The 115,343-nt window shown below is 69.1% G+C and carries 75 protein-coding genes (2 of these 75 only partly in view); 36 read left to right on the top strand and 39 right to left on the bottom strand.

The window, feature by feature from the left end:
- The 3 genes in view from ACNFIA_RS10150 to ACNFIA_RS10140 are tightly spaced (each overlapping or abutting the next) and all read right to left on the bottom strand, a layout consistent with a single transcriptional unit that may run on beyond the window.
- A protein-coding gene (locus ACNFIA_RS10150) for a Ku protein (protein WP_259755179.1) crosses the window boundary here: on the bottom strand, window positions 1-841 show its 5' portion. The gene continues 32 nt to the left of window position 1, outside the view; only the first 841 of its 873 coding nucleotides appear in the window; its start codon is at window positions 839-841; its stop codon lies off the left edge, out of view.
- Entirely contained in the window at window positions 829-1,095 is a 267-nt protein-coding gene (locus ACNFIA_RS10145; RefSeq protein WP_259755181.1) for a hypothetical protein, read from the bottom strand. Before ACNFIA_RS10145 ends, ACNFIA_RS10150 begins: the two co-directional genes overlap by 13 nt.
- Window positions 1,085-1,609 (bottom strand): MgtC/SapB family protein, encoded by a 525-nt coding sequence (locus tag ACNFIA_RS10140; RefSeq protein ID WP_259755183.1) that lies wholly within the window; start codon window positions 1,607-1,609, stop codon window positions 1,085-1,087. Before ACNFIA_RS10140 ends, ACNFIA_RS10145 begins: the two co-directional genes overlap by 11 nt.
- A 199-nt stretch (window positions 1,610-1,808) precedes the next feature.
- On the opposite strand from ACNFIA_RS10140, the gene ACNFIA_RS10135 reads away from it, so the two are divergent.
- Window positions 1,809-2,213: a hypothetical protein gene (locus ACNFIA_RS10135; RefSeq protein WP_259755185.1), complete on the top strand. Its 405-nt coding sequence runs from the start codon at window positions 1,809-1,811 to the stop codon at window positions 2,211-2,213.
- A 73-nt stretch (window positions 2,214-2,286) separates the two neighbouring features.
- Here the strand turns inward: ACNFIA_RS10135 and ACNFIA_RS10130 are convergent, their stop codons facing one another.
- Together ACNFIA_RS10130 and ACNFIA_RS10125 are read right to left on the bottom strand one after the other, a co-directional pair.
- Entirely contained in the window at window positions 2,287-2,733 is a 447-nt protein-coding gene (locus tag ACNFIA_RS10130; protein ID WP_416784630.1) for a GNAT family N-acetyltransferase, read from the bottom strand.
- A 110-nt stretch (window positions 2,734-2,843) separates the two neighbouring features.
- Entirely contained in the window at window positions 2,844-5,303 is a 2,460-nt protein-coding gene (locus tag ACNFIA_RS10125) for a glycogen/starch/alpha-glucan phosphorylase (protein ID WP_416784541.1), read from the bottom strand.
- Between the two features lie 237 nt (window positions 5,304-5,540).
- On the opposite strand from ACNFIA_RS10125, the gene ACNFIA_RS10120 reads away from it, so the two are divergent.
- Both ACNFIA_RS10120 and ACNFIA_RS10115 read left to right on the top strand, forming a co-directional pair.
- Window positions 5,541-5,918: a Rho termination factor N-terminal domain-containing protein gene (locus ACNFIA_RS10120; RefSeq protein WP_259755187.1), complete on the top strand. Its 378-nt coding sequence runs from the start codon at window positions 5,541-5,543 to the stop codon at window positions 5,916-5,918.
- A 47-nt stretch (window positions 5,919-5,965) separates the two neighbouring features.
- Window positions 5,966-6,280, top strand: a complete 315-nt coding sequence (locus ACNFIA_RS10115) for a DUF883 family protein (RefSeq protein WP_259755188.1) — start codon at window positions 5,966-5,968, stop codon at window positions 6,278-6,280.
- Window positions 6,281-6,302: 22 nt separating this feature from the next.
- Here ACNFIA_RS10115 and ACNFIA_RS10110 read toward each other — a convergent pair whose 3' ends face one another.
- On the bottom strand, window positions 6,303-7,160 hold the full coding sequence (locus ACNFIA_RS10110) for an SDR family oxidoreductase (protein WP_416784538.1): 858 nt from the start codon (window positions 7,158-7,160) through the stop codon (window positions 6,303-6,305).
- 64 nt (window positions 7,161-7,224) lie between these two features.
- A complete protein-coding gene (locus ACNFIA_RS10105) occupies window positions 7,225-7,401 on the bottom strand; it encodes a metallothionein (RefSeq protein WP_259755191.1) in 177 nt (58 codons plus the stop codon).
- 164 nt (window positions 7,402-7,565) lie between these two features.
- Between ACNFIA_RS10105 and ACNFIA_RS10100 the strand changes: the two genes are divergently transcribed.
- A complete protein-coding gene (locus ACNFIA_RS10100; RefSeq protein WP_416784535.1) occupies window positions 7,566-8,093 on the top strand; it encodes a DUF4142 domain-containing protein in 528 nt (175 codons plus the stop codon).
- On the opposite strand, the gene ligD is transcribed toward ACNFIA_RS10100, so the two are convergent.
- The 3 genes from ligD to ACNFIA_RS10085 all read right to left on the bottom strand — a co-directional run bounded on the left by ligD (window position 8,090) and on the right by ACNFIA_RS10085 (window position 11,435).
- A complete protein-coding gene (gene ligD / locus ACNFIA_RS10095; protein ID WP_416784532.1) occupies window positions 8,090-10,651 on the bottom strand; it encodes a DNA ligase D in 2,562 nt (853 codons plus the stop codon). The two genes, ACNFIA_RS10100 and ligD, sit on opposite strands and share 4 nt — an antisense overlap.
- Before the next feature lie 3 nt (window positions 10,652-10,654).
- The gene (locus ACNFIA_RS10090; protein ID WP_259755197.1) at window positions 10,655-11,101 is read right to left on the bottom strand and encodes a phosphotransferase system, HPr-related protein; all 447 of its coding nucleotides are present in this window, start codon (window positions 11,099-11,101) and stop codon (window positions 10,655-10,657) included.
- A gap of 103 nt (window positions 11,102-11,204) precedes the next feature.
- Window positions 11,205-11,435: a hypothetical protein gene (locus ACNFIA_RS10085; RefSeq protein ID WP_416784530.1), complete on the bottom strand. Its 231-nt coding sequence runs from the start codon at window positions 11,433-11,435 to the stop codon at window positions 11,205-11,207.
- Window positions 11,436-11,830: 395 nt separating this feature from the next.
- On the opposite strand from ACNFIA_RS10085, the gene ACNFIA_RS10080 reads away from it, so the two are divergent.
- Window positions 11,831-12,190: a DUF3509 domain-containing protein gene (locus tag ACNFIA_RS10080; protein WP_259755200.1), complete on the top strand. Its 360-nt coding sequence runs from the start codon at window positions 11,831-11,833 to the stop codon at window positions 12,188-12,190.
- 30 nt (window positions 12,191-12,220) lie between these two features.
- Window positions 12,221-12,361 carry a hypothetical protein gene (locus tag ACNFIA_RS10075; protein WP_259755201.1) on the top strand — a complete coding sequence of 47 codons (141 nt, stop codon included), beginning with the start codon at window positions 12,221-12,223 and terminating at the stop codon, window positions 12,359-12,361.
- A gap of 40 nt (window positions 12,362-12,401) precedes the next feature.
- Here the strand turns inward: ACNFIA_RS10075 and ACNFIA_RS10070 are convergent, their stop codons facing one another.
- The gene (locus ACNFIA_RS10070; RefSeq protein ID WP_416784527.1) at window positions 12,402-13,535 is read right to left on the bottom strand and encodes a carboxylate-amine ligase; all 1,134 of its coding nucleotides are present in this window, start codon (window positions 13,533-13,535) and stop codon (window positions 12,402-12,404) included.
- A gap of 261 nt (window positions 13,536-13,796) precedes the next feature.
- Between ACNFIA_RS10070 and ACNFIA_RS10065 the strand changes: the two genes are divergently transcribed.
- Window positions 13,797-15,173, top strand: coding sequence for an iron-containing redox enzyme family protein (locus ACNFIA_RS10065; RefSeq protein WP_416784524.1), 1,377 nt, complete (start codon window positions 13,797-13,799; stop codon window positions 15,171-15,173).
- Window positions 15,170-16,120, top strand: a complete 951-nt coding sequence (locus ACNFIA_RS10060) for a methyltransferase (protein WP_416784522.1) — start codon at window positions 15,170-15,172, stop codon at window positions 16,118-16,120. Before ACNFIA_RS10065 ends, ACNFIA_RS10060 begins: the two co-directional genes overlap by 4 nt.
- Window positions 16,121-16,534: 414 nt before the next feature.
- Here the strand turns inward: ACNFIA_RS10060 and katE are convergent, their stop codons facing one another.
- The 4 genes from katE to ACNFIA_RS10040 all read right to left on the bottom strand — a co-directional run bounded on the left by katE (window position 16,535) and on the right by ACNFIA_RS10040 (window position 23,058).
- Window positions 16,535-18,673, bottom strand: a complete 2,139-nt coding sequence (gene katE, locus ACNFIA_RS10055; RefSeq protein WP_416784520.1) for a catalase HPII — start codon at window positions 18,671-18,673, stop codon at window positions 16,535-16,537.
- A gap of 168 nt (window positions 18,674-18,841) precedes the next feature.
- The gene (locus ACNFIA_RS10050) at window positions 18,842-20,452 is read right to left on the bottom strand and encodes an arylsulfatase (RefSeq protein ID WP_416784518.1); all 1,611 of its coding nucleotides are present in this window, start codon (window positions 20,450-20,452) and stop codon (window positions 18,842-18,844) included.
- Window positions 20,453-20,617: 165 nt separating this feature from the next.
- Window positions 20,618-21,445, bottom strand: a complete 828-nt coding sequence (locus tag ACNFIA_RS10045; RefSeq protein ID WP_416784516.1) for an ABC transporter ATP-binding protein — start codon at window positions 21,443-21,445, stop codon at window positions 20,618-20,620.
- Window positions 21,442-23,058, bottom strand: coding sequence for an ABC transporter permease (locus ACNFIA_RS10040; RefSeq protein WP_416784514.1), 1,617 nt, complete (start codon window positions 23,056-23,058; stop codon window positions 21,442-21,444). The genes ACNFIA_RS10045 and ACNFIA_RS10040 overlap by 4 nt, the downstream gene beginning before the upstream one ends.
- Before the next feature lie 258 nt (window positions 23,059-23,316).
- On the opposite strand from ACNFIA_RS10040, the gene ACNFIA_RS10035 reads away from it, so the two are divergent.
- Window positions 23,317-24,378, top strand: coding sequence for an ABC transporter substrate-binding protein (locus tag ACNFIA_RS10035; protein ID WP_416784512.1), 1,062 nt, complete (start codon window positions 23,317-23,319; stop codon window positions 24,376-24,378).
- 1,371 nt (window positions 24,379-25,749) lie between these two features.
- On the opposite strand, the gene ACNFIA_RS10030 is transcribed toward ACNFIA_RS10035, so the two are convergent.
- The 6 genes from ACNFIA_RS10030 to ACNFIA_RS10005 form a co-directional block, all read right to left on the bottom strand.
- The gene (locus ACNFIA_RS10030; RefSeq protein WP_416784510.1) at window positions 25,750-26,712 is read right to left on the bottom strand and encodes an alpha/beta hydrolase; all 963 of its coding nucleotides are present in this window, start codon (window positions 26,710-26,712) and stop codon (window positions 25,750-25,752) included.
- The gene (locus ACNFIA_RS10025) at window positions 26,709-34,508 is read right to left on the bottom strand and encodes an amino acid adenylation domain-containing protein (RefSeq protein WP_416784508.1); all 7,800 of its coding nucleotides are present in this window, start codon (window positions 34,506-34,508) and stop codon (window positions 26,709-26,711) included. The genes ACNFIA_RS10030 and ACNFIA_RS10025 overlap by 4 nt, the downstream gene beginning before the upstream one ends.
- An 11-nt stretch (window positions 34,509-34,519) precedes the next feature.
- Window positions 34,520-47,329 (bottom strand): non-ribosomal peptide synthase/polyketide synthase, encoded by a 12,810-nt coding sequence (locus ACNFIA_RS10020; RefSeq protein ID WP_416784506.1) that lies wholly within the window; start codon window positions 47,327-47,329, stop codon window positions 34,520-34,522.
- A 577-nt stretch (window positions 47,330-47,906) separates the two neighbouring features.
- Window positions 47,907-48,893 (bottom strand): TauD/TfdA family dioxygenase, encoded by a 987-nt coding sequence (locus tag ACNFIA_RS10015; protein WP_416784504.1) that lies wholly within the window; start codon window positions 48,891-48,893, stop codon window positions 47,907-47,909.
- A gap of 20 nt (window positions 48,894-48,913) precedes the next feature.
- Window positions 48,914-49,636: a thioesterase II family protein gene (locus ACNFIA_RS10010; protein ID WP_416784502.1), complete on the bottom strand. Its 723-nt coding sequence runs from the start codon at window positions 49,634-49,636 to the stop codon at window positions 48,914-48,916.
- Window positions 49,637-49,639: 3 nt separating this feature from the next.
- Window positions 49,640-49,858, bottom strand: a complete 219-nt coding sequence (locus ACNFIA_RS10005) for an MbtH family protein (protein ID WP_259755218.1) — start codon at window positions 49,856-49,858, stop codon at window positions 49,640-49,642.
- Between the two features lie 347 nt (window positions 49,859-50,205).
- Between ACNFIA_RS10005 and ACNFIA_RS10000 the strand changes: the two genes are divergently transcribed.
- Window positions 50,206-50,742 carry an RNA polymerase factor sigma-70 gene (locus tag ACNFIA_RS10000; protein ID WP_416784500.1) on the top strand — a complete coding sequence of 179 codons (537 nt, stop codon included), beginning with the start codon at window positions 50,206-50,208 and terminating at the stop codon, window positions 50,740-50,742.
- A gap of 4 nt (window positions 50,743-50,746) precedes the next feature.
- On the opposite strand, the gene ACNFIA_RS09995 is transcribed toward ACNFIA_RS10000, so the two are convergent.
- Window positions 50,747-51,544 (bottom strand): AraC family transcriptional regulator, encoded by a 798-nt coding sequence (locus tag ACNFIA_RS09995; RefSeq protein ID WP_416784498.1) that lies wholly within the window; start codon window positions 51,542-51,544, stop codon window positions 50,747-50,749.
- A 256-nt stretch (window positions 51,545-51,800) separates the two neighbouring features.
- Between ACNFIA_RS09995 and ACNFIA_RS09990 the strand changes: the two genes are divergently transcribed.
- Window positions 51,801-52,694 carry a DMT family transporter gene (locus tag ACNFIA_RS09990; protein ID WP_259755222.1) on the top strand — a complete coding sequence of 298 codons (894 nt, stop codon included), beginning with the start codon at window positions 51,801-51,803 and terminating at the stop codon, window positions 52,692-52,694.
- A gap of 192 nt (window positions 52,695-52,886) precedes the next feature.
- On the opposite strand, the gene ACNFIA_RS09985 is transcribed toward ACNFIA_RS09990, so the two are convergent.
- Window positions 52,887-53,945: an NAD(P)H-dependent flavin oxidoreductase gene (locus ACNFIA_RS09985; protein ID WP_416784495.1), complete on the bottom strand. Its 1,059-nt coding sequence runs from the start codon at window positions 53,943-53,945 to the stop codon at window positions 52,887-52,889.
- Window positions 53,946-54,062: 117 nt separating this feature from the next.
- Here ACNFIA_RS09985 and ACNFIA_RS09980 point away from each other — a divergent pair, with 117 nt between their 5' ends.
- Both ACNFIA_RS09980 and ACNFIA_RS09975 read left to right on the top strand, forming a co-directional pair.
- Window positions 54,063-54,935, top strand: a complete 873-nt coding sequence (locus ACNFIA_RS09980; RefSeq protein ID WP_416784494.1) for a LysR substrate-binding domain-containing protein — start codon at window positions 54,063-54,065, stop codon at window positions 54,933-54,935.
- Entirely contained in the window at window positions 54,932-56,122 is a 1,191-nt protein-coding gene (locus ACNFIA_RS09975; RefSeq protein WP_416784492.1) for a YbfB/YjiJ family MFS transporter, read from the top strand. The genes ACNFIA_RS09980 and ACNFIA_RS09975 overlap by 4 nt, the downstream gene beginning before the upstream one ends.
- A gap of 58 nt (window positions 56,123-56,180) precedes the next feature.
- Here the strand turns inward: ACNFIA_RS09975 and ACNFIA_RS09970 are convergent, their stop codons facing one another.
- Entirely contained in the window at window positions 56,181-56,621 is a 441-nt protein-coding gene (locus tag ACNFIA_RS09970; RefSeq protein WP_416784490.1) for a carboxymuconolactone decarboxylase family protein, read from the bottom strand.
- 149 nt (window positions 56,622-56,770) lie between these two features.
- Between ACNFIA_RS09970 and ACNFIA_RS09965 the strand changes: the two genes are divergently transcribed.
- Together ACNFIA_RS09965 and ACNFIA_RS09960 are read left to right on the top strand one after the other, a co-directional pair.
- Window positions 56,771-58,201 (top strand): PLP-dependent aminotransferase family protein, encoded by a 1,431-nt coding sequence (locus ACNFIA_RS09965; RefSeq protein WP_416784488.1) that lies wholly within the window; start codon window positions 56,771-56,773, stop codon window positions 58,199-58,201.
- A gap of 614 nt (window positions 58,202-58,815) precedes the next feature.
- Window positions 58,816-59,106 (top strand): putative quinol monooxygenase, encoded by a 291-nt coding sequence (locus ACNFIA_RS09960; protein ID WP_416784486.1) that lies wholly within the window; start codon window positions 58,816-58,818, stop codon window positions 59,104-59,106.
- A 1-nt stretch (window position 59,107) separates the two neighbouring features.
- Here the strand turns inward: ACNFIA_RS09960 and ACNFIA_RS09955 are convergent, their stop codons facing one another.
- Window positions 59,108-59,896, bottom strand: a complete 789-nt coding sequence (locus ACNFIA_RS09955) for an SDR family NAD(P)-dependent oxidoreductase (RefSeq protein ID WP_416784484.1) — start codon at window positions 59,894-59,896, stop codon at window positions 59,108-59,110.
- A gap of 103 nt (window positions 59,897-59,999) precedes the next feature.
- Window positions 60,000-61,634 carry a mechanosensitive ion channel family protein gene (locus ACNFIA_RS09950; protein WP_416784627.1) on the bottom strand — a complete coding sequence of 545 codons (1,635 nt, stop codon included), beginning with the start codon at window positions 61,632-61,634 and terminating at the stop codon, window positions 60,000-60,002.
- A gap of 345 nt (window positions 61,635-61,979) precedes the next feature.
- Here ACNFIA_RS09950 and ACNFIA_RS09945 point away from each other — a divergent pair, with 345 nt between their 5' ends.
- The 5 genes from ACNFIA_RS09945 to ACNFIA_RS09925 are packed head-to-tail and all read left to right on the top strand — an operon-like array spanning window position 61,980 to window position 78,328.
- On the top strand, window positions 61,980-72,548 hold the full coding sequence (locus ACNFIA_RS09945; protein ID WP_416784482.1) for a VCBS domain-containing protein: 10,569 nt from the start codon (window positions 61,980-61,982) through the stop codon (window positions 72,546-72,548).
- Between the two features lie 38 nt (window positions 72,549-72,586).
- Complete coding sequence (locus ACNFIA_RS09940) at window positions 72,587-74,128, top strand: TolC family protein (protein ID WP_416784480.1); 1,542 nt, start codon at window positions 72,587-72,589, stop codon at window positions 74,126-74,128.
- Window positions 74,115-74,891, top strand: coding sequence for an efflux RND transporter periplasmic adaptor subunit (locus tag ACNFIA_RS09935; protein WP_259755240.1), 777 nt, complete (start codon window positions 74,115-74,117; stop codon window positions 74,889-74,891). The genes ACNFIA_RS09940 and ACNFIA_RS09935 overlap by 14 nt, the downstream gene beginning before the upstream one ends.
- Window positions 74,884-76,224, top strand: coding sequence for an efflux RND transporter periplasmic adaptor subunit (locus tag ACNFIA_RS09930; protein ID WP_416784478.1), 1,341 nt, complete (start codon window positions 74,884-74,886; stop codon window positions 76,222-76,224). Before ACNFIA_RS09935 ends, ACNFIA_RS09930 begins: the two co-directional genes overlap by 8 nt.
- A gap of 4 nt (window positions 76,225-76,228) precedes the next feature.
- The gene (locus tag ACNFIA_RS09925; protein ID WP_416784476.1) at window positions 76,229-78,328 is read left to right on the top strand and encodes an HlyD family efflux transporter periplasmic adaptor subunit; all 2,100 of its coding nucleotides are present in this window, start codon (window positions 76,229-76,231) and stop codon (window positions 78,326-78,328) included.
- A 951-nt stretch (window positions 78,329-79,279) separates the two neighbouring features.
- Here ACNFIA_RS09925 and ACNFIA_RS09920 read toward each other — a convergent pair.
- Entirely contained in the window at window positions 79,280-79,420 is a 141-nt protein-coding gene (locus tag ACNFIA_RS09920; RefSeq protein WP_259754717.1) for a hypothetical protein, read from the bottom strand.
- Window positions 79,421-79,486: 66 nt separating this feature from the next.
- Window positions 79,487-81,436, bottom strand: coding sequence for a hybrid sensor histidine kinase/response regulator (locus ACNFIA_RS09915; RefSeq protein WP_259754716.1), 1,950 nt, complete (start codon window positions 81,434-81,436; stop codon window positions 79,487-79,489).
- 191 nt (window positions 81,437-81,627) lie between these two features.
- Here ACNFIA_RS09915 and ACNFIA_RS09910 point away from each other — a divergent pair, with 191 nt between their 5' ends.
- On the top strand, window positions 81,628-82,143 hold the full coding sequence (locus ACNFIA_RS09910; protein ID WP_416784474.1) for a DUF4142 domain-containing protein: 516 nt from the start codon (window positions 81,628-81,630) through the stop codon (window positions 82,141-82,143).
- A 456-nt stretch (window positions 82,144-82,599) separates the two neighbouring features.
- Here ACNFIA_RS09910 and ACNFIA_RS09905 read toward each other — a convergent pair whose 3' ends face one another.
- Together ACNFIA_RS09905 and ACNFIA_RS09900 are read right to left on the bottom strand one after the other, a co-directional pair.
- The gene (locus tag ACNFIA_RS09905) at window positions 82,600-83,385 is read right to left on the bottom strand and encodes an alpha/beta hydrolase family protein (RefSeq protein WP_259754714.1); all 786 of its coding nucleotides are present in this window, start codon (window positions 83,383-83,385) and stop codon (window positions 82,600-82,602) included.
- On the bottom strand, window positions 83,372-84,481 hold the full coding sequence (locus ACNFIA_RS09900) for a DUF3182 family protein (protein ID WP_416784472.1): 1,110 nt from the start codon (window positions 84,479-84,481) through the stop codon (window positions 83,372-83,374). Before ACNFIA_RS09900 ends, ACNFIA_RS09905 begins: the two co-directional genes overlap by 14 nt.
- 87 nt (window positions 84,482-84,568) lie before the next feature.
- On the opposite strand from ACNFIA_RS09900, the gene ACNFIA_RS09895 reads away from it, so the two are divergent.
- The 12 genes from ACNFIA_RS09895 to ACNFIA_RS09840 all read left to right on the top strand — a co-directional run bounded on the left by ACNFIA_RS09895 (window position 84,569) and on the right by ACNFIA_RS09840 (window position 101,347).
- Entirely contained in the window at window positions 84,569-84,772 is a 204-nt protein-coding gene (locus tag ACNFIA_RS09895) for a DUF2934 domain-containing protein (RefSeq protein WP_416784470.1), read from the top strand.
- 414 nt (window positions 84,773-85,186) lie between these two features.
- Window positions 85,187-86,716: a glycogen synthase GlgA gene (gene glgA / locus ACNFIA_RS09890; protein ID WP_259754711.1), complete on the top strand. Its 1,530-nt coding sequence runs from the start codon at window positions 85,187-85,189 to the stop codon at window positions 86,714-86,716.
- Window positions 86,713-88,473: a malto-oligosyltrehalose trehalohydrolase gene (treZ, locus tag ACNFIA_RS09885; protein WP_416784467.1), complete on the top strand. Its 1,761-nt coding sequence runs from the start codon at window positions 86,713-86,715 to the stop codon at window positions 88,471-88,473. The genes glgA and treZ overlap by 4 nt, the downstream gene beginning before the upstream one ends.
- Window positions 88,473-90,527, top strand: a complete 2,055-nt coding sequence (gene malQ, locus ACNFIA_RS09880; RefSeq protein WP_416784466.1) for a 4-alpha-glucanotransferase — start codon at window positions 88,473-88,475, stop codon at window positions 90,525-90,527. Before treZ ends, malQ begins: the two co-directional genes overlap by 1 nt.
- Window positions 90,520-93,246, top strand: a complete 2,727-nt coding sequence (gene treY, locus ACNFIA_RS09875; protein WP_416784464.1) for a malto-oligosyltrehalose synthase — start codon at window positions 90,520-90,522, stop codon at window positions 93,244-93,246. The genes malQ and treY overlap by 8 nt, the downstream gene beginning before the upstream one ends.
- On the top strand, window positions 93,243-93,698 hold the full coding sequence (locus ACNFIA_RS09870) for a DUF2934 domain-containing protein (protein WP_416784462.1): 456 nt from the start codon (window positions 93,243-93,245) through the stop codon (window positions 93,696-93,698). Before treY ends, ACNFIA_RS09870 begins: the two co-directional genes overlap by 4 nt.
- 16 nt (window positions 93,699-93,714) lie before the next feature.
- Window positions 93,715-95,841, top strand: a complete 2,127-nt coding sequence (glgX, locus tag ACNFIA_RS09865) for a glycogen debranching protein GlgX (RefSeq protein ID WP_259754706.1) — start codon at window positions 93,715-93,717, stop codon at window positions 95,839-95,841.
- Between the two features lie 165 nt (window positions 95,842-96,006).
- Window positions 96,007-96,924, top strand: coding sequence for a DUF72 domain-containing protein (locus tag ACNFIA_RS09860; RefSeq protein ID WP_416784460.1), 918 nt, complete (start codon window positions 96,007-96,009; stop codon window positions 96,922-96,924).
- Window positions 96,921-97,703: an endonuclease/exonuclease/phosphatase family protein gene (locus tag ACNFIA_RS09855; protein ID WP_416784458.1), complete on the top strand. Its 783-nt coding sequence runs from the start codon at window positions 96,921-96,923 to the stop codon at window positions 97,701-97,703. Before ACNFIA_RS09860 ends, ACNFIA_RS09855 begins: the two co-directional genes overlap by 4 nt.
- Window positions 97,700-98,914 (top strand): cardiolipin synthase ClsB, encoded by a 1,215-nt coding sequence (gene clsB / locus ACNFIA_RS09850; protein WP_416784456.1) that lies wholly within the window; start codon window positions 97,700-97,702, stop codon window positions 98,912-98,914. The genes ACNFIA_RS09855 and clsB overlap by 4 nt, the downstream gene beginning before the upstream one ends.
- Window positions 98,911-99,879, top strand: a complete 969-nt coding sequence (locus tag ACNFIA_RS09845; protein WP_416784454.1) for a lysylphosphatidylglycerol synthase domain-containing protein — start codon at window positions 98,911-98,913, stop codon at window positions 99,877-99,879. The genes clsB and ACNFIA_RS09845 overlap by 4 nt, the downstream gene beginning before the upstream one ends.
- 964 nt (window positions 99,880-100,843) lie before the next feature.
- Complete coding sequence (locus tag ACNFIA_RS09840; protein ID WP_416784452.1) at window positions 100,844-101,347, top strand: GNAT family N-acetyltransferase; 504 nt, start codon at window positions 100,844-100,846, stop codon at window positions 101,345-101,347.
- Window positions 101,348-101,467: 120 nt separating this feature from the next.
- On the opposite strand, the gene ACNFIA_RS09835 is transcribed toward ACNFIA_RS09840, so the two are convergent.
- The 8 genes from ACNFIA_RS09835 to ACNFIA_RS09800 form a co-directional block, all read right to left on the bottom strand.
- A complete protein-coding gene (locus ACNFIA_RS09835; RefSeq protein ID WP_259755279.1) occupies window positions 101,468-101,869 on the bottom strand; it encodes a DUF2501 domain-containing protein in 402 nt (133 codons plus the stop codon).
- A 73-nt stretch (window positions 101,870-101,942) separates the two neighbouring features.
- Window positions 101,943-103,031 (bottom strand): glycerophosphodiester phosphodiesterase, encoded by a 1,089-nt coding sequence (locus ACNFIA_RS09830; RefSeq protein ID WP_416784450.1) that lies wholly within the window; start codon window positions 103,029-103,031, stop codon window positions 101,943-101,945.
- A gap of 258 nt (window positions 103,032-103,289) precedes the next feature.
- The gene (gene katG, locus ACNFIA_RS09825) at window positions 103,290-105,482 is read right to left on the bottom strand and encodes a catalase/peroxidase HPI (RefSeq protein ID WP_416784448.1); all 2,193 of its coding nucleotides are present in this window, start codon (window positions 105,480-105,482) and stop codon (window positions 103,290-103,292) included.
- Window positions 105,483-105,810: 328 nt separating this feature from the next.
- Complete coding sequence (locus tag ACNFIA_RS09820) at window positions 105,811-107,664, bottom strand: amidohydrolase (protein WP_416784446.1); 1,854 nt, start codon at window positions 107,662-107,664, stop codon at window positions 105,811-105,813.
- A gap of 11 nt (window positions 107,665-107,675) precedes the next feature.
- Window positions 107,676-108,494: an alpha/beta fold hydrolase gene (locus tag ACNFIA_RS09815; RefSeq protein WP_416784444.1), complete on the bottom strand. Its 819-nt coding sequence runs from the start codon at window positions 108,492-108,494 to the stop codon at window positions 107,676-107,678.
- A gap of 71 nt (window positions 108,495-108,565) precedes the next feature.
- Window positions 108,566-109,135 carry an antibiotic biosynthesis monooxygenase gene (locus ACNFIA_RS09810; protein WP_416784443.1) on the bottom strand — a complete coding sequence of 190 codons (570 nt, stop codon included), beginning with the start codon at window positions 109,133-109,135 and terminating at the stop codon, window positions 108,566-108,568.
- Between the two features lie 584 nt (window positions 109,136-109,719).
- Window positions 109,720-111,099, bottom strand: coding sequence for an ATP-binding protein (locus ACNFIA_RS09805; protein WP_416784441.1), 1,380 nt, complete (start codon window positions 111,097-111,099; stop codon window positions 109,720-109,722).
- Window positions 111,100-111,302: 203 nt separating this feature from the next.
- Window positions 111,303-112,259 carry a GlxA family transcriptional regulator gene (locus ACNFIA_RS09800; RefSeq protein ID WP_416784439.1) on the bottom strand — a complete coding sequence of 319 codons (957 nt, stop codon included), beginning with the start codon at window positions 112,257-112,259 and terminating at the stop codon, window positions 111,303-111,305.
- Between the two features lie 349 nt (window positions 112,260-112,608).
- Between ACNFIA_RS09800 and ACNFIA_RS09795 the strand changes: the two genes are divergently transcribed.
- From ACNFIA_RS09795 to ACNFIA_RS09785, 3 genes are read left to right on the top strand one after another with little or no spacing between them, the layout of a single operon-like run.
- Window positions 112,609-113,265 carry a hydrolase gene (locus ACNFIA_RS09795; RefSeq protein WP_416784437.1) on the top strand — a complete coding sequence of 219 codons (657 nt, stop codon included), beginning with the start codon at window positions 112,609-112,611 and terminating at the stop codon, window positions 113,263-113,265.
- 59 nt (window positions 113,266-113,324) lie between these two features.
- Complete coding sequence (locus ACNFIA_RS09790; RefSeq protein ID WP_416784435.1) at window positions 113,325-113,735, top strand: DoxX family protein; 411 nt, start codon at window positions 113,325-113,327, stop codon at window positions 113,733-113,735.
- Complete coding sequence (locus tag ACNFIA_RS09785; protein ID WP_416784625.1) at window positions 113,732-115,015, top strand: OprD family porin; 1,284 nt, start codon at window positions 113,732-113,734, stop codon at window positions 115,013-115,015. The genes ACNFIA_RS09790 and ACNFIA_RS09785 overlap by 4 nt, the downstream gene beginning before the upstream one ends.
- A 123-nt stretch (window positions 115,016-115,138) precedes the next feature.
- Here ACNFIA_RS09785 and ACNFIA_RS09780 read toward each other — a convergent pair whose 3' ends face one another.
- On the bottom strand, window positions 115,139-115,343 hold the 3' end of the coding sequence (locus ACNFIA_RS09780; protein WP_416784433.1) for a YbfB/YjiJ family MFS transporter. The gene runs 1,004 nt beyond the window's last position; 205 of the gene's 1,209 nt are visible here — the last part of the coding sequence; its start codon lies beyond the right edge, outside the window; its stop codon occupies window positions 115,139-115,141.

Genomic DNA, 115,343 nt, shown 5'->3' with positions numbered 1-115,343 from the left:
TGGCGGGCTTGCTGGCCGGGCTCTTCTTCGCCGGCGCGCTGGCGGCCGTGCGCTTCTTGCCATCGCCCTTTAGGCTGCGTTTGAGCAGTTCGGTGAGGTCGATGATGTCGGCGCCTTCCCCACCCTTGGCTTCGGCTTCCGGCACCTGGGCCAGTTGCCCCTTGGCGGCCTTCTGTTCCACCAGGCGGTGGATTTCCTCGCTGAAGGTGTCCTCGTATTCCGCCGGTTGCCACTGGCCGGTCATGTCCTTGACCAGGCGTTCCGCCATCTCGGCCTCGCGCTTGTCCAGCTTGACCTTGTCCAGCGCCAAGCCCAGTTCGTCCACCTCGCGCACGTCCGCCGGCCAGCGCAGGGTCATCAGCAGGATCGCCTCGCCCTCCTCGCGCAGCATCGCCAGGTGCTGGCGGCTGTGCATCACCAACTGGCAGACCGCGGCCTTGCCGGTCTTCTTCAGGGTATCGCGCAGCAGCACGTAGACCTTCTCGCCGCGCTTCTCCGGCGTCAGGTAGTACGGCGAGTCGTAGAACGGCACGGGGATCTCTTCGATATCGATGAAGCTGAGGATGTCGATGGTCTGGGTCGCTTCCGGCCGCGCGGCGCGGATTTCCTCCTCGCTGATCACCACGTAGCGCCCCTTCTCCAGCTCCACGCCCTTGACGATGTGCTCCTTGGGCACCTCCTTGCCAGTGATCTTGTTCACCCGCTTGTACCCCACCGGCTCCAGGCTGCGTTCGTCCAGCCAGTCGAAGTCGGTGCCACTGGAACGCGAGGCGCTGTTGAGCGCCACGGGGATGTGCACCAGGCCGAAGCTGATGGCGCCCTTCCAGATCACACGGGCCATGGGCAGTCCTCCTGCAGGGTCACGCCGTCGTCGAAATGCACGCGGCCTTCGCCGTCGATATCGCGCACCCGTTCGAGCATGCGCTGCGCTGCCGCCTCGGCCTCGGCGCCGTTGCGGCTACCCGGCGCGTAGACCCAGAGCACCTCCACCGCCGCGCCTTCGCGGCTGACCTGGTACTCGATCAGGCCGGTGTAGCGGCCCTGCTCAACCATGGCATCGGTCCAGGCGCAGGCCTGGGGAAATTCACGGAACATCGCGGTCCTCCCGCTGCTGTTCGTTGATGGAAAGGCGCTCGGCCCGCCGCTCGCCGGCATGGGGCAGGCAATGCAGCACCAGCAGCGCCAGCAAGGTGCCGAGCACGGCGGTCGCCGAATGCCCCAGGCCGACGCTGATGCCGATGGCGGTGCTCAGCCACAGGCCGGCGGCCGTGGTCAGCCCCTTTACATCGGAGGCGCGGCTGCCCTTGAGGATCGTCCCCGCGCAGAGGAACCCGATGCCGGCGGCGATGCCCTGGATCACGCGGCTGACGGCGTCCGCCTCCGTACTGCCTTCGCGGATCGCCATCACGAACAGCGCCGCGCCCAGGGTCACCAGCATGTGGGTGCGCAGGCCGGCGGCCTTGCCCTTGCTCTCGCGCTCATAGCCCAGCACGCCACCCAGCAGCACCGCCAGCGACAGGCGCAGCGAGGCGCGGGTGATCTGCTCGACTTCGCTGAGGTCGGAGAACTCGGCGACCAGCGTCGCCCAGATGCGCTCCAGTAGGTCCATGTCCGGCTCGTGTGGCGGCCCCGATATCAGTCCAGACCGGCGCGAGGGCGATTTGGTTTGCTCAATTTTCCCAACGGCGCACAACCGCTCGGCGGAAAGTCCGCCGATGTGTCGTGAAAGCCGCAGGTTGCGTGGTCCATGACTCAAACCCCGGCCACCCACCGGCCGTGCATCGTGCAACCTGCAAAGGAGACCGCGGATGAGCGACGACCCCGAGAGTTTCGCCAATGCCTATCAAAGCGCGCTGGTGGAGGTGGCCCTGCCCGCCTTCGCCCGCGCCAGCGAATTCGCCCGCGAACACGGCCTGGAATGCACCGTGGAGCTGCTCGAAGGCCGCCGCCACCTACCGGAGCTGAGCCTGAAAGTGCGGGGCTCCTGCCATGACCCGGAGTGCGTCTGCCGCATCACCGCCGACCCGCAGACCCAGCGCCTGTGCCACGAGAACCGCTGCGGCGACAGCGAAGCCGACGTGCAGCAGGTGATCGGCTCGCTCGCCTCGCTCAACGAAATGGTGCTCGACACCCGCCTGCTGGAATTCTTCCAGAGCTCCTTCGCCCTGCACCTGGACTACGCGTCCAGCCGGCATGCGGGAGGGTTCTGGTAGGCATCGGGCTTTCAGCGGAGGCCGTGAGCCCCGCCGGCGCTGGCGGGGTTGCCCATCGCCAGCGCCCCGCCCCTCAATCTCCGCAAACCGCCGGGCGCGCGCTCCAGCCCATGCGTACCTCGGGGTGTCCGGTGTGTGCGTCCTGGCGTTCTTCCAGCACCACGAAGCCGTGCCGCTGGTAGAAGGCGACGGCGCCGGCGTTGGCCGAATAGACCGCCAGTTCGAGCATGGGCAGGTGGATCTTCGCGTCGCTGAGCAGGTGCGAACCCAGGCCGCGGCCCTGGCATTCGGGGGCGACGAACAGCGCGGCCAGTGCGCCGTCGTGCAGGCTGTAGAAACCGCTCACCCGGCCGTCGCTCTCCAGGACGCGCGACGCGGCGGCGGGCAGGTAGACGTTGCGCATGTCCTGCAGGCGTTGCTGCCAGAAGTCGCTCTCGATGAAGCCGTGGGCCTGTTGCGAGGCGCGCAGCCAGATATCCAGCACGCAGTCCATGTCGTCGTCGCGAAAGTCACGGATCAGCATCGGCAGTCTCCCGGTCTTTGAAGTGCTCATGGCGTGGCGGGCGGCATCCTACACAAAGCGATCACCGCTGCGCTGCCCCGCGAACTGCCACCAATCGTCGCACCTTCTTATTGTGGTCCCGTGGGCACCTTCCAGATGTCCTGGGCGTATTCGCGGATGGTGCGGTCAGACGAGAACCAGCCGACCCGCGCGGTGTTGAGCATAGAAGCTTTCCACCAGCGCGAGGGTTTTCTCCACAGCTGTTCGACGCGCTCCTGGGCGTCCCAGTAGGCGTCGAAGTCCGGGCAGACCATGAAGCGGTCGTCGAAGCGCAGGCTGTCCACCAGCGCGGTGTAGCGCTGCGGGTCGTCCGGCGAGAATACCCCGCTGCTCACCGCCATCAGCGCTTCCTGCAGGCGCGGCGAACTGGCGATCTCGTTGTGCATCGCCAGCTCCCCCGCCCGCTTGCGCGCCTCCACCTGCTGCGCCTTGAGGCCGAAGATGAACATGTTCTCCGGGCCGATACGCTCGCACATCTCGACGTTGGCGCCGTCGAGGGTGCCGATGGTCAGGGCGCCGTTGAGCGCGAACTTCATGTTGCTGGTGCCGGAAGCCTCCAGGCCCGCCGTGGAGATCTGCTCGGAGAGGTCCGCCGCGGGGATGATCGACTCGGCCAGGCTGACGTTGTAGTTGGGGATGAACACCACCTTGAGCAGCCCGCGCACCGTGGGGTCGGCGTTGACCGTGCGGCTGATGTCGTTGGCCAGCTTGATGATCAGCTTGGCCAGCACGTAGCTGGGCGCGGCCTTGCCGGCGAAGATCTTCACCCGCGGCACGCGTTCGGTGGTGGGGTCGCTGCGGATGTCCTGGTACAGCGCCACGGTGTGCAGCAGGTTGAGCAGTTGCCGCTTGTATTCGTGGATGCGCTTGACGTGCACGTCGAACAGGGCGTCCGGGTCGACGCGCAGGCCCATGCGCTCCTCGATCAGGGCCGCCAGGCGCTGCTTGGCGTTGCGCCGCTGCTGGGCGAAGCGCTGGCGCACGGCGGACTTCTCGGCATGGGCGGCGAGGTCGCGCAGGCGGTTCTCGGGGTCGTCCAGTACGTCCTCGCCCAGGGTTTCCACCAGCAGCTCGGTCAGCTCAGGGTTGGTCTGGAACAACCAGCGGCGGAAGGTCACGCCGTTGGTCTTGTTGCTGATGCGGTTGGGGTAGAGCCGGTGCAGGTCGCGGAACACCGTTTCGCGCATCAGCTCGGTGTGCAGCGCGGAGACGCCGTTGACGCAGTGCGAGCCGAGGAACGCCAGGTTGCCCATGCGCACGCGGCGGCCGTGGTCCTCCTCGATCAGCGACACCGAGCGCAACAGGCTGAAGTCGTGGATGTCCTTGGCGCGCAGGGCGTCGATGTGGAAGGCGTTGATCAGGTAGATGATTTGCATGTGGCGCGGCAGCAGGCGCTCCATCAGCCCGACCGGCCAGGATTCCAGGGCCTCCGGCAGCAGGGTGTGGTTGGTGTAGGACAGGGTCGCCACGGTCAATTCCCAGGCGTCGTTCCAGTCCAGCCCGCGTTCGTCCAGCAGCAGGCGCATCAGCTCGGCCACGGCAATCGCCGGGTGGGTGTCGTTGAGCTGGATGGCCACGCGCTCGGGCAGGCTGTAGACATCCTCGCCCTTGCCCAGGTGGCGCTGCATCAGGTCCTGCAGCGAGGCGGCGACGAAGAAGTACTCCTGGCGCAGGCGCAGTTCCTGCCCGGCTTCAGTGCTGTCCGCCGGGTAGAGCACGCGGGAGATGCTCTCCGCGCGCACGGTGTCGGCCACCGCGCCCAGGTGGTCGCCGGCGTTGAATCGGTCGAGCTTGAGGGTGTCCTCGGCGCGGGCACGCCATAGCCGCAGGGTGTTGACGCTGGCGGTGCGCCAGCCGACCACCGGCATGTCGTAGGCCACCGCACGCACGCGCTCCAGCGGCTCCCAGCGCTGGCGCTCGACGCCATTGGCGTCCGGCTCGCTGTGGACGATGCCGCCGAAGCCGACGCTGTAGGTCGATTCGGGCCGTTCGAATTCCCAGGGGTTGCCGAAGTCCAGCCAGGTTTCGGTGTGTTCCAGCTGCCAGCCGTCGCCGATCACCTGCTTGAACAGCCCGTGCTCGTAGCGGATGCCGTAGCCGTGGGCGGGGATGTCCAGCGTCGCCATACTCTCCATGAAGCACGCCGCGAGGCGCCCGAGGCCGCCGTTGCCCAGTGCCGCGTCAGGCTCTAGCAGGCGGATGCGCTCCAGGTCCACGCCCAGTTCCGAGAGCGCCTGGCGCGCCACGTCGAGCAGGCCGAGGTTGCTCAGGTTGTCGATCAGCAGGCGGCCGATGAGGAATTCCAGGGACAGGTAGTAGACGTGCTTGCGCGCGCTGCGGTCGATGGCGCGGGTGGTCTCTTCCCAGTTGTCCACCTGGTACTTGCTGGTGGCCAGGGCCACGGCCTCGAACCAGTCATGGTCGAAGGCGTCGGCGGGGTCCTTGCCCACCGCGTAGCGCAAACGGGTGAGCACGGCGTGCTTGAAGGTTTCGACTGCCGACTGATCGGGCATGCTGTCCAGGGCCATTGCCGCCTCCTTATGTGTCGGTGACTGGTCGCCAATGAGGCACGGAGCGCGAAACGCCCCAGTGCATCTGTCCGCGCAGAAAACAGGTAGTTCAGACCTTTTCTCCCATTGGCGCGGCCCGCTCATCAGAAACGCCGAACGATTGGCGACGAGTGGTTTCTCCCCCATGTGGGCCTTTTCCAGGCCGGGCGCGCCAGAGCGCCGCAGACACCACCATGCACAGACAGGAGAACCGCCATGCCAAGGGGCAGCAAAGACAAGTACACCGACAAGCAGAAGCGCAAGGCCGAGCACATCGAGGAAAGCTACGAGAACCGCGGCGTCTCCAAGGACGAAGCCGAAGCCCGCGCCTGGGCCACGGTCAACAAGCAGTCCGGCGGCGGCGAGCGCAGCGGCGGCTCGGGGCAGAAGAAGAGCGCGCCGGCCAAGGCCGCCTCACGCCGCAGTTCGGCCAAGCGCGCCGTGGCCACCAAGCACGGCGTGCCCCGGCCGGACCAGTCGCTGGAATCCATGACCAAGGCCGAACTGCTCAACCGCGCCCGCACCCGGCACATCGCCGGCCGTTCGAGCATGCGCAAGCAGCAGCTGATCGACGCCCTGCGCAAGGCCGCCTGAGCCACGCGCCAGCCACCTATCCCACACGCAACCGAGGAGACAATGCCATGGGCAGCTATCGATGGTTCCCTTCATCCCGCAATAGCGGCGTACAGGAGCTGCAATCACTGGTGAGCGACCTGGAAAGCCTGCTGGAAAGCGGCCGCGACCTCACCGCCGACCAACTGCCGGCGTTCAAGGCCAAGCTGCGCCACCTGGTGGACGAGAGCCGCGAAACCAGCGAGCACCTGGTGGAGCGCAGCCGCCGGGCGATCCAGGCCAGTGGCGAATACGTCGGCGAGCATCCCTGGCAGACCGCCGCGATACTCGCGGCGGCCGCCGGCATCCTTGCCGCGGCCTGCGCCTTGAGCCGCCAGCGCTGAGGGTGGCGCGGTGGTCGGCGGCTCAGCCGTTGACCACCGTCCCGCCGTTCACGTGCAGCACCTGCCCGCTGACATAGGACGAGTCCGTGCTGGCGAGGTAGACATAGGCCGGGGCCAGTTCTTCGGGCTGCCCCGGCCGCCCCATCGGCGTGTTGCTGCCGAAGGTGGCCACTTGCTCGGCGTCGAAGGTCGAGGGAATCAGTGGCGTCCAGATCGGCCCCGGCGCCACCGCGTTGACGCGGATGCCGCGCTTGACCAGGTTCATCGCCAGGGAACGGGTGAACGAGGTGATCGCGCCCTTGGTGGACGAGTAGTCGATGAGCGTCGGGTTGCCCTTGTAGGCGGTGATCGAGGTGGTGTTGACGATCGTCCCGCCCTCGCCCATCAACGGCAGCACGGCCTTGGTGAGCTGGAACATGCCGAAGATGTTGGTGCGGAAGGTGCGCTCCCACTGCTCCTCGCTGATGTCCTCCAGGCGCTCCTGGGGATGCTGTTCGCCGGCATTGTTCACCAGCACGTCCACCCGGCCCCAGCGCTCCTGGACGCGCCGCGCCACTTCCGCACAGAAGCCGGCATCGGCGACATCGCCGGCCATCTCCAGGCATTGCTGGCCAAGGGATTCGATGATCTGGCAGGTCTTGAGCGCATCCTCGGATTCGTTGAGGTACAGCAGCACCACGTCGGCGCGCTCGCGGGCGAAGGTTACCGCCACCGCGCGGCCGATGCCGCTGTCGCCGCCGGTGACGATAGCCACCTTGCCGGCCAGCTTGGCGGCGGCGCGGTATTGGCCGGAGACGAATTCAGGCTGCGGCTGCATCTGCTGCTCGGAGCCGGGCTGCTGGTCCTGGTGCTGGGGCGGCAGGGTCTGGGTCTCGCTCATGGCGTTCTCCTCGGATAGACAAACGGATGGATAAGCGCGATGCGCAACGGCATCGCGCGGCGCGTCAGGCGCGCGGCGGCTTCTGCTCACCGCAGTGGCAGTGCGGGTCCTGGCAGTGTTTCTCGCCGTCCGGGTGGCCGTCGGCGCAGGCCTGGCAGCAGAACGCCCGGCCCTCGCGGTAGACGGCGTTGGCGCCCAGGCTGCAGGAGCAGCCGGCGCAGGCGCAGCGTTGTTCGTTCATGGATGCTTCCTCCTATTGACGCGGACTCACTGGGTAGGCCGGCGGCAGCGGCCATGGTTCAGGCTTTTTCGCCAGCGGCGTGCGCCGCCGACCGGCTTTTCTGAACCGCGCGCGCAGACCGCCGTCCACCGCGGTAACGCCACGACCCAAAAGGAAGAAGTCCCATGATCACCTCACCTGCATCCGCGTATTGCCGCAGCCTGCTGCTGGGCCTGCTCGTGCTCCTGGGCAACGGCCTTGGCACCACGGCCTCCGCCGAGGAGTCGGACAAGGCCTCGGCGTTCATCTCCACCGCCCTGAGCAACAGCCAGCAGCAACTCGCCCGCGCGCAGCAGGCGATCCGCTATGGCAAGACCCTGGCCGTGCGCGACCAGGCCCAGGGCGTGCTGGATCAGTACGGCGCGCTGCTACGGGACCTGCAGACCCTGGCGCAGAAAAAGGGCGCCCCCGCCCAGAGTGACGCCCCGTTGAAGCCGGAAAACTCCCAGGCACCGCTGGGCGCCAGCGAGCGCTTCGACCATGACTACGCGGTGGCCCAGCTGCAAGCGAGCAAGCAGGCGGTGACGGCCTTCGAGCGCATGAGCAAGGACGACGCGGACACCGACCTGCAAGGCTTCGCCCGCCTCTGGCTGCCGATGCTCTACCACCAGCGCGAGCTGGCCGACCAGTTGGTGGCGTCGCAAGCGCCCTAGCCGTCGAGCTGGTCGAACATGGCGCGGGTCAGGCGCTGCTGCGTCCTGGCCCAGTCGGCCCAGGGGTCGGCCGCCTTCAGGCGTTCGTCGACCGTGGCGATCGTCCACTGGTTGGCGCCGGTGAGCGTGGGCAATTCTTCCCGACCGATCGGCACCGACACCGGCAAGCCCTCCCGCGCCCGCACCGACCATACGCACACGGTGCTGGCGCCACGGGTATTGCGCAGGTAGTCGATGAAGATCTTGCCGACGCGATTCTTCGGCCCGGACACGGCGCTGAAGCGATCGGGCATCAGCTGCGCCATGTGCCGGCTGATGCCGTGGGCGAAGTCCTTGACCTCGTCCCAGCCGTGGCGCCGCTGCAACGGCACGAGGATGTGCATGCCCTTGCCGCCGCTGGTCTTGAGGAAGGCGGTGAGCCCCAGCTCGTCGAGCAGCGTCAGGGTCAGCTGGGTCGCCTCGACCATGCGTTGCCAGGGCAGCGCCGGGTCGGGGTCGAGGTCGAGGACGAAGCGGTCGGGCTTTTCCAGGTCATCGAGGGCGGCGTTCCAGGTGTGCAGTTCCAGCGCGCTCATCTGCGCCGCGCCGATCAGCCCCTTGGCGGTGGCGATGCGCAGCAGCGGTGCGTGGCCAGGGTCGAGCTTCGGGTCCAGTTGCTCGGCGCCGGGGATCCCCGTGCGCGAGGCATGGCGCTGGAAGAACTGCTCGCCGCCGACACCGTCCGGCACGCGCACCAGCGACACCGGGCGGTCAGCCAGCCACGGCAGCAGGCGCTCGGCGGCCTTTTCGTAATAGCGCGCGACGTCGATCTTGCGCAGTTGGCTCGTGGCGTCGATCACCCGCTCGGGGTGGGTGACGGTGACGCCTTCGAGGGTGTTGCCGGTGCTGTCTTTTGCCGCTTTTGCGCCCGTTGCGCGCGGCGCCTTCTGCGGTTTTTCCTCGACGATGGCCTTGGCCGGCTTGTCGCTGCGCAGGCCATGGAAGACCGCCTGGCGCACGAGGCCTTCGCGGGTCATCTCGGCGAAGGCGACTTCGCAGAGCAGCTCCGGGCGCAGCCAGGTCACGCCCCGGGCGTCGGCGCCCTTGGGCGCCTGCTGCAAGGGGCAGGTCTTGCGGTTCAGCGGCTTGAGCTGCTGGTAGAGGGTTTTCAGCGTGGCGCTGCTGAAACCGGTGCCGACCTTGCCGGCGTAGCGCAACGCGCCATCGGCGTCATGCAGGCCGAGCAACAGGGCGCCGAAGTGCGAACGCGAGCCCTTGGGTTCGCTGAAGCCGACGATGACGAACTCCTGGCGGCGCTTGCACTTGAGCTTGATCCAGTCGCGCGAGCGCTTCTGCGTATAGGGGCTGCCGGCGCGCTTGCCGATCAGCCCTTCCAGGCCCAGGCGGCAGGCGCTGTCGAGCACGCTGCGGGGGTCGTCGGTGAAGTCTTCGGAGTAGCGCAGCGACGCCTGCTGATTGCCCCGCAGCACCTGCTGCAGGGCCTGGCGACGCGCTTCCAGCGGCTGGTCGCGATAGTCCACGCCGTCCAGCCAGAGCAGGTCGAACAGCGTGTAGTGGATGGGCGCGGAAAGATTGGCGTCGAAGGCGTTCTGCAGGCGCTGGAAATCCGGGCGGCCCTCCTCGTCCATCACCAGGATCTCGCCGTCCAGCCAGGCCGATTGCACCGGCAGCGCCGCGAGCGCCTGGCACAGCTCCGGCAGCTTCGCCGACCAGTCGTGGCCGTTGCGGGTCATCAGTCTGACCTCGCCGCCATCGAGCCGGGCGAGGATGCGGTAGCCGTCGATCTTGATCTCGTAGCGCCAGTCGCCGGCGGGCGGCGCGTCCACCAGGGTGGCCAGCTCGGGCGAGATGGTGTCCGGGAGCTTGCCCTTGCCGGTCGTCCTGGCCGTCTTTTTCGGCGCTGCCTTGGAGCGCGAGGTGTCCCGCGCCGGCTTGGCCTGCGCCCGCTTGGGCGCTGCCTTCTTCAGCGCCGCCGCCTCGCTGGGCAACGACTGCCCGGAGACCACGCTCAGCGGCGCTTCGGCGAGGATGTCGAAGCGCGGGAAATCCCGCGCCTGGTCGTCGCGACCCTTGATCAGGAACCACTGCGGCTTGCGCCCCGCCATGCGCGTGCGCACCAGGTTCCAGCTGCCGGCGAGCTTGCTGCCGGCCAGGCGGAACTTCAGGTGGCCGCTCTTCATGCCTTCGTGCGGATCGCCGATGGGCGTCCAGCGGCCTTCGTCCCAGACGATCACATCGCCGGCGCCGTAGTGCCCTTCGGGGATGTGGCCCTCGAAGCGCGCGTAGTCCAGCGGGTGGTCTTCCACCTCGATGGCCAGGCGCTTGACGCTCGGGTCCAGGCACGGCCCCTTGGGCACTGCCCAGCTTTTCAGCACACCGTCCAGCTCCAGGCGGAAGTCGTAGTGCAGGTGGCTGGCGTCGTGCTTCTGCACCACGAAGACGTACTCCCCGGCGTGGCTGGCCGGGGCTTCGCCGCTGGGTTCGGGGGTGCCGCTGAAGTCACGCTTGCGGGCGTATTCCTTGAGGGTGGGGTTCTGGATGGCGGCGGCGCGGGGCATGGCTCACTGCTCCTCGTCCGGGTCGGTGGCGTCCCAGGGCTTACCGTCGAGCGGGTGCACCCGGCCCTCCTCGGCTTCGTCCAGGCCGATGCCGCCGCCGATCTCGCTCTCGCGGCGGATGTGCAACTCCTGGTCCACCGGCGTGCTGTCGGCCGGGTCCAGCGGCGATTCGGTGCCCTCTTCGTCGATCAGCGTTTCCGGCGCCAGGTCGTCCATGCTGACGCCGTCTTCCACGGCGCTGTCGCCGAGGGTTTCACCGCCGCTCAGGCCCATTTCGCGACGGCGCTGGGCGGGGAATTCCCGTTCCACGTCCTCGGGCGAGCGCTCGTCGCCGATGCGGCCTTCGGGGCCTTTCTCGAAGTCCAGTTCGCGCACGCTGCCCATGCGGTCTTCGGTGTCGTCGATCTCGATGTGCTGCGGGTTCGCGTGCGGCTTGTCGGGATGGCTCATGGCAATGCCTCCGGGCTGGTGTGGCCTGTGTGCGTTCAGGCCGGTTGAGCCCGGGCCAGGCGGCGGAGTTCAGCTTTTCTGCCGGCGTGCAGGCCGGCGCGGGTCATTCGTCGATGAAGCTGTTGATCAGTTCCAGTCCCAGGTTGCGCACGCGCACGGCGGTGCTCAGCTCACGGCCGTGGATACCCACGACGGTGATGCGCGGCATGTCCGCCAGTTGGCTGCCCAGGCTGATGGAATAACTCCCCCCCGCCTCGCGGAAGCAGGAGAAGCTGAATAGCGGATAGGCCTCGTGGAGCACCGCCTCCACGTCCAGGCGTCGTAACTGCGTCATGGCCACCTCCCGTCCCCAGTTCCCACCCTGCCCGCTCACGACGGCGGGGGGAATACTGGCGATTGGCCCTGGCGCCGGCGGCAACCCTCGGCATCGCGTGGATGGCCCGAGCTGGACGGGACCCCGCCGGTAGGGCCTCGCGGCTGGCCGCTGGCGGTTTCAGACGGAAGGTTGCGCCGCCGACGCAGCCGTCTCGCCGTGCATTTTCCAGCCCCTGGCCAGGGCGACCTTGCACTTTGCTGATGCCCAGGGGCCAGTACGCCAAAGGGTTTCCCAGCAATAACAACCTGTTAAGCCGCTGAGACAGCCCCGAGCGGGGTGGAACGGCCGATGCAACGGTTCCCGCTCAAGCCAGCGCCCCAGGCTGGCTTCTGCCACGCATCCGGGAGATCGACATGTCCAGTTGCCACGACACTGCCATCGAGCACCTGAGCCACCTGTTCACCGACTACCGCCCGCAATTCATCGACCGCCCCGACGGGACGGTGTTGATCAGCCTGCGCAACGCCAAGGGCAAGCGCCTGATGTCCCGCGTCATCCAGCAGGAGGAGCAGCGCAACGCCGTGCTGCTGAACAACCTGGTGGAGCGCATCCGCCGGGACCTGATGACCATCGAGGGGCCGCTGGAGGAAGACAACGTCGACTGGTTCCTCAAGCGCATCGAGTTGCAGACCTTCGTTCCGGTGAACCCCACCCACCGCCCGCGCAAGGTGGTGATGGCGGGCGCCCGCCTGCGCGCCCTCGCCGGCAAGTAGCCGGCAAGCGAGGTACCGATGAAAACGCCCATGGATACGCCCGATCCCGATCCGAAAGTGACCCGCGAGGAGTCGCTGGAGGAACTGGTGAACATCGAACCGGAGGACAGCCGGCAGGAGCCGCACCTGTCCGCCGCCCATCAGGATGGCCTCAAGGAGGGGCCGGCCTGAGTCGATACAGACGATGGGAAGGTATTTCCGGCGGCCGCCGTCAGTCCCAGTAGTCGGGCGGCCGTCGGTTTTCTTCCAGCAGATGCCGCACCACCGCGCGCCACGCCGCCTTTTCCGACCGCCCCTTGGCCAGCGCGGCCGCGTACGCCGCACGCTGCCGCTGGGCGCTGTTGCCCGCCTGGATGATGCGCCGCGCGCGGTCGAACAGCCGCTCGCCCTCCTCGTCCAGCCAGGGTTCGACTGCTGCCTGCGCCTGCTCCAGCCACTCGTGCGCGTCGACCAGCCTGTCGTCCCGGACCAGGAAGCGCCCGGCGCAGCCATGCCGCCGCGCCTGCCAGAAGTTCTCCGCCTGCCGTGCCTGCTGCCAGTGCGGGTCCTCGCTCTCCAACGGCTCCCGCGCCTGGGCCACCAGCAAGCGAAACAACCCGGCGATGCACAGCGCCTCGTCGAGGCGCGGGCAGGCATCGGTGATGCGCAGCTCCAGGGTCGGGTAGCGCGCCGAGGGCCGCACATACCACCAGGTATGGCCGGGCTCGTCCATCAGGCCGTTCTGCAGCAGCACGGCGACGTAGCGCCGCCAGGCCGCTTCATCGGCGAAGCGTGGCGGCGGCCCCATGCGCGGCCACTCGCCACACAACGACTGGCGATAGCTGTCCAGCCCGGTATCGCACTCCCCCCAGAATGGCGACGACGCACTCAGGGCGAGGAGCAGCGGCATCCACGGCAGCACGCGGTTCATCACCCCCACACGATCGATGCCCTGCACCTCCGCGTGCACGTGCAGGCCACTGAGCAGGCTCTGCCGTGCCACCACACCCTGCTCGTCGAACAAATGCCGGTAGCGCGGGTGGAACGCCGGCGCCTGGCGATGCAGCCGGGTGAACGGATGAGCCGCGACGCAGAGGGTTTGCAGCCCGTGGGACGCGGCGATCTCGCGCAGGCGCCGGCGGCGGTCGTGGAGGAAGACAGCGGCCTCGTCGAGGTGGCGCAGCACAGGGCTGACCAGCTCGTACTGGCAGAGGAACATTTCCTCGGCCACCTCATCGCCCAGCACGCCACGGCAGGCGTGGGTAAACCCCAGCGGCACCTCCCGCGCCAGATCGAGGCTGGCGGGATCGAGCAGGAAGAACTCTTCCTCGATGCCGAATCGGGGCAGCGCGGCGCGTGCGGGCATGGCGGACCTCGGAGGTGACGGTTATGTCTGGGACGCGAGACGGCGCGGTGGCGTTCAGTCTTTGTGCCACGGGCTTCGTCGCCCGTTGGAAAGCCGCTGCCGTGCGGTTCGCGAGCAAGCTCGCTCCTACAAGGGGCTGCAGTGCTGCTCCTCGTGGGAGCGAGCCCGCTGGCCCGCGCAGCTCGGCGTTTAGTTGAAACCTTTCCCCGCCCATCCACTCGCAAAGGAAGGACCACCACTTTCTCGCTCGAGGAGCCCTGCATGACGCCACCTGCCGCCCCGAATGCCGTCGCCTCCCACCGCGAGCATCGCTCCATTGGCGACCTGTACCACGCCCTGCTGCGCCACCCGGAAGACCACTTGGACAGCGCTGCCGCCTTCCTCGATACGCAGCTGGACCTGCAGCGCGCCGCCGACGACGATGAACTGCCCAGCGATCCCGAGCGCTGGGACGACTGGCTGACCAACCGCGCCGAACGCAGCGCGCAAGCCTATGCCGCCTACCTCGGCGAACGCCGCGACGGCGCGCCGCGCCGGCACTTCCGCAACCGCGCCCACGCCTTGCACTTTCTCCAGGCGGTCGCCCCCACCAAGCACGTGGACGGCGCCTGGCTCTACGGCGTGCTGGCACACTGGAGCGAGCCGCGGCTGCTGCCCCTGGTGCACATCTGCCTGGAAGAGCTCGGCCACGGCATCCCCGCGCGCAACCATGTGCTGATCTACCAGCGCCTGCTCGACACCCTGGGCTGCGACACACCGCTCGAGCTGAGCGATGCGCACTACGTGCAGGGCGTCGTGCAGCTTGCGCTGGGCTACCTGAGCGACGCCTACCTGCCCGAGGTGCTGGGCTACAACCTGGGCTACGAACTGCCGCCGCTGCACCTGATGATCACCAGTTACGAGCTGCGGGAGCTGGGCATCGACCCGGAGTACTTCCGCCTCCACGTGACCATCGACAACGCCGCCAGCGGCCACGGCCGCAAGGCCCTCCAGGCGCTGCAGGCGAACCTGCCGCACCTGGCCGACCGCGACGCCTTCCTGCGCCGCGTGCACGCCGGCTACCGGCTCAACGATGCCGGCCTGTCGAACCGGCAGCTTCTCGATGGCTTCGACCTCGACGCCGAAGTGATCGCCATGCTCGAACGCAAGCGGCCCTTCGCCAAGCAGATGCACGACGACCGCGCGCGCATCGGCGGGCGCACCGTCAACCAGTGGATGGCGGGCCCCGGGCGGATGGGCGAGTTCCTCGCGGCGCTGGAACGCCAGGGCTGGATCAAGCGCCACCAGGACCCGGCCCACAGCCGCCTGTGGAACCTCATCAGCGGCGACAGCGCCGTCATGTTCGGCGTGTTCACGCCCTACGAGCGGCAGTTGCTGCACGACTGGATCGCCGGCGACTGGAGCGAACCGCCGCCGCGCAACCCCTGGAGCGGCAGCGAGAAGGCCAGTGCCGAGCCCGCGCCGGTCCGCTCGGAATTCGCCGCCGAGGAACGCGCGCTGCTGAGCGAGCTGTCCACCCTTTCGCCGCGTAGCCGCATGCAGCGGCTGGTCGCCCTGATGGCACCGCATCGCCACTGGACGCCAGCCGGGCTGCTGGCCACGCGCATCTACACCGATAAACTGGGGATCGAACCATGACTTCATTCTTCGACTCGCGGCTGGAGGTGCTGATCACCCTCGGCCAGGAGTTGCAGGCACAGGATTACCGCTTCACCACCGTCACCCCCGCGACCCACGCGCGGGTCAACGCGCGCCCGCAGAACCAGGTCGCCGGGGATCTGCACGGCGTGTTCGGCTGGAGCCGGCTGTTCCCCGACACTGTGGTGAGCGAGCGCCTGCTGGCGCTGCTGGAAACCGGCGGCCTGTTGCAACGCCAGGACAGCCAATGGCGCAGCGCGGTGCGCTGGTCGAGCCTGGACGACCAGTTGTTCGCCCACTCGGCCTACCCGACCGTCGAACACGACGCGGTGTTCTTCGGCCCGGACACCTACCGCTTCGCCCGCGCGCTGCAGCAGTTCTTCCAACAGGCCGAAGCCGGGGCCGTGCGCCGCGCAGTGGACATCGGCTGCGGCGCCGGCCCCGGCGCCATCCTCATCGCCCAGGCCTGCCCGCAGGCGGAAGTCAGCGCCGTGGACATCAACCCGCGCGCCCTGGACTTCACCCGCGCCAATGCCTACCTCGCCGGCATCGATGACCTGCAGATCCGCCAAAGCAACCTGCTGGACGGCGTTGACGGGCAGTTCGACCTGATCGTCGCCAACCCGCCCTATCTGCTCGACCCGGACGAACGCACCTACCGCCATGGCGGCGGCGACTACGGTGGCGGCCTGTCGCTGCGCATCGTCGAGACCGCGCTGGAGCGCCTCACGGTGGGCGGCACCCTGCTGCTCTACACCGGCGCCGCGGTGGTCAACGGCGACGCGCCGCTGCGGCGCCAGGTCGACGCGCTGCTGGCCGACCGGCCGGTGAGCTGGCGCTACGAGGAAATGGACCCGGACGTCTTCGGCGAGGAACTGGACAGCGCGGCGTACCGCGACGCGGAACGCATCGCAGCGGTGACCCTGACGGTGAAGCGCCTGGCGTGATCGCGTAGGAGCGGCGGATAACGCTGACGGCGTTATTCGCCCTACGTCTGCCCCCTGTAGGAGCGGGCCACGCCCGCGACCGGAGCTTCCGCGTCTGCCGGAACCACCGGCTCACACCCGGGCAATCGCCTTACGTTCTGCTACGTCAAACCCAAGACCGCGCCCCGGTAGGAGCGGGCCACGCCCGCGACCGGAGCCTCCGCGCCTGCCGGCACCACCGGCTTGCACTCGGGCAATCGCGGGCATGGCCCGCTCCTACAGTTTCGGGAAGTCTCGCGCGAGGAAGCGTCAACCGGCGAGCGCAGCTCCTTCGGCGCACACCGAACAGTCCCCTCTCCCTTCAGGGAGAGGGTTAGGGAGAGGGGCTCTTCGCTGCCAGTGTGCTGCCAAAAGCCCCCCTCGAGCGAGCCCGGCTTACGCCGGAATCTTCGCCACCTGCGGCTCCCGCGCCCAGACGCGGTGCTGCTTGAGCGCCGCCTCCAACGGGGCGAACACATCGGTCGCCGAACCGCCCTGGATCACGCCTTCATCCGCCGCCAATCCGAGCTGCCCCGGCAGCGCCTGCGCATCGCCGGCAAACGCCAGCGGCTTCAGGTGCTTGTAGGCTTCCAGCAGGTAATGCAGCGCGCGGCCATCGCCACTGATCTGCTGCGTCACCGGCGCACCGCCGGGCACGAACACCGCGTCGAAGACCACCGACGGCAGCCCGTCCCAGCTGGCGTGGGGAATCAGCTCCGCGCCGCTGGCGGCCTTGACTGGCGCGGCACTGGGCGCGATCAGCTTGGCCGAGGCGCCGCCCTTCTCCAGGGCATCGATCAGGTCGCTGACGTCGCTCTCGCTCACCCCGTCGGCAATCAGGATCGCCACCTTGCGCGAGCGGATATCGCCAGAGAGCAGGTTGACCTGGCTCAGCGCCGGCGACAGCGTGGGTTGCGGCACCGAGGCCGGCTTGGCGGTCACCGTGACGCCGATCTGGCTGGCCACCTTCTCCGCCAGTTTCGGGCAGATGTTGACGAGGATCTCGTTCACCTCGCGCTCGCGGATCGACATCCGTTCCACCTTCGACAGCTCGAACGCGTAAGCCGAGGCCACGTGGCCCTGCTCCACCTCGCTGAGGCTGTGATAGAACAGCGCCGCCTGGCTGAAGTGGTCGGCGAAAGAGTCGGCGCGCACCCGCACCTTGGTCCCGTTCACCGGTTCGTGGTAGCTGCTGAAGCCGCCCTGGCGCGCCGCCGGCGGGGTCTCCTTGGGCCAGCCGCCATCGATGGAGTTCGGCTCATACGAGGCTCGGCCCTTGTGCACCATGTGCTGGTGCAAGCCGTCGCGCTGGTTGTTGTGGAACGGGCACAGCGGCTGGTTGATCGGGATCTGGTTGAAGTTCGGCCCGCCCAGGCGCAGCAGCTGGGTGTCGGTGTAGGAGAACAGCCGGCCCTGCAGCAGCGGGTCGTTGGTGAAGTCGATGCCCGGCACGATGTGGCCGGGGTGGAACGCGGCCTGCTCGGTCTCGGCGAAGAAGTTGTCCGGGTTGCGGTTGAGCACCATGCGGCCGAGCAGTTTCACCGGCACCAGCTCCTCGGGCACCAGCTTGGTCGGGTCGAGCAGGTCGAAGTCGAACTGGTCGGCGTCCGCCTCGGGGATCACCTGCACACCCAGTTCCCACTCGGGATAGTCGCCGCTCTCGATGTCCTCCCAGAGTTTGCGGCGGTGGATGTCCGGGTCCTTGCCGGCGAGCTTCTGCGCCTCGTCCCAGACCAGCGAGCAGACGCCGGACTTGGGCTTCCAGTGGAACTTCACCAGCGAGCTTTCCCCCGCCGCGTTGATCAGCCGGAAGGTGTGCACGCCAAAGCCCTGCATGTGCCGCAGGGAGATGGGAATGGCGCGGTCGGACATGGCCCAGGTGACCATGTGCGCGGACTCCGGCGTGAGCGAGACGAAGTCCCAGAAGGTGTCGTGGGCCGAGGCCCCGGTGGGGATCTCGTTGTGCGGCTCGGGCTTCACCGCGTGGACGAAGTCGGGGAACTTGATGGCGTCCTGGATGAAGAACACCGGCATGTTGTTGCCCACCAGGTCGTAGTTGCCCTCGTCGGTGTAGAACTTCACCGCGAAGCCGCGCACGTCGCGCACGGTATCGGCCGAGCCGCGCGGGCCCTGCACGGTGGAGAAGCGCACGAACACCGGCGTCTGCTTGCCGGCCTTGCCGAGGAAGGAGGCCTTGGTCAGCGCGCTCCAGTCGTCGTAGGACTCGAAGTAGCCGTGGGCCGCGGCGCCACGGGCATGCACGATGCGCTCGGGAATCCGCTCGTGGTCGAAGTGGGTGATCTTCTCCCGCAGGATGAAATCTTCCAGCAGCGACGGCCCGCGATCACCCGCGCGCAGGCTGTTCTGGTTGTCGGCGATGCGCACGTTGGTGTTGGTGGTCAGCGCCTCGCCGGTGGCGTCCTCGCGGTAGCGCTCCAGCTGCTCGAGCTTCTCGTTGGTGTTGCCGCGATCGGCGGTGCCGGTGCCTGCCAGTTCGCTCTGTTTGCCGGCTTCGTTGCCAGGTTGCTTGGCCATGAAACGTCGCTCCTCATCCCAGGTGAACGGCCGCCATGGGGGCGGCCTCGGTCTTGTACCTATCCCTTGGGTGAAACGAAGCCGGAGGAGTTCAGGCTTTTTTACCAGCGGTGCGCAATGACAAAGCCCCGGAGGGTCGCTCAGGGGCCTTGTGGTGGATGCGGGCGGTCAGCGCGCGAGGAACGGCGGCGGCGCGTCGATCACGCCGGTCTCGTTGACGTACTGCGTGTAGTGCTCGATCAGCGCCTGCAGCCTTGCCGGCTCGCTCTTGGCCAGGTCCTGGGTTTCGCCGGGGTCGCGGCCCAGGTCATAGAGCTGCCAGGTAGCCGGGCCGACCGGCGCGGGCAGGTACACCGCCTTCCAGTCACCCTGACGGATGGCGCGCATGCCGAACAGCTCCCAGCCGGTGACGGTCTTCTCGTCGTGGGCCTGCTCGGTCTCGCCGGAGAGCCAGCCCAGCCAGGACTTGCCGCGCACCTCGGCGACCTCGCGGCCGCGCCATTGCTTGCCAGGGTGGCGCACGCCGGCCAGGTCGAGGATGGTCGGGGTGATGTCCATCACCGTGGAGAACGCATGGCTGATCTCGCCCTGGCGTTGCAGCGCGGGGTAGCGCACCAGCGCCGGCACGCGGATGCCGCCTTCGGTGGTGAAGGCCTTGTACAGGCGCGACGGCGCGGTAGCCGCCTGGGCCCAGCGCGGGCCGTACCAGATGTAGGAGTTGGCCCGGCCGATGTTCTCCAGGCTGTTGTCGTAGTGCTGGTCGAGAAAGCTCAGGAGGTCCGGGCCGAAGCGCGGGAAGGCTTCCAGCAGCGCGCCCTCGGCGCCGTTGTCGGACATGAACAGGACGAAGGTATTGTCCAGCTCGCCCTGCTGGCGCAGGTACTCGACCACGCGGCCGACGTTCCAGTCCAGGCGCTCGACCATCGCCGCGTAGACCTCCATGGCCCGCGCCGATTTCGCCTTCTCCTCGTCGCTCAGCTGCGCCCATTCCTTGCTGATGGCCAGCACCGGGTGCGCCTTCACGTCGGCATCGATCAGGCCCAGCTGCTTGAGCCGCTCCAGGCGTTCCAGGCGCAGGGCCTCGGGGCCGGCGTCGTAGCGCCCCTTGTACTTGTCCACCACCTCCTTGGGTGCCTGCAACGGCCAGTGCGGCGCGGAGAACGGCAGGTAGGCGAAGAACGGCCGGCTCTGGTCGCGCTCCTTGAGGTAATCGATCAGGCGGTCGCCGAAGGCGTCGGAGGAATAGAAGTCCGCCGGCAGCTCCTCGATGAAACGGTCATCCTCGACGTACAGCGCCGGCGTGCTCTTGAGGATGCGCGGCGTGCTGTCGTCGTAGGGCGGCTCGAAACCGTAGTGGTTGGCCGCGCCCGGCAGCAGCGAGAAGGAGCGCTCGAAGCCGCGCGCGTGGGGCGCCTGCTCCAGCTTCAGGCCGAGGTGCCACTTGCCCGACATCAGCGTCTGGTAGCCCGCCTCGCGCAGCAGTTCCGGCAGCGCCACCACGCGGTCGTTGAGGTAGCCCTCGTAGCCCGGCTTGCCCTCCAGCTCCGGGGTCAGCGCCTCGGCCATGGTGCCGATGCCGGCGATGTGGTGGTCGGTGCCGGTCAGCAGCATCGAACGCGTCGGCGAGCAGGTCGGCGCGGTGTGGAAGTCGGTCAGGCGCAGGCCATCCAGAGCCAGGGCGTCCAGGTGCGGCGTGGCGATCTCGCCACCGAAGGCGCCGAGGTCGGAGAAGCCGAGGTCGTCGGCGACGATAACGAGGAAGTTGGGGCGTTTGCTCATGGGGGCTCTCGTTCTGATGGTCAGTGTTTCCAGAGCGCCCTCACCCTAACCCTCTCCCAGAGGGAGAGGGGACTGATCGGCACGAGGATCAACTCCGTGCGTCCCGGTTGGCAGAGGACGGCTCCCTCTCCCTCTGGGAGAGGGCTGGGGTGAGGGTTCTTCAGGTCAGCAGGCAATGAACTCGAACGGCAGGTCTTCCACCCGCCTGGGCTGCGGCGCGACGTAGTCGCCCTCGCCCGTCAGCTCGTGCAGCAGCGCCTCGCGCTGGCGCAGGAAGTCGTAGCCGCCGCGCTCGCGCGGGTGTGCCAGCGGCACCTCGACGATGCGCTTGATACGCCCCGGCCGCGGCGCCATCACCACCACGCGGTCGGCGAGGAACAGCGCCTCCTCCACGTCATGGGTCACCAGCACGGTGGTGATGCGCTCGCGCTGGCGGATGCGCAGCAGTTCTTCCTGCAATTGCTGGCGGGTCAGCGCATCCAGCGCGCCGAAGGGTTCGTCCAGCAGCAGGATGCGCGGGCTGGCCACCAGGCCGCGGGCAATCGCCACGCGCTGCGCCATGCCACCGGAAAGCTGGTGCGGGTAGGCGCGGGCGAACGCCGTCAGGCCCACCAGTTGCAGGTAGTCGGCCACCTTGGCGGCCTTGCCGGTGTCGCTCAGCGGTTCGTTGACCAGGCCGAGGGCGACGTTCTGCTCCACGCTCAGCCAGGGGAACAGGCGGTGCTCCTGGAACACGATGCCGCGCTCGCCGCCGATGCCATCGATGAGCGCGCCATCGATGCGGATCTCGCCCTGGAACTCGCGGTCCAGCCCCACCAGCAGGCGCAGCAGCGTGGACTTGCCGCAGCCGCTGGCGCCGACGATGGCGATGAACTCGCCGTCGGCGATTTCCAGGTCGAAGCGTTCGATGGCCTGCAGCTCGCGGCCGTCCACGGGGAAGCTCTTGGCCACCTGGCGAAAGCTCACCAGGGCCTGGGATGCGAATGCGTTCATGCGTGTCTCCAGCGCGTCACCCGCGCTTCGATGCGCTGGCCGAGGGCGGCCAGCAGGGCTCCGGTAAGGCCGACCAGCAACATGCCGGCGCCGACCAGGTCCATGCGGAAGAGTTGTTGCGCGCCGATCATCAGGCTGCCAATGCCGCCATCCGAGGGCATGAAGTACTCGGCGCCGATGGTGCCGAGCCAGGCATAGATCAGCGCCAGGCGTACCCCGGCGAACACCGAGGGCGCGGCGCCCGGCAGCACCAGCCGGCGCAGGCGTTGCCAGGGCGACAGGCGCAGGGCGATGGCCGCCTCGGTCAGTTGCGCCGGCAGGCTGGCGATGCCGCGCTGGGTCGCCAGCAGCAGCGGGAAGAACGCGGCGAGGGCGACGAACACGACCTTTGCGAGTTCACCCAGGCCGAACCAGGCGGTCAGCAGCGGCACCCAGGCGAAGATCGCCACTTGCCGCAACGCCGCGAAGGACGGGCCGAACAGCCGCTCCGCCGGACGCCACAACCCCAGCCCCAGGCCGAGCACGAAGCCCAGCGCGCCGCCCAGCAGCAAGCCGGCGAGCGTGCGTTGCAGACTGGCCAGCAGCGCGACGGTCAGGCTGTTGTCCAGCAGCCCCTCCCACAGTGCCACCGCGACCGACGCGGGGCTGGCGAGAATCGACGGATCGACCCACTCCAGCGCGCTCGCCGCCTGCCAGATCGCCAGCAGGCCCAGCGGCAACAGCCAGGGCTGCAGGCGCTCCCAGCCTTGCCCCGCGCCGCTGCGCCCCAGCTGGCTACGGCGCAGCTCGCCGGCGGCCTGCTGTGGCCAGTGCACCAGGCGCCGGTCCAGCGCCTGGATGCCACGGTCCATGGCTGCACCCACCAGGCCGATGACCAGGATGCAGACGAACACGATATCGAGCATGAAGAGTTGCCGCGCCTGCACCATCAGGTAGCCGATGCCCTCGCTGGAGGCCAGCAGTTCCACGGCCAGGAGCGACGTCCAGCCCTGCGCCAGCGCCAGCCGCACGCCGGTGAGGAACGCCGGCAGCGCCGCCGGCAGGATCAGCCGCCACAGCAGCAGCCGACGCGACAGGCGCAGCACGGCGGCGGCCTCGCGCAGGCGCGGCTGGGCGTCGCGCACGCCGACCAGGGTGTGCAGCGTCACCGGCACGATGATGGCCTTGATCAGCACCACCAGCTTGAGCAGTTCGCCGATGCCGAAGAACAGCATGAACAGCGGAATCCAGGCCAGGGTCGGGACCTGCGCCAGGGCACTGAAGGTGGGCAGCACCAGACGCTCGGCGCGGCGGCTGAAGCCGAGCCAGGCGCCCAGTGCCAGCCCGCTGAGGATGCCGGCCAGCAGGCCCCAGAGCAGACGTTTCAAGCTGACGCCCAACTGCTGCCACAGCTCGCCCGCCAGCAGTTCGCGCCCGGCCTGCCACACCAGTTCGGGTGTGGGCAGGATCTGCGCGGACATCCAGTGGCGATGACTGGCCGTCCACCAGAGCACGCCAATGGCCAGCGGCACCAGCCACGGCAGGAGGGTCTCCACGCCCCGCCAGCCCAGCGTGGGAGGGCTCAGGCGTGGCGCGGGAAGAGCAAGGCGATAGAGCTTGGTGATATTCTTCATTGGAATATAAATAATCGCATCAATGCATTTACGAACTAACACAGGCCATTTAAGGGAAGGCCCCCGCCTGCATCCAATGCATTCGCCGAATATTTTTTATGCCCTACGGGCATCTGCCCGCGAACGCCGATGACGCCTCGCTTAGCTCGAATAATTACTAAAAAATGAATTTTTATTATTTTGTTGATGGACGCAGACATGCCTTTAGTGCGGGCGCCGGAGCCACATGCGCTCCCCCCACTGCAGGAGGCAGGCGCCATGAAGGCCCTCACCAACCAATTGCTGTCCCTCTTCGCCGCGCCGGTGCTGGCCGGGCTGCTCGGCGCCTATCCGCTGATTACCCAGGCCGCCGAGCCGGTGAAGGAAATCCGCATCGCCGTGCCCGACGTCAGCGCCGGGCAGAATCACTCCGGCGGCGGGGTGGTGGATGTCCTCTACACCCGCCAACTGCTGGAGAAGGAATTCGCCGCCGACGGCATCCAGGTCAAATGGAGCTTCTTCAAGGGTGCCGGCCCGGTGGTCAACGAAGCCTTCGCCAACGGCCAGGTGGACTTCGCCTACCTGGGCGACCTGGCCGCGATCATCGGCAAATCCAGTGGCCTCGACAGCCGCCTGCTGGCCGCCACCGCGCGCGGGGTGAACCATTACCTGGGCGTGCAGCCCGGCTCGGGCATCAAGACCCTGGCCGACCTCAAGGGCAAGCGCGTCGGCATCTTCCGCGGCACCGCCAGCCAGCTGTCGTTCGACAACGCCCTGGCCAGCGCCGGCCTGAGCGAGAAGGACCTGAAGGTCATCAACCTCGACTTCAGCGCCGCCCTCGCCGCCCTTGCCGCCAAGCAGATCGACGCCACCTGGGGCCTGGCCGGCCTGTTCGCCCTGCGCGACAAGGGCCTGGCGGAGATCCCGCTGAGCACCCAGGACCTCGGCGGCGCCGGCACCCTGCAGGCCCTGCTGGTGGGCAACGGCGAATTCGTCGACGCCCACCCGGACATCGTCGAGCGCCTGCTCAAGGTGCAGCTGCAAGCGGTGCAATGGGCCAGCACCGAAGCCAACCGCGACGCCTACATCGACCTGGTGTCCCAGCAGGCCAGTTACCCGGCGGTGATCTTCAAGAGTGAATACCAGGGCCGCCCGCTGGCGGGCGTGCTCTCGCCGAAGCTGGACGCCGACTTCCTCGGCCGTCTGGACGCATCGATTGCCGCGGCCAAGTCCTTCGGCCTGATCCGCCGCGACTTCAAGTCCGCCGACTGGGCAGCCCCCGCCCTGCAGGACGCCGCAAGCCGGCAACTGGCGGCACAGCCGGTGGCGGCGATTCAGTGACAGACGCGCGCACCGGCCTCCCGCCGGTGCGCGCGATGACCATGCCTGACAGAAGCGCGCTACGCGCGCAATCGCGTGCATGGCCCGCTACCGCGCCCCACCTGTAGGAGCGTGCCATGCACGCGATGGCGGACAAAGTCCGCTGGTACAGGGGGGGTCAGTGTTGGGCGGTTCGCGAGCAAGCTCGCTCCTACAGCTCCTACAGGATCAGCACCGCTCTGTCTCTTGAAGGTTTCCAGAGGAATATCCGCACGCGCCGGACGCCCCGTTCAGGAGGCCGAGTGGAATCGGAGTTCCAGGGGTTGAGCGGCATGGATGCCGCGAGAGCCGCGATGGGCCAGGGATGGCCCGTCGCGGCGTGCCCCTGGAACTACGATGGAGCGAGGGCATTTTTCGCCTAAGCGAAAAACCGGATGTCCGGGGCAAGACCTTTGCCTTCTTTGGGGCGTTTGCCAAAGAAGGTCGCCCGAGGAGGCGAAACAGGAAGTCCCCGCGCACGTCGAAGCGGCGCATAAACCCCTTAGCCGACGCAGCAGCCCTGAAGATCGCCGCGACAGCCACCGCCGGCCCTGCCGACGGATCGCGGGCATGGCCCGCTCCTACACGAACCGCGTCCCACCTGTAGGAGCGTGCCACGCACGCGATCGCGGACGAAGTCCGCTGTTCCGTGTTGGGCGGTTCGCGAGCAAGCTCGCTCCTACAGGACCTACAGGATCAGTACCGCTCTACCTCTTGAAGGTTTCCAGAGAAATACCCGCACGCGCCGGACGCCCCGTTCAGGAGGCCGAGTGGAATCGGAGTTCCAGGGGTTGAGCGGCATGGATGCCGCGAGAGCCGCGATGGGCCAGGGATGGCCCACCGCGGCGTGCCCCTGGAACTGCGATGGAGCGAGGGCATTTTTCGCCTGAGCGAAAAACCGGATGTCCGGGGCAAGACCTTTGCCTTCTTTGGGGCGTTTGCCAAAGAAGGTCGCCCGAGGGGGCGAAACAGGAAGTCCCCGCGCACATCGAAGCGGCGCATAAACACCTTAGCCGACGCAGCAGCCCTGAAGATCGCCGCGACAGCCACCGCCGGCCCTGCCGGCGGATCGCGGGCATGGCCCGCTCCTACACGAACCGCAGCCAACCTGTAGGAGCGTGCCACGCACCCAATCGCGGACGGAGTCCGCTCCTACGCCAAGGCAGGGCTGTAGGAGCGAGCTTGCTCGCGAACCACCTCGTGCCCTCGTCCCGACCGGTACTGCCGTGGCTCGGAGCGGATGACCGATCGCGGGAATGGCCCGCTCCTACACGAACCGCAGCCAACCTGTAGGAGCGTGCCATGCACGCGATCGCGGACGGAGTCCGCTCCTACAGTCGGTGTAGCGCTGGCTTACCAGCGAGCCGCCAGGAACTCCGCCACGCGCCGGTAATAGCCCTCCACCTCCGGCACCAGGTTGCCCATGCGCAGGAAGTCATGGGTCATGCCGCAACAGCGCTGCGCCTCCACCTCCACGCCCTGCGCCACCAGCGCCTGGGCGTAGGCCAGGCCTTCGTCCAGCAATGGGTCGAACTGCGCCGCGAACAGCAACGCCGGCGCGCAGCCCTGCAGGACCGCCCCGGCATGCACCGGCGAACAACGCCAATCCCGGCGCTGCGCAACGTCAGGCACGTACTGCTGGTAGAACCAGTCCAGGCTGGCGGTTTCCAGCAGATAGCCCTCGGCGAACAGCTCCTGGGACTCACTGCGCGCGCTGGCATCGGTGGCCGGGTAGAACAGCAGCTGTGCGCACGGTTGCGTGGCGCCTTCGCCCGCCAGCTCGGCGCAGAGCACGGTGGCCAGCGTAGCGCCCGCGCTGTCGCCGCCCACGGCGAGGCGCTGCAGGTCCAGGCCGAGGCTGGCGGCCGAGCCCAGCAGCCAGTTCCAGGCATCGCGCGCATCGTGCACGGCCGCGGGGAACGGCGCTTCCGGCGCCAGGCGATACCCCACCGAGATCACCGCGCAATCGCAGTGCCTGGCCAGCCACCGGCACAGGCCGTCATGGGAATCCAGGCTGCCCACGGTGTAGCCACCGCCGTGGAAATACAGGATCGCCGCGTCGCTGGAGCCCACCGGCCGATACAGGCGCACCGGCAACTGCCGGCCCTCTCGCGCCGGGATCAGCAGGTTCTCCACCGGCATCGACGGCGCGCCGGCCTTGAGCGATTCCGAGGATGCCTCGAAGTCCTGCCGCGCCTGCTCCAGCGGCAGCTCGTGCAGCGCCGGGCGACCATTGCGGCGGCCGTCGTCGACCATGTCCAGGAAGGCGGAAATCTCCGGGTGCAGCATGCCCACCTCATTCATCAATGCGTTCATACCGTGGCTCGCTCCTGGCGCGCGGTGGTTTCCACCTGGGCGCAACAATGGTCGATCAGCCCTTCCAGTTCCGTGCGCAACTGCGCCATGAATGCCTCGATGCGCGACGGGCGGAATACCCGCCGGCTGAACAGGCAGCGCAGGGTCAGCTCGCCGTCGTAGACCTGGCCGACGATTTCCAGCCAGTTGTTCATCGGCGTGCTGGCGGCGTAGGTGTCGCCAGGCTTCTCCTGCAGCGGCACGAACAGCGCCTGGTCATCGAAGCTCTGGTCGAACTGGCCGAGGTAGTTGAAGGTGACGCGCGGCTCGGCGCGGGCGGCGAGCTGGCGGCGCAGCGCGCTGTCGCCCAGGTAGCGCAGGGCGCCGTAGCCGATGCCCTTGTCCGGCACCGCGCGCAGTTGCTGGCGGATCGCCGGGATGGCCTGGGCGTAGCCGCCCTGCCCCGGTGTCAGGCGCAGCGGGAACAGGCTGGTGAACCAGCCCAGGGTGCGGCTGTGGTCGACGCCCTCGAGGATGTCCTCGCGGCCGTGGCCCTCCAGCGCGATCAGCACCGACTCGCTGTCGCACCATTGGCACAGGGTGCGGCCGAGGGCAGTCAGCAGCAGGTCGTTGATCTGTGTGCGATAGGCCTCCGGCGCCACCTTCAACAAACGCTGGGTCTGCTGGCGATCCAGGCGCAGGAACACCTGCTCCAGGTACGCCATGCGCGCGGCGCCGCGCGGGTTGTCGCGCTGCGGCTCGCCCAGGCCGGCGGCGTCGGTCTGCTCCAGCCAGTACGCCAGGTCGGCCTGGGCCAGTTGGCTGTCGGCGTACTCGCGCAGGCCTTCGGCCCAGGCGCGGTACGGACTGGTGCGCGCGAAACGGGGCGCCGGCACGCCGGCGAGCTGCGCCGTGTAACGCTGCTGCAGCTCCTCCAGCAGGATGCGCCAGGACACGCCGTCCACGCCCAGGTGGTGGATCACCAGCAACAGCCGCTGGGTGCCATCGGCCATGTCGGTCAGCACGCCGCGCAGCAGGCGGCCTTCAGCCAGGTCCAGGCTGCGCTGCGCCTGGTTGGCGATCAGCAGCGCCTCCCCGGCGTTCGCCGCCTGCCGATGCCAGAGCAGTGCGCCGGTGATCTCGCTGGCCTCACGCGTGCGCTGGCGCCACAGGCCGTCAGCCCCGCGGGCGAATGACAGGCGCAGGCTGCCGTGCTCGGCCAACAGGCCTTGCAGCGCCGCTTCCAGCGCCTCGGCGACGAGGTGCTGGCGGCACTCCAGCAGCACCGCCTGGTTGAAGTGATCCGGTTCCTCCAGCTGCTGCTCGAACATCCACTGCTGGATCGGCACCAGGCCGAAGGACTCTCCATCGTCAGCCGCTGCCACGGTCGCTGTGGACGCTGCCTCGGCCACGCTCCCGGCGCGCTCCAGCAGGCCGGCGATGGTCTGGTACTGCAGCAGGTCGCGCAGGCGGATCTCCACGCCTTCGCCCAGCGCCTGGCGGGCGCGGGAGACGATCTGCAGGCTGAGGATGGAGTCGCCGCCCAGGTCGAAGAAGTTGTCGCGAATGCCCACGCGCTCGACCTGCAGCACGTCCTGCCAGATGACCGCCAGGGCGCGTTCGCGCTCGTTGCGTGGGGCCTCGTAGGCCTCGCCCTGCCAGGTCGGTTCGGGCAGGGCCTTGCGGTCGATCTTGCCGTTGGGCGACAGCGGGAAGCGCTCCAGCCGCAGGATCTGTGCCGGCACCATGTAGTCGGGCACCTGCGCGCGCAGGAAGCTGCGCAGCGCATCGCCGTCCGCCTCGCCCACCACGTAGCCGACCAGTTGCTTGCCGCTGACGCCGTCGCGGGCCACCACCAGCGCCTCGCTGACCTGCGGGTGGTCCTGCAGGCGCGCTTCGATCTCGCCCAGTTCGATGCGGAAGCCACGGATCTTCACCTGGTGGTCGATGCGCCCGACATAGTCGATCACGCCATCGGCGCGGCCGCGCACCAGGTCGCCGGACCGGTAGAGCCGCCCGCCGCCGGCACTGAACGGGTCGGCGACGAAGCGCTCCGCCGTCAGCCCGGCGCGCGCATGGTAGCCGCGCGCCAGCCCCTCGCCGCCGATGTACAGCTCGCCGGCCACGCCCAGCGGCACCTGGCGCAGTTGCTCGTCGAGGATGTACAGCGTGCGCGCACCGACGCCCTTGCCGATGGGCGCGTAGGCGGCCTCGCAGGCGGTATCGCGGTCGGCCTTCCACAGCAGCGGCGTGACCACGGTTTCCGTGGGGCCGTAGCCGTTGATCAGGTGCTCGGCCCGCAGCGCGCGCTTGGCCAGTTCGAAGCTGGCGTTGGGCACCGCGTCGCCGCCGAAGCAGTAGATGCGCACCGGCGGCGGGTTGCCGTCGCGCAGGGCGTGCTCGGCCAGTTGTTGCAGGTACACCGGCGGGAACGCCGCCACGCTCACCTGTTGCTCGTGCAGCACGCGGTAGGTCTGTTCCGGGGTCCACAGCTCGTCGCCGCGCAGCACCAGGCTGCCGCCGTGCACCAGCGTCGTCAGCCAGCGCTCGTGGGCGCCGTCGAAGGCGAAGGACATGAAGTGCAGCTCGCGGGTCGCCGCGTCCATCCGGTACAACTCGCCGATGGCAGCGCAATGCATCGCCAGCGGGCCATGGTTGACCGCCACGCCCTTGGGCTTGCCGGTGGAGCCGGAGGTGTAGATCAGGTACGCGAGGTTTTCCGGCTCCAGCGCGACCACCGGCAGGTCGCAGTCTTCGCCGGTGAGGTCAAGGCCATCCAGCTCCAGGCAGGTCACGCCCGCCGGCAGCGGCAGGCGCGCGCGCAGGCGGCTGTCGGTGATCAGCAGCGCGATGCCGGCGTCGGCCATCTGGAATTCCAGGCGCTCGCGCGGGTACTCGGCGTCCAGCGGCACGTAGGCGGCGCCGGCCTTGAGCACCGCCAGCAGCGCCAGTGGAAGGCGCACGCCGCGCGGCAGCGCCACGCCCACGCGGACTTCCGGGCCGACACCGAGGGCCATCAGGCGATGGGCCAGGCGGTTGGAGTCGCGCTCCAGCGTGGCGTAGTCGAGCTGCTCGTCGCCGCAGATCAGGGCCACGGCCGTGCCGCGCTGGGCAGCCTGGCGGGCGATGGCCAGGTGCACCGGCTCGGGCGTCGGCAGCAGCTGGTGCGGCCCACGGCAGGCCGCCAGGGCCTCGCGGTCGCGGGCGGACAGACATTGCAGCTGGCCAATGCGCTTGCCGGCGCCGTGCAGCAGGCTGTCCAGCACCTGTTCCAGGTTGCCGCGCAGGCGCGCCACGGCGTCGGCGCTGAAGTGCGCGCGCAGGTACTGGTACTCGATCTCCAGGCGCTCGCCGACGCGCACGGCCAGGTCCATGGGGATGCTCGTCTCGTCCTTCGACTTCAGCTCGCCGAAGCGCAGCCCCCGGGCGCTGCGCAGTACCTCGTCCACCGGGTAGTTCTCGAACACGATGATGCTGTCGAACAGCGCCTGCCCGGACTGGCCGGCCCAGCGCTGGATGTCGTACAGCGGCGTGTGCTCGAACTCGCGCACTTCCAGGTTGTAGGCCTGCAGCTCGCGCAGCCAGTCGCCGAGGTCGGCGTGCTCGGCCGGCGCCTGGACGATGGGCAGCGTGTTGATGAACAGGCCCAGCAGGCTGTCGGCGCCATGCAGTTGCGCGGGCCGCCCGGCCACGGTGGCGCCGAAGGCCACGCGCTGCTGGCCGGTGTAGCGCTGCAGCAGGAGAATCCACGCCGCCTGCACCAGGGTGTTGAGCGTCACCCGCTGGCTGCGGGCAAAGGCCTTGAAGCGCTCGGTGGCCGCCGCGTCGTAGCGGCTGTATTCCAGGCCGTGGCCGCTGCCGTCCGCCGGGCGCGCCAGGCTGTCGGCGAGCACGGTGGGCTGGGCGAAACCGTGCAGGCGCGCGCTCCAGAAGTCCTGGACCTGTTGCGCATCCTGGGCCTGCAACCAGTGGATGTAGTCGCGGTAGCGGCCCTGCTCGGCGATGGTCTCGCCGTTGTAGCGGCGCAGGGCTTCGGCGAACAGCTGGGCGTTGCTCCAGCCGTCCAAGAGAAGGTGGTGATGGGTATAGACCAGTTGATGGCTGGCCTCGCCGCTGCGCACCAACACCAGGCGCAGCAGCGGTGGCCGCGCCAGGTCGAAGCCGCGGCTGCGCTCGGCGGCGGCGAGCTCGTCCAGCGCTGCGTCCATGTCCTCGCGGCCACGCCAGTCGAGCACCTCCAGCGGCAGCTCGACGTGCCTGTGCACCGCCTGCACCGGCTGGTCCAGCCCCTCCCAATGCACACTGGCGCGCAGGTTATCGTGGGCATCCAGCGCGGCCTGCCAGGCGGCGCGGAAGCGCTCCACGTCCAGGTCCTGCACCTCCACGCGCAGCTGGTTGACGTAGACGCCGCCCTCGCTGCCATCCACGCCATGGAACAGCATGCCCTGCTGCATGGGCGACAGCGGATAGAGGTCCTCGATCTGCTCTGGCTCCAGTCCGAGCGCAGCCACTTGCGCGGCGTCGGGCACCTCGATGGCGGCAGCGGCAACCGGCGCATCGGCCGCGACGAAATCACCGGCAACGCGGGCCAGCGCCTGCAGCGTCTGGTGCTGGAACAGGTCCTTCGGGCGAAGGTGCAGGCCGGCGGCACGGGCGCGGCTGACCACCTGGATGGAGACGATGGAGTCGCCGCCCAGCTCGAAGAAGTTGTCGTCCAGGCCCACCCGCTCAAGGCCCAGTGCGGCGCACCAGATGCCCGCCAGGGTCTGTTCGCGCGGGCTTTGCGGCGCGCGGTAGGTTTTCTGCAGCAGGCTGAAGTCCGGCTCCGGCAGCGCCTTGCGGTCGAGCTTGCCGTTGGGGGTCAGCGGCATGCGCTCGAGCGGGACGATCTGCGCGGGGACCATGTAGTCCGGCAATGCTTCCAGCAAGGCGGCACGCAGGTCGCTCTCGATCGGGCCGGTCACGTAGCCCACCAGTTGCTTCACCTGGCCCGCGTCGCGGGCGATCACCACCGCCTCGCGCACACCGGGCTGGCCCAGCAGGCACGATTCGATCTCGCCCAGCTCGATGCGGAAGCCGCGGATCTTCACCTGGTGATCGATACGGCCGAGGTACTCCAGTACGCCGTCGGCGCGCCAACGGGCAAGGTCGCCGGTGCGGTACATGCGCGCGCCGTTTTCCCTAGCGTAGGGATCGGCGACGAAGCGCTCCGCGGTCAGCGCCGGGCGTCCATGGTAGCCGCGGGCCAAGCTGTCGCCGGCGATGTACAGCTCGCCTGCCCCGCCAATCGGCGCGGGTTGCAGCTCGCCATCGAGGATGTACAGCCGGGTGTTGCCGATGGGCTGGCCGAGCAGCGCGCGGGCGCCCTTGTCGATCTTCCAGGCCGCCGACCAGATGGTGGTTTCGGTTGGGCCGTAGAGGTTCCACAAGGCTTCGGTCTGCGCGGTGAGCTTGTCCGCCAGCTCGGCGGACAGCGCCTCGCCGCCGCAGAAGAAACGGCAGCCGCGCAGACGCGGGAAGTCCTCGTGGCCGCTGAGCAGCGTCCAGGTGCTGGGGGTCGCCTGGATCACCGTCACGCCCTGCTCCAGCGCCACGCCGAGCAGGCGCGACGGGTCGCGGGCGACGTCGCGGTCCACCAGCACCACGCGGCCGCCGACCAGCAGCGGCAGGTACAGCTCCAGCGCGGAGATGTCGAAGGACAGCGAAGTCAGCGCGAGCACGCGGTCCTGCGCATCGAGGCCGGGTTCGCGGGCCATGCTGAGCATGAAGTTGACCACGCCGCCATGGCGCACCGCGACGCCCTTGGGCTTGCCGGTGGAGCCGGAGGTGTAGATGACGTAGGCGAGGTCGTCGGGCCGCGCGAGGTTCGGCAGGTCGCTGTCGGCGTAGCCCTCCAGCAGCGCCCAGTCTCGGTCCAGGCAGAAGGCGTGGGCGCCGGTCTGCGGCAGCTCGCCGAGCAGGTGCTGCTGGGTCAGCAGCAGGCGCACGCCGCCGTCTTCGAGCATGTGCGCCAGGCGTTCGGCGGGGAACTCCGGGTCCAGCGGCACGTAGGCGCCGCCGGCCTTGAGCACCGCCAGCAGCGCCACCGGCAGCTCCACCGAGCGTTCCAGGGCGACGCCGACGCGGCTGTCCGGGCCGACGCCCTGTTCGCGCAGCCAGTGCGCGAGGCGGTTGGCGTGGCGGTTCAGCTCGGCGTAGCGGAGGCTGCGCTGCCCGTCGGTGAGCGCCACGCCATCCGGCGAGCGCTGCACCTGCTGCTCGATCAGCTGGTGCAGGCAGGCGTCGCGCGGGTAGTCCAGCGCGGTGGCGTTCCAGCCGTGGAGCAGCTGCTCGCGCTCGCCGCCGCCCAGCAGCGGCAGTCGCGCCACCGGGCATTGCGGGTCGCCCACGATGCCGTGCAGCAGGTTGAGGAAGTGCTCGCCGAGGCGCGCGATAGTCGCCGCGTCGAACTGGTCGGTGGCGTACATGAACTGTCCGCGCACCTGGCCGTCGCGACTTTCCTCGGTGTTCAGGGTCAGGTCGAACTTGGCGATGCCGCCGTCCAGCTCCAGGCTCTCCAGCCGCAGGCCGCCGGGCAGTTCGCGCAGGGCGTCGCGGCGGCTCGGCTGGTGGTTGCAGGCCACCTGGAACAGCGGGTTGTAGCTCAGGCTGCGCTCGGGTTGCAGCGCATCCACCAGTTGCTCGAACGGCAGGTCCGGGTTGGCCTGGGCGCCGAGCACCGCGTCGCGGGTGCGGGCGAGGAAGGCGTTGAAGGATTCGTCGCCATCGATGCGCGCCGACAGCACCTGGGTGTTGACGAAGAAGCCGATCAGCCGCTCGCTCTCGGGGCGGCCCCGGCCGGCGATGGGCACGCCGACGCGCAGCTCGCGCTGGCCGCTGTAGCGCGACAGCAGCAGCTGGTAGGCCGCGAGGATCAACATGAACAGCGTGGCGCCCTTCCCCCGCGCCAGCTCGCGCAGGGAATCGCCGAGGGCGCGCGGCAGCTCGAAGTCCAGCGTCGCGCCGCGATAGCTTTGCACCAGCGGCCGCGGCCGGTCGCCCGGCAGGGTCAGCAGTAGCGATTCATCGCCCAGCTGGTCCTTCCAGTAGGCCAGCTGCCGCTCGCCCTCGCCCGCGGCCAGCCACAGGCGCTGCCAGCGGGCGATGTCGCTGTACTGGACCGGCAGGGGTTCCAGATCGGCGGGTGCGCCTTGGACGTCCGCGCTGTACAACGCCGCGAACTCATCGATCAGCACGCCGATGGACCAGCCGTCGGCAATGATGTGGTGCAGGTTCACCAGCAGCAGCGCCTCGCCCGGCAGACGCGCCAGGTGCAGGCGCAGCAGCGGGCCGTCGGCGAGGTCGAAGGGGCGCTGGGCGCAGTCATTGAGCCATTGCCGCGCCTCGGTTTCGCCCGAAAAATCCGTCGTCTCCAGATACGCCGGCCCCGGCGGCAGGATGCACTGCATCACCTCGCCTTGCGGCGGATCATCGTGCCGGCCATCTGCGCTGCGGAACACCGTGCGCAGGCTTTCATGGCGCGCGATCAGCGCGGCGAAGGCCCGCGCCAGCGCACCCTCGTCCAGCGCGCCGCGCAGGCGCACGGCGGCGGGGATGTTGTAGGCGGCGCTGTGCGGCTCCATCTGCCAGAGGAACCACAGCCGCGCCTGGGCCGCCGAGAGCGGCGCGCGCTCGCGCCCCTCGCGCAGGATCGGCAGGCGCGACAGGCTCACGCCCTTGTCGCGCAGCTGTCGCAGGAAGAGGATCTGCTTGTCCTCGGGCAGCGCGCCCAGGCGCTCTGCGACCGCCTTCAGCTGCGCATCCATCGGCTGGTTCATTGCCCCACTCATCACAGATTCTCCAGCTCGCCGAGCAGCTCATCCATCAGGTTCAGTTCCTCTTCCGCGCTGGCAGTGCCTGCGCGCTCAGTTTCGATCCAGGCAGCCAGCGCAGCGATGTTGCTCAGCTCGAACAGGCGGTGCAGCGGCAACTCCAGGCCCAGGCGCTGGCGCAGGGTCAGGCCGACCTGGGTGAGCAGCAGCGAATGCCCGCCCAGTTCGAAGAAGTCGTCGTGCAGGCCGACGCGCTCCACCTGCAGCACGTGCTGCCAGATGCCGGCCAGTTCGACTTCCAGGTCGCTGCGCGGCGCCACGTATTCGCGCAGGCTGTCGCCCAGCTGCGGGTCCGGCAGGGCCTTGCGATCCAGCTTGCCGTTGGGCGACAGCGGCATGGCATCGAGGGTGATGATCCGCGACGGCACCATGTAGTCCGGCAGCTCGCCTTGCAGCGCCTGGCGCAGGATTTCGGGTTCGGCACTGGCGACCACGTAGGCCAGCAGCACGCCGTCCCTGGCCACCACCACCGCTTCGCTGACCTGCGGGTGAGCCTGCAGGCGCGCTTCGATCTCGCCCAGCTCGATGCGCAGGCCGCGAATCTTCACCTGGTGGTCGAGACGGCCGAGGTATTCGATGGCACCGTCGTCGCGCTGGCGCGCCAGGTCGCCGGTGCGGTACAGGCGATCACCGCTGCCGAAGGGGTCAGCGACGAAACGCTCGGCGGTCAGCCCGGGGCGTGCGTGGTAACCGCGCGCCAGGCCCATGCCGCCGATGTACAGCTCGCCGGCCACGCCCTGCGGCACCGGCTCCAGGCGCTCGTCCAGCAGCACCAGGCGCAGGTTGTCGATGGGCCGGCCGATGGGCACCACCTGCCGCGCGTTGTCCTCCTCGCAGGCCCAGAAGCTGACGTCGATCGCCGCCTCGGTCGGGCCGTAGAGGTTGTGCAGCTTCGCACTGCTGCGTTGGCGGAACTGCTGCTGCAGCGCATAGGGCAGCGCTTCGCCGGAGCACATCACCTGCCGCAGCGACGGGCAGCGCTCCAGCTCGGCGGACGCCACGAAGGCCTGCAGCATCGAGGGCACGAAGTGCAGCGTGGTGACCTGCCCCGCCTCGATTACCTGGCGCAGCGCCGCGGGGTCGCGGTGCGCACCGGGCGCGGCGACCACCAGGGCGGCGCCGGTCAGCAGCGCCCAGAAGAACTCCCACACCGACACGTCGAAGCTGAACGGGGTCTTCTGCAGCACGCGGTCGCGGGCATCCAGCGCGTAGGCCTTCTGCATCCAGTGCAGGCGGTTGACCAGCGCGCGGTGGGTGTTGCCGGCACCCTTGGGCTTGCCGGTGGAGCCGGAGGTGTAGATCAGATAGGCCAGGTTCTGCGGGCTGCCGAGGATGGCGGGGTTGTCCTCGGACGCCTTGGCGATTTCGCTCCACTGGCTGTCCAGGCCCCTGTCTATGCAGATCGTCGCAGCATTGCTCGCCGGCAGGCGCTGCAGCAGGTGCTGCTGGGTCAGCAGCAGGCCCACGCCGCTGTCGGCGAGCATGTGTTGCAAGCGCTCCTGCGGGTAGTCCGGGTCCATCGGCACATAGGCGCCGCCGGCCTTGACGATGCCCAGCAGGGCCACCACCAGCTCCACCGAGCGCTCGGCGGCCACGCCGACCAGCACGTCCGGGCCGACGCCCTGGCCGCGCAGCCAGTGCGCCAGCTGGTTGGCACGGGCATTGAGCTGGGCGTAGCTCAGGCGCTGCTCGCCGAACTGCACGGCCAGCGCCTGCGGGGTTGCCGCCACCTGGCGCTCGATCAGTTCCTGCAGCTGCACGTCCGCCGGGAATGCCGCCGCGGTATCGTTGCCGCGTTGCAGCAGTGCGCTGCGCTCGGCGTTGGCCAGTTGGCTGACGCGGCCCAGCGGACGCTCTGCATCCTCCACCAGGGCCAGCAGCAAGCGCTCGAAGTGGCCGCGCAACTGCTCGACCTGGCTCGCGCTGAAGCGGTCGGCGCGGTAGGTGTAGCGCACGTCCAACTGCTCGCCGGCGCTGGCCACCAGGGCCAGGGCGTAGTTGGTGCCATCCACCGGACGGTGGCCGAGGATGCGCAGATCGCCCTCGCCGGGCGACGACAGCGCGGCGTCCATGGGGAAGTTCTCGAACACGATCAGGCTGTCGAACAGCGCCTGCCCGCCGCGGCCGGCCCAGCGCTGGATGTCGTACAGCGGCGTGTGCTCGAACTCGCGCACGTCCAGGTTGAACGCCTGCAGCTCGCGCAGCCAGTCGCCGACGCGCTGGGCATCATCGGGCGCTTGCAGGATCGGCAGCGTGTTGATGAACAGGCCGAGGCTCTCTTCCGCTCCCGGCAACGTGGCCGGGCGCCCGGCCACGGTGGCGCCGAAGGTGACGCTGCGCTGTCCGCAGTAGCGTTGCAGCAGCAGCGCCCACGCACCCTGCACCAGCGTGTTGAGGGTGACGCGCTGGGCCTGGGCGAAGCGTTGCAGCGGCGTGCTGTCCAGGCGGCTGTGCAACTCGCGCAGGGGCTCTTCGCGGTACCCGGCGTGGCAGGCGGTAGCCAGCAGGGTCGGCTCCTCGAAGCTCTTCAGGCGTTCGCGCCAGAAGCGCTCGCCCGCCGTGCCGTCCTGGGCGTGCAGCCAGGCGATGTAGTCGCCGTACTGCGCCGCCGGCGCCGGCAGGTCGGCGCCACGGTAGAGAGCGAGCACTTCGCCGATCAGCCGTGCGCTGCTCCAGCCGTCCAGCAGCAGATGGTGGCAGGTCCAGACCAGGTGGTAGCGGCGCTCCCCCAGGCGCACCAGCGCCAGGCGTTGCAGCGGTGGCTGGGCCAGGTCGAAGCCGAGCTGGCGTTGCGCGTCGGCAAGGTCGTCGAGCTGCGCCTCGCTCACCGGCTGGCCGCGCCAGTCGAAGGATTGCACCGGCAGCTGCACCTCGCGCAGGACGAATTGCAGCGGCGCGGCGTCGGCGCTGGCGAGGAAGCCGGTGCGCAGGTTGGCGTGGCGGGCGATGACCGCGCGCCAGGCGTCGAGCAAACGCGCCGCGTCGAGGCCATCCAGGTCGACCCGCAGCTGGTTGACGTAGAGCGCGGAGCCCGGCACGTCGAGGGCGTGGAACAGCATGCCCTGCTGCATCGGCGACAGCGGATAGAGGTCTTCCACGCCAGCCGGCAACGGCAGCGCGTCGAGCTGTTGCTGGTCCAGGCCGAGCAGCGGCAGTTCGGCCGCTTCCAGCTTGCGCGGGGTGTGCAGGCACCAGGCGACCAGCGCTTGCAGCTCGCCACGCAGCAGCGCTTGCAGTTCGTCGATGTCGGCCGCCTCGAACATGGCGCGGCTGTAGGTGACCTCCAGGCTCAGCTCGCCGCCGAGCACACGGCCGGCGTAGACCAGCGCGTTGCCCAGCGCGGCGTTCAGCGGCTGGCTACGGCCCACGCCTTCGAAGGCCGGCAGGAAGTCGGCGTCGGCGAAGGCCTGGTCGAGCTGGCCGAGGTAGTTGAAGGTCACCTGGGGCGCCGGCAGGTCGCGCAGGCTGGCGGCGTGCGGGCTGAGGTAGCGCAGCTGGCCGTAGCCGATGCCGGCGCGCGGCAGGTTGCGCAGGTGCTCGCGGGTGGCGCGCAGGTCGTCACCCGGCTCGCCGCCGGCGTGCAGGCGCACCGGATAGAGCGCGGTGAACCAGCCCACGGAGCGGCTCAGGTCCAACGCGGCTTCGCCATCGAAGGCCTCGCGGCCGTGGCCTTCCATCTCCACCAGCGCGGAGCCTTCGCCGGTCCAGGCGCACAGGGCGCGGGCCAGCGCGGTCAGCAGCAGGTCGTTGATCTGCACGCGCTGCGCCTTCAGCGCCGGGCCGAGCAGTTGGCGGGTGGTTTCGGCGTCGAGGCTGAAGCGCGCGCTGGCGGCGTCCTTCCAGGTGGCCGGGGCGTCGCTGCGTGCGCGCGTCAGGCGCGGCGCATCGCGCAGCTGGGTCTGCCAGTAGTCCAGCTCGGCGGCCGCCTCGGCACTGTTGGCCGCCGCCTGCTGGCGGGCGCTCCAGGCCTGGTAGCTGTCGCTGCGCGGCAGAGCGGCAGGCATGCGGCCGGCGCGCAGCTCGCGGTAGGCGTACTGCATGTCTTCCAGCAGGATGCGCCAGGACACGCCGTCCACCGCCAGGTGGTGGATGACCAGCAGCAGGCGCTCACCGCCATCGGCCAGGCTGACGTGCATGGCACGCAGCAGCGGGCCGTTGGCGATGTCCAGGCTGGCCTGGGCGTCGTCGCACAGGCGCTCCAGGGTGCGGGCGTCCGCCGCGCGGCGGCGCCACAGGAGGGTCATGTCGAGTGGGCCCGGCTCGGCGTAGCGCTGGCGGCTGCCGTCGAAGCGCAGGCGCAGCGCGTCGTGCTGGCCGAGCAGCCAGTGCAGCGCGCGGGCCAGGAGGTCACCGTCCAGTGCTTCGCGCGGCTGCAGCAGCAACGCCTGGTTCCAGTGGTGACGCTGGGCGCCCGGCACGCGCTCGAAGAAGCGCGCCTGCACCGGCGACAGGGCCACCTCACCGCTGACCGCGGTCACTGGCGCGGGCGCAGCCGGTGCCGCCGGGGCGCGGCTTTCCAGCCACTGCGCCAGTTGGCGGACGCTCTGCCGCTCGAACAGCTGTTTCGGGCTGAGCTTGTACCCGAGTTTACGAATGCGCGCGATGATCTGCAGGCTGAGGATGGAGTCGCCGCCCAGCTCGAAGAAGTTGTCCTGCGCGCCGACGCGCTCGACCTTCAGCACTGCCTGCCAGATGTCGGCGATGCGCTGTTCCAGCTCGGAGAGCGGCGCGCTGTCGACGCTCCTGGCGACCGCTTCGGCGCGTGGCAGGGCCTTGCGGTCGACCTTGCCGTTGGCGTTCAGCGGCAGGCGCTCCAGCAGCGTCAGCTGGGCTGGCAGCAGGTAGTCCGGCACGCGTTCCGCCAGGACGTCGCGCAGGCTGTCTACGCCCTGCCCTTCGGCCACGACCCAGGCCAGCAGCTTGATCGGGCCGTCGTTGTCACGCTCGGCTAGGGCCACGGCGTCGCGCACGCCGGGCAGGCGCTTGAGCGCCTGGGCCAGTTCACCCGGCTCGACGCGGTAGCCACGGATCTTCACCTGGTCGTCCACCCGCCCGAGGAAATCCACCTCGCCGCGACGGTTCAGGCGCACGCGGTCGCCGCTGCGGTACAGGCGCTCGCCGTCGATTTCCACAAAGCGCTCGGCGGTCATCTGCGGCAGGCCGAGATAGCCCAGCGCCAGGCCGGCGCCGCCGAGGTACAGCTCGCCGGGCACGCCGGGCAGCAGGTCGCGGCGGTTCTCGTCGAGCACGCGCAGGCTGGTGTTGGCCAGCGGCGTGCCAATGGGCAGGCTGGCCGCGGGCAGATCGTCCGGCAGCGACCATTCGTGAGTGAGCACGCCGACCGTGGATTCGCTGGGGCCGTAGTGGTTGACGATGCGCAGCGAGGGAGCGAGTTCGCGGATGGGCTGCAGCAGCGCGCGGTCGCAGGCTTCGCCGCCCAGCACCAGCAGGCGTCGCGGCAGCACCGCAGCGGCGTTGGGCGCGGCGGCGAGCAGGCCGGCGAGATGGCTGGGGACGATCTTCAGTACGTCCACCTCCTGCATGAACGCGGCAAAGCGCTCGGCGTCGGCCACCGCCTGGGCATCCGCCAGGTGCAGGCGGCCGCCGCCGCACAAGGCGCCGAACAGCGTGGTGTGGCCGAGGTCGGCGGCCACCGAGGAGACCATCGCCAGGCCCAGGCCGCGGGCGCGGCCCCGGTCCAGTTGCAGGCGTTCGAGCACGGCTTGCACGTAGTTGGCCAACGCGGCGTGGCTGACGCGCACGCCCTTGGGCTGGCCCGTCGAACCGGACGTGAAGATCACGTAGGCGGCCTGCTGCGGGTCGATGCGCCGCGCGGGCGCCGCCTCGGCGCCCTGCTGCGGGCCACCGGCGGGGATCAGCAGGGCGGCGTCGCCGAACCCGCCCAGCAGCGCCGCATCGCTCACCAGCACGCGGCGGATGCCGTTGTCGGCGAGCAACTGGCGCAGGCGTTCAGCCGGTTGCGCCGGGTCCAGCGGTACATAGGTGGCGCCGGCCCTGAGCACGCCCAGCAGCAGGAGCACCCACTGCGCGCTGCGCTCCTGGCAAATGGCGACGCACTCGCCCTGCTCCACGCCGCTGGCGATCAGGGCATTGGCCAGGCGGTTGGCGCGCTGGTCCAGCTCCGCGTAGGTGTAGCGGACGCCATCGTCCTGCACGGCGATGGCATCCGGCTGCGCGGCGACCTGGGCGGCGAACAGACCGAGCACGTCCTGCTGCGGCCACTGCCGCGCTTCGCCACGACGGCGCGACGCCACCGGCCGCGGCAGCTCACCGAGGGCGCGCTGCGGTTCGGCGCACAGTTGGCGCAGCAGCGCGTCGAACTGGCCGGCGATGGCGGCGACGCTGTCCTCGTCGAACAGGTCGCGGGCATAGACGAAGCTGCCGCGCAGCTCGTCGCCCGGCTGGCCGTCGGTGTCCAGCGCCTCGGCCATGTCCAGGGCGAGATCGAAGCGCGCGCCGTATTGTTCCTCGCTGAACAGCTCCAGCTTCAGCGCACCGGCATCGGGCAGGCAGCTGACGTCGAAGCCGAAATTGAACTTCACCTGCACCAGCGGGTTGTAGGCCAGGCTGCGCTCGGGTTGCAGGGCGTCCACCAATTGCTCGAACGGCAGGTCCTGGTGCGCCTGGGCGCCGAGGGCCAGCGGCTTGAGACGGGCCAGCAGCGCGGCGAAGGGCTCGTCATCACGCAGGGCGAACGGCATGACCTGGGTGTTGACGAAAAAGCCGATCAGCCCTTCGGTCTCCAGCTGCTGGCGGTTGGCGATGGGCACCGCGATGCGCAGGTGGCGTTGGCCGCTGCAGCGCTGCATCAGCACGGCGTAGGCGCCGAGCAGCAGCATGAACAGGGTGACGTCCTGCTCGCGGGCCAGCTGCTTGAGGCGGCTGCCAAGACCGGCATCCAGGCTGAAGCCGAGGCTGCCGCCACGGTAGCTCTGCACGGCCGGTCGCGGGCGGTCGGTGGCCAGCTCCAGCACCGGCCATTCCCGCTCGGCATCGGCGCCGCCCAACTGCTCGATCCACCAGCTCAGCTGACGCTGGCCCTCCTCGCCCGCCAGCAGCTCGCGCTGCCACTGGGCGTAGTCGGCGTACTGCACCGGCAACGCCGGCAGGTGCAGGTCCGCGCCCGCGGCGAAGGCGCCATAGAGACGGCTGAACTCCTCCACCAGCACGCGGATCGACCAGCCATCGGAAACGATGTGGTGCATCGTCAGCAGCAACACGTGGTCGGCATCGGCCAGCTTGAGGAGGGTCAGGCGCAGCAGCGGGCCGTTGCGCAGGTCGAAGGGCCGCTGCGCTTCTGCCTCCGCCAGGTGGCGCGCGGCGGCTTCGGCATCTTTTTCAGCGGACAGATCGATGCGCACGAGATCCAGGGCCAGCGCCGGCTGGATGCGCTGGAAGGCCCGGCCATCCACCTCGTCGAAGGTGGTGCGCAGGGTTTCATGGCGCGCGACCAGGGCGTCGAAGGCACGCCGCAGTGCGGCCTCGTCCAGCGGGCCGCGCAGGCGCAGGGCTCCCGGCACGTTGTAGGCCGCGCTGGCCGGTTCCATCTGCCAGAAGAACCACAGGCGGCTCTGGGCGGCGGACAGCGGCAGGTCGCCGTCGCGGGCCACGGCGCGCAGGGCCGGACGAGCGCCGGGCGCAAGAGCCGCCAGCCGTGCAGCGAATTCGTCCAGGCGGCTGGCTTCGAACAGGTCGCGCAGCGGCACGTCGCAACCCAGGTCACGGCGCAGACGGGAGATGACCTGCGTGGCCAGCAGTGAGTGGCCGCCCAGTTCGAAGAAGTCGTCCTCGCGGCCCACGGCGGGCACGCCGAGTACTTCCGACCAGACGGCGGCGACGCGGCTTTCCAGGCCGTCGCGCGGGGCTTCGCTGGCGCGGGCGGCCTCCTGCGGTTCGGGCAGCGCCTTTCGGTCGATCTTGCCGTTGGCGTTGAGGGGCATTCGCTCGAGCACCAGCAGGCGCGACGGCACCATGTAGTCCGGCAATTGCGCGCGCAGGGCGGCTTTCAGCACGTCCTCGGCGAGGCTGTCGCCACAGACATAGCCCAGCAGGTACTTGCCGCGTTCACTGTCGCGGGCGATCACCGCCGCTTCGCGCACGCCGGGCAGCGCGCGCAGGCGGGCTTCGATCTCGCCCGGCTCGATGCGGAAACCACGGATCTTCACCTGCTGGTCGACGCGGCCGAGGTAGTCCAGCGCACCGTCTTCGCGCCAGCGCACGCGGTCGCCGCTGCGGTACAGTCGGCCCGCCTGGCCGTATAAACAGAAGGGATCGGCAACGAAGCGTTCGGCGGTCATGCCGGCGCGCTGGTGGTAGCCGCGGGCCAGGCCGTGGCCGCCGATGTACAGCTCGCCGGCCACACCGCGCGGCAGCGGCTGCAGGCGGTCGTCGAGGATGTACAGGCTGCGCTCGCCCACCACCTCGCCGATGGGCGCGTAGGCGGCGCCGCAGGGGGTGTGCGCGTCAGCCTTCCACAGCAGCGGGGTGACCACGGTTTCGGTGGGGCCGTAGCCGTTGATCAGGTGCTGCGGCTTGAGCGCCTGGTGCGCCAGTTGGTAGGCCGCCTCGGGCACCGCGTCGCCGCCGAAGCAGTAGATGCGCATGCTAGGCGCGTGACCGGTAATCAGCGCCTGCTCAGCCAGCTGTTGCAGGTAGGCCGGCGGGAAGGCCGCGACCGTCACCGCGTGGCGGCGCAACTGTTCCAGGGTCTGCTCGGCGGTCCACAGCGCGTCATTGCGGATCAGCAGGCTGCCGCCGTGGGACAGCGCGGTGAGCCAGCGCTCGTGGGCGCCGTCGAAGGCGAAGGACATGAAGATCAGCTCGCGGTCGGCCTCGCTCATCGCGTAGCGCTGGCCGATGGCGCGGCAGTGCGCGGCGATCTCGCCGTGGGCGACGGCGACGCCCTTGGGCTGGCCGGTGGAGCCGGAGGTGTAGATCAGGTAGGCGAGGTTCTGCGCCTGGATGCGCAGCAGCGGACGCACGGCCAGGGCGTTGCCGAGGTCGGCTTCTTCCAGCACCAGGCGCTCGACGCCCTCGGGCAGCGGCAGGCGCTCGGCCAGCGCGGCGTTGGTCAGCAGCAGGTCGACGCCGGCATCCTGCATCAGCCAGGCCAGGCGCTCCTCGGGGTAGTCGACATCCAGCGGCAGGTAGGCGCCGCCGGCCTTCATCACGGCCAGCAGCGCCAGCGGGACGTCCACCCCGCGCGGCAGGGCCACGGCGACCCGGCGTTCAGCGCCGATGCCGCGCTGGATCAGGCGTTGCGCCAGGCGGTTGGAACGATCCTCCAGCTCGGCGAAATTCACTTCGCGCTGCCCGTCGATCAAGGCGACCTTGGCGGGGTGCCGGCGCGCCTGGGCCGCGATGGTTTCGCTCAGCGCCTCGAAGGCCGGCGCCTCCCCCGCCACGGCGATGCGCCAGTCGCTGGCGGGCAGCCAGTCGAGGGCGTCCAGCACGGCGTCGGCATTCAGTTGCGGCAAGGCGCGCAGCAGGTCGAGGAAGTGCCCGACCAGGCGCTGCATGCCGGCGGCGGCGTAGCGTTCGCGGGCATAGCAGAAGCTCAGGCGCAGGCTCTGCTCGCCCTCGCGGACGCGCAGCACCAGGTCGAAGGGGGTTTCCAGGTCGAGCTGCTCCAGCGCTTCCACGTTGACGCCCGGCAGGCTATTGCCGGCGCGCGGCTGCCACTGGTGATCGAAAGCGACCTGGCACAGCGGATGGCGGCCATGGCCGCGCTCGGGTTGCAGCGCCTGCACCAGTTGCTCGAACGGCAGGCCCTGGTGCGCCTGGGCTTGCAGCAGGTCGTCGCGCAGCTGGCGGAGCACGCCGCGCAGGCTGGCGCCTTCGGGCAGCTCGCTGCGCAGCACCAGCAGGTTGACGAAGAAGCCGACCAGGCGTTCGCTGTCGAGCTGCTCGCGGCCGGCATGGGTCAGGCCGATGCGCAGGTCGTGCTGGCCGCTGTAGCGCTGCAGCAGCAGGTTGTAGGCGCCGAGCAGGAGCATCGGCAGGGTCGCGCCGTGGGCCTGTGCGAGGTTGCGCAGCTTGCCGGTCAGTTCGGCGTCCACCTCGCGCTCGATCAGCTCCGCGCTCTGGCCTTTCTCGCCCGTTGCGAAGGGCAGTTCCAGCGGCGCATGGGAGGTGCCCAGGCGTTCGCTCCACCAGTCCAGCAGGCGCGCGCCCTCGCCCGCTTCCAGCGTGCTCTGCTGGGCGGCGGCGAGGTCGAGGTACTGGCGCGGCAGCGCCGGCAGCACCGGCTGGCGCTGTTCGACGATGGCGCGGTAGCACTCGGCGAATTCCTCCAGCAGCAGGTTCAGCGACCAGCCGTCGGCGATGATGTGGTGCACGCAGAGCAGCAGCGCCTGGCGGCCGCCGCCGAGGTTCTGCAGACGCAGGCGCAGCAGCGGGCCCTTGGCCAGGTCGAAGGGCTGCGCGGCGAAGGCGTTGGCGTCCTCCTGGGCAGCGGCATCGCGGCGGGCGCTGCCCAGGGCGCTGAAGTCGCTCTCGCTCAGCTCCACGTGCGTGTCGTCGGACAGGCGCAGCGACACCTCGCCGTCGGCCTGTTCGATGAAGCGGCTGCGCAGGGTTTCATGGCGGCCGAGCAGCACGGCGAAGGCCTGCTCCACCGCCGGACGGCGCAGTTCGCCGCGCAGGTTCATGCGCCCGGCGATGTGGTAGACGGCGCTGTGCGGCTCCAGCTTCCAGAGGAACCACAGGCGGCGCTGGGCCGGCGACAGCGGCAGCAGGCCGGCACGCGGGACTTGCGGCACAGACTCGGCTTGAGTGGTCGGCAGCGCGGCCAGGGCGGCGGCGAAGGCGCCCAGTTCCGGCGCTTCGAACAGCACGCGCAATTCCACGGCGCGGCCGAGGCGCTCACGCAGCCGCGCCATCAGTTGGGTGGCCTTGATGGAGTTGCCACCCAGGGCGAAGAAGTTGTCGTCGCGGCGGATCGCCGGCAGTTCCAGCACTTCGCTCCACAGCGCGGCAATAGCCTGCTCCTCGGCGGACAGCGCGGCGGCCTGTTTGGCGCTGGCACCCTCGCTGATCGGCTCGCCGGCACGCTGGATGGCATAGGCCTGCAGGCTGCCGTCGAGCAGCTGGGTGCGGCAGGCCGAGCGTTGCAGCTTGCCGCTGGAGGTCTTGGGCAGCGCGCCCGGCTCCAGCAGCGCCACCACCAGCGGCGCTTCCTGGAAGGTTTCCGCCACGGCGGCGGCGATGGCCCTGGCCAGCGCCTCGGCGGAGATCAGCTTGCGCACGCTGCGCCCGACTTCGGCGGCAATGCCGATGCCCTCGCGGCCCTGGTGCTCGATGGCGAAGGCGCAGACGCGACCCTTGCGCACCAGGTCCACCTCGTCCTCGACGCAGCGTTCGATGTCCTGCGGGTAGAGGTTCTGGCCACGGACGATGAGCATGTCCTTGAGGCGCCCGGTGACGAACAGGTCGTCGTTGTGCAGGAAGCCCAGGTCGCCGGTGCGCAGCCAGGTGCGGCCGTCGCGCTCGACGAAGGTGCGCGCGCTGGCTTCGGGGTTGCGCCAGTAGCCGCGGGCGACGCTGGGGCCGCTGCTCCAGATTTCGCCGACGCGGTCCGGGCCGAGGATGTCACCGCTGAGCGGGTCGACCAGCTGGACCTCATGGTCGGGCTGGGCGCCGCCGCAGTTGATCAGCGACGTGCCCCGCCCCGGACGGGCGACGTTGTCGCCCAGGGCCTGGAGGTCCACTTCCAGCTGGCCGATGCCCTGGCCGCGCACGCCGCCGGTGACGAACAGGGTCGCCTCGGCGAGGCCGTAGCAGGCATAGAAGGACGAGGCGTCGAAGCGCGCCGGGGCGAACCAGGCGGCGAAGCGTTCCAGGGTGTCCGGGCGGATCGGCTCGGAGCCGGAGAAGGCCACGCGCCATCGGCTCAGGTCGAGGCCTTCCAGGGCGGCCTCGTTGACCCGCTCGCAGCACAGGCGGTAGGCGAAGTCCGGCCCGCCGCTGACCGTGCCGCCGAAGCGCGCGATGGCTTCCAGCCAGCGGCGCGGGCGCTCGAGGAAGTAGCGCGGCGACATCAGCACGCATTCGATGCCGCTGTAGATCGGCTGCAGCAGGCCGCCGATCAGGCCCATGTCATGGAACAGCGGCAGCCAGCTGACGATCACGTCGTCGTCACCGATGCCGAAGCCATGGCGGATCAGCCGTTCGTTGGCGACCAGGTTGCCGTGGCTGACCCGCACGCCCTTGGGCGTCGAGGTGGAGCCGGAGGTGTATTGCAGGAAGGCGATGTCGTCATCGGCCAGCTCGGGCATCCGCCACTCCACCGCCAGCGCCGGGTCCGCCTGGTCCACCGCCAGCAGCAGGGGACTCTCGCCATTGTCGCGCGCGCAGGCCGGGCGCAGAGCCTCGATCAGCGTGGAGTCGGTGAGCACCAGGCTGGGCTGTGCGTCATCGAGGATCGAACGCAGCCGCGCCAGGTGCTGCGGGCGCACGGACTCCGGCGGGTAGGCCGGCACGGCGATGATGCCCGCGTAGAGGCAGGCGAAGAAGGCGGTGACGTACTCCGGGCCGCTGGGCAGCAGGAGCACGGCGCGGTCGCCCTGCTGGCCATGGCGCAGCATCCAGGCGGCCATGGCGCGGGCGCGCTCGTCCAGCTCGCGGAAGCTGATGGGGAGTTCGACGTTCTCGGCGATGAATCGCAGGGCAGTCTTGCGCGGCATTTCGCAGGCGCGTTGCAGCAGGGCCTCGACCAGGTTTCCTGCGGCTTCGTAGCGGTCGTTCATGACATCACCTGTTCTGGCGGCGGGCGTATGGGGCCCGCCGGGGGGAAATTCGTGGGTTCAGCTGTGTTTGCGTTCTGGGGATCGGAGAGCCGAACTGCTCACTCGCTCCGATCGGTGCCCTCTCCCTGAAGGGAGAGGGAGCTGTCTGTGCCGGCTCTTAAGTCCGGCGTACTCCTGAAACCTCCAATTGCTCCGGACCAGTCCCTTCTCCTTTCGGGGGGAGGGTTAGGGAGAGGGTGTTGCCCGCCGCTCCGGCGCTGGGTGCGGCCCTCTCCCCCCGCCCTCTCCCTAAAGGGAGAGGGAGCTGTCTGTGCCGGCTCTAAGTCCGGCGTACTCCTGAAACCTCCAATTGCTCCGGACCAGTCCCTTCTCCTTTCGGGGAGAGGGTTAGGGAGAGGGAGCTGCCTGTACGGGCTGAAAGGTCCGGCGTACTCCTGAAACCTCCAACCGCTCCGAACCAGTCCCCTCTCCCTTCAGGGAGAGGGTTAGGGAGAGGGTCCTTCCGGCCGCTCCGACGCTGGCCCTTACCGCCTGGCCGAGCACTCCTCCGAAAGCCAGGGAGCTATCCGCACGGCCATCAGGCCTGCACATCCGCGCCATGCCCCTCCGCCATCGCCACGACCACCTTGCGCGGCCCGCTGAAGGGCGAGCGCGCGTGGGCGGCGAGCATGTTGTCGAGCATCAGGACATCGCCGCTGGCCCAGGGGAAGCTCACCTTGGCCTCCTCCAGCACGCCGCGGATGTCGTCGAGCACGGCGGTCTCGATGGGGCTGCCGTCGCCGTAGTAGACGTTGCGCGGCAAGTCTTCCTCGTCGACGATTTCCAGCAGGCTTTCGCGCACCTCCGGCGGCAGGTTGGAGACGTGGAACAGGTGCGCCTGGTTGAACCAGACCCAGTCGCGGGTGGCCGGGTGCTGCGCCACCGCCTGACAGACCTGGCGGGTGCGCAGCTCACCGTCTTCCTTCCACTCCCAGCCGATGCCGTGGGCCTTGCAGTAGGCCTCGACCACGGCCGGGTCGCCGCTGTTGAACACCTGCTCCCAGGCGACGTCCAGGCCGTTGCCGTAGTTGCGGGTGTACATCAGCCCGCGTTCGCTGAAGCGCCGGCGAATGCCCGCGTCCACCTGGCGGTAGATCTCGCGGCTGTCGGCGATCGGCGTCTCGCCACCGCTCTGCGCGGCCTGCACGCAGTAGAACCAGATCTTCATCGGCCACTCGCGGGTATAGGCCTGCTCGTTGTGCAGCGGGATGTGCTGGTGCGGCGGGTATTCGGTGGAGGTGTACACGCCACGGGTGACGTTGCTGCGCGGGGTGGAGCCGAACTCGTAGTCGAGCAGCGGGTGGCCGAAGCCGGCGGCGAATTCGCGGAAGCGCTCCGGCGCGCCGACCTGGAAGCCGCGAAAGAGAATGCCGGCGCACACCGGCAGGCGCTCCGCCACCAGTGGGCGCAGCTCGGCCAGGGCATCGAGCAGGTCGATGCCGTCGCCGCGGGCCTGCACCAGCAGCGGCAGGCCGCCGCGCGCTTCGGCCAGGGGAACAATGTCGAACAGGGTGGAGGTGGGCATCGGGGTCTCCGCGTGATCGATCAGGCCAGCTCTGCGCTGGTCGACTGGCCGGGCTGGCGCAGGTGACCGAGCAGCAGTTCGAGCAGGCGCGCTTCGCCGGCATGCAGGAAGAAGTGACCGCCGTCGAGCATCTCCAGGGAGAAGCCGGCGCTGGTCTCGTCCTGCCAGGCCGACAGCGAGTCCACCGAGAGCCGGTCGGCCTTGCCGCCGAACACATGGATCGGGCAGGCCAACGGCGCGCGGGGGCGGTAGTCGTACAGGCCGCAGAGGAGGAAGTCGGCACGCATCACCGGCAGGGTCAGGCGCAGCATTTCCTCATCGGCGAACACCGCGTCGGGCGTGCCGCCCAGGCGGCGCATGCGCTCGATCAGCTGGGCGTCGCTCTGCGCCTGCGCCAGCTCGCGATGGCTGTCGCGACGCGCCGGTGCGGAAGCCGCCGAGGCGAACAGCGCCTGCGGCAACGGCAGGCCGCGCTCGCGCAGGGCGTGGGCGAGCTCGAACGCCAGCAGGCCGCCGAGGCTGTGGCCGAACAGGGCGTAGGGCTGATCGAGGCGCGCCGCAAGCTCATCGGCCAGTTGGCTGGCCAGGGCGCGCAGGTCGGTCTGCAGGTCTTCGGCGAAGCGCCGGCCGCGGCCGGGCAGCTCCACCGGGCAGACCTCGACCCAGCTCGGCAGTTGGCGCTTCCAGCGCGCATAGAGCATGGCGCTGGCGCCGGAATACGGCAGGCAGAACAGACGCAGCATGGGTCAGTGCCCCGCCGCCGGGCCGTCCATTTTCTGCCGCAGGCTCAGCGGACGCATGTCGGTCCAGTTCGCCTCGACGAAGGCCAGGCACTCGGCCTTGCTGCCGCGCTGACCGGCTTCGCGCCAGCCGGCGGGGACTTCCTTGTAGTCCGGCCACAGCGAGTACTGCTCTTCGCCATTGACCAGCACCTTGTACACCGCATCGTCGCGATCGAACGCCATCGCTCTTCTCCTTCAGCTGTCCGGGATGCCGGCCAGCGGCCACTACCGCTGTTTTCCGGCTCTGCCATGAAGACGAGGGAGGAGATGAAATAGTTAGTGTTCTCGGATGCGATTAATTCTCATAAGATATGCCCCGGCGAAATTTCCTGGCTTGCCCTTCACCTGAAAGACGAGAGTTCTGACGAATGGATGCGAATGAAAAATCTCCGAGCCTATGTGGGAACCCTTGTTCCAGAGCGAGAGTCGGAGTCTTCCGAATAAATTGATAATAATTATCATTTGAACTAGATTGACCGCCTCAACCCATGTGGACGTCCCCGCCTCCGCCGCCGCATAGGAAACCTTGCATGTCCAAGCCAATGCCCGCCGAGCCGCGCCCCGCTCTCCACGAGCTGTTCGCCACCCACCGGCAGACCTTCATCAATGCGGCCGCACGCATCCTCGGCTGCCGCAGCCATGCCGAAGACGTGGTGCACGATGCGTACCTCAAGCTCAATGCGAGCGACCTCACGCCCGGCATCCAGTCGCAGAGCGGCTACCTGATGCGCGTGGTGCGCAACCTGGCCATCGACCTCTATCGCCGCCAGGCGCTGGAGAAGCGCTACTCGGGGAGCGAGGAAGAAGGCCTGCACATCGCCACGCCGTCCGCCTCGCCGGAGATCGAGCACGAGGACCGGCAGACCCTCGAGGCCATCTCCAGCGCGCTGCAGAGCCTGCCCGAACGCACCCGCTACGCCTTCGAGATGTACCGCCTGCACGGCCGCACGCAGAAGGAGATCGCCGAGGAATTGGGCGTATCCCCGACCCTGGTGAACTTCATGGTGCGCGACGCGCTGGTGCATTGCCGCAAGACCCTGAAGGGCCTCGAAGGAGGACGCCGCTGAGCCCTCAGCCCCGCGCCAGGGCGCGGAAGGTCAATCGATACTGCTCCGGCGTGGTGCCCGCAAGCCGCCGGAACATGGCGATGAACGCCGAGGGGCTGCTGTAGCCCAGGTTGAAGGCGATCTGCTGCACCCCTTCCCCCGATGCCAGTGCCTCGATGGCGGCGAGAAACCGCAGGCGCTGGCGCCATTCGCCGAACGACATCCCCAGCTCCCGCTGACAGGCTCGGGCCAGGGTGCGCTCGGTGCTGTGCACGCGCTCGGCCCACTGCGCCAGGGTGCGGTTGTCGCCCGGCTCGGCCTGCAGCGCGGCCAGCACCTCGCCCAGCGCACCGCCGCTGGCGTAGGGCAGGTAGTCATCGTGGGGCTGTGCGGCCTGCAGCTGGTCGATCACCACCTCGGCCAGGCGCTGGTCGGCGGCGCTCTGCGGGACGTTCACCCGGCGTGCGGCGAAGTCGGAGAGGATCGCCTTGAGGATGTCGCTGATGGCCAGCGTGCACGGGCTCGGCGGCAGCTTGCGCGCCACCTCGGCGGACACGTACAGCGAACGGTAGATGATGGCCTGGCGGTTGTAGCAGCTGTGTTCGAGCCCCGGCGGCACCCACACGGCGTACTGCGGCGGCGAGAGGAAGCGCTGGCCGTCCACTTCCAGCTCCATCACCCCGTGCGACGCGTAGTTGAGCTGGCCCCAGGGATGGCGATGGCTGGGCGAGTGGGTGCCGGCGTCGAACTCGTCGTAGCGGAAGTACAACGCGGCGGGCAACTGGTCGATGTCGGGAAGCGGGAGCGGCAGCGCGCGGGTCATGTCCGAATGCCGGGGTGGATTGTCCGGTATTCATTATACGTCTGGATTCGGACGGGCGGACAATGGGCGCCATTGGTGGAGCGCCCTCTCCCCAGCCCTCTCCCTGAAGGGAGAGGGAGCCGTTCGTGCCGGCTGACACAACGGCGTAATCCTGCTCCGAACCAGTCCCTCTCCCTTCGGAGCAGGGCGCGTAGCCAGGGCTGGGGAGAGGGAAACAGCCCCACTCCGAAGTCAATCCTGAGACCTGCAAGAACCCATGAACTACCTGTTCCCCCTGCTGGCCGTGGTCATCTGGTCCGGCAATACCGTCGTCAACAAGCTCGCCGTGGGGCAGATCGCCCCGGCGGAGATCGGCTTCTTCCGCTGGGTGCTCGCCGGCGCGCTGCTGACGCCCTTCCTGCTGCGCGCCACCCTCGCCCACTGGCCGGTGATCCGCGCCAACCTGGGCAGGATCGTCACCCTCGGCCTGCTCGGCATGGCTGTCTACCAGTGCCTGGCCTACTACGCCGCCGCGCTCACCTCGGCGACCAACATGGGCATCATCCTCTCGCTGATGCCACTGATGTCACTGGCGCTGGCCTCCGTGCTGCTGCGCCACCGGCTGAGCCTCGCCGCCCTGCTGGGCGCGCTGGTGTCGCTGGGCGGCGTGCTTCTGGTGATCACCCAGGGCAGCCCGCGGCAACTGCTCAGCCACGGCGTGAACCTGGGCGACGGCATGATGATCGTCGCCACCCTCGCCTACGGCGTGTATGGCGTGCTGCTGAAGAAGTGGAACCTGCCGCTGCCGCCGCTGCTGATGCTGTACCTGCAGGTGCTGGTGGCGATCGTCGCGCTGGCGCCGCTGTACCTGGCCTCGCCGCATCACGGCCTGTCCGCCGCCAACCTGCCGCTGGTGCTGTATGCCGGGCTGCTGGCCTCCATCGTCGGCGCGCTGGCGTGGATGCAGGGCGTACAGCGCATGGGGCCGAGCCGCATGTCACTGTTCTTCAACCTGCTGCCGGTACTGACCGCCGCCATCGCCGCCGTGGTGCTGGGCGAGCGGCTCACCAGCTACCACCTGGTGGGCGGCGCGCTGACCCTGGCCGGCGTGCTGCTGGCCGAGTTGTGGCGGCCGCGGGAGAAGCCCGCCACCGCCGTCAGCGCCCGCTGACTCGATACGCGTGTAGGAAGCTGTAGGGCGCATAACGCGCCAGCGTTATCCGCCGTGAGTGGTCCGACGGATAACCTGTTCCAGGTTATCCGTCCTACGCTGCTGGTTCGAATGCCCTGGTAGGAGCGAGCTTGCTCGCGAACCGCTTGACGCCGGTGCCCTGGGGAAATCCGTTCGCGAGCAAGCTCGCTCCTACAGGTTCGTGCCGGTGCGGAACTCGGCCATCAGCGTCGCCACCAGGTCCGCCGCCGGCATCTCCCGCGCCAGCGGCGCGCCCTGCCCGGCCCACTGCACGGCGAAATCGCTGTTGCCCTTGGCGGCTGCAGCGGCGGTCAGTGCCTTGGCCGCGTCGTAGGTGATCGGGTAGTCCGGCAGCGCCGGCGCAGTCGCGCTGCCGACGTCGGTGAACAGCCGGTTGACCATGCCCCGCGCCGCACGGCCGGAAATCGCCGCCGTCACTTCGGTGCGCTCGCCACGTTCGCCGCGCAGCGCTGCCTTGAACGCGGCGTTGGCCGAAGACTCGTCGGCGCCGATGAAGGCCGTGCCCATCTGCACCGCCTGCGCGCCCAGTTCGAACACGGCGCGCATGCCCTGCCCGTCCATGATCCCGCCCGCCGCGATCACCGGCAGCCCGGTGCCTTTCACCAGCGTACGCACCAGCGCGAAAGTGCCGATGCGCGCGTCCTTTTCCGGCTCGAACACGCCACGGTGGCCGCCGGCCTCATAGCCTTGCGCGACGATGGCGTCGAGGCCCGCCGCCTCGATGGCGCGGCCTTCGGCAAGGCAGGTGGCGGTGGCCAGCAGGCGGATGCCGGCCGCTTTAAGACGGTCGATCCAGTCCTGCGGCGGCAGGCCGAAATGGAAGCTGACCACGGCCGGGCGCGCCTCGATGAGGAACTCCAGCATCTCGGGGTCGGCCAGGAAACTGCGGTAGATCTCGGTGATCTGCGTCGGCGGCTGCGCATCGAACTCGGCGAACAGCGGGCGCAGGTGTTCCAGCCAAACGGCTTCGCGGGCCGGATCGGCCACGGCCGGGCGGTGGCAGAACAGGTTGAGGTTGAGCGGCTTGTCGGTCAGCGCGCGGGTCTGTGCCAGCAGCGCGCGGGCCTGGGCCGGGGTGCTCGCCCCCAGGCCGATGGACCCCAGCCCGCCGGCATTGGACACCGCCGCGGCCAGCGCCGGGGTGGACACGCCGACCATCGGCGCCTGGATGATGGGGTGCTGGATGCCGAGCCGTTCGGTGATGCGCATGACGGGGTCCTCGTCGCGGGGCCGGCGGATTCGCCGCCGGGTGGTCGATCAATGGCTTGACTTACCATCTCATGAAGAGAATATTCGTCGCAACTTATTCTCTATTGAAGATCAATCATGGATCTCTCCAGCCTGGAAATCTTCCGTTGCGTGGCCGAGGAACAGAGCGTGACCCGCGCCGCCGCTCGTCTGCAGCGGGTGCAATCGAACGTCACCACGCGCATCCGCCAACTCGAGGAAGACCTGGGTGCGGCGCTGTTCCTGCGTGACGGCAGACGCATGACGCTGACCGACCAAGGCCGCGAATTCCTCCGTTACGCCGAACAATTGCTGGCGCTGGCCAACGAAGCGCGGCAGTCGCTGCACCCCCGCAGCGCCACCGGCAGCCTGCGCCTGGGCAGCATGGAGGCGGCCGCGGCGAGCCGCTTGCCGGCGATCCTCGCGCGCTTCCATCGCGCCTATCCGGAGGTGGAGCTGCACGTCAGCACGGGGCACAGCCAGAAACTCATCAACCAGGTGCTGGAGCGCCAGCTGGACTGTGCGCTGATCTCCCATCCGGACATCCTGCACGCCGAGCCCGGCTTCGAATCGCTGCTGGAGCGTGGCCTGTGCGCCGAAGCGGTCTTTCGCGAGGAATTGCTGCTGGTGCTGCCCGGCGACCATCCGCCGGTCACCCGCCCCGAAGACGTGCAGATCCGCACCCTGGTGGGCTTCGCCCGCGGCTGCACTTACCGCCAGCTGCTCGAGCGCTGGTTGAAGGGCGCTTCGCTCGCCGTGCAGGAGGTGGGCTCCTACCACGGCATCCTCGCCTGCGTGAACGCCGGTTCCTGCTTCGGCGTGCTGCCGCGCTCGGTGCTGGAACTGCAACGGGACACGCCCGCCCTGCAAGTGGTGCCGCTGATGGAGGTGGACACCCTGCTGATCTGGCGCGATGGCTATGCCACCGGCGCCTTCCAGCGCTGGCGCGAAGCCCTGGAGGCGCGCCCATGAGCCGCGCTCGCCGCCTGCCCGCCGCACTCTCGGCGGCGCTGATCCTGGCCGTGGGCATGGGGTTTGGCCGCTTCGCCTTCACCGGCCTGTATCCGCTGATGGTGCGCGACGGCGTGCTCAGCGTCACCGGCGGCTCCCTGGCGGCCTCGGCCAACTACGCGGGCTACCTGCTCGGCGCCCTGCTGCTGGCGCGCAGCCATGAGCGCCATGCGGCGCGCATCTGCCTGATGGCCCTGGCCGGCACACTGCTGGCCCTCGTTGCCATGGCGATTCCGGCGCCGGTCTGGTTCGCCGTCGGCGTGCGCCTGCTGGCCGGCGTGCTCACCGCCATGGTGCTGGTCAGCGCTGCGCAATGGCTGCTGCAGCGCATGGGCGAAAGCCACGGCGCGCCGATGATGTTCGCCGGCGTGGGCGTCGGCATCCTCGCCTCGGCGGAGCTGATCGCCGCCGGCAACGCCTTCGGCCTGGGCAGCGCGGCGATCTGGTGCGTGCTGGCATTGGCCGGGCTGGTGCTGTCGCTGCTCGCCGTGCCGGCGCTGGGCCGAGAAGCGCCGGCTGCGTCGCGGCACACGGCGAACGGCACCGGGCCGGCGCCGGAGCTGCCTGCATCGATCATCCTGCTGGTCTACGGCCTGGCCGGCTTCGGCTACATCATCACCGCCACCTACCTGCCGCTGCTGATGAAGAGCGGCCTGGGCGCCATCGACCCGCTGCAGGTCTGGGCCGCGTTCGGCCTGGGCGCCGCGCCGTCCTGCTTCCTCTGGCACCGCCTGCACCTGAGGCTGGGCGGCCGCCGCGCGCTGGCGCTGAACCTGCTGGTGCAGGCGGTGGGCGTGATGCTGCCGGCGCTGGGCGACTCCGCCCTCCTCTACCTGGCCAGCGCGGTGCTGGTGGGCGGCAGCTTCATGGGCACCGTGACCATCGCCATGCCGGCGGCCCGCGCGGTGGCGGCGCAGGTGCGCTTCAACATGCTCGCGGCGATGACGGCGCTGTATGGTGTCGGGCAGATCGTCGGCCCGTTGGCCGCCAGCGCGCTGCGTGGGTTGACTGGCAGCTTCATCCCGGCGCTCGCAGCCGCAGCGAGCGCTCTAATGGTGGGAGCATTGTGCTGTCTCCCCCTGCGCCGGAGTGAAGCCTGTAGGAGCGAGCTTGCTCGCGAACAGCCTCAACACCGTAGCTGCCGGTGAAGTCGTTCGCGAGCAAGCTCGCTCCTACAAAAGAGAAAGGCAGCCGGCGCGTTGCTGTTCACGCCGGCGGCTGCTGGCGAAACGAAACGCCCAGCCGGTTCCACAGGTTGATCGCACCGATGGCCACGGTGAGGTCCACCAGCTCGCGTTCGCTGAACGCGTTGCGGGCCGACTCGAAGACCTCCAGCGGCACCTGGGACTCGGACAGCAGCGTCACCGACTCGCACCAGGCCAGCGCCGCCCTCTCCCGTTCGGTGAAGAACGGCGACTCGCGCCAGACGCTGACGGCGAACAGGCGCCGTTCGCTCTCGCCGTTGCGCCGCGCCTCCATGGCGTGCAGGTCGGCGCAGAACGCGCAATTGTTCACCTGCGACACGCGCAGGCGCACCAACTCCAGCAGCGGCTTTTCCAGCGACAGTTCGAAGATGGCGGCTTCCAGCGCCAGCACCGCCTTCAGCGCTTCCGGCGAGGCGGTGTAGTAATCCAGACGCGGCTGCATGACGGCACTCCAGGGGATGACCCGGTGATTGTGCGCCGCGCCGTCCGGGTGGCGGGTGGCCAATCCAGGGAATTTCCGCCGCGCAACTTCACCGCGCCACCGGCCGGCGCTACGCTTGCGCCACGGCACTGAACCTGCGGAGCCCGCCCTTGGAGCTGCACCTGATCATCCACGGCCAGAAGGATCTCGCCGGGCAACTCTATCGCCAGCTGCGCGAAGCCATCGACTCCGGCCGCCTCGCCGCCGGCAGCCGCCTGCCACCCAGCCGCCTGCTGGCCGAGCAGCTGGGCATCTCGCGCAAGACCATTTCCGACACCTACGCCCAGCTCACGTACGAGGGCGTGCTGGTGGGCAAGATCGGCAGCGGCACCTTCGTCAACACCCACCTGCCGCGCCACGACCGTCGCCGGGATGGCGTGCGCTTCGCCAGCCAGGACAACATCGAGCGCTGGGCCAGCCTCGACACGCGCCTGCGCCACCCCGGCGCCGGTACGGCCAGGGGCGACTTCATCGGCGGCGCCACCACCCAGCTGCAATTTCCCCAGGAGGAATGGCGGCGCTGCGTGAACCATGCGCTGCGCCAGATGACCGGCCTGCGCGGGCACTACAGCGCCCCCGAGGGCATCGCGCCGCTGCGCGACGGCATCGCGCGGCACATCGCCTACGCCCGTGGGGTGAACTGCCAGCTGGATGACGTGATGGTCTGCAACGGCGCGCAGCAGGCGCTGGACCTGCTCGCCCGCGTCATGCTGCGCCCCGGCGACAAAGTGGCCATGGAGGACCCCGGCTACACCCCGGCGCGGTTGATCTTCCAGACCCTCGGCGCCGAGGTGGTCAGCGTGCCGGTGGATGCCGAGGGCATCTGCGTGGCGCAGATTCCCGATGGCACGCGGATGGTCTACACCACGCCCTCGCACCAGTTCCCGCTGGGTATGCCGATGAGCCCGGCGCGGCGCGAGGCGCTGCTGGCGCGGGCGCTGGAGCTGGGCGCGCTGGTGATCGAGGACGACTATGACAGCGAGTTCCGCTACGAAGGGCGGCCCACCGATGCGCTGCAGAGCCTCGACCGCCACGGCGTGGTGGCCTACATCGGCACCTTCTCCAAGGTGCTGCTGCCGGAGCTGCGCCTGGGTTACCTGATCCCACCGCCGAGCCTGTTCCCGGCGCTGGTGCGCGCCCGGCAGATTTCCGACTGGCACAGCTCGACGCTGCCGCAGTGGGCGCTGGCGCGGTTCATCAGCGAGGGCTACCTGCTCAAGCACATCCGTCGCTGCCACGGCATCTACGCCGGGCGTCGCGAACGCATCCTCGCGCGGCTGGCGGGCGACCTGTCGCCCTGGCTGGAGGCGGTGCCGTCGGTGGCCGGTTTCCATCTCACCGCCCTGCTGCGCGAGCCGATCAACGTGGCGCTGCTCTGCGAGCTGGCGCGCAAGGTCGACGTCGGCCTGTACGGGCTGGCGCCGTTCCATCACCAGGTGCCGGTGCGCGATGGCCTGCTGCTGGGGTTCGGCGCCATCGACACGCTGGACATCGACCCGGCGCTGGACAAGCTGCGCGACCTGCTGCAGCAGTTGGCCTGACGCCCTCGCTTCGATACCCGGTCGCTCTGGACGAATCCTGTAGGAGCGAGCCATGCCCGCGAACCGCGGACGAAGTCCGCGCATCCCGGCGTGCATCAATGCCGTGAGCCCTGCTCACGGATCGCGGGCATGGCCCGCTCCTACAAAAGCCGCGCCGGGGCGTGCCCTCTCCCCCGCCCCCGCCCTTAAGGGAGAGGGAGCCGCCCGTGCCGGCTGACATCCTGGTTTCAACCTGCACAGTACAGTCTCCTCTCCCTTCAGGGAGAGGGTTAGGGAGAGGGAAACACAGGCACGGACTTTCAGAGAAAGACAGTTGCTCCTACAAAAGGCACGCCACGGAGCGCTTTCGTAGGAGCGGACTCTGTCCGCGATCGCTTTCCGGCCACTGCGGGCATGACCGATGCCCCATCGCGGACGAAGTCCGCTCCTACAGGCGTCGGAGGCATCGCAACACGGCCCCAACAGATTGGCCCGGCGGTTTTTCGTGGAATTGGCGGTTCAGGCGCGCAGCGCAGCCTCGTACCCTTTCAGCATCGGCTTTGAAAGCCGGTTCCGGCCTTTACCGGATGCCGGCGCCAGCGCCCAATGGCCACCCCAGCACAAGGAGCCTCGCCATGTCCCCGTCCGCCATTGCCATCGTTCGCGTCCAGGCAGTCCCCGGCCAGGCCGCGGCGCTGGGTACTCACCTGTCTGCCCTGCTGGCGCAGGTGCGCCGGCAACCCGGTTGCCAATCCGGCGAGCTGCACGCGCTGGCTGCCGACCGCTGGCAGGTGCTCACCCGCTGGGCCAGCCAGGCCGAGCTGGAGGCGCACCTGTCCGGGCCGAGCGCGCAGGCCTGGCTTGGCCAGCTCGGCTGCGGCGACCTGGCGCTGGGTCTGGAGTTCGAAAGCCGCAGCGCCGAGTGATTCAGAACGCCGAGCGCACCAGCCCGCCGTCCACCCGCAGCGCCGCGCCATTGGTGGCGGACGAGGCTTCCGAGCAGACATAGAGCACCAGGTTGGCGATTTCCTCCGGGCGGGCGAAACGCTGCAGCAGCGAACCCGGCCGCGCGGTGCGGAAGAACTCAGCCTCGAACTCCTCGAACGGCTGGCCGCCGGAGAGCTTGTCGACGAACTCGCCCACGCCCTCGGACGCGGTCGGCCCCGGCAGTACCGCATTCACCGTCACCCCGGTGCCCGCGCAGTATTCCGCCAACCCGCGGGACAGGCCGAGCTGGGCGGTCTTGGTGACGCCGTAGTGGATCATCTCCAGCGGAATCTGGATGCCGCTCTCGCTGCTGATGAACACCACCCGCCCCCAGTTCTTCTGCTTCATCCCCGGCAGGTAGGCGCGGGACAGGCGCACGCCGGACAGCAGGTTGACGTCGAGAAAGCGCAGCCACTCCTGGTCGTCGATGTCCTCGAAGGGCTTGGGATCGAAGATGCCCAGGTTGTTCACCAGCACATCCACCGCCGGGTAGCGCTGCACCAGCGCGGCAATCTGCTGCGGGTTGGAGAGGTCACCAGCGAACCCTTCGACCTTCGCATCGCCCTGCCCGGCGTGAAGGCGCGCCAGGGCATCGTCCACCGAGGCCTGGCTGCGGCCGTTGAGGATCACCCGCGCCCCTTCGCGGGCCAGGCCCTGGGCGATGGCGAAACCGATGCCCTTGGTCGAGCCGCTGACCAGGGCGAGCTTGTCGGACAGGTGCAGGTTCATGCGGTGCCTCCGGAAGATGGGTCGATGCGCGGCCGATCCTTGCGCAAGGCGGCCATGGAGCGCTGAGCATAGATGACCACCGCCGCCGCGCCGGCCCGCAGGCTCAACGGTCGCCGCCGGCCTCAGGCGTTGCCGGCGCGGCGTGCCACTGCTCGCGCGGCACCCACTTGGGCTGCTGCGGGTCGCCCAGGTAGTGCGGCGACATGATCTGCACGCCGTACTCGTTGAACACGTCCTGGATATGCGCGTGCAGCAGGCTGAGCAGTTCCGCCCGCGGGCGCGGCTCGCTGGGAATCGCCTGGGCCACCAGGCGGTATTCGGGGTAGAAGTCCGACAGCGCGGTCTGGAACACCTGCGGCATGGGCGTCGCGAGAATCCCCTCGGTACGCCGCGCCGCCTCGATCAGCATGGCCTCCACCTGCCGCCAGGGCGTGTCGTAGCCGATTGTGACCACGGTATCCACCACGTAGCCGGTGCCCTGCACGATGCGCGAGTAGTTCTTGGTCACCGAGCTGGTGATCATCGAGTTGGGCAGCGTGAGCACCTCGCCCAGGCCGGTGCGGATGGTGGTGTTGAACATGCCGACCTCGGTGACCGTGCCTTCATGCTCGCCGACCCGCACGAACTCCCCGGCACGCAAGGTGCGCGAATAGGTGAGGATCAGCCCCGACGCCGCCTGGCCGATGACGCTGGACGCGCCCAGGGAAATCATCAGGCCCACCAGCACCGACAGGCCCTTGAACGCCTCGGTGCCGGAGCCGGGCAGGTACGGATAGGCCATGACGATGGCGAACAGCCAGATCGCCAGGGAGGTCAGCCGCGTGGTCGGCTGCAGGGTTTCCACGGTCAGCCAGCGCAGGTTGCCCGGCCGTGCCAGCCGCTGCAGCAGGCGGCGGCTGAAACCGCTGAAGGCGCGGGCGATGAGCAGGATGCACAGCGCCACCGCCAGGCCGGGCAGCGCATCGAGTATGCCGTTGACCAGGTAGTGCGCCAGGTCCAGCAGGTGCACGTTGAGGCTCTCGCCCCACGGCCGGGTGTAGGGGAACTGCGACAGCACGAAGCTCAGCCACTGGTAACTCAGCAGTGCCACCACCAGCCAGTAGAGCAGCGACAGCGACCGCCCCAGCAGGCCCTGCAGGTGCTGGGTATCCAGCAGCGGCGTGCCGCCCAGCCGCAGCAGGTGGGTGCGCCGCCGCATCAGCCGCGGCAGCACGCCCAGGGCCTTGCCGCGCAGATAACCGACGGCACGCAGCAGCAGACCGTAGAGCACGCTGGCCAGCGCCGCATAGCCGGCGGCACGCAGCAGGAAGTGCAGGCTGCGCGCCTCGCCGCTCTCTACCACGACCTGGCGCAGGTTGGCGGCGGCCTTTTCCGCCGCCGCGCGCACCGAGGTGCCGGGCGGGTCGACGTCCTGCGGGGTAACGATGAAGGCGCGGCTGTAGCCCAGCAGCACCAGGTAGCTGTCCTGGATCGGGTCGATGCCGACGGCGAGCTCGCCCCCGTTTTCCAGCGCCTCGCCGATGATGGTGGTGGCCCGGTGCACCCGCGCAGCGGGCGACTCGCCCAGCAGCGTGCCGCGAAACACGATGACGCTGCGGTTATCGATCTTCAATTCTGCCGGCGGTTGCTCGCCGGCCACCACGGCGGCATCCCCTGCCGATGACGCTGCCGCCGCCGCCAACGGCCAGATGGCCAGCAGCAACCACAGGATCGCCCGCCCCGCCGAGCTCTTGACCATTGCCATCCCCCGCCGTCCTGGTTTGCATGTTGTTCCGCTCGTTCGCACAAGCGTAGCCAACGCCGGGCAGTACACCGGGGGGGGGAAGACAATCGTGGTTCGCTCCCGCCGGCGTTCTTCCTCAGCCCTGATCCCACGGTCAGATTCCCGGCCCGCGCCGGCCGCGGCCCCGAGCGAAATTTATGTAAGAAAAACGGTACATGCCGGGTGCGAAATGTAGTGCGCTCCATCGCTTATGCCGCTGTAACTACTGGCGAAAATTGCTTTTCCGACTAGCGTCAATTCCGTAAGCAGATATGCGTAGGACTGCTTTTCTCTTGGGATTGACCAGCTGGAAATAGGGAAATGCAGGCCAAATATCGCTCGAAGGTTTTCCAGCCGGCGGCGCACGCCCTGGCCCTGGAGCAACGCATTCTGTTCGACGGCGCCGCCGCTGCGGCCGTCGACCAGCAACACCACGACAGCACCGCCGCCGAGGCGAAGGACACCGCCCAGCCGGCCACCGCCGTCGAAGCCCGCGCCCAGGCCGCCGCGCCCGCCCAGCCCGCGCCGCGCAACCTGGTGGTGATCGACGCCCGCCTGGAGAACCGCGACCAGCTCGCCGCCAACCTGCCGGTGGGCTCCAGCGCGCTAGTGGTGGACACCGGCCAGGACGCCATTGCCGCGATCAGCAATGCGCTGGCGCAGCTGGGCAAGGTGGATTCCATCCAGATCTTCTCCCACGGCGCCACCGGCCAGTTCACCCTGGGCAACCAGACCTTCACCCGCCAGAGCGTCGACCAGCTGGGCGAGCGCCTCAGCGCCTGGCGCGGCGAACTCAACGCCGGGGCGGACATCCAGCTGTATGGCTGCGACGTCGGCGCGGGCAGCGCCGGGCAGGCGCTGGTCGATGAACTGGCGCGCTGGACCGGCGCGGACGTCGGTGCGTCCAGCAATGCGACCGGCGCCCGCAGCGCCGGCGGCGACTGGGACCTGGAAGTGCGCGCCGGCGACGTGGACAAATCCATCGCCCTGGGCGCCGATACCCTCGTCAGCTTCCAGGGCCTGCTGGCCAACGCCAGCCCCACCGTGGCCATGGGCAGCGGCGGCGCGGGCGTGCGCCTGGGCGATACCTTCACCTTCGACGTGATCTTCAGCAACCCGTCCACCCAGGTGGGCTACGCGCCCTATATCGACCTGTTCATGCCGGCCACCGGGCGCGACGGCAACGACGGCGCCACCTTCGTCTCCGCCACCTACCTGGGCCAGGCGGTGAAAAGCTTTGTGATCACCTTCGACGCCAGCGGCAACGCCACCCACCCGCTGGCCAAGGACGCCAACGGCAACGCCCTGGTGATCAACGCCGCCAGCGTCGGCATGAAGCCCGGCGACCAGATGGTGGTGCTGCAACTGCCCTACGCCAGCGTCACCAGCGGCCAGCCGGCCATCGACATCCAGGTCACCGCGCAACTGAGCAACCTGGCCGACACCAGCTATTCCGACGGCGCGCCCAACCTCACCATCAATGCCCGGGGCGGCTTCGAGTACGGCAACGATTCGCTGAACAACCCCGCGCAGGACCCGACCCTGGTGGAGGCCGCGCTGCACAGCTTCGTGGTCACCCCGACGCTGCTGTCGGTGACCCAGACGGTGAACATGCCCGAGGGCGAGACCGTCACGGGGCCGAACTTCACCCGCACCGAGACGGTCACCGTGACCCCGGCCCCCGGCCAGACGCTGACCAACGTCACCGTCACCCAGACCGTGCCGGACCAGGTCCACGTCAGCTCCATCACCCCCGGCGCCGGCGGCACCCTGACCTCCATCACCCTGCACGACGGCACCGTGCTGACCAACCCGACGCTGATCGCCGCGGCGCTGAACAACCCCAATGTGTTCGTCGCCAGCTACAGCATCCACTACGACACCCTGAGCGCCGCCAGCACCACCACGGTCGGCTTCTACGTGCCGGAGATCGACGCGGCCGGGCGCCCGGTGCTCGACCCCGCCACCGGCAACCCGCGCACCATCATCTTCGGCACCGCCACCGTGAGCGGCGACTGGAACCCGCTGGACGTGCGCGACCGTCCCCTCGACCCGGACGGCTACCCCTTCACCGTCACCGGCGATGGCGCGGGCGTCACCTTCGTCGCCAAGTCCATCACCCTGCTCAAGACGGTGAACCTGCAGAACGACGTCGGCAGCGTCGGCATCACCCCCGGCGATACGCTGCGCTACACCATGGACGTGGCGATTTCCGATTTCTACGCCTTCGGCAAGAACATCCTCGGCCAAGGCACCTTCACCGTCACCGACCAGCTCAGCGACGGCCAGACCTTCTCCGCCGCCAACCCGCCGAGCATCGTCATCCAGCAGCACGGCGGCACCCAGGTCATCCCGGTGATCTACACCGCCACGGTGAATGCCGACGGCAGCACCACGCTGGTCTTCGACATCGGCGCCTCCATCGCCGCCGCCGTGCAGGGGCCGGGCCTCTACGCACTGTTCGGCGACCTCTGGGATGGCGATGCGCAGGAAGGCGCCACGCGGATGTCCATCGTCTACGACGCCACCATCGACACCACCTACACCACCGACCACCCGCCCCACGACCAGCTCAACGAAGGCGACAGCGTCAGCAACAAAGCGGTGGTGGACGCCACCGTGCTGCGCGACTCGGTGAACCTGGGCGGCGAGCAGACCGACGGCTCCGCCACCACCAGCACCATCCAGACCTCGCAGATCGACATCCAGCTGACCCAGGTGAACGGTGGCGCGCCCGGCAGCAGCGAACTGCGCCCCGGCGACGTGGTGACCTTCACCATCACCTACGACCTGCTGGTGGCGGACTACGAGAACTTCACCCTCACCGCCTACCTGCCGCTGCCGCTGCTCACCTCCCAGGTGGTCGACTGGACCCAGGGCACCGGTGTCGGCCAGTGGACCTTCGGCGCCGGCAACAACATCGGCGACGTGCCGGACTCCGTGCGCACCGGGCCGGGCAACTCGATCATCTTCAACTTCGGCAACTACGCCTCCACGGGCCTCAACGGCGCCCGCGTGCAGGTGCAATTCACCATGCGAGTGGGCGACCAGCCCTTCGCCGACCAGCGCGAACTCGACGTGCTGGCGCAGTCCAGCCAGACCACCACCATCGACAAGACGGTGCTGATCTCCTCGGACGTGGCGGTGATCGAATCGGTCGCCGAGCCGGTGCTGGACATCAAGCACGGCGTGGTCTCCACCACCCACGGCACGGTGACCGGCACCACCGGCACCTGGGCCCAGCCGGGCACCAGCGGCGTGCCCTTCAGCGGCAGCGTCACCAGCCTGGCGGCGGTGGACGGCAACGTCAGCGGCATCGACGGCGCCGACACCCTGCGCCTGGCCACGGCGATCAAGAACAGCGGCGGCGGCAACGCCTTCGACGTGTCCACCGGCATCACCCTGCCGGCGGGCCTGGCCTTCGTCGGCGGCAGCCTGTCCAGCGCCAACCTGCAGATCCATCGCGGCGACGGCACGCTGCTGGTGCAGGGTGTGGACTACAGCGTGAGCGGCAACAGCATCACCTTCCTCGACGCCAACAACCAGGGCACCCTGCTCGCCGGCCGCGCCGGCACCGCCAATGACCTATCCGGCGCCAACGTGGTGGTGATCACCTACGACGTCACCGTCGATAACGCCATCCTCGCCTCGCGCACCCTGCAGAGCAGCGCCGCGCTGACCCACTACGCCAGCGTCGAGGGCGGCCAGGACTTCACCCCGGTGGACCTCGTCGAGGTCGCCAACCAGCAGGTGGCCGCGCCGAGCATCAGCAAGACCTACCAGAACGGCAGCCTCAGCGACGACGACTCCAGCGCCAGCCACACCACCGGCAGCAACCTGGTGATCGGCGAGAAGATGACCTACGACATCGTCGTCACCCTGCCCGAAGGCAGCACCGCCAACCTGCGCCTGGCCGACCTGATCCCGCCGGGCCTGCGCCTGGATCTCACGGCATTCGGCGGCGCCGGGTACCAGATCATCACCACGGCCGCCGGCAGCGGCGCGCTGGGCCTGGATTTCGCCGGCAACGTCAGCGTCCTCAGCTTCAGCGGCGACGGCAGCGATGGCGGCGACCTGAACCTGGTGTTCAGCGCCGCGGGCTCCGCGGCGGACAACAACCTGGGCAACAACGCCTTCGTCATCCGCCTGGTGCTGGTGGCGAGTAATGTGCAGGGCAACCAGCAGGGCGTCACCCTGAACAACGGCGCGCAGCTGACCTACAGCGACCCCGACGGCGACACGCCCAATGGCGCCACGGCGGTCGACCGCACCGTCGCCAGCCCGCAGCAGCCGGCGGTGACCATCGTCGAGCCGACCCTGACCGTCAGCCAGCAGGTGCTCTCCACGCCCACCTACGGCGGCTTCGACGAAGGCGACACGGTCACCTACACCATCACCATCGGCAACACCTCCGGCACCAATGCCTTCGACCTCAGCCTGCTGAACATCCTGCCCACGCAGATGGACAACATCGTCATCAGCGGCACGGTCTACAACGGCGGCGCCACCAACAACGGTGGCGTGGACTTCGTCATCCAGAACGGCCAGCTGGTCACCGCCAGCGGCGCCAACATCGATATCGCCAACGGCGGCAGCATCGTCATCACCCTGACGGGCGTGGTGAACGCCACGGCAGCCGGCCAGGCGGTCATTTCCAACAGCGTCGTGGTGCGCTGGACCAGCCTGGACGGGCTCAGCAACGCCACCGACACCGCCGCTGGCGAACGCGGCGGCGACGACGGGTTGCTCAACTCCGGCGTGCTCAACGACTACCGGCAGATCAACACGCTGCTGATCCCGGTCACCAACGGCATCCAGGTGTCCCGCGTGGGCGGCCTGGACGCCACGCCACCGGCCACCAACAGCTCGGGCGTCACCGATACCGCCGGGCTGGAGGAAACCGTGGTGGTCGGCGAGATCGTCCGCTACCGCGTGGCGGTCGTGGTGCCCACCGGCGACAACCCCAACTACCAGATCCGCATCGAGCTGGCCGCCGGGCTGGAATTCATCCCCGCCGACCTCAACAACATCCTCATCGCCCTGGGCTCCAGCGCCCTCGGCGGGCTGACCACCGACGCCACCAACCTCATCAGCGGCGGCACCCTGGGCATGGTCGGCAACCAGAACAGCGACGTCTCGCTGCCGATCCACCCGGACCTGTCCGGCGACAAGCCCACCGGCATCTTCGACATCAACAGCGGCCGCCTGCAGATCGTCACCAATGCCGACGGCAGCCAGACCGTGACCTTCAGCCTGGGCAACCTGACCAACACTGAGGTCAACGACGGCGACATCGAGGGTGTGATCCTCGAGTTCAACGTCCGCGTCGCCAACATCGCCGGCAACCAGAGCGGCAAGCAACTGAGCGTGAACGTGTTCGAACACGTCGGCGACAACGGCGGGGTCGATCGCGGCCACAGCGCCACGGTCTTCGAGCACGTGGTGGAACCGAGCTTCACCGGCATGGACAAGTCGGTGATCGACATCGCCGCCGGCAGCGTCGCCGGCACCACCTCGGCCACCGTGTCGGTCGGTTTCACCCAGAACGGCGAGGTGCCGGCCTACAACGTCGTGCTGCGCGACCAGTTCCCCAACGGCAGCGACTACGCCATCCAGAGCATCGTCATCAACGGCACCTCCTACACCACCGGCACCCTGCCCGCCGGCGTCACCGCCAGCATCGTCGGTGGCCAGGTGGTGCTCACCTTCGACCAGTTGGACGTCGGCGACACGGTGCAGGTGGTCTACAGCGTCACCCTACCCAACACCATCGTTCCCGACGACGCCAGCAGCTCGGCGGTGCTGACCTGGACCAGCCTGCCCACCAGCTTCGAGAACGCCGGCTGGGGCGGCTCGTGGCCACTGGCCGCCGGCGGCGTGGATGGCGAGCGCACCGGCCAGGACGGCGCGAGCGGGCTGAACAACTACATCCTCAGCGACGGCGCCGGCATGGGCGTGGTGCAAGGCACCCTGTGGGATGACACGAAATCGGCCACCAACAGCGTGACGCCCGACGGCCCCGGCCTGGGTGGCATCGGCGTGACCCTGACCTGGGCCGGCGACGACGGCCTGTTCGGCACCGGCGACGACCGCCTCTTCAGCACCACGACGGCCGCCGACGGCACCTACCAGTTCGCCATCCTGCCCTCGGGCAACTACCTCGTCGCGGTGGCGCAGAACTTCGCCCAGGCGAGCAACAACCGCTTCCACGTGCGCGTCGATACCGACACCGGCACCTCCACCGTGGGCCTGGGCAGCATCAACCTGAACCTCGCCGAAGGCGCCATCGGCATCGCCGACGCCGGCTACGTGCACCTCAACGAAGCACCGATCAACACCGTCGCCGACCAGCATGGCGCGGAAGACACCGTACTGCACATCGTCGGCCTGGCCACCAGCGACGTCGACGTCAACGCCGGCAATGCCGACGGCATCATGACCGTCACCCTCAGCGTGGTGCACGGCGTGCTCTGGCAGAGCGCGACGACGCCCGGCGCGAGCGACGTGCCCCCGGCCGGCGCGGGGCGCACCCTGGTGCTCACCGGCACCCTGCAGCAGATCAACGTGCTGCTCAGCCAGCTCTATTACAAGGGCGACCAGGACTTCAACACCTTCCGCGACCGCGAAACCCTGACCATGGTCACCAACGACCAGGGCAACTTCGGCGACGCGGACGGCGATGGCATCCCCGGCGAAAACCCCGACGACGCGCTGAAGGACACCGACACGCTGAACATCGTCATCGACCCGGTGAACGATGCCCCCATCGCCAATCCCGACCTGGCCATCGCGCTGGAAGCCGGTGGCCTGAACAACGCCGACCCCGGCATCGATCCCACCGGCAATGTGCTGACCAACGACACCGACGTCGACATCCAGACCAACAACGACGTGCTCCGGGTCACCCGCCTGGAGAACTCCTTCGGCGGCTTCGTCACGGTGCCGGCTACCGGCGTGGTGAGCCTCGCGGGCCGCTACGGCACGCTGTTCATCACTGCCAGCGGCGGCTTCCAGTACGTGGTCGACAACAACAACGCCGCGGTCCAGGAACTGCGCACCACGGCCGACTTTCTGCGCGAGTCCTTCGGCTACTTCATTGCCGACACGGGCGGCCTGACCAGTTCGACCTCCCTGACCATCGACATCCACGGCGCCAACGACACCCCCATCGCCAGTGGCGACACCGGCACCGCTATCGAGGCCGGCGGCACCAGCAACGGCACGCCCGGCCAGGACGCCACCGGCAACGTACTGACCAACGACACCGACGTGGACTCGGTGGCCCTGGGCGAGACCAAGGCCGTCAGCCTCGTTCGCTACGACGGCCCCGGCGGCGGACGGATCTTCGCCGTCAGCCCCGGCGCGGCGACCACGGTGCAGGCCAGCTTCGGCCGCCTGACCATCAATGCCGACGGCTCCTACCGCTACGTGGTCGACAACAGCCTGCCGGCGGTGCAGGCGCTCTCCCCCGGCGAGTCGCTGGTCGAAGACTTCACCTACCAGATGACCGACGCCGGCGGGCTGAGCTCCATCACCACCCTGACCATCACCCTTCGCGGTGCCAACGACGCACCGGTGGCGGTGGATGACCACGCCAGCGCCACGGCCGGCGCCAGCGACGGCAGCCCGGCGCCGGTCAACGCTAGCGGCAATGTGGTCGCCGGTGTCGGCGGCGTCGGTGCCGACACCGACGTCGACCACGCCGACCAGCCCAACGCCACGAAGCTCAAGGTCGATGGCGTGCGCTCCGGCCTGGAAAGCGCGGGCGGGGCACTCACCGGCGTCGCCAGCGGCATCACCACGACGATCACCGGCACCGTCGCGCGGCTGGGCAACGGCAGCCTGATCAGCGGCAGCTTCGGCCAGCTCGCCATCAACGACGACGGCACCTTCACCTTCACCGTCAACAGCGCCGACCCGGCCATCCGCGCGCTCGCCGCCAACCAGAGCCTGGACGTGATCTTCACCTACCGCATCCACGACACCGGCGGGCTGACCGACCAGGCGCAACTGGTGATCACCGTCACCGGGGTCAACGACCCGCCGGTGGTCAACCCGGTCAGCGTGGACGCCATCGAAGCCGGCGGCCTGCTCAACGCCACCCCCGGCCTGGACCCGAGCGGCAGCATCCGCGGCGCCTACAGCGACCCGGACGGCGACCCCGTGACCATCACCGGTTTCATCAACTTCAACGGCGCCTCCGGCACCCTCGGCCAGAGTCTGGTGGGCCGCTTCGGCAGCCTGGTGCTCGACGCCCAGGGCAACTACCGCTACGTGGTGGACAACAACAACCCGCTGGTGGAGGCGCTGCGCACCCACCAGCAAACCCTCAGCGACGTCTTCCAGTACACCGTCAGCGACGGCCAGGGCAAATCCGTCAGCGCAAGCTTCACCATCGTCATCCACGGCCGCGACGACACCCCCATCGCCCTGGACGACAGTGGCATCGCCATCGAGGCCGGCGGTACCAACAACGCCACGCCGGGCGTGCCCGCCCTCGGCAATGTGATGACCAACGACCTCGACGTCGACGGCACCAGCTATGGCGAGACGCGCACCCTCGACGCCCTGCACACCGGGGCCAAATCCACCAATGGCGCATTCCTCAGCCTGGTCAACGGGACGCGCACCCTGGACGGCAACTACGGCAGCCTCACCCTCAATGCCGACGGCTCCTACCGCTACGTGGTCAACGACAGCCTCGCCGCCGTGCAGGCGCTCAAGACCGGCGACAGCCTGACGGAAGTCTTCACCTACCGCATGCACGACACCGACGGCGCCGCCTCCATCGCCCAGCTGACCATCACCATCGAAGGCCGCTACGACGCCCCGGTGGCCCACGACGACATCAACTACGCGGTGGCCAACCTCGACGGCAGCGGCGGGCGCAACCCCACCGGCAACGTGATCAGCGGCCTGGGCGTGCTCGGTACCTACTTCGGTACCGACACCGATATCGATGCCGGGGATCACATGGTGGTCACCGGCATCGGCGTCGGCGCGGAGAACCGCACCCCGCCGCTGACCGCCGTGCCGGCCGGCACCAGCAACGCCAATGGCCAGGTCATCCAGGGCGTCTTCGGCACCCTGGTGATCGGCGCCGACGGCAGCTACCGGTACGTCGTCGACAGCACCAACCCCACCATCGTCTCCCTCGGGCCGCTGGCCTTCGCCATCGAATCCTTCACCTACCAGGTGACCGACGACGGCGGCCTCAGCGACCAGGCCACACTGTTCATCATCATCCGCGGGCGCAACGACCCGCCGGTGACCGAGCCCGACTTCGGCACCGCGGTGGAGGACGGCGGCCTGCACAACGCCATACCGGGCAGCAACCCCTCGGGCAACGTGCTGGCCAACGACACCGACCCGGACACCATCACCAGCATCCCGCAGGACGTGATGCACGTGGTCTCCTTCTGGGCAGGCGACGGCCCGCCCCCGGCCGATGCCGCCGTGCCCGGGCAGACCCTGCGAGGGCTGTACGGCAACCTGACGATCAACGACGACGGCAGCTGGAACTACGTGCTGGACAACTCCCTGCCCGAGGTCGAGGCCCTGCGCGCCAGCGGCCAGACCCTGCAGGACCGGTTCACCTACCTGGGCGCGGACATCTGGGGCGGCGCGACGCCGGGCGTGCTCACCGTCGTCATCGACGGGCGCAACGACACCCCCATCGCCAGCGACGACAGCGCCCTGGCCGTGGAGGCCGGCGGCGTCAACAACGGCACTCCCGGCGTCGACCCGCGCGGCAACGTGCTGGACAACGACACCGACGTCGACGGCGTGCAGTACGGCGAAACCAAGGCGGTTGTGGACTTCACCAACCAGAACGGCAGCACGGCCAGCGCCGGCAGCGTCCTGCAAGGTCTCTACGGCAAGCTGGTCATCAATGCCGATGGCAGCTACGAGTACCGTGTCGACAACGACAACCCGACCGTGCAGGCCATGCGCAGCGCCAACGAGAAGCTGCAGGAAGTCTTCACCTACCGCATGCGCGACACCGCCGGTGCCACTTCGGATGCGCGCCTGACAGTGGTCATCCAGGGCGCCAACGACAACCCGGTGGCACGCGACGACAGCAACAGCGCCACCGACCAGACGCCGGCCCCGCAGGCCACCGGCAACGTGCTGCCCAACGACAGCGACGTGGATGGCGGCGACTCGCTGACCGTCACCGGTATCCGTACCGGCCAGGAAACCGACGGCGGCAGCGCCGGTGTGATCGGCCAGCCGATTGCCGGGCGCTACGGCACGCTCGTGCTCAACGCCGACGGCAGCTACACCTACACCATCGACCTGAGCAACCGCGAAGTGCTGGCGGCGGCCGGGCTCGGGCAGGTGCTCAAGGACTACTTCACCTACACCATCAGCGACCTGGCAGGCGCCACCGATGAAGCGGTGCTGACCATCACCCTGGACATCGCCACGCCCTACATCCCGCCGGGCCCGCATTTCGACCGTTTCGGCGACGACGGCTACCCGCGTGATCGTCTTCCCGACGTGGACCCGGCGATCTTCGTGCAACCGGTGGTCGAGCGCATCGACGACCGCCTCTCGCTCTCCGCCTGGGGCGCCGACGGCAGCAACATCGATATCTTCGCCACGCCGGAGATCGAGAGCCCGTCGCTGGGCGCCAACCTCGGCCAGGTGAAGGGCCAGTTCGTCGCCCGCGCCGTGGCCGAGAGTCGCCGCGCGGCGGCCCTGGACAAGAACTGGGTGGACGGCCGCCACGGCGTCATCAGCCTCAGCGCCGACGGGCTGCTGCCCGATCCGTCGCTGTGGGCACCCTTCCCCGCCGACATGGTCGGCAAGACCGATAAAGCACAGACCGCAGCGGGCTTCCGCGCCCAGCTGCGCGAGGCCGCCCAACGCCGGAGCGGCCAATGAGGAACGCGCGCCCCCTTTGCACGGATCAAGGAAAGAACATGCCCGCCTACGCCCTGAAATGCCTGAGCGCCACCATCACCGTCAGCGTCCTCCTCAGCGCCTGCTCGGCGTTCGAGCCCAAGCCCTACACCGAGGAGGAAATGCGCCAGCGGGTGATCGACGACCAGGCGCGGATGTACAAGGAACAGGAACCGGTCAGCGGGCCGATCACCTTCTACGAAGCCTCGGCGCGGGCCCTGAAGTACAACCTGGACTACCGCCTAAAGCTGCTGGAAAGCGCGCTGGCCTCCGACCTGCGCGACGTCACCAGCCACGAGATGCTGCCGCGGGTGGTCGCCTCCGCCGGCTACGCCGGGCGCAACAACGATTCGGGCGGCACCTCCATCGGCATCGAGGACCGCCAGGTCAGCCTGCGCCCGTCCACCTCCGAAGAGCGCTACCGCCAGCTCTACAGCCTCGGCCTGTCCTGGAGCCTGCTGGACTTCGGCGTGGCCTACTACCGCACCCAGCAGAAGAACGACCAGATGCTGATGGCCGAGGAGCGCCGCGAGAAGGTCGCGCAGAACGTCCTGCAGGACGTGCGCAACGCCTACTGGCGCGCCCTGGGCGCCCAGCGCCTGCTACCGGAAGTCGACGGCCTGCTGCTGCGCACCCACCGCGCCCTGACGTCCGCCCGCGAGGCCGAGGGCAAGGGCCTGCTGCCGCGCCAGGACATCCTCGCCTACCAGCGCGCCCTGCTCGACTCGGTGTATATGCTCACCGTGCGCCGCCAGGACCTGGAGTTCGCCCGCGCCGAACTGGCGGCACTGATGTCGCTGCCGCCCAACACCAAGATGGTCCTGGCCGACGTCGGCGAGCAGCCGCTGCCGCTGGTGACCAACAACGTCGAGCAGCTCGAACGCCTGTCGCTGGAACGCCGCCCGGAAATCATGGAGGAGTGGTACAGAAAGCGCGTCGACATGAACGACCTGAAGGTCGCCAAGGCCCAGCTGTGGCCCAACATCAGCTTCAACTACGGCTACGAGTACGACTCCAACAAGTACCTGTACAACAACGACTGGAACCAGACCGGCATCAACGTCTCGATGAACCTGCTGCGCCTGGCCCAGTACCCGGACATCAAGGCCGCCGAGGCCAGCCAGGAGAAGACCGACGACATGCGTCGCACGGCGCTGTCCATGGCCATCCTCACCCAGGTCCGGGTCGGCCTGCTGCGCTATCAGCTGGCGAAGCAGGAAGTGGAGTTCGCCGACGAAAGCCTGCGCGTCGACCAGAGCCTGCTCAGCTACGCCCAGTCCGCCCGTGGCGCCGCCCTGGGCAGCGAGCTGGAGCTGATCCGCGCCGAAGGGCGCTACCTGCTCTCGCGCTACCAGCGCGAAGCCGCCTACTCCGACGCCCAGGCCGCCTGGGGCCGGCTGTACAACTCGGTGGGCTTCGAGGTGATGCCCAAGGAGATCGAGAACCACGACGTGAAGACCCTCGCGCGGGAGATCCAGCGCACCCTGGAACAGCAGACCAGCACCAACCTGCTCGCCAGTACCTCCAGTGGCAAAGAAGGAACCGCCAATGCCGCGCCGTAAGCCGTACCTGCTCCTCCCGTTGTGCCTGATGTTGCTCCAGCCGGCACTGGCCGATGACGCCCCCGGCGGCCTGCCGCCCTTGCCCGACAACCAGGACCCGGGCGCCATCCGCGTGCTGCTGGTGTCCAACCTGGAAACCACCCTCTCCGCGCAGATGAACGGCACCCTGGGTGCGCTCAAGGCGAGCCTGGGCGACAAGGTCGCCAAGGACGCCGAACTGGCCCAGCTCAACTGCGTGGAAGTGAACGCCCGCGCCAAGGTCGCCGCCGCCGAGCTGAACATGGCCCGCACCAACCTGGCCGCCAAGCAGAACCTGCGCAAGCTCGACGCCGTGGGCGACCTGGAAGTCGCCATGGCCAACACCGAGGTGCAGAAGGCCGACGGCGCCCTCACCCTGGCCCGCGCCCAGGCCGGCTACTGCCTGGTCGATGCGCCGTTTTCCGGGCGCATCGCCAAGGTCTACGTCAAGCCGTACCAGACGGTGACCGCCGGCACGCCGCTGTTCGACCTGGTCAGCGACGGCGCCTTGAAGGTCCGCCTCAACGTGCCCTCCTCCATGCTGCCCAGCCTGCGCCCGGACATGCCGCTGGAGGTGGACATCCACGAAACCGGCAAGCACTACCCGGCCAAGGTCAGCGTGATCAACGCGCGGGTCGATGCCGTGGCGCAGACCGTGGAACTGGAGGCGAAGCTGGACGCCAGCTACCCCGAATTGATCGCCGGCATGAGCGGGGTCGCGCGCTTCCCCGAAAGCCATGAGTGAGCTGCTGCCGCCCCCCCAGCTGCTGCTGAGCCTGGCCAATGTGCGCGACAAGGCGCTGGGCGCCGATGCCCTCGGCGCCCTGGCCTTCAGCATCGCCAACGACCTGTTCCCGCTGCTGCGCTTCCACCAGGCGCTGGTGTTCGCCTGCCACGACTCGCGCAACGAGCTGCTGGCGGTGTCCGGGCTGGCCAAGCCGACGGAGGACTCGCCCTATCTGGTCTGGCTGGAGCGCGCCAGCCGCTGGGTCGCCACGCAACTGCCCGACGCCACGCCCACCTGGCTGGCACGCGACGCCATCGAGCCGCCGGCGGACATCGCCGAGGGCTGGAGCGAGTGGTGGCCGGCCGGCCTCTGGTGCGTGCCGCTGCACGACCGCGCCGGCAAGCGCCTGGGGCTGGTGCTGTTCCTCCTCGACGAGCCGCCGGCGCGCAACCTGCAACCGCTGCTGCTGGGCATCTGGCAGACCTGGGCCCACGCCTGGGCGGCGTTCGGCCCGCGCCCGCGCCTGCGCTTCTGGCGGCCGAGCAGGCGCCAGGTGCTGGTCGGGGTGATCGCGCTGGCGGCGCTGCTGCTGATCCCGGTACGGCAGACCGCCCTGGCGCCGGCGGAAGTCGTCTCGCGCAACGCCCAGGTGATCAGTTCGCCCATCGACGGGGTCATAGTGAAAATGCTGGTGCGCCCGAACCAGAGCGTCGAAGTGGGCACACCGCTCTTCGAGCTGGACGAAACCACCCTGCGCAGCCGCGCCGACGTGCTGGCCAAGGAAGTCGCCGTGGCCGACGCCGAACTCATGGCCGCCAGCCAGCGTGCCTTCGACAATCCGCAGAGCAAGAGCGAACTCACCGTGCTCGACGGCCGCGCCCGCCAGCGCCGCGCCGAGCTGGCCGCCGTGCAGGCGCAACTGGCGCGCACCCGCGTGCTCGCGCCGCGCGCTGGCGTCGCCGTGTACAGCGACCCCAACGACTGGCTGGGCAAGCCGGTGGTGACCGGCGAGCGCATCCTGCAGATCGCCGATCCGACGGCGCCGGGCATGCGCATCCAGCTGCCGGTGGCCGACGCCATCGCCCTGGACCCGGGGGCGCCGGTGGCGCTGTTCCTCACCGCCTACCCGCTCGACCCGCTGCACGGGGAGATCCTCGACACCAGCTACCAGGCCAAGCCCAGCGACGAAGGCGTGGCCTCCTACCGCCTGCTGGCCAGCGTGGAGGACACCCCGCCCCATGCGCGCCTGGGCCTGCACGGCACCGCCAAGCTGTATGGCGAGCGCGTGGTGCTCGGCTACTACCTGCTGCGCCGGCCGCTGGCGTCGCTGCGCGCCTGGACCGGCTGGTGACGCCATGGACATCGCCGCCGAAGACCTGCCCACCCCGCCGCTGCGCGACGACCTGCGCCTGGACGAAGCCGCGCCCGGCCCGGACGGCGAGCCGGTGTGGGTGATCCAGGACAGCGTGCTCAACCGCTTCTACCGCATCGGCTGGCTGGAGTTCGAATGCCTGCTGCGCTGGGAGCAGACGCCCCGGCAGATCAGCGAGCAGATCGCCGAACAGACCGCGCTCAAGCCCGACGCCGAACAGGTCCTGGGCTTCCGCCAGTTCCTGGAGAACCACCAGCTGCTGCGCCCCGGCCCGGAAGCCCTGGCGCGCCTGGCCGCGCGCAGCCAGGGCAGGCAATGGACGACCTGGAACTGGTGGCTGCACCACTACCTGTTCTTCCGTATTCCGCTGGTCCGCCCGCAGCGCTTCCTGCGCGCCATCGCCGGCAGCCTCGACTGGCTGTTCAACCGCTACGTGGCGATGCTGGTGCTGCTGCTCAGCCTCGCCGGCATCGTCCTGGTGGCACACCAGTGGGACACCTTCACCCATGACGTGGTGGAGTCCTTCTCCCTCGAGGGCCTGCTCAGCTTCGCCGCCGCGCTGCTGGTGGCCAAGACACTGCACGAGCTGGGGCATGCGCTGGTAGCGACGCGGCTGGGCTTGAAGGTCGCGCACATGGGCATCGCCTTCGTGGTCATGTGGCCGATGCTCTACACCGACACCGGCGAGAGCTGGAAGCTGCGCAGCAACCGCCAGCGCCTGGCGATCGCCAGCGCCGGGATCATCACCGAACTGGGCCTGGCCGGGCTCTCGACCCTGGGCTGGGCGCTGGCCGACCCCGGCCCGCTGCGCAACGCCCTGCTGTACCTGGCCACCACCAGCTGGGCGCTATCGCTGGCGCTGAACGCCAGCCCCTTCATGCGCTTCGACGGCTACTTCATCGTCTCCGACCTGCTGGACTTCCCCAACCTGCACGAGCGCGCCGGTGCCCTCGCCCGCACCACCCTGCGGCGCACCCTGCTGGGCCTGGACGAGCCCTGGCCGGAGCACTTCCCCACCGGCAAGCGCCGGCTGCTGGTGGCCTTCGCCTTCGGCACCTGGGTGTACCGGCTGCTGCTGTTCCTCGGCATCGCCGTGGCGGTCTATTACTTCTTCTTCAAACTCCTGGGGATCTTCCTGTTCGCCGTGGAAATCAGCTGGTTCATCGTTCAGCCCGTGTGGCGCGAACTCAAGGTCTGGTGGCAGCGCCGCGCGCACGTGAAGCCGCGACGCAAGTGGGTGTTCCTCGCGCTGCTCGGCGCCCTCGTCCTGCTGCTCGCCATCCCCTGGCGCACCCAGGTACACGCCATCGGCGTGGCCCGCGCGGCGCAGCAACTTCACGTCTACGCGCCCTTCCCCGCGCTGCTGCGCGACCTGCGGCCCGGCAGCGAAGTCAACCAGGGCGAGACGCTGGCGGTGATGGAAGAGCCGGACATCGCCGCCAAGGTGGTCGGCAGCGAGGCGAGCATCCGCGGTTACCAGGGCCGCCTGGCCGGCATGCTGGCCGACCCGTCGGGCCTTTCCGAAGACGCGGTCACCCGCCAGCGCCTGGGCGTGGAGTACCAGCAGGCCCGCGCCGCCCGCAAGGAAATGGCGCGTCTCAACCTGCAGGCACCCTTCGCCGGCCGCTGGCTGGACGTGAACCCGGACTGGAAGCCCGGCCAGTGGATCAACACCCGCGAGCCCATCGGCGTACTGGTGGACCCACGGCACTGGCTGGTGGACGCGTACGTCAAGCAGGACGAAGTGCAGCGCCTCACCGACGGCGGCCGGGTGCGCTTCTACCCCGAGGGCGTGCCGCGCCCCATCGATGGCCAGGTGGTACTGATCGGCACCACCCGCATCAGCCAGCTGGAGCACCCGATGCTCGCCTCGCGCTACGGCGGCCCGCTGAACGTCAACCCGCAGGGCGAGGCCCTGGTCCCCAACCCGGCGCTGTTCCATGTGCTGGTCCGACTCGACGGCGCCCCACCGGGCCTGCATGAAACCCGCGGCCACCTGCAGATCGAAGGCGCACGGCGCAGCTGGCTGGGCGAAGGCTTCACGCGGTTGCTGGCGGTGGCATTGCGGGAGAGCGGGTTCTAGCAGCGCCTGGCACTGCCGATCGCGGACACCACCCGCACGCACGCCCCGTAGGCGTAGCCCTTGTCCGCGAACTCCCGCGCCACGCCTCCCGTTCCCGCCACGCCTCCCTGTAGGAGCGAGCCATGCTCGCGACCCGCCCCAGCACCGGCCCTGCCGGCTGGCGCTGGCTCTCGTAGGAGCGGATTTATCCGCGAAATCTTCCCGCCGGCAGACACCGACAGGCATCACTCCAGGACTGACCGCCGGCCCTGCCGACGGATCGCGGGCATGGCCCGCTCCTACAGGTCGTGTCGCGCGCGGTACTTCGGAGGAGCGCGCTCGACTCCGGCTGTGGCGAGACAGGTTGGCTGCCTTGCCGAGCTGCGGAGTCCACCGCACCGGATTTCGCGGACAAGGTCCGCTCCTACGAACCCGTCACGCCGGAGCAAACCTGTAGGAGCGTGCCGCGCACGCGATGGCGGACAAAGTCCGCTGTTCCGTGTGGGGCGGTTCGCGAGCAAGAACTAGGCGTCCCCCTCGCTCCTACGAAGAGCGGCTGCGTGACGGCCTGGCTTTGGCTTTGAAGACTTCCAGGAAAACATCCGAACACTCCGACCGCCCCGTTCAGGAGGCCGAGTGGAGTCGGAGTTCCAGGGGTTGAGCGGCATGGATGCCGCGAGAGCCGCGATGGGCCAGGGATGGCCCGTCGCGGCGTGCCCCTGGAACTGCGATGGAGCGAGGGTATTTTTCGCCTGAGCCAAAAACCGGATGTCCGGGGCAAGACCTTTGCCTTCTTTGGGGCGACTGCCAAAGAAGGTCGCCCGAGGGGGCGAAACCACAATACATCCGCCCCCGCCGAAGCGGCGCGGAACACCCAAGTCGACGCAGCCAAACAGGATCGCCATTCGAGCACGAACAAGGCGCCGGCCCTGCCGGCGGATCGCGGGCATGGCCCGCTCCTACAGCGCGGTATCACTGCTCGGGGCGCGGCACGGGTTCCTCCGGGGGCTGCTGCATGGGCACTTCTTCGGGGAAGTCCTCGGGAACCTGGCTCTCGCGATCCGGCGGGGCTTCCTGGGGCTGGGGTTGCTGGGCGTAAGGGGCGGCATGCATGGCGAATCCTCCGGCTGGGCAGTGGTTCCCATTGGGCCGTGCCCGCGGCGCGGAGGTTCGGTTTTTCTACCCGGCGCGCTTCACCTGCAACAGCAGCGCCAGCAACTGCTCGCGGTCGAACGGCTTGGGCAGGCGCAGCACCGAATCGGCCAGCGTGTCGAGTCGACCGGCATAGCCGGTGGTGAGCACGCAGGTCAGCCCCGGATGCGCCTCGCGCACCTGCTGGATCAGCAGCATGCCGTCCATGTCCGGCATGGCGAAGTCGGTGATCATCAGGTCGAACTGCGACTGCTCCAGCAACTGCAACGCCGCCCGCGCCGAGTCGCTGCGCGCGACCTGGCAACCGAGGTCGGCCAGCAACGCGCTGGTGCCGGCCAGCACCAGCGCATCGTCGTCCACCACCAGGACACGCATGCCAAGCGGCTCGGACGGCTCGCCGGGCGCCTGCGCGGACGGTGCCTCGCCGGGTGCCTCGGGCTCCGCCCTGACCTTCACCGCCGGCAACCAGATTTCCGCGGTGGTGCCCAGCCCTGGCGTGCTGCGCAACATCAGCGCACCACCCTGCTGCTGGGCCAACCCGTGAACGATGGACAGCCCCAGCCCCGTGCCCTTGCCGGTCGGCTTCGTGGTGAAGAAGGGCTCGGCCGCGCGGCGCAGGGTATCGATGTCCATGCCCTGCCCGGAATCGGTCACCGCCAGGCAGACATAATCCCCCGGCGCCAGCTTGCCGCTCTGGCGCGGCCCGACCTGGGCGTTACGCGCCGAGAAGGTGATGCTGCCACCGCCGGGCATGGCATCGCGGGCATTGGTGGCCAGGTTGATGATCGCCAGCTCCAGCTGGTTCTGGTCGCTCATCACGCAGTCCAGTTGCAATGGGAAGCGCGTCTCCAGACTGATGGTCGGCCCGAGCGAACTGACCAGCAGCTCGCTCATGTCCTGCAGCAGCGCCGGCAGGTGGATGGGCTGCGGGAACAGCCGCTGCTTGCGGGCGAACGCCAGCATCCGCTGGGTCAGCTGGGCGCCACGGCGGGTGGCTTCCAGCGCGTTGCGCCAGACGGTCTGGATCTTCTCGTTGTCGCGCGGCAGTTGCCGCTCGAGCAGTTGCAGGCCGCCGAGGATCACCGTCAGCAGGTTGTTGAAATCGTGGGCGACGCCGCCGGTGAGCTGGCCCAGGGATTCCATCTTCTGCGATTGGATCAGCTCGTCGCGGGCGCGCTCCAGTTCCTCCTGGGCACGGCGCTTGTCGGTGATGTCGCGGGTGATCTTGGCAAAACCCAGCAGCTTGCCGGTGTCGTCCAGCACCGGGTCGATGACGATGTTGGCCCAGAAGCGCGAGCCATCCTTGCGCATCTGCAGGCGCTCCTCCTCGTAGCGCCCTTCGGCCAGCGCGGTGCTCAGGCTGGCTTCGGGAATGCCGCCCTCGCGGTCCTCCTCGCAGTAGAAGCAATCGAAGCGGCGGCCGATGATTTCTTCCGGGTGATAGCCCTTGATCCGTTCGGCGCCGGGGTTCCAGCTGGTGACGTGGCCCTCGGGGTCGAGCATGTACAGGGCGTAGTCGGTGACCCCGTTGACCAGCAGGCGGAACTGCTGCTCGCTGCGTCGCAGTGCGGCCTCGGTCTCATGTTGTTCGGTGCGGTCGCGGGTGATCTTGGCAAAGCCGAGCAACTCGCCGTCGGCGTTGCGGATGGCATCGATGACGACGTGGGCCCAGAACGAGGTGCCGTCGCGGTGCAGGCGCCAGCCTTCGCTCTCGTAGCGGCCGACGCGCGCCGCCTCGCCCAGGGCCAGCTCGGGCAACCCGGCCTCGCGGTCGGCGGGGGTGTAGAAACGGGAGAAGTGCTCGCCGAGAATCTCGTCCGCGGCATACCCCTTCAGGCGCTGCGCGCCGGAGCTCCAACTGCTGACGCGCCCCTGCGGGTCGAGCATGTAGATGGCGTAGTCGGTGACCGCTTCGACCAGCAGGCGATAGCGCGCGTCCTCGACGAGTTTGGCGGTGCTGTCGATGGTATCGGGCATGAAGTCTGCGCTCCCTTGGCTCATTGGCGCAAAGCATAGGCGCGGCCATCCTACCGCGGATGCCGCCCGGCGGCGCAAGCGATTGCCGCTGGCGTAAAACTCTGAACCCGGTGGCGCTGCGCTCGTCAACCGACTGTGCCTCGACAGGCTGCGCGCCTGCGAGGATCCGTCCACCCGACCGGGAGAATCCCATGAAAGGACCTGCCATCCTGCGCGGCGCCTCACTCTGCGCCACCCTGCTGTTCACCACTCCGCTGCTGGCGGCCGATCCCCACGCCCAGGCGCAGAACTTCGCCAGCGAGGCGTCCGCCGCCGGCCTGGCAGAGATCGACGCCGCCAAGCTGGCGCTGAAGAAGAGCCAGTCCGCGGACGTGAAGACCTTCGCCCAGCACATCATCGACGACCACACCAAGGCCAACACCGAGCTCAAGGCCATCGCCCAGAAGCAGAAGCTCGAGCTGTCCGATTCGCCCAGCGTGGTGAACCAGGCCAAGGCCAAAGTGCTGGACGTGCGTGACGAATCCTTCGACGCGGCCTACGCCAACAACCAGGTCGGCGCCCACGAGGACGCGGTGAAGCTGTTCAGCGATGCGGCCAACAATTCTGCCGACACCGAGATCAAGGCCTTCGCGCAGAAGACCCTGCCGGTGCTGCAGCAGCACCTGGAAATGGCGAAGGAACTGGTGAAGGCGCATCCGTCGAAGTAGCGGGAGGAAGCACGCGTAGGAGCGGACCTTGTCCGCGATTTCCGTCGCGCAGCGATCCGCTGCCGAAGGGAGCGCTGAAGATGGGCGCCTGCCGGCGGAACGCGGATGAATCCGCTCCTACAAAAAAGCCCGGCATGGTGCGTAGGAGCGGACCTTGTCCGCGATTTCCATCGCGCAGCAATCCGCTGCCAAAGGGAGCGCTGAAGCTGGCCGCCTGCCGGCGGATCGCGGAGGAGTCCGTTCCTACAAAAAAGCCCGGCATGGTGCGTAGGAGCGGACTTTGTCCGCGATATCCGTCGCGCGGAATCCGCTAGTGAAGGGAGCGCCGAAACCGGCCGCCTGCCGGCGGATCGCGGATGAATCCGCTCCTACAAAAAGGCGGGCATGGTGCGTAGGAGCGGGCTTTGTCCGCGATATTCAACACGCAGGAATCCATGGCGCCGAGCGGCTCGGCGCCTATCCCACCACCAATCGATTCGAGCGTTCGCCCACCACCATCTCGGTGATCCAGCGCACCAGGATATCGGTGTAGGCCTCCTGGGCGCGCTCGCTGGACAGCGCGTGGTCGGCGTCGTCGATGATCCGGTGGGTCAGCGAGTGGGTGTGCTGGAAGGCCGCTCGGTAACTCATGATGGTCGCGTGGGGGATGTAGGTGTCGTGCTCGGACTCCACCAGCAGCACGTCGCCGGTGAAGGCCGCGCAGGCCTTCAGCGCGCGGTTGCTGGCCGCGGGGATGTGGCTGGCGCGGTAGGCCATCAGGTCGTCCCGTGGCAGGTCGCGCTTGGGCACGCTCCAGTCCTCGTCGCGGTACATCGCCGGCACGCGCAGGGCCAGCCAGCGCACGTCGCGCAGTTCGGTGAGGATCGCGGCGAGGTAGCCGCCATAGCTGGTGCCGACCACCGCCACCGCGTTCGGGTCGATGCGCGGGTGCGCCACCAGCCGGTCGTAGGCGGCCAGCAGGTCGCGCAGGTTGTCCTCGCGGGTGATCGAGCCCTGCAGTGCTTCACCGGCGCCGTGGCCGGCCAGGTCGAAGGTCAGGCACACGCAGCCCAGCCCGGCAATGCCCCGCGCGCGCTTGAGATCGCGCTCCTGGCTGCCGCCCCAGCCGTGTACGAAGAGCACGCCGGGCACATGGGTGCGCGGGCTGAGGAAGTTGCCCTGCAGGCGCAGGCTGCCGACATCGATGTCGATGCGCTCGTCACTGGCGAACTCACCGGGAAAGCGTTGATCACTGGAAGACATAAGGCTCCACCATTGCATACTTCATGAGGAAATCGCCGTGGGCGTCGGGGCCGCGATACAGCACCCGGGTGTTCGCCGGCAGCGGCTTGTCCTCGAAGATCTCGAAGGTCGAGGCGCGCACCACGCACAGCGCCGGGTCGCCGACGAAGGCCTCCAGCGCCGCCAGTTCCGCGCCGCTGGCGCCGCCGATGCGCCAGGACTGTTCGAGCACGCCGGAACAGCGCCGGCCGCTGGCATCCACGCCCTGGGCGACGTCGTAGTTGCGCCGCGAGGCGAAGAACGCCGGCAGCAACTGGTGCGTGGCGCGGTCGAACTGCACCGCCTGCTGGATGGCCAGCTTCACCGACTCCACCAGGTCGAGCGCCAGCAGGCAGTCGAAGTCGCCCCGCACCACCAGGAGGTCGCTGCCGCCGTAGACCAGCTCGCCGCGACCGTTGCGGTTGTGCTGCTGCACGCCGTGGTAGCTCAGCAGCACGCCGTTGATCATCACCTGGCCGACGCTATGGGTCTGTGCGTCGTCGAGGTCGTCCTCGATCACCATGCCCTGCTGGTAATCGGCCTCCTCGTAGCGCGCCAGCGCCTCGGCCAACTGGTCGGTGTCGGCCACCACCTGCTGGCCTTGCCCGCCGCGGCTGGCGGCCGGTTTCAGGCGTTGCGGGCCGCGCTGCAGGCGGGCGCTGGCGCAGCGCACCGCATCGTTGTGGCAGAACACGCTGTGGCCATCGAGCACCAGCGGCTTCACCCGCGTGGCGAAGGCATCGTTCCAGCCGCGCGGGGTCAATGTCGGGCGCTCGATCAGCGGGTGGACGATGGCCTTGCCGGCCTGGTAGTCGCGCTCGACGAAGCCGCCGAACAGATCCAGCGGACCATGGATGCCGAACTCGGCGGCCTGGTCGCGGCCGATCACCGTGGCATCGGGCACCCAGTAGAACGATTGGCCGCTCTGGCGGTGTGCGGGGGGTTCCGGGCGGAAATCCAGCCCCTGGATCTCCGCCAGCCAGGCGGCCAGCGCCAGGTGGGTCTGGCGGTCGGCGGGTTGCGCAGCCGCGTCCAGCGAGCAGGCCACGACCAGGCGTGGGCGGTCGGCATCATTCATGGAGCGTCCCTCGGTCAGGCTGTATGAACACCTGACTTTCGCGACAGTCATCGGTTCTACACAGATGACGAACTGCTGAAGACCACGATGAGCCCGACCCGAACCGAGCAGGACCGCGAAGCGCAGATCCGCCAGAAGGCCTACGACCTGTGGGTCGCCGAAGGCAAACCGAGCGGCCAGGCCGCCCGCCACTGGCAGATGGCCGAGGAGCACCTGGGCCGGGCCTTGCCGGTCGAGCGCGCCCAGGACCTCGATTACAAGGGCAAGCAAAACCCCCGGCGCGAAGCGTAGCGGCAAGGCGTATTGCAACCGGCGAAACGGCACATCGTGCATTCTGCTGGTTGCACTTCGCCACGAGCCGGCAGCAATTTCCTTTCTTATCAATGCGTTACGGCCGCATCCAAGACTGGTACGGACCCTGCTTACAGTATCAGGTGACGACCGGAGCGGTTTCCCGGTCGCACCGTCCATCCCTGCCTGACCTCCTCCCCAGAGCTGCTCGCCGCGCCAACCGGCCTGCCGCCTGGATGTCGGCCTGCGTGATGGAAGGACCGGGGGACGCCACCGAGGCCTCGACGGCGCCTTCCCCGGCAGAAATTCGAAACTTCGTCCGCGGCGGGCCAGTCCCCCGAAGGACAGCACGACACCATGGAGAACCACGGGCCTGGCAGGAGTTGCCAGCCCCAGACGAGCGAGGAACCAACGATGCGCAACCAGCTGGCCGATCTGCGCCTGGAAGAAGCCACAGTCAACCTCACCCCGATTTCCCCGGCCGACGGCGCGCCGCCCCAGCGACGCAAGCGAATCCTCTTCGCCACTTCCGAATTCAGCGACTTCGTCAAGGCCGGCGGCCTGGGCGACGTGTCCGCCGCCCTGCCCCGCGCGCTGCTCGCCGACCATGACATCCGCGTGTTGATCCCCGGCTATCCGCAGGTGCTCAAGGGCGCGGTGGCCTGCAAGGTGGTCGGCCGCCTGCCCGGCCTGGCGGCATTGCCCGCCTGCGACATCGGCGAGCTGAAGCTGGCCGACGGGCTGGTGGTCTACGCGGTGATCTGCCCGGAACTCTACGACCGTCCCGGCACGCCCTATGTGGATCAGCACGGCCACGAATGGGCCGACAACCACATCCGTTTCGCCCGACTGAGCCTGGCCGCCGCCGACATCGCCGCCGGCATGACCGAGCTGGGCTGGTGCCCGGACCTGCTGCACGTCAACGACTGGCCCACCGCACTGGCCCCGGCCTACATGGCCTGGCGCGGGCAGATCACCCCCAGCGTGCTGACCATCCACAACCTCGGCTACCAGGGCGCCTGCCCGCTGGGCTGCTGCGCCGAACTGGGCCTGCCCGAAGCGGCCGGCCTGCCGGGCAGCATGGAGTTCTACGGCAAGCTGTCGTTCCTCAAGGCCGGCATCAGCCACGCCAGCCACATCACCACCGTGAGCGAAACCTACGCCCGCGAAATCACCGCCCCCGAGCACGGTTGCGGCATGCACGGCGTGCTCGCCCAGCGTCGCGACCGCGGCCAGCTCAGCGGCATCACCCACGGCATCGACGCCGGCTGGGACCCGCTGACCGACCCGCACCTGGTCGAAGGGTTCGACGCCACCCGCCTGGCCGGCAAGCGCCGCAACGCCGAGTACGTCGAGAAGACCTTCGGCCTGCTGCCGGGACGCGGCCCGCTGTTCGCCGTGGTGTCCCGCCTGGTGCATCAGAAAGGCATCGACCTGACCCTGGCCATCGCCGACGAAATGGTCGCCGCCGGCGGCCGCCTGGTGTCCATCGGCTGCGGCGAGCCGGAGCTGGAGCAGGCCATGCGCGAACTGGCCGAGCGTTATCCGGGCCGCGTCGGCGTGCACATCGGTTTCGACGAGACCACCGCGCGGCGCATCTACGCCGGCAGCGACTTCCTGCTCATGCCGTCGCGCTACGAGCCGTGCGGCCTGAGCCAGATGTACGCCCAGCGTTTCGGCTCGCTGCCCATCGCCCGGCACACCGGCGGGCTGGCCGACACCATCATCGACGGCGTGACCGGCCTGCTGTTCCGCGACGAAACCCCGGCCAGCTACTTCGACGCCGTGCGCCGCGCGCTGAACATCTACCGCTACCCCGAACTGCTCAATGCCATGCGCTGCAAGGCCATGGAGTCGCCGTTGCCATGGGAAGACGCCGTGCGCCCCTACACCGCCCTCTACCAGCGCCTGCTGCAGCGGGTACCGGCGCAGGCCGTGCGATGACCCTGGCGCATGGAGCGACGATCCTGCCCGCGGGCAGAGTGCGGTTCTCGCTGTGGGCGCCGGATGCCCAGCGGGTCGAGGTGGAACTGGGCGGTGGCGCCCGCCACGCCCTGCAGCGCACCGACGATGGCTGGTTCAGCGCCGAGGTGCCGGCCATCGTCGGGCAGACCTACCGCTACCGCATCGACCACGACCTGCTGGTGGCGGACCCGGCCTCGCGCGACCAGGCCGGCGGCGTCGAAGGCGAAAGCCGGGTAGTCGACCCCGACGCCTATCGCTGGCAGCACCCGCAGTGGCGCGGCCGGCCCTGGCACGAAGCGGTGATCTATGAGGTGCACGTCGGCCTGTTCGACGGCTTCTCCGCCTTGCAGGGCCGCCTGGAAGAGCTGGCCGCCCTGGGCATCACCGCCATCGAGCTGATGCCGCTCAACGCCTTCCCCGGGCGGCGCAACTGGGGCTACGACGGCGTGCTGCCCTATGCGCCGGCCTGCGCCTACGGCGACCCGGACACCCTGCGGCGGCTGATCGACAGCGCCCACGGCCTGGGCCTGATGGTGTTCGTCGACGTGGTCTACAACCACTTCGGCCCCCAGGGCAACTACCTGGGGCGCTACGCCAGCGCCTTCTTCCGCGCCGACCAGCCCACGCCCTGGGGCCCGGCCATCGACTTCCGCCAGCCGGCGGTGCGCGAGTTCTTCATCGGCAACGCCGAGATGTGGGTGCGCGAGTACCGCGTCGACGGCCTGCGCATCGACGCCGTGCACGCCATCGCCGACAAGGACTTCCTCCACCAGCTCGCCGTCCGCGCCCGCCAGGCCGCCGATGGCCGCGCGCTGCACCTGATCCTGGAGAACGAGCACAACGAGGCCAGCCTGCTGCAGCCTGAGCAGGGCTCCGGTGCACCCGTTTTCGATGCACAGTGGAACGACGACCTGCACCACTGCCTGCACGTGCTGCTCACCGGCGAGGACGAGGCGTACTACGTCGACTACGCACACCAGCCCCTCGAACAGCTGTGCCGCTGCCTGCGCGAAGGGTTCGTGTTCCAGGGCCAGACCGACTACCGCGGCGTCGCCCGCGGCGAGCCCAGCGGCCAGTTGAGCCCGCAGGCCTTCGTGGCCTTCCTGCAGAATCACGACCAGGTCGGCAACCGCGCCCTGGGCGAGCGCCTCACCACGCTGGCCCAGGATGGCCACCTGCGGGCGGCCAACGCCCTGGTGCTGCTCAGCCCCATGGTGCCGATGCTGTTCATGGGCGAGGAATGGGGCGAGCGCCAGCCCTTCCTGTTCTTCACCGATTACCAGGGCGAGCTGGCGCGGGCCGTGACCGAAGGCCGGCGCGAGGAGTTCAAGCGCTTCAGCAAGTTTTCCGAGCCGGGCGCCGCCGCGTGGATTCCCGATCCCAACGACTACCAGACCTTCGTCGCGTCCCGCCCGCGCCCGGACCAGGGTGACGATAGCTGGCGCACCCACTGCCGCGAACTGCTGGAGCTGCGCCACCGCTGGCTGACGCCGCGCCTGCCCGGCAGCCGCGCGCTGGACGCACAGCCCCTGGGCGAGCGCGCCCTGAGCGCGAAATGGCGCCTGGGCGACGGCAGCCTGTGGCGCATCGACCTCAACCTCGGCACGCACGACCTGGGCGTCGAACCCCCGGGGGAAAGCGCCCAGGTGCTGTTCTGCTGCGGCCAGAACGCGGCGCACTACCGCCACGGCTGGCTGAGCGGCGGCGCCCTGGTCCTGAGCCTGGAGGCGCCCTGATGAATGACGCGCAGCTGGAACGCCTGGCCAGCGAAGCGGGCCTGGCCATCGACTGGATCGATGCCGACAACCGCCCGCAGCGCCTGAGCGCCGAGGTGCAGCGCAACGTCCTGGAAGCGCTGGGCTTCCCCGCGCAGACCCCGGAGCAGATCCGCCAGAGCCTGGACGCGCTGGAGCGGCGCCGCGCCGAACCGCCGCCGCTGATCACCGCCGACCGTGGCCAGCCGATTGCCGTGCCGGTCGGCCCGGGCACCCGCTACCGACTGTTCAACGAGGACGACAGCAGCCACAGCGAGGGCCACGTCGACCAGCACGGGCAGATTCCGGCCATCCAGCAGAGCGGCTATTACCCGCTGCACCTGGGCGACCGGGAGATCATCCTCGCCGTGGCGCCGCCGCGCTGCCCGTCGGTGCAGCAGTATTGCGGCGGCCGCCGGCACGTCTGGGGCCTGGCCGCGCAGCTGTATGCGCTGCGCCGCGAGCAGGATGGCGGCGCCGGTGATCTCGCCGCCCTCGCCGACCTGGTCCACGCCGCCGCGGCGCAGGGCGCGGACGCCGTCGCGATCAGCCCAGTGCACGCCATGTTCCCCGCCTCGAGGGACATCTACAGCCCGTATTCGCCCTCCAGCCGGCTGCTGTTCAACGAACTCTACGCCGCCCCCGGCCTGGTGCTGGGCGACGAACCGGTGCGCCAGGCGCTGGCCGCGGCCGGTCTTGCGGAGGAATGGGCGCGCGTACAGGCGCTGCCGTTGGTGGACTGGCTGCGCGTCGCCCAGTTGCGTGACCGCCTGCTGCAGCAGCTCTACCAGCAGTTCCAGCACGACAGCGGCGCGCTGCACGAGGACTTCCTCGCCTTCCGCCATCTGGGCGGCGCCGAGCTGTTGCAGCACTGCTGCTTCCAGGTCCTGCAGTTGCGCCGCGCCGAAGCCGGCGACGGCCTGGACTGGCGCTTCTGGCCCGAGGCATACCGCAACGCCGGCAGCGCGGAACTGGGCCACTTCATGATCGACGAGGAACAGGCCATCAGCCAGCAGGCGTTCGGCCAGTGGCTGGTCGCCCGCGGCCTGCAACAGGTGCAGCAGCAGGCGAAGGCGGCCGGCATGGGCATCGGCCTGATCGCCGATCTGGCGGTGGGCGCCGAACCGTCCGGCAGCCAGGCATGGATGCGCCAGGACGAACTGCTCACCGGCGTCAGCGTCGGCTGCCCACCGGACATCCTCAACCGCGCCGGGCAGAACTGGGGCATCTGCGCCTTCTCCCCGGACGGCCTGCGGCGCAACGGCTTCCGCGCCTTCATCGAGATGCTGCGGGCCAACCTGCGCTACGTCGGCGGCCTGCGCATCGACCATGTCCTCGGGCTGCGCCGCCTCTGGGTGATCCCCAGCGGCGCCGAACCGCAGGAGGGCGCCTACCTCGACTACCCGTTCGACGACCTGCTGCGGCTGATCTGCCTGGAGGCCGAGCGCGCCCAGGCGGTGATCATCGGCGAGGACCTCGGCACGGTACCGCCGGGGCTGCGCGAGGCGCTGGCAGAGCGCGGCATCCTGGGCATGCGCGTGCTGCTGTTCGAGCAGGAGCATGGGCACTTCATCGCCCCCGCGCGCTGGCCCGACGGCGCCCTGGCCACCAGCACCACCCACGACCTGCCGACGCTGGAAGGCTGGCAGCAGGGCCGCGACATCGACTGGCGCGAGCAGCTCGGCCAGCGCACCCGCGAGGTCGCGGCCGACGAACGCAGCGCCCGCCAGCACGAAAGCCAAGCCCTGCGCCGGGCGCTGGGCGACAGCGGCATCAGCGCCGACCCGGTGCTCGATGGCGCCATCGAATTCCTCGGCGCGACTCCCGCGCCGCTGGTGTTGCTGCCACTGGAGGACGCCTTGGCCTGCATCGAACAACCCAACCTGCCGGGTCCCGGCGATACCCACCCGAACTGGCGTCGGCGCTTCGAGCGCAACGCCGGCGAGATGCTCGACGACCCGCGGGTGCGCGCACGCCTGGAACGCCTGCGCCTAGCTCGCCAGCACGCCAACGACGGAGCCCGCGCGCATGACTGAGATCCGCGCCACCCTGCGCCTGCAGTTCCATCGCGACTTCACCCTGGACGATGCCCTGCCCTGGCTGGACTACTTCGCCCGCCTGGGGGTCAGCCACCTCTACGCCTCGCCCCTGCTGGCCGCCCAGCCCGGCTCACCCCACGGCTACGACGCCGTCGACCCGACCCGCATCAGCGACGAGCTGGGCGGCGAGCCGGCGCTGCGCCGGCTGGTGGCGGGGCTGCGGCGCAACGGCATGGGCCTGATCGTCGACACCGTGGCCAACCACATGCGCATCGGCGACGCCAACCCCTGGTGGCAGGACGTGCTCGAATGGGGCCTGGACAGCCCCTACGCGCACTTCTTCGACATCCGCTGGCACAGCGACGACCCGCTGCTCGACCAGCAGGTGCTGCTGCCCTGCCTGGGCGAGGACTACATCGACGAAGTCACCGCCGGGCGCATCCAGCTGGATTACGACAGCCAAAGCGCGCGCTTCGTGCTGCGCTACGGCGAGCAGCGTTTCCCGGTCTGCCCGTCCAGCTACGGGATGATCCTCTGCCACACCGACAGCCCCGAGCTGCTGGCCCTGGCGCCGCGCTTCGTCGAGCTGCACCACCATCCGCAGGGCCGTCAGCAGGCGCAGGCACTGTGCCAGGAGGCAGCCGCACCGCTCGCCGACAGCGGCCGGCTCGCCACCCTGCTCGCCTCCTACCGCGCGGACTGGCACAGCCTGCACCGGCTGATCGAACAGCAGCACTACCGCCTGGCCAACTGGCGGGTGGCGGCGGACGACATCAACTGGCGGCGCTTCTTCGACATCAACGAACTGGTGGGCCTGCGCGCCGAACACCCGGACGTCTTCCACGCCAGCCACGCCTACCTGCTGCAGCTGATGGACGAGGGCTTGATCGACGGCCTGCGCATCGACCATGTCGACGGCCTCGCCGACCCGCGCGGCTACTGCCGGCGACTATGGCGGGCCACCGGCGGTGCGCCGGTCTACGTGGAGAAGATCCTCGGCCCCGGCGAGACGCTGCCGGCGGACTGGAAGGTCGAGGGCACCACCGGCTACGACTTCATGAACCAGGTGTCGCTGCTGCAGCACGATGCCCGCGGCGAACCGCAGCTGCGCCACCTCTGGCTGGAGGTCAGCGGCCGCCAGGACGGCTTCGCCGAGGAAGTCCGCCAGGCCCGCAAGCATGTGCTGGCGTCGCTGTTCGCCGGCGACGTCGAGGGCCTGGCGCAGCAGCTGTGGCACATCGCCCGCTTCACCCTGGCCAGCCGCGACATCCCGCTGGGCTCGATCCGCCGGGCGCTGTTCCAGCTGCTCGCCGCCTTCCCGGTCTACCGCACCTACGCCGATGCGCTGGGGCGCTCCGAGCAGGACCAACGCTTCTTCAGCCAGGCGCTGGAAGAAGCCCGGCAACACCTGGAGCCGAGCGACCTGCGCACCCTCGACTGGCTCGACCGCATGCTGGGCGGAGAAGCCCTGCGCCGCGAGCCGCCGGGGCCGATGCGGCAGTTGCGCAAGCTGGCGCTGCAGCGCTTCCAGCAGCTCACCCCGCCGATTGCCGCCAAGTCCCTGGAAGACACCGCCTGCTACCGCGCGGCCCCCGCGCTGGGGCGCAACGATGTCGGCTTCGACCCGGAGATCCTCGGCGGCGACGTCGAAACCTTCCACCAGGCCTGCCTGCAGCGCCTGCGCGATTTCCCCCGGGCGATGCTCGCCACCGCCACCCACGACCACAAGCGCGGCGAAGACTGCCGCGCGCGCCTGGCGGTGCTCAGCGAGCGCGCCGCATGGTTCGCCGACCAGGTGTGGAGCTGGTGGAAGCTCGCCGCGCCACTGCGCCAGCACATCGAGCGCGGCCCCGCACCCAGCGGCGGCGACGAGCTGATTCTCTACCAGTGCCTGCTCGGCAGCTGGCCGCTGGAACTGGCCGCCGATGACCGCGAAGGCCTGCGCGCGTACCACCAGCGCATCGAGCAATGGCAGCGCAAGGCGATCCGCGAGGCCAAGCTGGACAGCGACTGGAGCGCGCCCAATGAAGCCTACGAGCAGGTCTGCGCGCAGTTCCTCGCCAGCGTGCTGCTGGAGGACGCCGGCGCGCCGCTGCGCCAGGCCATCGCCACGGCGGCCCGGAGCCTGATGCCCGCCGGCGCGCTCAACGGCCTGGCCCAGTGCGTGCTGCGCAACACCACGCCCGGTGTGCCGGATCTCTACCAGGGCTGCGAGCTGTGGGACTTCAGCCTGGTGGACCCGGACAACCGCCGCATCCCCGACTTCGCCGCCCGCGAGGCCGCGCTGGACGGCCCGCCCGACTGGCCGGCGCTGCTGCGCGACTGGCGCAGCGGCCACATCAAGCAGGCCGTGCTGGCCGCCGCGCTGGGCCTGCGCAAACGCTGGCCGACGCTGTTCACGGCGGGCGACTACCTGCCGCTGGAGGTACGCGGCGAGCACGCCGCGCAGGTGGTCGCCTTCGTCCGCCGCCACGCCGGCCAGCATCTGCTGGTGGTGGTGCCCCGTTGCGCCGCCGCCCTTCTCGGCGATTCGCCACTGCCGCAGGTCGCGCCCGAACGCTGGGCGGACACGCGCCTGCACCTGCCCTCGTCGCTGGCCGCCATCCGCTGGAACGGATTGGCCGGCCCGCTCGAACCGCACAACGGGGAACCCCGCCTGGCCGACCTGCTCGGCGCGGTCCCCGTCAACCTGCTCATATCCGGAGGTGAACAATGAAGGTCAACGAGGCAAGAGTCCGCGAGCTGGCCTACCAGATCTGGGAGTCCGAAGGACGCCCGGACGGTCAGCAGGAGCGCCACTGGCGCATGGCCCACAGCCTGGCCGAAGCCGAAACGGTCAACCACGCCGAGCCCGAAGAATCGGTGAAGCAGCGCTTCGAAAGCGAGCAGGAGCCGGAGAAGCCGGCCCTGCTGCAGGAACCGCCGCGGCGCAAGGGGCGCCTGCCCAAGGCGCACCCGGAAGTACCGGGGGACGACCAGGGTGAAACCGTGGCGCCCACGCCCGAGCCCGCCGCGCGCCGCTCGCCGGCCAAGGCCAAGCCGGTGAAGAGCGCACCGACCGTCACCCCCACCGCCAAACGCAAACCCAAGGCCAGCGCGGCCGAGGCCGCGACGCCCGGCGAGCCGGGGCCCCGCAGCCCACGCACGAAGAAACAGCAGCCCGTCTGACCCCAGGAGCCGGTAAATGACCCGACGAGCACAGTCCCGCGTCACCGAAGGACGCCCCTTCCCCCTGGGCGCCACCTGGGACGGCCTGGGCGTCAACTTCGCGCTGTTCTCCGCCCACGCCACCAAGGTCGAACTGTGCCTGTTCGACGCCCAGGGCAAGCGCGAGATCGAACGCATCGAGTTGCCCGAATACAGCGACGAAATCTGGCACGGCTACCTGCCCGACGCCCATCCGGGGCAGATCTACGGCTACCGCGTGTACGGCCCCTACGAGCCCGACGCCGGGCACCGCTTCAACCCCAACAAGCTGCTGATCGACCCCTACGCCCGGCAGCTGGTCGGGGAGCTGAAATGGTCGGAATCGCTGTTCGGCTACACCATCGGTTCGCCCGACGCCGACCTGAGTTTCGATGAGCGCGACAGCGCGGCGTTCGTGCCCAAGTGCAAGGTCATCGACCCGGCCTTCACCTGGGGCGAACAGCAGCCGGTGCGCGTGCCGTGGAACGAGACGGTGATCTACGAAGCCCACCTGCGCGGCCTGACCATGCAGCACCCCGCGGTGCCGGAGCGCCTGCGCGGCACCTGCGCGGGGCTGATGAACGCCGAGCTGCTGCAACACTTGCGGCAGCTGGGCATCACCAGCCTGGAGCTGCTGCCGGTGCACGGTTTCCTCGACGACAAGCACCTGCTGGAAAAGGGCATGGCCAACTACTGGGGCTACAACACCATCGCCTTCTTCGCGCCCCAGGCCCGCTACCTCGCCAGCGGCCATATCAACGAGTTCAAGGAGATGGTCGCGCACCTGCACGCGGCCGGCATCGAGCTGATCCTCGACGTGGTCTACAACCACACCGCCGAGGGCAACGAGCTCGGCCCGACGCTGTCCATGCGGGGCATCGACAACGTCTCCTACTACCGCCTGCAGGCGGACAACCGACGCTACTACGTCAACGATTCGGGCACCGGTAACACCCTGGACCTGAGCCACCCCTGCGTGCTGCAGATGGTCACCGACTCGCTGCGCTACTGGGCCACGGAGATGCGGGTGGACGGCTTCCGCTTCGACCTGGCGTCGATCCTCGGCCGCTACGCCGACGGCTTCGACGAGCGCCACAGCTTCCTCGTCGCCTGCCGCCAGGACCCGGTGCTGAGCCACCGCAAGCTCATCGCCGAACCCTGGGACTGCGGCCCCGGCGGCTACCAGGTGGGCGGCTTCCCGCCCGGCTGGGTGGAGTGGAACGACCGCTTCCGCGACACCGTGCGCAGCTTCTGGCGCGGCGACGAAGGCCAGCTGCCGGACCTGGCGCGTCGCCTGACCGCCTCGGGCGACCTGTACAACCAGCGCGGCCGGCGACCCTATGCCTCGGTCAACTTCATCACCGCGCACGACGGCTTCACCCTGCGCGACGTGGTGACCTACGATCACAAGCACAACGAGGCCAACGGCGAAGACAACCGCGACGGCAGCGATGACAACCGCTCGTGGAACCATGGCGTCGAAGGGCCCACCGAGGATGCCGACATCCGCCGCCTGCGCCTGCAGCAGATGCGCAACCTGATGGCCACCCTGTTGCTCTCCCAGGGCACGCCGATGCTGCTGGCCGGTGACGAATTCAGCCGCACCCAGCAGGGCAACAACAACGTCTACTGCCAGGACAACGAACTGGGCTGGGTGGACTGGAACCTCGACGACGAGGGCCGCGAGCTGCTGGCCTTCACCCGCCGGCTGATCCGCCTGCGCCAGGCCTACCCGATTCTGCGGCGCGGGCGCTTCCTGGTCGGCGAGTACAACGAGGAACTGGGTGTACGCGACGTCACCTGGCTCGCCCCCGAAGGCGAGGAAATGACCGAGGACCGCTGGCACGACCCGCAGCGGCGCAGCCTGGGCATGCTCATGGACGGCCGCGCCCAGCCCACCGGCATCCGCCGCAGCGGCGGCGACGCCACCCTGCTCCTGCTGGTGAACGCCGGGCACGAAGGCCTCGACTTCATCCTCCCGGAAACCGCCCAGGGCCGCGACTGGCAGTTCCTGCTGGACACCGCCTCGCCGCAGGACCCCGAGCACAACTGGGAATTCGGCGCCGCCTACCCGCTGGCCGGGCGCTCGCTGGCGCTGTTCACCCTGCGCCGCAGCGAGGAATGACCACTGGGGCAATCCCTCTGAACGCCGGCCCGCTCCGTCGGGTCGGAACTTTCACAGACGGGCGTCCGGCCGGTACGGCGGCGCCCGGGATATTCCATCGCCCAAGGAGATGCCGATGCAGCCAGCCGCCCCTCGCCACAGCCTCCGACCGGGAGAACTGAGCCGATGAAGGCCCTGCACATCGGGATTTCCGGCTGGCGCTACACGCCCTGGCGCGGCGACTTCTACCCCAAGGGGCTGCGCCAGAAGGACGAGCTGCGCTACGCCTCGCGCGCCTTCAACAGCATCGAACTGAACGGTTCGTTCTACGCGCTGCAGAAGCCCGAGCGCTACCGCCAGTGGGCTCAGGACACGCCCGACGGCTTCGTCTTCAGCGTCAAGGGGCCGCGCTACATCACCCACATCAAGCGCCTGCGCGACGCCGAGGAAGGCCTGGCCAACTTCTTCGCCTCCGGCCCGCTGGAACTGGGCGACAAGCTCGGGCCGATGCTCTGGCAACTGCCGCCGAGCCTGCCATACGACGAAGACGTGGTCGAAGCCTTCCTCGCGCTGCTGCCGGCCAGCAGCGACGCGGCGCTCAAGCTGGCCAAGGCATCGGCCACCCGGCGTCCGGACCAGTGGCCCACCTCCCTGAAGAAACGAGCGCTGCGCCATGCCATGGAGGTGCGCCACGCCAGCTTCGCCTGCCCGGAGTTCGCCCGCCAACTGCGCCGCCATGGCGTCGCCCTGGTGTTCGCCGATGCGCCGCGCAAGTGGCCCTACGGCGAAGACCTGACCGCCCCGGACTTCGTCTACCTGCGCCTGCACGGCGACAAGCAGCTGTATGCCAGCGGCTACGGCGACCCCGCCCTGGAACGCTGGAACGCTCGCATCGGCCGCTGGCGGCGCGGGCTGCAACCGGCCGACGCCGAACTGTTCGACCCCTCGACCCGGGGCGATCGGCGGCAGCGCGAGGTGTACTGCTACTTCGACAACGACATCAAGGTGCGCGCGCCCTACGACGCCAGCAAGCTCATGGCGCTGCTGGGCCTGGAGCTGGTGGACCGGCAAGCACCCGGCGCACCGGCGGGGGACTGGTCATGAGCCTGGCCGAGCGCGCTCCGCAGAGCCTCGCCCAGGCGCAGGCCGGCACCCTGTTGCGGGTGCTCACGGTGAACACCCACAAGGGCTTCACCGCCTTCAACCGGCGCTTCATCCTGCATGAATTGCGCGACGCGGTACGCGCCACCTCGGCGGACCTGGTGTTCCTCCAGGAGGTCCACGGCGAGCATCAACTGCATGCCGAACGCCACCCGGACTGGCCAGCCACGCCGCACTACGAATTCCTCGCCGACAGCATGTGGCCGGCCTTCGCCTACGGGCGCAACGCCGTCTACCCCGAAGGCCACCACGGCAACGCCCTGCTCTCGCGCCTGCCGATCCGCCGCTGGGACAATCGCGACGTCTCCGAGGCCGGCACCGAGGAGCGCGGCCTGCTCCACGCGCACATCGACCTGCCCGGCGAGCGCGCCCTGCACGCCGTGTGCGTGCACCTGGGCCTGCACGAATCGCAGCGGCAACGGCAGCTGCAACTGCTCTGCGGGCTGATCGGCGAGCTGCCGGCCGACGACCCGGTGGTGGTCGCCGGCGACTTCAACGACTGGCGCTGCCGGGCCAGCGGCACCCTCGCCGGCTGCGGCCTGCGCCCGGCATTTGCCGAACAGGGCGGCGAGCCGCGCAGCTTTCCGGCGCGCTGGCCGCTGCTGCGCCTGGACCGCATCTACGTGCGCCACCTCAAGGTGACCCTGAGCGAAGTGCTCAACCGCAAACCCTGGCCGCACCTCTCCGACCACCTGCCCCTGCTTGCCGAGGTATCGCTATGAACGAGGTCTGGCGCGATGGCAACCGGGTCGAGCTGCTGATCAATGGCGAGGGCTTCTACCCGAGCGTCTACCAGGCCATCGAGGACGCGCGCCGCGAAGTCCTGCTGGAAACCTTCATCCTGCGCGACGACAAGGTCGGCCGCGGCCTGCGCCAGGTGCTGATCGACGCCGCCCGCCGCGGCGTGCGGGTCGACGTGATCGCCGATGGCTACGGCACGCCGGACCTGGACGCCAGCTTCCTCGGCGGCCTGCTCGATGCCGGCGTGCGCCTGCACCTGTTCGACCCGCAGCCGCGGCGCCTGGGCATGCGCACCAACCTGTTCCGCCGCCTGCACCGCAAGCACGTGGTGGTGGATGGCGCGGTGGCCTTCGTCGGCGGCATCAACTTCTGCGCCGACCACCTGGCCGACTTCGGGCCCATGGCCAAGCAGGACTACGCCGTGCGGATCGAAGGCCCCGGCGTGCAGGACATCCGCCGCGCCTGCCTGGAGGTGCTGCGCCCCGCTCCTCACCTTGAGAGCAGCGACATGCCCGCCGCCGACGCCGTGCACCCCGGTGGGCCCGCCGGGCCGTGCCGCACTTGCCTGGCGATCCGCGACAACCTGCACCGCCGCACCGAGATCGAGCAGCACTACCTGCGCGCCATCGCCCGCGCCCGGGAGCGCCTGCTGATCGCCAACGCCTACTTCTTCCCCGGCTATCGCCTGCTGCGCGCCCTGCGCGATGCGGCCAAGCGTGGGGTGACGGTGCGCCTGATCCTCCAGGGGCTGCCGGACATGCCGCTGGTGCGGCTGTGCAGCAAGCTGCTCTACGACACCCTGCTGCGCGACGGCGTGGAAATCTACGAGTACCGCGACCGCCCGCTGCACGGCAAGGTCGCGGTGATGGACCGCCACTGGGCCACGGTGGGTTCGAGCAACCTCGACCCGCTGAGCCTGTCGCTGAACCTGGAAGGCAACCTGATGATCGAGGACGAAGCCTTCGCCAGCGCCCTGGACGATCACCTGGAGCGCCTGGCCGCCGACAGCTGCCGCCGCGTCACCCGCCAGTACGCCCGCCGCGGCTACTGGTGGCGCGCCCCGCTGGTGTTCCTGAGCTTCCACTTCCTGCGCCACTTCCCGGCCATCGCCGGCCAGTTGCCGGCGCACCGCCAGATGCTCCACCCCGCCCGCATCGACGAGGAACCCGGCCAGTCGCAGGTGCAGCCATGAAGAACTCCAAGCGCTTCTGGAAGCGCGCCAACCGCATCTTCAACATCGCCCTGCTGGTCGCCCTGCCGGTGCTGCTGTTCCTGCTGTTGCGCGCCACCGACTGGGACGAGGTGTTCCGCCTGCTGCGCGAATACCGGTTCAGCACCCTCGCCCTGGGCATGCTGATCGCCCTGGCCAGCTACGGCATCTTCAGCAGCTTCGACGTGCTCAGCCGCTACTACATCGGCCACCCGCTGCCGGTGCGGCGGGTGTTCACCGTCGCCTTCGTGTGCAACGCCTTCAACCTCAACCTCAGCTCCTGGGTCGGCGCCATCGCCCTGCGCTTCCGTCTGTATGGCCGGCTGGGCATGAGCGCCGGCGACATCACGCGCATCCTCACCTTCAGCATGATCACCAACTGGTACGGCTACCTGCTGCTGGCCGGCGTGCTGTTCGTCTGTGGCTACCCGAACCTGCCCGACAACTGGTCCCTTGGCCAGAGCGGCCTGCGCGCGATCGGCGTGCTGCTGTTGCTGCTGGGCGCCGGCTACCTGCTCGCCTGCCGTTTCGCCCGCCGCCGCGCCTGGGGCTGGAAGCGCTACCGGCTGAACCTGCCCACCTGGCGCCTGGCCGCCCTGCAGGGCATCGCCGGCGCCAGCAACTGGTCGATGATGGCCCTGCTGATCTATACCCTGCTGCCGGACTCGGCGAGCTACCCGGCCGTACTGGCGACGCTGCTGATCAGCAGCATCGCCGGCGTGGTGCTGCATGTCCCGGCGGGGCTGGGGGTGATCGAGACGGTCTTCATCACGGTGCTGCGCGATCACTTCTCCCGTGGCGAACTGCTGGCCGCGCTGATTGGCTACCGCGTGCTGTATTTCCTCATTCCGCTGCTGCTGGCCTGCGCGGTCTACCTCTGGCTGGAGCGCCACGCCAGGAAACTCAAACGCCGCGCAGAACGCCGGGAAGCAGCCCGGGCATCCTGACGCCGGCCCTGCCGCCGGATCGCGGGCACGGCCCGCTCCTACACGAACCGCCCACCTGTAGGAGCGTGCCACGCACGCGATCGCGGACAAAGTCCGCGCCTACCCCAAGGCCAACCTGTAGGAGCGAGCTTGCTCGCGAACCCGCCACCAGCACGAGCGCCATGTTCAGACGCACGCCGACAGCACCGCATTCCGCCGCGAGGGATTTCGCGGGCGTGGCCCGCTCCTACACGAGCCGCGCCCACTTGTAGGAGCGTGCCAGGCACGCGATGGCGGACACAGTCCGCGCCTACGCCAAGCCAACCTGTAGGAGCGAGCCTGCTCGCGAACCGGCCCTTGTGCCGACCTTGCCAGCGGAGCACGGGCACGGGCACGGCGCAGGCTCTCGCAGGCGCGGATTCATTCGCGACATCCATCAGGCTGGCAGACGCTCACAGGCATGACGCCAAGGCTGACCGCTGGCCCTGCCGGCGGATCGCGGGCATGGCCAGCTCCTACAAAAGCGGCACCCCACCTGTAGGAGCGTGCCATGCACGCGACCGCGGACGCAGTCCGCGCCTACGCCGAGGCCGACCTGTAGGAGCGAGCTTGCTCGCGAACCCACCGCCAGCACGAGCGACATGTTCAGGCGTACACCGACAGCACCGCATTCCGCCGCGAGGGATTTCGCGGGCGTGGCCCGCTCCTACAGGGGCGTCTTTCCAGGTAGAGGGAGGCGTTGGGTGCAGGATAACCAGGGCGTCAGCCGGCGCGATCGGCCCCCTCTTCCTCTGGGAGAGGGTTGGGGTGAGGGGAAACCCAATGCGCGAATTAACCTGGGGAACGACCGATACTCCTACACCCCAGGCGCACCGAAGCCAACCTGCAGGAGCGAACTCTGTCCGCGCTGGCTTGCCCGTGGACAATCCCTCCCCGCTCGCAACGCGCTAGAGTATCCGCCGCCCCCATCACCGAGACGCACCCCATGCCCTACACCATCCGCCCCGAGCGCGACGAAGACTCCGGCGCAATCCGCCGTGTAACCGAAGCCGCCTTCGCTCAGGCCGAGCACAGCAGCGGTACCGAGGGCGCCATCGTCGACGCCTTGCGCGCGGCCGGGGCGCTGAGTGTTTCCCTGGTCGCCAGGGTGGAGGGCGAGGTGGTCGGTCATGTGGCGTTCTCGCCCGTCACCCTGGATGGAGTGGATATCGGCTGGTACGGCCTGGGCCCGGTTTCCGTGCGGCCCGACCTGCATGGCCAGGGCATTGGCGCGGCGCTGATCCGCGCGGGGCTGGCGCACCTTCAGGGCCTCGGGGCGAAAGGCTGCGTGGTACTGGGTGACTCGGCGTACTACCCACGCTTCGGTTTTCGTCAGGACCCGGCGATCCGCTACGCGGGCGTGCCGCCGGAGTACTTCATGGCGCTGTCGCTGGACGGCTCGCAGGCCGCCGGCGAGGTCGCTTACCACAGCGGCTTTTCCGCCACCTGATGACAAGTCGCCGGCCCTGCCGGCGGATCGCGGGCACGGCCCGCTCCTACACCGTGCGGCATTCGCGCATGCGGGATAGGGCCCGCAACCAGGAAGCCAGGTGCCAGACGGCAAAATCCCTCAGAGCAACGACTTGCCCTGGCTGAGGACCTTGTCGCATACCTGCTTGGTGACCTTTTCCTTGATGCCGCTGCCGGTCAGGTCGACGCTCTTGCCGTCGGTCCCGGTGAGGATGCCCTTGGCGCCATCCTTGTAGCCGCTGTCGCTGGTGGTGGTGTTACCCGGCAGCTTGCCCAGCAGCTTGTCCTTCACCTGGGTCGCGGCGTTGGCATTGAGGTAGTTGTTCTTCGCGCAGTATTCCAGCAACCCGGCGACGTTGCTACTGCTGCTGGAGGACACCGACGACAGGTTGCCGAGGCCGCCGAGCTGGCCGGCGACATCGCCGAGGGACGCCGCCTGGGCCAGCGACCACGGCAGCAATGTGGCGGCGAGCACGGCGGGGATCAGTGTGCGGGCATTCATGGGGCTCTCCTGGTTGCCTACGACGCGGCGCGAAGCGCCACTGCGAGTGTAGACGGCGCAGGTGAACGTCAACTCAGTAACCCACCGCCTTCAGGACATCGCTGACGGACTGGCTCGGCTGCCGGCCCAGGAACATCAGCAACTGGTCCGTGCGGTTGGTGAAGAAGCCATCCACCCCGGCCTTGGTCAGCGTGTCGAAGTCCACGGCCTCGTCCACCGTGTAGGCATGCACGAACAGCCCGCGCTCGTGTGCGGCCTGGTTCATCCAGGGCTGCACTAGGTCCATGTAGCTCTGGTCGCCGCGGGCGGTCAGGGTCGCCGAGGGGCCTGTGCCCAGCGCGCCATGGGCCTTGGCCCAGTCCAGCCAGGCGAAGAATTCTTCCCTGGACTTCACCTCCTGCCGGGCATAGAAATCCGCTTTGATCTTCTCGCCGGACTGGGCAAAGGTGGCCGGCTGCTTCGCCGCCATGTAGCCGTCGCCCACCCATAGCAGCAGGACTTTCGGCACCTGCGGCATGCTCTTGTGCAGCAGCTCGAGGCTGCTCTTCTCGAACGTCTGCAGGACGATCTTGCCCTGGGGCTCGCCGTCGGCATTCAGCCAGCCGCGGTTTTCCAGGGTCTTGCGCAGGTCCTCCTCGATGCCGGGAAACTGGCCGGGCGCCTTGGTTTCCAGGTACAGGCCGGGGGTTTCGCCACCGCCTTCGGCGATGTCGATCAGCTCGTCGAGTGTGAGGATGCGCACCCCGACGTAGGTGGAGCGGGCCCGTTCGGGGTAGGTCGCATTGAACCAGCTGCCGGCGTCCAGGCGCTTGAGTTCGGCCAGGGTGAACGTGCTGACCGGGTTCTTCTCGCGGCCGGGGAAGACCTTGGCGACGTTGGTGGTGCGTTCCAGGGTGTCGTCGTGCAGCGCCACCAGCACGCCGTCCTTGGTGCGCTGCAGGTCCGCTTCCAGGTAATCGGCGCCCAGGTCGCGGGCCGCGAGATACGCCGGGGCAGTCTCCTCCGGTGCGTCGTGGGACGCGCCGCGGTGGGCGATCACGGCTGGCCAGGGCACGCCGGCCGCCTCGATCAGGGCGCGGCCGGGCGGCTCCTCGGCGCTGGCGATGAAACTGGCCGCGGCCAGTGCGATGGTGCCCAGTACAGCGATGATGCGACGGTGCATGGGTGAACCCCCTTCGATCGGTGACGGCCAAGCGGGCCAGTCTGGCGCGGGAGCATGACGTTCGTGCAACCAGGCCCGAGAAAACCTGCAAGCATAGGACCCTCCCCGCCCCGCGCAATTCCGTCGGTATGACCGGGCATGAAAAAGCCCGCTGAGATCACTCTCAGCGGGCCCAGGCTTTTCGTCGCAGGAACTTGCTGGCGAACCCGGCTCTTCTGCCCCGGTTCGCGAGCAAGCTCGCTCCCACAGGGCTGCCGGTCAGTGCGCCAGGTCGAAGCGGTCGAGGTTCATCACCTTGGTCCAGGCCTTGACGAAGTCATGGACGAACTTGCGTTCGCCGTCCGAACAGCCATAGACCTCCGACAACGCCCGCAGCTGCGAGTTGGAGCCCAGCAGCAGGTCGATGCGGCTCGCCGTCCACTTCGCTTCGCCGGTCTTGCGGTCGCGACCTTCGAACTGGTCGTTGTCCGGCGAGGTCGGCTTCCAGACGGTGCCCATGTCCAGCAGGTTGACGAAGAAGTCGTTGCTCAGGGTGCCGGGGCGCGTGGTGAACACGCCGTTCTGCGAGCCGCCGGCGTTGGCGCCCAGCACGCGCAGGCCGCCGATCAGCACGGTGAGTTCCGGCGCGGTGAGGGTCAGCAGCTGCGCCTTGTCGATCAGCAGCGCCTCGGCCGGCACGGTGAACTTCGCCTTCAAGAAGTTGCGGAAGCCGTCGGCCACCGGCTCCAGCATGCCCACCGAGTGCACGTCGGTCTGCTCCTGGCTGGCGTCCATGCGGCCCGGCGCGAACGGCACGCTGACCCGATGACCGCCCTTGCGCGTGGCTTCTTCCACACCGGCGGCACCGGCCAGGACGATCAGGTCGGCCAGGGAGATCTTCTTGCCGCCACCGGCGGAGGCATTGAACTCAGCCTGGATTTCCCCCAGCACGCCGAGCACCTTGGCCAGCTGTTCGGGCTGGTTCACCGGCCAGTCCTTCTGCGGCGCCAGGCGAATGCGCGCGCCGTTGGCGCCGCCGCGCTTGTCCGAGCCGCGGAAGGTCGAGGCCGAGGCCCAGGCGGTGGACACCAGCTCGGCCACCGACAGCCCCGATGCCAGCACCTTGGCCTTGAGCGCGGCGACGTCCTGCTCGTCCACCAGCGGGTGGTCGACGGCGGGAATCGGGTCCTGCCAGATCAGCTCCTCTTTCGGCACTTCCGGGCCCAGGTAGCGGGCCAGCGGGCCCATGTCGCGGTGGGTCAGCTTGAACCAGGCGCGGGCGAAGGCATCGGCGAAGGCATCCGGGTCTTCGTAGAAGCGCCGGGCAATCTTTTCGTACGCCGGGTCGACGCGCAGCGCGATGTCGGTGGTGAGCATCGACGGCGCGCGGCGCTTGGATTTGTCATGGGCATCGGGAATGCTGCCGGCGCCCGCGCCGTTCTTGGGCTGCCACTGGTGGGCGCCGGCCGGGCTCTTGGTCAGTTCCCATTCGTAGCCGAACAGGTTCCAGAAGAAGTTGTTGCTCCAGCGCGTCGGCGTGGACGTCCAGGTGACCTCCAGACCGCTGGTGATGGCGTCGCCACCGGCCCCCGTGCCAAAGCTGCTGACCCAGCCCAGGCCCTGGTTTTCCAGCCCGGCGGCTTCCGGGTCGGCGCCGACGTGGTCGGCCGGGCCGGCGCCGTGGGTCTTGCCGAAGGTGTGGCCGCCGGCGATCAGAGCGACGGTTTCCTCGTCGTCCATGGCCATGCGCGCGAAGGTCTCGCGGATGTCACGGGCGGCGGCCAGCGGGTCGGGGTTGCCGTTGGGGCCTTCCGGGTTCACGTAGATCAGGCCCATCTGCACGGCGGCCAGGGGGTTCTCCAGGTCGCGCTCGCCGGAGTAGCGCTTGTCGCCCCCCAGCCAGGTGGTCTCTTCGCCCCAGTAGACGTCCTGGTCCGGTTCCCAGACGTCCTCGCGGCCACCGGCGAAGCCGAAGGTCTTGAAGCCCATGGATTCCAGGGCGACGTTGCCGGTGAGGACGATCAGGTCGGCCCAGGACAGCTTGGCGCCGTACTTCTGCTTGATCGGCCAGATGAGCCGGCGTGCCTTGTCCAGGCTGACGTTGTCCGGCCAGCTGTTGAGCGGTGCGAAACGCTGCTGGCCACGGCCGGCGCCGCCACGGCCATCGCCGACGCGGTAGGTACCGGCGGAGTGCCAGGCCATGCGGATGAACAGCGGGCCGTAGTGGCCGAAGTCTGCCGGCCACCAGTCCTGGGAATCGGTCATCACGGCGCGCAGATCGGCCTTGACCGCTTCCAGGTCGAGGGTCTTGAAGGCCTCGGCGTAGTTGAAGTCCTCGCCCATCGGATTGGATTTGGAGGAGTGCTGGTGCAGCAGGTCCAGCCGCAGCTGGTTCGGCCACCAGTCACGGTTCGAGGTGCCGCCACCGGCGGTGTGGTGGAAGGGGCAGCTACCTTTCTTTTCTTCGCTCATTGCAGGCTCCTTGGGGGGCGCCTGTACGGCGCCTCGAATTCGCACAACCCATCAGAAGATAGATCAAACGGGACGGGCTGCTATTGCAGTTATTGATTGGCTGTAACGATAAAAACTATCGAAGGGAAGACGGCTGGGTCGCGGGGTTGGGCGGGATAGCCCAGATGCGAGCTGGCTCACGAACGGGGTCGTCCGCTGCCGGCTTGAAATCGATCGCGGACGCAGTCCGCTCCTACGCGCGGAAATGTGCACCGGCGCGTCCCTGAACGTAGGAGCGGACTGCGTCCGCGATCATCATCCGGCCCTCGCGGGCCGGACCGTTACGCCATCAGAACGCGAAGCAGGAACAGCCGAACGCGCCCCAGAAGCCCTGGAAATCACTCACCGGCACGCTCGACTGGCGCGCCCGCTCGTGGCTGTGGCCATGCACGCCGCAGGAGCCGACGCACTGGTGCACGGCCTGCTGCAGCGGCGCCTGTGGCCGCCAATGGCCGGGGACCTTGGCCACCGGCGACCACTCCGGCACCACCGGGATGCTCGGCGGGGCCAGCTTGTCGAACTCGCGCTCGCCGTGGACGATCTTGCCGCCCACCACGGTGAGCACCGATTCGATGGTCTTGATGGCCTCTTCCTCGACGCTGAAGAAGTCCTCCGAGAGCACCGCCAGGTCCGCCAGCTGGCCAGCCTTGAGCATGCCCTTCTTGCCCTGCTCGCTGGAGAACCACGCGCTGCCGTGGGTGAACAGCTGGATCGCCACCTCGCGGGACAGGCCCTCGGGGTACAGGCTCAGGCCGCCGACGGTCTTGCCGCTGACCATCCAGTACAGCGACGTCCAGGGGTTGTAGCTGGACACGCGGGTGGCGTCGGTGCCGGCGCCCACCGGCACGCCTTCGGCCAGCATGCGCTTGATCGGCGGGGTCGCCTCGGCAGCCTGCTTGCCGTAACGGTCGACGAAGTATTCGCCCTGGAAAGCCATGCGGTCCTGGATGGCGATGCCGCCGCCCAGGGCGCGAACGCGCTCGATGTTCTTCGGCGTGATGGTCTCGGCGTGGTCGAAGAACCACGGCAGGCCGTTGAACGGGATATCCCGGTTGACCTTCTCGAACACATCCAGCATGCGCGAGATCGACTCGTCATAGGTCGCGTGCAGGCGGAACGGCCAGCGCTGCTCCACCAGGTGGCGCACCACCGGCTCCAGCTCGGCCTCCATGGTGCCGGGCAGGTCCGGGCGCGGTTCGAGGAAGTCCTCGAAGTCTGCCGCCGAGAACACCAGCATCTCGCCGGCGCCGTTGTGCCGCAGGAAGTCGGTGCCCTGGCCGTAGGTCACGCTGGAGGTCCAGTTCCTGAAGTCGGCCAGCTCTTCCTTGGGCTTCTGGGTGAACAGGTTGTAGGCGATGCGCACGGTGAGCTGGTCGGCGTCGGCCAGTTGCTGGATCACCTGGTAGTCGTCCGGGTAGTTCTGGAAGCCGCCGCCGGCGTCGATCACGCTGGTCAGGCCCAGGCGGTTCAGTTCGCGCATGAACTGACGGGTCGAGTTGACCTGGTATTCCAGCGGCAGCTTCGGTCCCTTGGCCAAGGTTGCGTAGAGGATCATCGCGTTGGGGCGAGCGATCAGCATGCCGGTGGGTTCGCCGTTGCTGTCACGAACGATCTCGCCGCCGGGCGGGTTCGGCGTGTCCTTCGTGTAGCCGACGACGCGCAGCGCGGCGCGGTTGAGCAGCGCGCGGTCGTAGAGGTGGAGGACGAACACCGGGGTATCCGGCGCGGCCTTGTTCAGCTCTTCGATGGTCGGCAGGCGGCGTTCGGCGAACTGGAATTCGTTCCAGCCGCCGACCACCCGCACCCACTGCGGCGACGGTGTGCGCTGGGCCTGCAGGCGCAGCATCTCCAGCGCGTCGGAGAGCGACGGCACGCCTTCCCAGCGCAGTTCGAGGTTGTAGTTCAGGCCGCCACGGATCAGGTGCAGGTGGGAGTCGTTGAGGCCGGGAATGACGGTACGGCGATTGAGGTCGACCAGTTGGGTGGACGCGTCGCGGTAGGCCATGGCCTGGGCGTCGGTGCCGACGACCAGGAACTTGCCGTCGGCGATGGCCACCGCGGTGGCGTGCGGACGCTCCGGGTCGACGGTGTGCAGCTTGCCGTTGAACAGGATCAGGTCTGCGTTGCGCTCTGCATTGCTCATGTTCGCGACCCTCAGCGTTGCAGGAAGGCCAGCAGGTCTTCGTTGAGTTGCTGCGCGTGGGTGACGGCGAAGCCGTGGGGCGCGCCGGCGTAGACCTTCAGCTCGGCGCCCTTGATCTGCTCGGCGGCCAGCTTGCCGGTGGTTTCGAACGGCACGATCTGGTCGTCGTCGCCATGGATCACCAGGGTCGGCACGTCGACCTTGTCCAGGTCCGCGCGGAAGTCGGTTTCCGAGAAGGCGCCGACGCAATCCACGGTGCCCTTGAGCGAGGCCAGCAGGGCGATGTTGAGGGTCTGGGTGAGCACGCCGTCGGAGACTTTCTGGCCGTGGTTGATGCCATAGAACGGTGCGGCGAAGTCGGCGATGAACTGCGCGCGGTCCTGCAGCAGGCCGGCCTTGATGCCGTCGAACACCGAGCCGTCGACGCCCTGCGGGAAGTCGGCGGCCTTGCCGAAGATCGGCGTGACGGCGCCCAGCAGCACCAGACCGGCGACGCGGGAGGTGCCGTGGCGGCCGATGTAACGGCTGACGTCGCCGCCGCCCATGGAGAAGCCGACCAGGGTGACGTCACGCAGGTCCAGGTGCTCGATCAGGCCGGCGATGTCATCGGCGAAGGTGTCGTAGTCGTAGCCGTTCCACGGCTGGCTGGAACGGCCGAAACCGCGACGATCGAAGGCGATGGTGCGGTAGCCGCGGCTGCTCAGGTACTGCATCTGGTATTCCCACATGTCGCCGTCCAGCGGCCAGCCGTGGCTGAACAGCACGGGTTTGCCGCTGCCCCAGTCCTTGTAGTAGATCTCGGTGCCGTCACGGGTTACGAAAGTGCTCATGGAAACTCCTCTGCCTGCCATGCAGGACGATGTGGGAACGGACGCCAACCGGGGCGCCGCGGGAGGGGAAATCAATCGGCGTTGAGCCAGCCGGCGCAACGACGGGTCACCCAGGGCATGATCAGGTAGACCACCGGGAGGACGATGCACAGGGTCACCAACAGGTTGCTCGGCACCACCCCAGCCAGCACCGGGAAGCGCTCGAACGCCGGTCCCCAGAGCGGCGGGATGACCATGGTCAGCGGGCTGATCACCAGGTAGGTGAGCAGCGCCTGCTTCCATTTCGGCGGCTGGCGCACGTTGCCGTGCTCGGGGGTGAACCAGAACTCGGCGTCGTTGTGGATCAGCGGGTGGTCGCCCTCTTCCAGCAGCGGCGAGACTTCGTCGATCAGCTGGGCGCGCTCGGGGGAATCGATCCAGGCCTGCAATTGCGCCGCGGCGGCGAAGCGCACCACGGTGGTGTACATCGCGCCCTCGCCGTCGGGGCGGATCACGTTCACGCCCAGGTGCCCCGGCTGCCGGCGCGCGGCAGCGACGGTGCGGCGCAGCCAGGTTTCATAGCTGGGCAGCGCTTCGCAACGCACCTTGTGGTGGACCACCAGCGTCACCACGCTGTTCAGATCGATGGTTTCGGCGCTCATGGGGGTCCCGGACGCGTGATGGAAGTCCGCTCACTATGGCGACGGGATCGGCCGGTCTATTGGACGCATGTGCTGGATAGGTGGATGCGCGGGTGGCAGAACGGCGGATAACGCTGGCGCGTTATGCGCCCTACGCCGCTGCAGGTGCGTAGGAGCGGACTCCGTCCGCGATGGCGTCAGGCGCAATGCAAACCTATCGCGGACGAAGTCCGCTCCTACACCGGGTCAACCAGGTAGGGCGCATAACCCGCAACGGGTTATCCGCGGTGGCCTGGATAGCGCCGCGGCTTTCTGTAGGAGCGGGCCATGCCCGCGATCGCGCGCATCGCGCGCTCCTACCGGGGGAATACTTGCGCTGGGCGGTTCGCAAGCAAGCTCGCTCCTACGAAGAGCGCCGCCTGCCGCGCGTCTATCCGCGTTTGCCGAATGCCGCGCTCCGCCGGTGGCTGCACGGTGGATCGCGGGCATGGCCCGCTCCTACAAGGGAGGTGCGGCGATGTAGGAGCGGACTCCGTCCGCGATGGTGTCCGGCGCGAGGCGGACCTGTCGCGGACGCAGCCCGCTCCCGCCAGGCAACGGAACACTCACGCGGCGCTGATGGCGAGGTCCGGCGGGGACACCTGGCGCATGTAGGCGCGCGCCGTGTGTGGCACGCGGTAGCGCACCTCGCACTCGCCCTGCTCCACCCACAACAGCGATTTGTCCGCCAGTTGCCGCACGGCGGCGAACACGCTGTCGCGGCACCAGCGCTGGTCGTCCAGCGAGGCGACCGCCACGTCCAGGGTGAAGCCGTCGGCCATTTGCGCCAGCAGCCCGAGGCAGCGCTGCTCGGCGTTGTCGAGCAGGCGATAGCTCCAGTCGTAGGTCGCGCGCAGGCTCTGCTGCCGCGCCGGGGCGGTGCGGCGGCCGGGCATCAGCAGTTGCAGGGGGGTATCGAGCAGCGCCGGCAGGCCGGCGAGGCCGAGGATGCCCACCTGCCGCGCGGCGATCTCGATGGCCAGGGGAAGGCCGTCCAGGCGCCGGCAGATGTCGATGATGGCGCGCACCTGGCCGGGCTTGAGCTCGAAGCGGTCGCAGACTTCCCGCGCCCGCATGACGAAGAGCTGCACCGCCGAACTGCACATGGCCAGCGCCAAGGGCGCATCGTCCTGCGCGGGGACTTCCAGCGGCGGCAGGCGCAGCACGTGCTCGCCCTCGGCGCGCAGCGGCTCGCGGCTGGTGGCCAGGATGCTCAACCCCGGGTGCAGGCGCAGCAGGTGCTCCACCGCCTCGGCGCAGCGTTCGGCGAGGTGTTCGCAGTTGTCCAGCAGCAACAGGGTCGGGTCGAAGGCCGGCTCGCGCAGCAGGATGGCCAGGCTCTGGCTGAGGGAAATGCCGTCCGGGTCGGCCGACAGGTCGAGGAAGTGCACCCGGCTGAACTGCCGGCCCAGTTGTTCGGCGGCGTGGATCGCCAGGGAGGTCTTGCCCATGCCGCCGGGGCCGACCAGGGTCATCAGGCGCGTGGCGGGCATCTGCTTCACCACCCGTTCCAGCAGCGCCTGGCGGCCGACCAGGCCCATCAGCAGCACCGGCAGGTTGCTGCTGCGCACGTCACAGGGCAGCGCGACGGCCTGCACCGGCGCGACCACGGTTTCCACCACGCCGACGAAGCCGTAGCCGCGCAACGGCACGTTGGCGATGTAGCGCTCGCCGGTGCGGCCTTCGCCGAGGGCGCGGCGCAGCGCGGCGATGTGCACGCGCAGGTTGATCTCCTCGACCACGGTGTCGCCCCAGACTTCGCCGATGATCGTGTCCTTGCCGATGATCTCGCCGGGTTGGCGGATCAGCACCTGGAGAATGTCCAGCGCCCGGCTGCCGATGCGCACCGGGCGATCCCCCTGGAGCAACTGGCGCTTGTAGGGGTGAAACTGGAAGCGACCGAACTGCAGGATGGTCTCGGTGCGGTTTTCCGTGCTTGCGCTCATGTCCTGCTCACGTCGTGGAACTGACGGATCGCTCTACAACGGGGCCTCCAGGCGATCTGGTCAGAACCGAGGTGACGCGCCCCTGATGATTGGTCCGTGTATTTTCCCGTCCCCGCGTGACAGCGCAATTCCTACAGGGGGAAGGATTCGGCCAACTTGGGTGCGCCGGACGGTCAAACGGCGCGAATTGCGGCCCACGGCCATCACGCATAGCCGAATTGCTCGCGGTACTGGCTCGGCGTCATGCCGATCCGCTCGCCAAACACCGTGCGCATGTGCCGGGGGCTGCCGAAGCCGCTGCGGCTGGCCACCTGCTTGAGCGGCAGGTCGCTGCTCTCCAGCAGCTTGCGCGCATGGTCGATGCGGGCGCTCTGCACGTACTGCATGGGCGTCATGCTGGTTTCACGCTGGAAAGCGCGGGCGAAGTTGCGCGGGCTCATGGCGACCACTTCGGCCAGGCGATTCACCGTCAGCGGCTCGTCGATGTGGTCCACCACGTAGGCCTGGGCGCGGGCGATCACCGAGCCGTCGCGCACCACCGACACCAGCAGCGGGCCGAACGGCGTTTGCCCGCCCTGGCGCTTGAGCACCACCAGCAGCACCTTGGCGACTTCCAGGGCGACGTCCTTGCCGTGGTCCTCGGCGACCACCGCCAGCGCCATGTCGATGCCGGCGGTGACGCCGCCGGAGGTGATCAGGTTGCGGTCGATGACGTAGATGCGCTCGGCCTGCACCTGGGTGCGCGGGTAGAGCTGCGCCAGGCGTTCAAGGTAATTCCAGTGCGTGGTGCAGCGGTAGCCGTCGAGCAGCCCGGCGGCGCCGAGCAGGAAGGCGCCCGTGCACACCGCACCATAGCGCTTGGCCGCGCGCGCGGCTGCCGGCAGCCAGGCGTTGAGTGCCGCATTGTTGCCGTTGTAGGCGCCGGGGCCGCCAGGCACCAGCAGCAGGTCGACACCGGCGGGCAGCTCCCCCAGCGCAAGGTCGGCGCTCATCTTCAGGCCGCTGGAGGCCCGCACGCCCTCGGGCGTCGCGGCCACCGTCAGCAAGCGGTAATGCCGCTCCGGCGGCAGGTAGCGGTTGGCCATGGAGAACACCTCCATCGGCCCGGTCACGTCCAGCGCCAGCACATCGTCGTACAGCACCATGGCCACTGTTTTCATTCGTCTACTCGCACGCAAACGGGGCTTGGCGATCTCGCGTGCCCCGGTATGGGAATTCGTCACTGTACCGACTCGCCGCGCTGGCGAATCGCACGTTTGCATCATTCTGAGCCGCGCGGGCCGAGCACACAGGTCCAATAAATGCCGCGCCGGCGAAACCATAGTTTGCCCATCGAAGCGCCCGGATGGCCCTTGCAGAACTGCAAAACCACCCTGCAAGGCTGTCTGTTCCGCGCCTCGCCGCGTTCGGCAAAGATGTGTCCACGGTTCGCCGCCAAGCGCCGCGGACTCGCAGAACGATCCAGCCGATACCACGTTTCGCCCACCTCAGACTTCAGGAAACCCGACCATGACCGCCATCGCCAAAGCCGTTCCCGGCAAGACCCTGCTCAGCCCCACCGACCACACCCTGATCATGATCGACCACCAGTCGCAGATGTCCTTCGCGACCAAGTCCATCGACGCGGTGACCCTGCGCAACAACGCCGCGCTGGTGTCCAAGGCGGCCAAGGAATTCGGCGTTTCCACCATCCTCACCACCGTCGCCGAGAAGAGCTTCTCCGGCCCGATCTTCGACGAGATCAAGTCGGTCTTCCCCGAGCACAACGTCATCGACCGCACCAGCATGAACACCTGGGAAGACCCGCGCATCGCCGTCGAAGTGAACAAGTTCGGCAAGCAGAAGATCGTCCTGGCCGGCCTGTGGACCTCCGTGTGCATCGTCGGCCCGGCCCTGTCGGCCATCGACCAGGGCTTCGAGGTCTACGTGATCGCCGACGCCTGTGGCGACGTGTCCACCGAAGCCCACGAGATGGCCCTGCAACGAATGATCCAGCTGGGCGCCCGCCCGATGACCTCCCTGCAGTACCTGCTGGAGCTGCAACGCGACTGGGCCCGCGGCGAAACCTACGATGCGACCGTGAAGACCTCCATCGAGCACGGCGGCGCCTACGGCCTGGGCCTGATCTACGCCAAGACCATGTTCAACGCCAGCGAAGGCCACTGAGCCAGAGCAGTAGAAAGGGGCGGCATTGCCGCCCCTTTTTCATTTCCGGGAAAAACACCATGCCGACCCAAGACCGCTGCGGCGCCCTGGCGCTGCTGTTCATGCGCGTTACCGCCGCCCTGTTGCTGTTCCAGGTGCACGGGCTGCCCAAGCTGCTGCACTGGCACACCGAGTTGCAGCACATCGAAGACCCGTTCGGCCTCGGCGCCGTGCCGACCCTGGCGCTGGCGGTGTTCGCCGAAGTGCTCTGTCCGCTCCTGCTGATCCTCGGCGTCTTCGCCCGTCTCGCCTGCCTGCCGGTGATCGCCGTGCTGCTGGTGGCGCTGCTGTTCGTGCACCCGCAGTGGTCGCTGGAAGAAGGCCAGTTCGCCTGGTGGATGCTGATCCTCTTCACCGGCCTGGCGATGGCCGGCCCCGGCCGCTATCGCCTCGCCCTGCCCCGCCTCGCCGCCATGCGCACGGAGACCTGACCGTGGCCCTCCCCCTGAGAAATGCCCTGCTCCCCTGCGCCCTGGCGCTCGCCTGCGGCCAGGCCCCGGCAGCCGATTGGTCGCTGCTGTCGCGCAACTACTTCCTCGACAACGACTACCGCAGCCCCGGCCCCAACGGCCAGAGCCTGCGCCGCGAATGGGCGCAGGGCTTCATCGGCCGCTTCAGCAGCGACGTTACGCCCGGCACCATCGGCCTGGGCGTCGATGCCCACGCCTTTCTCGGCGTGAAGCTCGACGGCGGGCGCGGCCACGCCGGCACCGGCCTGCTGCCGCTGGACAGCGACGGCCGCAGCGAGAGCGAGTACTCCGATGCCGGCGCCGCGCTGCGTCTGGTGCACGGGAAGACCTCCCTTGCCTGGGGCGAAATGGAAGTGGAAACCCCGATGTTCGACACCGGGGACAAGCGCCTGCAACCGGAGTACGCCACCGGCTGGTTCCTCGACGACCGCAGCCTGCCGGGCCTGCGCCTGCAGGCCGGGCGCTTCACCGCCTTCAAGAACCAGGACACCAGCTCCAGCCACGGCGAGTTCGAAGGCTACGGCGCCAGCACCCGCTTCGGCGGCCTGAGCCTGGCTGGCGCCACCTGGAGCGCGCCCGACGCCAGCTGGGGCGGCGCACTCTACGCCAGCCAACTGGACGACGTCTGGCACCAGGCCTACGCCAACCTCAACGGCCACTTCGGTCGCTGGTCAGTGGACGCCAACCTGTACAAGACCGGCGACACCGGCAGCGCCCGCGCCGGCCACATCGACACCCTGGCCTGGAGCCTGCTGGGCAAGGTCGCCCTAGGCAGCCACGCACTGAGCCTTTCCTACCAGAAGATCGACGGCGACACGCCCTTCGACTTCGTCGGCGGCGACTCCATCTACCTCGCCAACTCGATCAAGTACGCCGACTTCAACGGCCCCGGCGAACATTCCTGGCAGGCGCGCTACCAGTGGGACGGCGCCAGCGCCGGCCTCGCCGGCCTGACCCTCTCTACGCGCTACGTGCGCGGCAGTGGTATCGACGGCACCCACGCCCCCTGCGGCGGCGCCTACAACCCGATGCAGGGCGGCGCCTGCCAACCCGCCTATGGCGACGGTGGGCGTCACTGGGAGCGCGACCTGGACGTACGCTACGTGGTGCAGTCCGGCCCGGCCAAGGACCTGGCGCTGAGCGTCGCCCAGGTCTCGCACCGCGCCAACGACGCCCAGGGCGGAGCGGACATCGATCGCCTCTACGTGATCATCGAATACCCGCTCAAGGGTGTGTTCTGAACCGCGCCAACGCCAACCTGGCAGGGCCTGTAGGAGCGCGCTTGCTCGCGACCCCGCTTCACGCCGGCCAATCCCGGTGAAGGCGTTCGCGAGCAAGCTCGCTCCTACAGGAAGGTCGACGCGTCAGCCCCGCGCCGGCTCACCGGCCCGCGGCGCCGCCCTGGACAGCAGCGCCAGCTCCATCAGCACCGCCAGCACGATGGCGCCGGCCGCCACGGCGAAGAGCAGCGCGTAATGCCCGTGGCTGGCACTGAAGAGCGCCGAATAGGCGTAGCCGGCGATGGCCTGGAAGCTGGCGAAGGACACCGTCGCGCGGCTCCAGGTTGCG

Source organism: Pseudomonas sp. NY15437, assembly GCF_048068435.1.
Classification (GTDB): domain Bacteria; phylum Pseudomonadota; class Gammaproteobacteria; order Pseudomonadales; family Pseudomonadaceae; genus Pseudomonas; species Pseudomonas nitroreducens_B.
The sequence above is the reverse complement of the archived record's forward strand: the minus strand, read 5'-3'. Positions and strand labels throughout refer to the sequence as shown.

Excerpts from the sequence above, each read along its gene's own strand:
- ACNFIA_RS10105 (WP_259755191.1), bottom strand. The coding sequence starts at position 7,401 with ATGAACGAACAACGCTGCGCCTGCGCCGGCTGCTCCTGCAGCCTGGGC.
- ACNFIA_RS09855 (WP_416784458.1), top strand. The coding sequence starts at position 96,921 with ATGAGCCTGGCCGAGCGCGCTCCGCAGAGCCTCGCCCAGGCGCAGGCC.
- ACNFIA_RS10080 (WP_259755200.1), top strand. The coding sequence starts at position 11,831 with ATGTCCAGTTGCCACGACACTGCCATCGAGCACCTGAGCCACCTGTTC.
- ACNFIA_RS09830 (WP_416784450.1), bottom strand. The coding sequence starts at position 103,031 with ATGCACCGTCGCATCATCGCTGTACTGGGCACCATCGCACTGGCCGCG.
- ACNFIA_RS09845 (WP_416784454.1), top strand. The coding sequence starts at position 98,911 with ATGAAGAACTCCAAGCGCTTCTGGAAGCGCGCCAACCGCATCTTCAAC.
- treZ (WP_416784467.1), top strand. The coding sequence starts at position 86,713 with ATGACCCTGGCGCATGGAGCGACGATCCTGCCCGCGGGCAGAGTGCGG.
- ACNFIA_RS10010 (WP_416784502.1), bottom strand. The coding sequence starts at position 49,636 with ATGCTGCGTCTGTTCTGCCTGCCGTATTCCGGCGCCAGCGCCATGCTC.
- ACNFIA_RS09800 (WP_416784439.1), bottom strand. The coding sequence starts at position 112,259 with ATGAAAACAGTGGCCATGGTGCTGTACGACGATGTGCTGGCGCTGGAC.
- ACNFIA_RS09940 (WP_416784480.1), top strand. The coding sequence starts at position 72,587 with ATGCCCGCCTACGCCCTGAAATGCCTGAGCGCCACCATCACCGTCAGC.
- ACNFIA_RS09840 (WP_416784452.1), top strand. The coding sequence starts at position 100,844 with ATGCCCTACACCATCCGCCCCGAGCGCGACGAAGACTCCGGCGCAATC.
- ACNFIA_RS10060 (WP_416784522.1), top strand. The coding sequence starts at position 15,170 with ATGACTTCATTCTTCGACTCGCGGCTGGAGGTGCTGATCACCCTCGGC.
- ACNFIA_RS10110 (WP_416784538.1), bottom strand. The coding sequence starts at position 7,160 with ATGAGCGAGACCCAGACCCTGCCGCCCCAGCACCAGGACCAGCAGCCC.
- katG (WP_416784448.1), bottom strand. The coding sequence starts at position 105,482 with ATGAGCGAAGAAAAGAAAGGTAGCTGCCCCTTCCACCACACCGCCGGT.
- ACNFIA_RS09985 (WP_416784495.1), bottom strand. The coding sequence starts at position 53,945 with ATGCGCATCACCGAACGGCTCGGCATCCAGCACCCCATCATCCAGGCG.
- glgA (WP_259754711.1), top strand. The coding sequence starts at position 85,187 with ATGCGCAACCAGCTGGCCGATCTGCGCCTGGAAGAAGCCACAGTCAAC.
- ACNFIA_RS10085 (WP_416784530.1), bottom strand. The coding sequence starts at position 11,435 with ATGACGCAGTTACGACGCCTGGACGTGGAGGCGGTGCTCCACGAGGCC.
- ACNFIA_RS09920 (WP_259754717.1), bottom strand. The coding sequence starts at position 79,420 with ATGCATGCCGCCCCTTACGCCCAGCAACCCCAGCCCCAGGAAGCCCCG.
- ACNFIA_RS10035 (WP_416784512.1), top strand. The coding sequence starts at position 23,317 with ATGAAGGCCCTCACCAACCAATTGCTGTCCCTCTTCGCCGCGCCGGTG.
- ACNFIA_RS09995 (WP_416784498.1), bottom strand. The coding sequence starts at position 51,544 with ATGACCCGCGCGCTGCCGCTCCCGCTTCCCGACATCGACCAGTTGCCC.
- ACNFIA_RS10000 (WP_416784500.1), top strand. The coding sequence starts at position 50,206 with ATGTCCAAGCCAATGCCCGCCGAGCCGCGCCCCGCTCTCCACGAGCTG.
- ACNFIA_RS10140 (WP_259755183.1), bottom strand. The coding sequence starts at position 1,609 with ATGGACCTACTGGAGCGCATCTGGGCGACGCTGGTCGCCGAGTTCTCC.
- ACNFIA_RS09815 (WP_416784444.1), bottom strand. The coding sequence starts at position 108,494 with ATGAGCACTTTCGTAACCCGTGACGGCACCGAGATCTACTACAAGGAC.
- ACNFIA_RS10070 (WP_416784527.1), bottom strand. The coding sequence starts at position 13,535 with ATGCCCGCACGCGCCGCGCTGCCCCGATTCGGCATCGAGGAAGAGTTC.
- ACNFIA_RS09900 (WP_416784472.1), bottom strand. The coding sequence starts at position 84,481 with ATGAATGATGCCGACCGCCCACGCCTGGTCGTGGCCTGCTCGCTGGAC.
- ligD (WP_416784532.1), bottom strand. The coding sequence starts at position 10,651 with ATGCCCCGCGCCGCCGCCATCCAGAACCCCACCCTCAAGGAATACGCC.
- ACNFIA_RS09990 (WP_259755222.1), top strand. The coding sequence starts at position 51,801 with ATGAACTACCTGTTCCCCCTGCTGGCCGTGGTCATCTGGTCCGGCAAT.
- ACNFIA_RS09810 (WP_416784443.1), bottom strand. The coding sequence starts at position 109,135 with ATGAGCGCCGAAACCATCGATCTGAACAGCGTGGTGACGCTGGTGGTC.
- ACNFIA_RS09820 (WP_416784446.1), bottom strand. The coding sequence starts at position 107,664 with ATGAGCAATGCAGAGCGCAACGCAGACCTGATCCTGTTCAACGGCAAG.
- ACNFIA_RS10050 (WP_416784518.1), bottom strand. The coding sequence starts at position 20,452 with ATGAGCAAACGCCCCAACTTCCTCGTTATCGTCGCCGACGACCTCGGC.
- ACNFIA_RS09870 (WP_416784462.1), top strand. The coding sequence starts at position 93,243 with ATGAAGGTCAACGAGGCAAGAGTCCGCGAGCTGGCCTACCAGATCTGG.
- ACNFIA_RS10005 (WP_259755218.1), bottom strand. The coding sequence starts at position 49,858 with ATGGCGTTCGATCGCGACGATGCGGTGTACAAGGTGCTGGTCAATGGC.
- ACNFIA_RS10125 (WP_416784541.1), bottom strand. The coding sequence starts at position 5,303 with ATGGCCCTGGACAGCATGCCCGATCAGTCGGCAGTCGAAACCTTCAAG.
- ACNFIA_RS09835 (WP_259755279.1), bottom strand. The coding sequence starts at position 101,869 with ATGAATGCCCGCACACTGATCCCCGCCGTGCTCGCCGCCACATTGCTG.
- ACNFIA_RS09945 (WP_416784482.1), top strand. The coding sequence starts at position 61,980 with ATGCAGGCCAAATATCGCTCGAAGGTTTTCCAGCCGGCGGCGCACGCC.
- ACNFIA_RS10115 (WP_259755188.1), top strand. The coding sequence starts at position 5,966 with ATGGGCAGCTATCGATGGTTCCCTTCATCCCGCAATAGCGGCGTACAG.
- ACNFIA_RS10100 (WP_416784535.1), top strand. The coding sequence starts at position 7,566 with ATGATCACCTCACCTGCATCCGCGTATTGCCGCAGCCTGCTGCTGGGC.
- ACNFIA_RS09910 (WP_416784474.1), top strand. The coding sequence starts at position 81,628 with ATGAAAGGACCTGCCATCCTGCGCGGCGCCTCACTCTGCGCCACCCTG.
- ACNFIA_RS10065 (WP_416784524.1), top strand. The coding sequence starts at position 13,797 with ATGACGCCACCTGCCGCCCCGAATGCCGTCGCCTCCCACCGCGAGCAT.
- ACNFIA_RS09925 (WP_416784476.1), top strand. The coding sequence starts at position 76,229 with ATGGACATCGCCGCCGAAGACCTGCCCACCCCGCCGCTGCGCGACGAC.
- ACNFIA_RS09790 (WP_416784435.1), top strand. The coding sequence starts at position 113,325 with ATGCCGACCCAAGACCGCTGCGGCGCCCTGGCGCTGCTGTTCATGCGC.
- ACNFIA_RS09960 (WP_416784486.1), top strand. The coding sequence starts at position 58,816 with ATGTCCCCGTCCGCCATTGCCATCGTTCGCGTCCAGGCAGTCCCCGGC.
- clsB (WP_416784456.1), top strand. The coding sequence starts at position 97,700 with ATGAACGAGGTCTGGCGCGATGGCAACCGGGTCGAGCTGCTGATCAAT.
- ACNFIA_RS09930 (WP_416784478.1), top strand. The coding sequence starts at position 74,884 with ATGAGTGAGCTGCTGCCGCCCCCCCAGCTGCTGCTGAGCCTGGCCAAT.
- ACNFIA_RS09980 (WP_416784494.1), top strand. The coding sequence starts at position 54,063 with ATGGATCTCTCCAGCCTGGAAATCTTCCGTTGCGTGGCCGAGGAACAG.
- glgX (WP_259754706.1), top strand. The coding sequence starts at position 93,715 with ATGACCCGACGAGCACAGTCCCGCGTCACCGAAGGACGCCCCTTCCCC.
- ACNFIA_RS10045 (WP_416784516.1), bottom strand. The coding sequence starts at position 21,445 with ATGAACGCATTCGCATCCCAGGCCCTGGTGAGCTTTCGCCAGGTGGCC.
- ACNFIA_RS09805 (WP_416784441.1), bottom strand. The coding sequence starts at position 111,099 with ATGAGCGCAAGCACGGAAAACCGCACCGAGACCATCCTGCAGTTCGGT.
- ACNFIA_RS09795 (WP_416784437.1), top strand. The coding sequence starts at position 112,609 with ATGACCGCCATCGCCAAAGCCGTTCCCGGCAAGACCCTGCTCAGCCCC.
- ACNFIA_RS09860 (WP_416784460.1), top strand. The coding sequence starts at position 96,007 with ATGAAGGCCCTGCACATCGGGATTTCCGGCTGGCGCTACACGCCCTGG.
- ACNFIA_RS09935 (WP_259755240.1), top strand. The coding sequence starts at position 74,115 with ATGCCGCGCCGTAAGCCGTACCTGCTCCTCCCGTTGTGCCTGATGTTG.
- ACNFIA_RS10120 (WP_259755187.1), top strand. The coding sequence starts at position 5,541 with ATGCCAAGGGGCAGCAAAGACAAGTACACCGACAAGCAGAAGCGCAAG.
- ACNFIA_RS09895 (WP_416784470.1), top strand. The coding sequence starts at position 84,569 with ATGAGCCCGACCCGAACCGAGCAGGACCGCGAAGCGCAGATCCGCCAG.
- malQ (WP_416784466.1), top strand. The coding sequence starts at position 88,473 with ATGAATGACGCGCAGCTGGAACGCCTGGCCAGCGAAGCGGGCCTGGCC.
- ACNFIA_RS10015 (WP_416784504.1), bottom strand. The coding sequence starts at position 48,893 with ATGCCCACCTCCACCCTGTTCGACATTGTTCCCCTGGCCGAAGCGCGC.
- ACNFIA_RS09955 (WP_416784484.1), bottom strand. The coding sequence starts at position 59,896 with ATGAACCTGCACCTGTCCGACAAGCTCGCCCTGGTCAGCGGCTCGACC.
- katE (WP_416784520.1), bottom strand. The coding sequence starts at position 18,673 with ATGGCCAAGCAACCTGGCAACGAAGCCGGCAAACAGAGCGAACTGGCA.
- ACNFIA_RS09905 (WP_259754714.1), bottom strand. The coding sequence starts at position 83,385 with ATGTCTTCCAGTGATCAACGCTTTCCCGGTGAGTTCGCCAGTGACGAG.
- ACNFIA_RS10030 (WP_416784510.1), bottom strand. The coding sequence starts at position 26,712 with ATGAACGCATTGATGAATGAGGTGGGCATGCTGCACCCGGAGATTTCC.
- ACNFIA_RS10040 (WP_416784514.1), bottom strand. The coding sequence starts at position 23,058 with ATGAAGAATATCACCAAGCTCTATCGCCTTGCTCTTCCCGCGCCACGC.
- treY (WP_416784464.1), top strand. The coding sequence starts at position 90,520 with ATGACTGAGATCCGCGCCACCCTGCGCCTGCAGTTCCATCGCGACTTC.
- ACNFIA_RS10090 (WP_259755197.1), bottom strand. The coding sequence starts at position 11,101 with ATGAGCCATCCCGACAAGCCGCACGCGAACCCGCAGCACATCGAGATC.
- ACNFIA_RS09975 (WP_416784492.1), top strand. The coding sequence starts at position 54,932 with ATGAGCCGCGCTCGCCGCCTGCCCGCCGCACTCTCGGCGGCGCTGATC.
- ACNFIA_RS10025 (WP_416784508.1), bottom strand. The coding sequence starts at position 34,508 with ATGAACCAGCCGATGGATGCGCAGCTGAAGGCGGTCGCAGAGCGCCTG.
- ACNFIA_RS10020 (WP_416784506.1), bottom strand. The coding sequence starts at position 47,329 with ATGAACGACCGCTACGAAGCCGCAGGAAACCTGGTCGAGGCCCTGCTG.
- ACNFIA_RS10145 (WP_259755181.1), bottom strand. The coding sequence starts at position 1,095 with ATGTTCCGTGAATTTCCCCAGGCCTGCGCCTGGACCGATGCCATGGTT.
- ACNFIA_RS09970 (WP_416784490.1), bottom strand. The coding sequence starts at position 56,621 with ATGCAGCCGCGTCTGGATTACTACACCGCCTCGCCGGAAGCGCTGAAG.
- ACNFIA_RS09950 (WP_416784627.1), bottom strand. The coding sequence starts at position 61,634 with ATGGTCAAGAGCTCGGCGGGGCGGGCGATCCTGTGGTTGCTGCTGGCC.
- ACNFIA_RS09915 (WP_259754716.1), bottom strand. The coding sequence starts at position 81,436 with ATGCCCGATACCATCGACAGCACCGCCAAACTCGTCGAGGACGCGCGC.
- ACNFIA_RS10075 (WP_259755201.1), top strand. The coding sequence starts at position 12,221 with ATGGATACGCCCGATCCCGATCCGAAAGTGACCCGCGAGGAGTCGCTG.
- ACNFIA_RS10135 (WP_259755185.1), top strand. The coding sequence starts at position 1,809 with ATGAGCGACGACCCCGAGAGTTTCGCCAATGCCTATCAAAGCGCGCTG.